The organism is Ravibacter arvi, assembly GCF_039540405.1.
Taxonomy (GTDB): domain Bacteria; phylum Bacteroidota; class Bacteroidia; order Cytophagales; family Spirosomataceae; genus Ravibacter; species Ravibacter arvi.
Window position 1 is genome coordinate 1 of sequence record NZ_BAABEY010000032.1, and the last position, 115,343, is coordinate 115,343.

General features: G+C 50.9%; 95 protein-coding genes (1 of these 95 running past the window's edge). 52 read left to right on the forward strand and 43 right to left on the reverse strand.

Features of this window, described 5'->3' with window-relative positions; all coding sequences use genetic code 11:
- Positions 1-570: 570 nt before the first annotated feature.
- From ABD852_RS18125 to ABD852_RS18165, 9 genes are all read right to left on the reverse strand, one after another.
- A complete protein-coding gene (locus ABD852_RS18125) occupies positions 571-858 on the reverse strand; it encodes a hypothetical protein (protein ID WP_345031480.1) in 288 nt (95 codons plus the stop codon).
- A gap of 5 nt (positions 859-863) precedes the next feature.
- Positions 864-2,768 carry an FAD-dependent oxidoreductase gene (locus tag ABD852_RS18130; RefSeq protein ID WP_345031483.1) on the reverse strand — a complete coding sequence of 635 codons (1,905 nt, stop codon included), beginning with the start codon at positions 2,766-2,768 and terminating at the stop codon, positions 864-866.
- Positions 2,769-2,777: 9 nt separating this feature from the next.
- The gene (locus ABD852_RS18135) at positions 2,778-3,809 is read right to left on the reverse strand and encodes a hypothetical protein (protein ID WP_345031485.1); all 1,032 of its coding nucleotides are present in this window, start codon (positions 3,807-3,809) and stop codon (positions 2,778-2,780) included.
- Between the two features lie 27 nt (positions 3,810-3,836).
- Positions 3,837-5,003, reverse strand: coding sequence for a hypothetical protein (locus tag ABD852_RS18140; RefSeq protein WP_345031486.1), 1,167 nt, complete (start codon positions 5,001-5,003; stop codon positions 3,837-3,839).
- 13 nt (positions 5,004-5,016) lie between these two features.
- Complete coding sequence (locus ABD852_RS18145) at positions 5,017-6,792, reverse strand: FAD-dependent oxidoreductase (protein WP_345031489.1); 1,776 nt, start codon at positions 6,790-6,792, stop codon at positions 5,017-5,019.
- A gap of 27 nt (positions 6,793-6,819) precedes the next feature.
- The gene (locus tag ABD852_RS18150) at positions 6,820-8,511 is read right to left on the reverse strand and encodes a RagB/SusD family nutrient uptake outer membrane protein (RefSeq protein WP_345031492.1); all 1,692 of its coding nucleotides are present in this window, start codon (positions 8,509-8,511) and stop codon (positions 6,820-6,822) included.
- Between the two features lie 12 nt (positions 8,512-8,523).
- The gene (locus ABD852_RS18155) at positions 8,524-11,955 is read right to left on the reverse strand and encodes a TonB-dependent receptor (protein ID WP_345031495.1); all 3,432 of its coding nucleotides are present in this window, start codon (positions 11,953-11,955) and stop codon (positions 8,524-8,526) included.
- 280 nt (positions 11,956-12,235) lie between these two features.
- A complete protein-coding gene (locus ABD852_RS18160; protein ID WP_345031498.1) occupies positions 12,236-13,456 on the reverse strand; it encodes a FecR family protein in 1,221 nt (406 codons plus the stop codon).
- Between the two features lie 107 nt (positions 13,457-13,563).
- A complete protein-coding gene (locus tag ABD852_RS18165) occupies positions 13,564-14,139 on the reverse strand; it encodes an RNA polymerase sigma-70 factor (RefSeq protein ID WP_345031501.1) in 576 nt (191 codons plus the stop codon).
- Between the two features lie 353 nt (positions 14,140-14,492).
- On the opposite strand from ABD852_RS18165, the gene ABD852_RS18170 reads away from it, so the two are divergent.
- Positions 14,493-14,633: a hypothetical protein gene (locus ABD852_RS18170; protein WP_345031503.1), complete on the forward strand. Its 141-nt coding sequence runs from the start codon at positions 14,493-14,495 to the stop codon at positions 14,631-14,633.
- A 165-nt stretch (positions 14,634-14,798) separates the two neighbouring features.
- On the opposite strand, the gene ABD852_RS18175 is transcribed toward ABD852_RS18170, so the two are convergent.
- From ABD852_RS18175 to ABD852_RS18190, 4 genes are all read right to left on the reverse strand, one after another.
- A complete protein-coding gene (locus tag ABD852_RS18175) occupies positions 14,799-16,052 on the reverse strand; it encodes a 3-keto-alpha-glucoside-1,2-lyase-like domain-containing protein (RefSeq protein ID WP_345031504.1) in 1,254 nt (417 codons plus the stop codon).
- Positions 16,053-16,088: 36 nt separating this feature from the next.
- Complete coding sequence (locus ABD852_RS18180) at positions 16,089-17,612, reverse strand: N,N-dimethylformamidase beta subunit family domain-containing protein (protein ID WP_345031505.1); 1,524 nt, start codon at positions 17,610-17,612, stop codon at positions 16,089-16,091.
- Between the two features lie 134 nt (positions 17,613-17,746).
- The gene (locus ABD852_RS18185; protein ID WP_345031506.1) at positions 17,747-20,185 is read right to left on the reverse strand and encodes a tetratricopeptide repeat protein; all 2,439 of its coding nucleotides are present in this window, start codon (positions 20,183-20,185) and stop codon (positions 17,747-17,749) included.
- Positions 20,186-20,207: 22 nt separating this feature from the next.
- Positions 20,208-20,888, reverse strand: a complete 681-nt coding sequence (locus ABD852_RS18190; RefSeq protein ID WP_345031507.1) for a gamma-glutamylcyclotransferase family protein — start codon at positions 20,886-20,888, stop codon at positions 20,208-20,210.
- Between the two features lie 245 nt (positions 20,889-21,133).
- Here ABD852_RS18190 and ABD852_RS18195 point away from each other — a divergent pair, with 245 nt between their 5' ends.
- Positions 21,134-21,436 carry a DUF4286 family protein gene (locus tag ABD852_RS18195; RefSeq protein ID WP_345031508.1) on the forward strand — a complete coding sequence of 101 codons (303 nt, stop codon included), beginning with the start codon at positions 21,134-21,136 and terminating at the stop codon, positions 21,434-21,436.
- 210 nt (positions 21,437-21,646) lie between these two features.
- On the forward strand, positions 21,647-21,994 hold the full coding sequence (gene hpf, locus ABD852_RS18200; protein WP_345031661.1) for a ribosome hibernation-promoting factor, HPF/YfiA family: 348 nt from the start codon (positions 21,647-21,649) through the stop codon (positions 21,992-21,994).
- A gap of 83 nt (positions 21,995-22,077) precedes the next feature.
- Here the strand turns inward: hpf and ABD852_RS18205 are convergent, their stop codons facing one another.
- Entirely contained in the window at positions 22,078-23,067 is a 990-nt protein-coding gene (locus tag ABD852_RS18205; protein WP_345031510.1) for a bifunctional heptose 7-phosphate kinase/heptose 1-phosphate adenyltransferase, read from the reverse strand.
- Positions 23,068-23,138: 71 nt separating this feature from the next.
- Positions 23,139-24,131, reverse strand: coding sequence for a hypothetical protein (locus ABD852_RS18210; protein ID WP_345031511.1), 993 nt, complete (start codon positions 24,129-24,131; stop codon positions 23,139-23,141).
- A gap of 202 nt (positions 24,132-24,333) precedes the next feature.
- On the opposite strand from ABD852_RS18210, the gene ABD852_RS18215 reads away from it, so the two are divergent.
- On the forward strand, positions 24,334-26,148 hold the full coding sequence (locus tag ABD852_RS18215; protein ID WP_345031512.1) for a glycoside hydrolase family 2 protein: 1,815 nt from the start codon (positions 24,334-24,336) through the stop codon (positions 26,146-26,148).
- Positions 26,149-26,314: 166 nt separating this feature from the next.
- On the opposite strand, the gene ABD852_RS18220 is transcribed toward ABD852_RS18215, so the two are convergent.
- Both ABD852_RS18220 and ABD852_RS18225 read right to left on the reverse strand, forming a co-directional pair.
- The gene (locus ABD852_RS18220) at positions 26,315-29,197 is read right to left on the reverse strand and encodes a CIA30 family protein (RefSeq protein ID WP_345031513.1); all 2,883 of its coding nucleotides are present in this window, start codon (positions 29,195-29,197) and stop codon (positions 26,315-26,317) included.
- A gap of 51 nt (positions 29,198-29,248) precedes the next feature.
- The gene (locus ABD852_RS18225) at positions 29,249-29,959 is read right to left on the reverse strand and encodes a FadR/GntR family transcriptional regulator (protein ID WP_345031515.1); all 711 of its coding nucleotides are present in this window, start codon (positions 29,957-29,959) and stop codon (positions 29,249-29,251) included.
- Positions 29,960-30,159: 200 nt separating this feature from the next.
- Between ABD852_RS18225 and ABD852_RS18230 the strand changes: the two genes are divergently transcribed.
- From ABD852_RS18230 to ABD852_RS18395, 34 genes are all read left to right on the forward strand, one after another.
- Complete coding sequence (locus ABD852_RS18230; protein WP_345031517.1) at positions 30,160-33,372, forward strand: SusC/RagA family TonB-linked outer membrane protein; 3,213 nt, start codon at positions 30,160-30,162, stop codon at positions 33,370-33,372.
- A 34-nt stretch (positions 33,373-33,406) separates the two neighbouring features.
- The gene (locus tag ABD852_RS18235; protein ID WP_345031519.1) at positions 33,407-35,212 is read left to right on the forward strand and encodes a RagB/SusD family nutrient uptake outer membrane protein; all 1,806 of its coding nucleotides are present in this window, start codon (positions 33,407-33,409) and stop codon (positions 35,210-35,212) included.
- A 53-nt stretch (positions 35,213-35,265) separates the two neighbouring features.
- A complete protein-coding gene (locus tag ABD852_RS18240; RefSeq protein WP_345031521.1) occupies positions 35,266-36,831 on the forward strand; it encodes a hypothetical protein in 1,566 nt (521 codons plus the stop codon).
- Between the two features lie 33 nt (positions 36,832-36,864).
- On the forward strand, positions 36,865-38,448 hold the full coding sequence (locus ABD852_RS18245; protein WP_345031523.1) for a glycoside hydrolase family 32 protein: 1,584 nt from the start codon (positions 36,865-36,867) through the stop codon (positions 38,446-38,448).
- Between the two features lie 196 nt (positions 38,449-38,644).
- Positions 38,645-41,884, forward strand: a complete 3,240-nt coding sequence (locus ABD852_RS18250; protein WP_345031526.1) for a SusC/RagA family TonB-linked outer membrane protein — start codon at positions 38,645-38,647, stop codon at positions 41,882-41,884.
- 18 nt (positions 41,885-41,902) lie between these two features.
- Positions 41,903-43,375, forward strand: coding sequence for a RagB/SusD family nutrient uptake outer membrane protein (locus tag ABD852_RS18255; protein ID WP_345031527.1), 1,473 nt, complete (start codon positions 41,903-41,905; stop codon positions 43,373-43,375).
- Positions 43,376-43,415: 40 nt separating this feature from the next.
- Complete coding sequence (locus tag ABD852_RS18260) at positions 43,416-45,041, forward strand: exo-alpha-sialidase (RefSeq protein WP_345031528.1); 1,626 nt, start codon at positions 43,416-43,418, stop codon at positions 45,039-45,041.
- Positions 45,042-45,076: 35 nt separating this feature from the next.
- A complete protein-coding gene (locus ABD852_RS18265; protein ID WP_345031529.1) occupies positions 45,077-46,000 on the forward strand; it encodes a dihydrodipicolinate synthase family protein in 924 nt (307 codons plus the stop codon).
- 39 nt (positions 46,001-46,039) lie between these two features.
- Positions 46,040-47,206 carry a sialidase family protein gene (locus ABD852_RS18270; RefSeq protein ID WP_345031530.1) on the forward strand — a complete coding sequence of 389 codons (1,167 nt, stop codon included), beginning with the start codon at positions 46,040-46,042 and terminating at the stop codon, positions 47,204-47,206.
- Positions 47,207-47,266: 60 nt separating this feature from the next.
- Positions 47,267-48,028, forward strand: a complete 762-nt coding sequence (locus tag ABD852_RS18275) for an SGNH/GDSL hydrolase family protein (RefSeq protein WP_345031531.1) — start codon at positions 47,267-47,269, stop codon at positions 48,026-48,028.
- Between the two features lie 10 nt (positions 48,029-48,038).
- A complete protein-coding gene (locus tag ABD852_RS18280) occupies positions 48,039-48,899 on the forward strand; it encodes a hypothetical protein (protein WP_345031532.1) in 861 nt (286 codons plus the stop codon).
- 37 nt (positions 48,900-48,936) lie between these two features.
- Positions 48,937-50,058, forward strand: a complete 1,122-nt coding sequence (locus ABD852_RS18285) for a sialidase family protein (protein ID WP_345031534.1) — start codon at positions 48,937-48,939, stop codon at positions 50,056-50,058.
- Positions 50,059-50,061: 3 nt separating this feature from the next.
- Positions 50,062-51,213 carry a sialidase family protein gene (locus ABD852_RS18290; protein ID WP_345031535.1) on the forward strand — a complete coding sequence of 384 codons (1,152 nt, stop codon included), beginning with the start codon at positions 50,062-50,064 and terminating at the stop codon, positions 51,211-51,213.
- A complete protein-coding gene (locus ABD852_RS18295) occupies positions 51,203-53,308 on the forward strand; it encodes an exo-alpha-sialidase (RefSeq protein ID WP_345031536.1) in 2,106 nt (701 codons plus the stop codon). The genes ABD852_RS18290 and ABD852_RS18295 overlap by 11 nt, the downstream gene beginning before the upstream one ends.
- 158 nt (positions 53,309-53,466) lie before the next feature.
- Positions 53,467-54,273, forward strand: coding sequence for an SGNH/GDSL hydrolase family protein (locus ABD852_RS18300; RefSeq protein ID WP_345031537.1), 807 nt, complete (start codon positions 53,467-53,469; stop codon positions 54,271-54,273).
- Entirely contained in the window at positions 54,257-55,246 is a 990-nt protein-coding gene (locus ABD852_RS18305) for a succinylglutamate desuccinylase/aspartoacylase family protein (RefSeq protein ID WP_345031539.1), read from the forward strand. The genes ABD852_RS18300 and ABD852_RS18305 overlap by 17 nt, the downstream gene beginning before the upstream one ends.
- Before the next feature lie 14 nt (positions 55,247-55,260).
- Positions 55,261-56,067: an SDR family NAD(P)-dependent oxidoreductase gene (locus ABD852_RS18310; RefSeq protein WP_345031540.1), complete on the forward strand. Its 807-nt coding sequence runs from the start codon at positions 55,261-55,263 to the stop codon at positions 56,065-56,067.
- Between the two features lie 11 nt (positions 56,068-56,078).
- Positions 56,079-57,137, forward strand: a complete 1,059-nt coding sequence (locus tag ABD852_RS18315) for a threonine synthase (protein WP_345031541.1) — start codon at positions 56,079-56,081, stop codon at positions 57,135-57,137.
- Between the two features lie 28 nt (positions 57,138-57,165).
- Positions 57,166-58,065 (forward strand): dihydrodipicolinate synthase family protein, encoded by a 900-nt coding sequence (locus tag ABD852_RS18320; RefSeq protein WP_345031542.1) that lies wholly within the window; start codon positions 57,166-57,168, stop codon positions 58,063-58,065.
- An 11-nt stretch (positions 58,066-58,076) separates the two neighbouring features.
- Complete coding sequence (locus ABD852_RS18325) at positions 58,077-58,721, forward strand: RraA family protein (protein ID WP_345031543.1); 645 nt, start codon at positions 58,077-58,079, stop codon at positions 58,719-58,721.
- Positions 58,718-59,101, forward strand: a complete 384-nt coding sequence (locus ABD852_RS18330; RefSeq protein WP_345031544.1) for a RidA family protein — start codon at positions 58,718-58,720, stop codon at positions 59,099-59,101. The genes ABD852_RS18325 and ABD852_RS18330 overlap by 4 nt, the downstream gene beginning before the upstream one ends.
- 86 nt (positions 59,102-59,187) lie before the next feature.
- Positions 59,188-60,654, forward strand: coding sequence for a M81 family metallopeptidase (locus ABD852_RS18335; RefSeq protein WP_345031545.1), 1,467 nt, complete (start codon positions 59,188-59,190; stop codon positions 60,652-60,654).
- Entirely contained in the window at positions 60,651-61,478 is an 828-nt protein-coding gene (locus tag ABD852_RS18340) for an SMP-30/gluconolactonase/LRE family protein (RefSeq protein WP_345031546.1), read from the forward strand. Before ABD852_RS18335 ends, ABD852_RS18340 begins: the two co-directional genes overlap by 4 nt.
- Positions 61,479-61,490: 12 nt before the next feature.
- Entirely contained in the window at positions 61,491-62,561 is a 1,071-nt protein-coding gene (locus ABD852_RS18345) for a hypothetical protein (RefSeq protein ID WP_345031547.1), read from the forward strand.
- A gap of 106 nt (positions 62,562-62,667) precedes the next feature.
- Positions 62,668-63,603: an aldo/keto reductase gene (locus tag ABD852_RS18350; protein WP_345031548.1), complete on the forward strand. Its 936-nt coding sequence runs from the start codon at positions 62,668-62,670 to the stop codon at positions 63,601-63,603.
- 9 nt (positions 63,604-63,612) lie between these two features.
- Positions 63,613-64,413 (forward strand): SDR family NAD(P)-dependent oxidoreductase, encoded by an 801-nt coding sequence (locus ABD852_RS18355; RefSeq protein WP_345031550.1) that lies wholly within the window; start codon positions 63,613-63,615, stop codon positions 64,411-64,413.
- 13 nt (positions 64,414-64,426) lie between these two features.
- Complete coding sequence (locus ABD852_RS18360; RefSeq protein ID WP_345031552.1) at positions 64,427-65,206, forward strand: HpcH/HpaI aldolase family protein; 780 nt, start codon at positions 64,427-64,429, stop codon at positions 65,204-65,206.
- Positions 65,207-65,240: 34 nt separating this feature from the next.
- A complete protein-coding gene (locus ABD852_RS18365) occupies positions 65,241-66,506 on the forward strand; it encodes an MFS transporter (protein ID WP_345031554.1) in 1,266 nt (421 codons plus the stop codon).
- 166 nt (positions 66,507-66,672) lie between these two features.
- Positions 66,673-67,272, forward strand: coding sequence for a hypothetical protein (locus tag ABD852_RS18370; protein WP_345031556.1), 600 nt, complete (start codon positions 66,673-66,675; stop codon positions 67,270-67,272).
- A gap of 117 nt (positions 67,273-67,389) precedes the next feature.
- Positions 67,390-68,634 carry a 3-phosphoshikimate 1-carboxyvinyltransferase gene (locus ABD852_RS18375; RefSeq protein ID WP_345031559.1) on the forward strand — a complete coding sequence of 415 codons (1,245 nt, stop codon included), beginning with the start codon at positions 67,390-67,392 and terminating at the stop codon, positions 68,632-68,634.
- Entirely contained in the window at positions 68,615-70,198 is a 1,584-nt protein-coding gene (locus ABD852_RS18380) for an FMN-binding glutamate synthase family protein (RefSeq protein WP_345031560.1), read from the forward strand. The genes ABD852_RS18375 and ABD852_RS18380 overlap by 20 nt, the downstream gene beginning before the upstream one ends.
- A 61-nt stretch (positions 70,199-70,259) precedes the next feature.
- Positions 70,260-72,179 carry a S8 family peptidase gene (locus ABD852_RS18385; RefSeq protein ID WP_345031562.1) on the forward strand — a complete coding sequence of 640 codons (1,920 nt, stop codon included), beginning with the start codon at positions 70,260-70,262 and terminating at the stop codon, positions 72,177-72,179.
- A 134-nt stretch (positions 72,180-72,313) separates the two neighbouring features.
- Positions 72,314-72,949 (forward strand): O-methyltransferase, encoded by a 636-nt coding sequence (locus ABD852_RS18390; RefSeq protein WP_345031563.1) that lies wholly within the window; start codon positions 72,314-72,316, stop codon positions 72,947-72,949.
- Positions 72,950-73,144: 195 nt separating this feature from the next.
- The gene (locus ABD852_RS18395) at positions 73,145-74,050 is read left to right on the forward strand and encodes a DUF2911 domain-containing protein (RefSeq protein WP_345031564.1); all 906 of its coding nucleotides are present in this window, start codon (positions 73,145-73,147) and stop codon (positions 74,048-74,050) included.
- A 62-nt stretch (positions 74,051-74,112) separates the two neighbouring features.
- On the opposite strand, the gene ABD852_RS18400 is transcribed toward ABD852_RS18395, so the two are convergent.
- The 4 genes from ABD852_RS18400 to ABD852_RS18415 all read right to left on the reverse strand — a co-directional run bounded on the left by ABD852_RS18400 (position 74,113) and on the right by ABD852_RS18415 (position 76,646).
- On the reverse strand, positions 74,113-74,376 hold the full coding sequence (locus ABD852_RS18400; protein WP_345031566.1) for a hypothetical protein: 264 nt from the start codon (positions 74,374-74,376) through the stop codon (positions 74,113-74,115).
- Positions 74,377-74,381: 5 nt separating this feature from the next.
- On the reverse strand, positions 74,382-74,504 hold the full coding sequence (locus tag ABD852_RS18405; RefSeq protein ID WP_345031567.1) for a hypothetical protein: 123 nt from the start codon (positions 74,502-74,504) through the stop codon (positions 74,382-74,384).
- A 103-nt stretch (positions 74,505-74,607) separates the two neighbouring features.
- Entirely contained in the window at positions 74,608-75,465 is an 858-nt protein-coding gene (locus ABD852_RS18410) for a prephenate dehydrogenase (RefSeq protein WP_345031568.1), read from the reverse strand.
- Between the two features lie 23 nt (positions 75,466-75,488).
- Complete coding sequence (locus ABD852_RS18415; protein ID WP_345031569.1) at positions 75,489-76,646, reverse strand: pyridoxal phosphate-dependent aminotransferase; 1,158 nt, start codon at positions 76,644-76,646, stop codon at positions 75,489-75,491.
- Between the two features lie 212 nt (positions 76,647-76,858).
- On the opposite strand from ABD852_RS18415, the gene rhaT reads away from it, so the two are divergent.
- The 7 genes from rhaT (at position 76,859) to hslU (ending at position 85,218) form a co-directional block, all read left to right on the forward strand.
- Positions 76,859-77,938: an L-rhamnose/proton symporter RhaT gene (gene rhaT / locus ABD852_RS18420; protein WP_345031571.1), complete on the forward strand. Its 1,080-nt coding sequence runs from the start codon at positions 76,859-76,861 to the stop codon at positions 77,936-77,938.
- A 47-nt stretch (positions 77,939-77,985) separates the two neighbouring features.
- Positions 77,986-79,185, forward strand: coding sequence for a cation:dicarboxylate symporter family transporter (locus ABD852_RS18425; RefSeq protein ID WP_345031573.1), 1,200 nt, complete (start codon positions 77,986-77,988; stop codon positions 79,183-79,185).
- Positions 79,186-79,611: 426 nt separating this feature from the next.
- Positions 79,612-80,034, forward strand: a complete 423-nt coding sequence (locus tag ABD852_RS18430; RefSeq protein WP_345031574.1) for a Fur family transcriptional regulator — start codon at positions 79,612-79,614, stop codon at positions 80,032-80,034.
- A 173-nt stretch (positions 80,035-80,207) separates the two neighbouring features.
- The gene (locus ABD852_RS18435) at positions 80,208-82,541 is read left to right on the forward strand and encodes a TonB-dependent receptor (RefSeq protein ID WP_345031662.1); all 2,334 of its coding nucleotides are present in this window, start codon (positions 80,208-80,210) and stop codon (positions 82,539-82,541) included.
- Positions 82,542-82,623: 82 nt separating this feature from the next.
- Entirely contained in the window at positions 82,624-83,070 is a 447-nt protein-coding gene (locus ABD852_RS18440) for a DUF4625 domain-containing protein (protein WP_345031575.1), read from the forward strand.
- 235 nt (positions 83,071-83,305) lie between these two features.
- Positions 83,306-83,737 (forward strand): OsmC family protein, encoded by a 432-nt coding sequence (locus tag ABD852_RS18445; protein WP_345031576.1) that lies wholly within the window; start codon positions 83,306-83,308, stop codon positions 83,735-83,737.
- Between the two features lie 56 nt (positions 83,738-83,793).
- A complete protein-coding gene (gene hslU, locus ABD852_RS18450; protein ID WP_345031577.1) occupies positions 83,794-85,218 on the forward strand; it encodes an ATP-dependent protease ATPase subunit HslU in 1,425 nt (474 codons plus the stop codon).
- A gap of 177 nt (positions 85,219-85,395) precedes the next feature.
- On the opposite strand, the gene ABD852_RS18455 is transcribed toward hslU, so the two are convergent.
- The 3 genes from ABD852_RS18455 to sppA all read right to left on the reverse strand — a co-directional run bounded on the left by ABD852_RS18455 (position 85,396) and on the right by sppA (position 87,917).
- Positions 85,396-85,683 (reverse strand): GIY-YIG nuclease family protein, encoded by a 288-nt coding sequence (locus ABD852_RS18455; protein ID WP_345031578.1) that lies wholly within the window; start codon positions 85,681-85,683, stop codon positions 85,396-85,398.
- Positions 85,684-85,892: 209 nt separating this feature from the next.
- Entirely contained in the window at positions 85,893-86,048 is a 156-nt protein-coding gene (locus ABD852_RS18460) for a hypothetical protein (RefSeq protein ID WP_345031579.1), read from the reverse strand.
- A gap of 99 nt (positions 86,049-86,147) precedes the next feature.
- A complete protein-coding gene (gene sppA / locus ABD852_RS18465) occupies positions 86,148-87,917 on the reverse strand; it encodes a signal peptide peptidase SppA (protein ID WP_345031581.1) in 1,770 nt (589 codons plus the stop codon).
- 181 nt (positions 87,918-88,098) lie between these two features.
- Here sppA and ABD852_RS18470 point away from each other — a divergent pair, with 181 nt between their 5' ends.
- From ABD852_RS18470 to ald, 5 genes are all read left to right on the forward strand, one after another.
- Complete coding sequence (locus ABD852_RS18470) at positions 88,099-88,599, forward strand: SixA phosphatase family protein (RefSeq protein WP_345031583.1); 501 nt, start codon at positions 88,099-88,101, stop codon at positions 88,597-88,599.
- Between the two features lie 64 nt (positions 88,600-88,663).
- On the forward strand, positions 88,664-88,852 hold the full coding sequence (locus ABD852_RS18475; protein ID WP_345031584.1) for a hypothetical protein: 189 nt from the start codon (positions 88,664-88,666) through the stop codon (positions 88,850-88,852).
- A gap of 47 nt (positions 88,853-88,899) precedes the next feature.
- Positions 88,900-89,955: a beta-ketoacyl synthase chain length factor gene (locus ABD852_RS18480; protein ID WP_345031585.1), complete on the forward strand. Its 1,056-nt coding sequence runs from the start codon at positions 88,900-88,902 to the stop codon at positions 89,953-89,955.
- Positions 89,956-89,959: 4 nt separating this feature from the next.
- On the forward strand, positions 89,960-90,472 hold the full coding sequence (locus ABD852_RS18485) for a DinB family protein (protein WP_345031586.1): 513 nt from the start codon (positions 89,960-89,962) through the stop codon (positions 90,470-90,472).
- A gap of 208 nt (positions 90,473-90,680) precedes the next feature.
- Complete coding sequence (ald, locus tag ABD852_RS18490) at positions 90,681-91,796, forward strand: alanine dehydrogenase (RefSeq protein ID WP_345031587.1); 1,116 nt, start codon at positions 90,681-90,683, stop codon at positions 91,794-91,796.
- A 73-nt stretch (positions 91,797-91,869) separates the two neighbouring features.
- Here the strand turns inward: ald and ABD852_RS18495 are convergent, their stop codons facing one another.
- Positions 91,870-93,780, reverse strand: a complete 1,911-nt coding sequence (locus ABD852_RS18495; RefSeq protein WP_345031589.1) for a polysaccharide biosynthesis protein — start codon at positions 93,778-93,780, stop codon at positions 91,870-91,872.
- A 702-nt stretch (positions 93,781-94,482) separates the two neighbouring features.
- Between ABD852_RS18495 and ABD852_RS18500 the strand changes: the two genes are divergently transcribed.
- Both ABD852_RS18500 and ABD852_RS18505 read left to right on the forward strand, forming a co-directional pair.
- Entirely contained in the window at positions 94,483-95,994 is a 1,512-nt protein-coding gene (locus ABD852_RS18500) for a capsule assembly Wzi family protein (RefSeq protein WP_345031591.1), read from the forward strand.
- A gap of 127 nt (positions 95,995-96,121) precedes the next feature.
- Positions 96,122-96,673: a hypothetical protein gene (locus tag ABD852_RS18505; protein ID WP_345031592.1), complete on the forward strand. Its 552-nt coding sequence runs from the start codon at positions 96,122-96,124 to the stop codon at positions 96,671-96,673.
- 69 nt (positions 96,674-96,742) lie between these two features.
- Here ABD852_RS18505 and ABD852_RS18510 read toward each other — a convergent pair whose 3' ends face one another.
- The 18 genes from ABD852_RS18510 to ABD852_RS18590 form a co-directional block, all read right to left on the reverse strand.
- A complete protein-coding gene (locus ABD852_RS18510; protein WP_345031594.1) occupies positions 96,743-97,852 on the reverse strand; it encodes an aminotransferase class I/II-fold pyridoxal phosphate-dependent enzyme in 1,110 nt (369 codons plus the stop codon).
- A gap of 22 nt (positions 97,853-97,874) precedes the next feature.
- The gene (locus ABD852_RS18515; protein ID WP_345031595.1) at positions 97,875-98,501 is read right to left on the reverse strand and encodes an acetyltransferase; all 627 of its coding nucleotides are present in this window, start codon (positions 98,499-98,501) and stop codon (positions 97,875-97,877) included.
- Positions 98,494-99,099: a sugar transferase gene (locus tag ABD852_RS18520; RefSeq protein ID WP_345031596.1), complete on the reverse strand. Its 606-nt coding sequence runs from the start codon at positions 99,097-99,099 to the stop codon at positions 98,494-98,496. The genes ABD852_RS18515 and ABD852_RS18520 overlap by 8 nt, the downstream gene beginning before the upstream one ends.
- Before the next feature lie 16 nt (positions 99,100-99,115).
- Complete coding sequence (locus ABD852_RS18525; RefSeq protein WP_345031597.1) at positions 99,116-100,351, reverse strand: glycosyltransferase family 4 protein; 1,236 nt, start codon at positions 100,349-100,351, stop codon at positions 99,116-99,118.
- Complete coding sequence (locus ABD852_RS18530; RefSeq protein ID WP_345031598.1) at positions 100,329-101,414, reverse strand: glycosyltransferase; 1,086 nt, start codon at positions 101,412-101,414, stop codon at positions 100,329-100,331. The genes ABD852_RS18525 and ABD852_RS18530 overlap by 23 nt, the downstream gene beginning before the upstream one ends.
- A complete protein-coding gene (locus tag ABD852_RS18535) occupies positions 101,411-102,472 on the reverse strand; it encodes a glycosyltransferase (protein WP_345031599.1) in 1,062 nt (353 codons plus the stop codon). Before ABD852_RS18535 ends, ABD852_RS18530 begins: the two co-directional genes overlap by 4 nt.
- Before the next feature lie 35 nt (positions 102,473-102,507).
- Positions 102,508-103,035 (reverse strand): serine O-acetyltransferase, encoded by a 528-nt coding sequence (locus tag ABD852_RS18540; protein WP_345031600.1) that lies wholly within the window; start codon positions 103,033-103,035, stop codon positions 102,508-102,510.
- Between the two features lie 299 nt (positions 103,036-103,334).
- Entirely contained in the window at positions 103,335-104,474 is a 1,140-nt protein-coding gene (gene wecB / locus ABD852_RS18545; RefSeq protein WP_345031601.1) for a non-hydrolyzing UDP-N-acetylglucosamine 2-epimerase, read from the reverse strand.
- 19 nt (positions 104,475-104,493) lie between these two features.
- Positions 104,494-105,609, reverse strand: a complete 1,116-nt coding sequence (locus ABD852_RS18550) for a polysaccharide biosynthesis C-terminal domain-containing protein (RefSeq protein ID WP_345031602.1) — start codon at positions 105,607-105,609, stop codon at positions 104,494-104,496.
- 29 nt (positions 105,610-105,638) lie between these two features.
- Positions 105,639-106,079, reverse strand: a complete 441-nt coding sequence (locus ABD852_RS18555; RefSeq protein WP_345031603.1) for a WxcM-like domain-containing protein — start codon at positions 106,077-106,079, stop codon at positions 105,639-105,641.
- Between the two features lie 13 nt (positions 106,080-106,092).
- Positions 106,093-107,133, reverse strand: coding sequence for a polysaccharide biosynthesis protein (locus ABD852_RS18560; protein WP_345031604.1), 1,041 nt, complete (start codon positions 107,131-107,133; stop codon positions 106,093-106,095).
- A 240-nt stretch (positions 107,134-107,373) separates the two neighbouring features.
- Positions 107,374-108,516 (reverse strand): glycosyltransferase, encoded by a 1,143-nt coding sequence (locus ABD852_RS18565; protein ID WP_345031605.1) that lies wholly within the window; start codon positions 108,514-108,516, stop codon positions 107,374-107,376.
- A complete protein-coding gene (locus ABD852_RS23110; RefSeq protein WP_425568823.1) occupies positions 108,507-109,316 on the reverse strand; it encodes an O-antigen ligase family protein in 810 nt (269 codons plus the stop codon). Before ABD852_RS23110 ends, ABD852_RS18565 begins: the two co-directional genes overlap by 10 nt.
- Before the next feature lie 420 nt (positions 109,317-109,736).
- The gene (locus tag ABD852_RS18570) at positions 109,737-111,131 is read right to left on the reverse strand and encodes a lipopolysaccharide biosynthesis protein (RefSeq protein WP_345031606.1); all 1,395 of its coding nucleotides are present in this window, start codon (positions 111,129-111,131) and stop codon (positions 109,737-109,739) included.
- 58 nt (positions 111,132-111,189) lie between these two features.
- Positions 111,190-112,158, reverse strand: coding sequence for an SDR family oxidoreductase (locus tag ABD852_RS18575; protein WP_345031608.1), 969 nt, complete (start codon positions 112,156-112,158; stop codon positions 111,190-111,192).
- 6 nt (positions 112,159-112,164) lie between these two features.
- Positions 112,165-113,448, reverse strand: coding sequence for a nucleotide sugar dehydrogenase (locus tag ABD852_RS18580; protein WP_345031610.1), 1,284 nt, complete (start codon positions 113,446-113,448; stop codon positions 112,165-112,167).
- A gap of 61 nt (positions 113,449-113,509) precedes the next feature.
- A complete protein-coding gene (locus ABD852_RS18585) occupies positions 113,510-114,004 on the reverse strand; it encodes a UpxY family transcription antiterminator (protein ID WP_345031612.1) in 495 nt (164 codons plus the stop codon).
- A gap of 514 nt (positions 114,005-114,518) precedes the next feature.
- Positions 114,519-115,343, reverse strand: the final stretch of a protein-coding gene (locus ABD852_RS18590; RefSeq protein ID WP_345031613.1) for a GumC family protein. Its footprint extends 1,578 nt past the window's final position; the window shows 825 of its 2,403 coding nt (coding positions 1,579-2,403); the start codon falls outside the window, past its right edge — the gene reads right to left on this strand; its stop codon occupies positions 114,519-114,521.

Here is a 115,343-nt window from a genome sequence, read left to right on the forward strand (position 1 = left end):
AATATGTATTTACTTGAAACACAATAAGTTAAAAAAGATGTCATTGGCACCGCAGCGGAGGGATCTCCCCCTCCTGGTAACCAATCCCTTTCAGAAGGCTTTTTATAGCAAAAGGAGATCCTTCGACTCCACTGCATTCCGCTCATCCTGACCGTCCGGCTGCGTTCCGTTACCATTGACAATACTACGGATCGGCGCGCCGTCCGGACGGTCATTCCGAGCGGAGCCGAGGAATCTCCCGCTCCCCTGACTCAATCCTTTAAATAGGATTTTTCTAACAATAGGAGATCCTTCGACTCCACTGCGTTCCGCTCAGGATGACCCTCCGGCAGATACTACGGATGGGCGCGCCGTCCGGACGGTCATTCCGAGCGGAGCCGAGGAATCTCCCGCTCCCCGGACTCAATCCTTTAAATAGGATTTTTCTAACAATAGGAGATCCTTCGGCTCCACTGCGTTCCGCTCAGGATGACCCTCCGGCAGATGCACTACCATTGACAATACTACGGATCGGCGCGCCGTCCGGACGGTCATTCCGAGCGCAGCCGAGGAATCTCCCGCTCCCCTGACTCAATCCTTTAAATAGGATTTTTCTAACAATAGGAGATCCTTCGGCTCCACTGCGTTCCGCTCAGGATGACCGTCCGGCGGATGCGCTACCATTGGCGATACTACGGATCGGCGCGCCGTCCGGACGGTCATTCCGAGCGCAGCCGAGGAATCTCCCGCTCCCCGGACCCAAGCCGTTAAATAGAATTTTTCTAACAATAGAAGATCCTTCGGCTCCACTGCGTTCCGCTCAGGATGACCCTCCGGCTGCGTTCCGCTCGCAATGACCGTCCGGGCAATCCCGCCCAAGCATTTTACGCATAGCAACGGATTTCGAATATCCGGGCATTTTTATCACCATTCGTGCGCGAGACCGTGACCCGAATTGAATCTACCCGCACCGGCTTGAACTTTAACGCCACCTTCCGGTAGTAGTTATTGATGACGAATTCAGTGTGTACCACTTTACCGTCCAACAAAGCTTCTACTTTAAAATCAGCTACCGTTTCCGGCTGGAGACCGCGTACCTGGTCATCCATTACGACCTTCTGCCCGGAAATCCGCAAAAAACGGTTCAGACCGGTATCGAAAGTAAACTCAACCTGTCCTACCGACACCGGCGCACTCCACTTCAGGGCTATCCACGGCTCATTCCCGGCCTGCACCGGCGCCCGCCATTGATGCGGCTTTTTGTCGGCAATATCCCGGTTAACACCGTCTGTTACAGTGGCCGCAGCATACTGGCCGTCTTCCGCAGAAGCGCTGACGGCCGCCTTTCGCGCCAGGTCATTTGTATCGGCATTGGTCACATTGAGCAGCGACTGATCCTGTCGTAAGAGAATTTGCTGCAAAGCGGTAATATCCTTGTTTGAATTTACAATTCCGCGGCCGGTAAGGTTGTGGGTAATCGCATAATTCATCGCAGTACCAATTGCCTGCCCGAGGGTTGCGCAGGTTGCCATGACGCGGGTCGATGACAGCGCGACGTGCGAAACACTGATGTTTCGCCCGGCCATCCACAGGTTGTCAAAATCCTTGCTGTAGAGCGTCCGGAGCGGAATGGAATAAGGCCCTTTCAGTGAAATACCACGGTTCGGCTTGATCGAGGTATCGTCCATACCCTCAGGCGGGTGATCATCGAGGGGCCACCCCCCGTAGGCCACACGGTCAGGATAATCCTGCGGCACCTGTACATCGCGCTGCGACATAATGAGATCACCGGTAATCCTGCGGCTTTCTCTTTTTCCCTGGATCATCCCCACCCAGGTAAGCGCCCAGGTTTCTGACTCCGGGTGGTTCCCCGAGTTCTTGATATAGTCCCAAACCCCGAAGAGCACCGCAAGCAGCTCATGCCTGAGCGCCTGTCCGTCATTGACCACATCGTACTTACCTGCCAGCTCAAGCCACCAGTAACCATATTCTATGGATGAGATGCCGCGGTGGCGAAAATCTTCGAACTGGTACTTTCTTGCCCATTTCGGAGCCACGAAAGGCATAGGTTTCTTAAAGTCGTCCGCCATGAAAAGCAGGCTGTTTCCCATTCCCGCCTTATCTGCAACCGGTTGTCCCACCGATTCATTCCATTGGCTCTGCGCCTCCCTGCCGCGCATATACGAAGCTCCTACCAGGGCGGCAAGGGTGCCATCGCCGGTACAGTCTGCGAAATGCCGCGCTTTAATCTCGTAGATCTCTTCAGTCGGCGAACAAAAGGCCGTAACCGACTGAATTTTTCTTCCGCTTGACTGCGCCGTATACAGGACAGTATCCAGGAGCAGCGTGATATTGGGCTCCGAGGCAACTTTGTCGTACATCACAAAATCAAACATCGGGTAAGCATTCTGCTGATTGAGCACGGAATCATCCAGCATGATCTCTTCGAGGAGGCCGGTTTCGCGCCAAACCTGTTTCAAAACACTTGAACCGGAAATGTGCATCCGGATTTCACTGCTGGCATTGCCCCCCAGCCGCGACCGGTTCTGGATGAATACCACCTTGGATCCGTTCCGGGCTGCGGCCAACGCCGCGCATATCCCTGACATCCCCCCGCCGATTACCAGTACATCGGTGGTCAAACTTCTCTTTTTGTACACATTCAGCCCCTTCGGCGCTGTATCCAGGATTTTCTCGCCCGGCACCAGTGTTTCCCCAAAAGGATCGATAAAAAGGGTCCCGGATGAAAGCCCGAGGGCCTTCATAAAATTTCGTCTGTTTTCCTTCATTTTTTTGTTTTATCTGTTACTTAATAAGGCAATCATTTTTTTGTCGTGCCCGTCCGGGCTCCCCTGTTTTTGCTCCAGGACCTCGCGCAATTGCCGGATGGCCGGCTCATCCAAGACTGAAAAATTTTTCTCGAACAGCTGATACAGACTAAGCTTGAGACTGCCGGGCACGTTCGCCGCACGGGGTATCCAGGCTTTCAATAGTTCAGCGCTGCATTTTTCCTTCAAAAAGTACTGCAGGATAGCCTGCTGCACCGGCAACTTTACTTTGTCGTAGTGATCGATCAGCTCCGGTGCATACTTCCCGAGATGAGCCGCATCCGGTAATTTCCTGATCGACTTTATGGCAATGAACCGGTTTTTACCAGGTATGAGCTGCATAAGATCCGGCAGGAAAAACTCCTTCTCCGCTTCCGGCATTCCGTCCAGGATGAAATCCTCGTAGGCCACAATTCCCGACAAGAGCATATTCCGTTTCAGCTTTCGGTCCATAACGGACTTTGTATTGGCCAGGATACGGTCCGAAATTTCACCGTTAACCAGGTGCCACAGGGTATAACAGGTATAAATAGCACCGGGAATAAGCTTGTCCGTGAAAGTAGCGCTGGTTGCGGCTGTCAGGCCGTCAATCTCAGCAGAGTACACTTTCACCGTGGTATCTACCAGGTCTTCCATCTGGTAATCCTGCAAAAAAGACTCCTTGTCGGCGAGAATCGTCTTTAGCTGCTCATAGTCTTTTGGTTCAAACGGCTCGTGGTCAAATTTGGTGAGCTCTTTACCCGGGGTTTCGCGGTAATCTCGGAAATTCCCGAGCAAATCCCATTCGAGCCTGATTTCTACCGGGTTGCACAGGTTTTCCAGGCAAATCGGGGTTTTCAACGCGCAATAATAAAAAGCGGGCAACTCGTCTGCCTGATAGGCCAGGTAAATCCGCGCGTCTACTCCCCGGTCTGTCTCGTAGGTAAATACAAGCTGGTCAGCCGGTTGAAAATTACCAGTCACACCCCACTGGTGAAACAGGAAAAGAATCATCAGAAGCATAAGGCGAAAGTCTGCCTGCAGCAGTTGTTAAGGGGTCAGTTTTTTCTTGTTCAGAAATGTGCTCAGAATATCGCGGTAACGGTAATCCGGGCGGCTCGCGGTAGCTTCCAGTTCTTTCCTGATCGCCGGGTCGCCGGCAAACCGGTCCTCCCTGTCCAGAAGAATCATATAAGTCTTCAGTTGGTTCAGGGTGAGGCCGGCGCTCAGACGGCTCAGCGGACGAAGGCATTCCAGGCTCAGCTGTTCCGTTTCTTTCAACTGGTTCAGGAAATGAGACAGGCTATGGATGTCCAGCCGGTCAGCCATTTGCGCTACCGGTACCTGTACCTCGGGTTGCGACCAGGAGGAGTCCGGTATTTTTTTCATGATAAACAGGCGGTCCCGGGGAATAGCCGGCAGAATGGTCGCCACCATGTCGGGCACATACCGGGCAACCTGGCTATCGTCGAGTTCCTTGAAGAAAAAAATACGTTCGTCCACTTTGTCGGACCGGCTCAGTTTCGGCGCCAGATCTTTCAGCAGGTGTTTCCGCACGTCGTCACGGATGACAGCTGCCAATTGGCTGTGGACCAGGTGATAAATTGTAAAAGAAGAATATACAGCCCCGTCCACGGCCGCCTCTTTTACTTCTTTGGCGGTGGCGCCGGTTACGGCATCCACCACTTTGGACACCCGTTTGGCTTCTTTGTCAAATAAATCATCCTTGTGCCGCCTTCTCAGGATAGACTGCTCATCCTGAAGCAATTCGTGAAGTTTTTCATAGTCCTTCGCGTCAAACTTCAGGTGGTCGTTTTTAGTCAGGGGTTTCCTGGTAATAGTGTCATAAGCCCAATAGCTCCCCGCAAGTGTCCAGAACATCCTGATATCCATCAGGTTACAAAGCGTATCACTACAAACCGGAGTTTCTATATGGCTGACATAGCCCAGCGGTACCCCATCTTCCCCGAGCAGCCTGTTGATCCGGTGTGTTACCCCAACGGTGTCCTCGAACCGTATGACATAATCCGAAACACGCAGAGGCGAAGCGGGCCATTCCCCCTTAATCTTCAGCGGCTTCCTGGCAAGCAGCGTATCGGCATAGTTTTCCGAAGCGACAGCTGCATGGCAGAAAATCACCAGGAACAGCGCAGTAAAAAACTGCGTTCCTGAATTGAAAAATCCCCGGTGTGTGACCTTAGACAGAACGTCCCGCATCGCGATCTGCGTATTAATTATATCCTACCTTTTGCGCCTGGATAAGGTCCATGTACTCTTTCAAATGCTTTTCGTACAATTCGCGCGGTTTGATTTTATACTTATGACATAGCGAAGCGGCAAATCCTACCGCCGCACCCATCTGGCCGGTTGTCTTCATTACGCGCGGACCGCCCAACCCTACGTGCGAGGTACTGAAACAACGACCGGCCATGAACAGGTTATCGATATTTTTCGAATACAGGCTCCTGAAAGGGATGTAGTATTTTCCTGTTTTATAGAACATTGCCTTCGAAAGAAAGTCCGGCTTGGTCGGATCTACCAGCGTTTCCTGGAAATGGACGTCTACCTCCCGCGTTTCCATTACGACAGAGTCTGCGAAGGGCGTCCTGTTTTTGGCGTCATTAAAGGTAAAGATATGGTCGCCGACAAATCGTCTCGATTCCCTTTTCCCTACCAGGTACGACACCCATTCCAGCTTTTGCGCGTGCGTTTTGGGCTGCTTTTTGTAGTTGGCAAAAGAGCCGTAAATCGCCCGGAACATATGGTCGCGGATTTCTTCGGCGTCGTGAATCTGGTGCAGGTCGGCATTGGTGTATTCCCACTGCCACTCTCCCTGGCTGGCGGCGTAGTCGCCCACGACTTCCTTCGTCCATGGCAGCTCCGGAAAGGAGTGAGCATGTGTGTCGGTATACGACCGCCAGAGTACAGAGGAACCCATTACGGCGTTATCTTCTTTTTCCGGGCTCCAGAGTTCGCCGAACTCATCCCAGTTTTCCTTGAATTTCGAAGCGCTCTCTCTTCCATACATAAATTCGGCCCCGGCCCAGAAACCGATCCAGCCGTCGCCGGTACAATCTGCAAAATAAGGCGCCTGGAAACGAATTCTTTCTCCTGAATGCGTATTGCTCGCATCTACCCACTGTACCTTATTGGCTACTGCCTCGGCGTCGTAAGCCCTCCAGTTCAGGAAAACCTGTATGTTCTCGTACCTTTCAATGTTACGGTGCCGCTTTTTGTCTTCTGCGTAAGCTTCCGGGGAGCCATTCGGGTAGTGCTTGGTGTCTAGCATCCTCAGAATCCGCTCGAAATGGCCATAGATACCCAGCGTATGCACGCGGATTTCACTACTTGCATTTCCGCCGAGAACAGGCCGGTCGTGTATCAGGGCGACTTTAAGGCCTTGTTCGGCAGCGGCGATAGCACTGGCGCAACCGGCAAGGCCACCGCCTACCACTACGTAGTCAAATTTCATCAGCTTTTCCGGCTTGGCGGGCTTCTGGTTTACTTTAAGCCGCCATTTGGCCAGCTCGGCCAACTCCGAAGGAGGTGCAGTTTTGTCCCTGCTGAAATAAATAGCGTCGCAGCGGCCGTCGAACCCGGTGAGATCTACCAGTTCCACGCGTATGTTGCCCTTTTGAACCGCAACCTCGCCACCGTATTCCCAGCCCCAAACAGGTTCTTTTCCAAACTCGTTTTGAAGGACCTGAGTAGCCACTTTCAGCTTAAAACGTCCCGGCGGCGTCCAGTTGCCCGGCACCCAGTTTTTGGTCCGGACCCACACATGGTAACGCCCTGCCTCTTTAAAAGGAACCGTGGTGAAAGCATTTTCCACCGGCTCGCCCAGCCCATGGGCGAGAAGATAAGGAGAGCCCATCTGCTCCACGAACTGGGGGTCTACCAGCCAACCGCCTTTTTCCTGAAAACTCTCGGCTTCGATCAGCATGGACTGTCCCAGCGAATTAGCCGCTACAAGTAAAGCCAGGAATAACGAAAGGAAATACTTCATGTCTATAAATAGTGTTTGGTTTTCGGGTTAGTAATTTTCATTCTGTCGCATATTCGGGTTGATCAAAACCTCTTTAGATGGTATCGGCCAAAGGTATTGCTTGGCAGGATCAAACTTCCCGTTGGTAAGCTGCTTGATCAACCCGCGATTAGCAAGATCGGAAAAATCCGCGATACCGTCCTCATCAATCGGTGGGGCCTCCGGCAGGAACCAGAATCCTTTGTTTACCACGCGGCTTCTTAAATCGGCGGCATCCAATAGCCCGAAGTTAGGCTTGTTAAGCGCTTTCTCGGCAAGCCTCCAGCGGATGAGGTCCATATAGCGCGTTCCCTCAAAGGCAAATTCCATTCTTCTTTCGATCCGTATCACTTTTCTGAGGGCCGCCGCGTCTCCGAGTTTTACGGCCGGATAGCCTGCAACTTCGGCAACCGCCTTTTTATAAGCGCGCGCCCGTACCTGGTTGATCGCATTCACTACGCTCTCATCCACTTCACCAAGCTCGACCTTTGCTTCTGCATACATGAGCAGAACATCGGCGTAACGCATCATAATCTGGTCGGCGTCGTTGAGATAATCGTCCACCCAGGTTTCATCAACGCCTTTTTTCAGCACCAGTCCATTGAAAGACGCGAACTGCTGAACGGAACGCGTATCGTTATTGACCTGGTACTTTCCGGTGGCCAGGTTAAGAACGGTAGTGGAGTCCGGGTGCGGCTGGTACATAAAACCTACAAACGGAGTCTGGAAAGGCACAATAGTGTAAGCGCAACGCGGGTCTCTGTTCAGGAAAGGCTTTCTGGCGTCAAAGAGCGGAGACTCATCGATCGGGAGACCATCGGTACAAAGGAACGAGCTCCACAGGTACCAGGACGGTCCGAATTGTCCGCCCCAGCCGCCGACGTTACGCGGCAGATAAGAGCGTATGTTCACACTCACCCCCAGCGTAGCGGAACGGGGAACCGAAAAAATAATCTCGTCGACCTTGCCGGTTTGGGCCAGGAACAGCTCTCCGAAATCCGGGTAAAGCTTGTAGACACCCAGTTCCATACATTTTTGTGCCGCGTCTTTTGCCAGCGCCCATTTGCCGTTGTAGAGGGCGGTCCGGCTTTTGAAAGCCAGCGCTGCGCCTTTAGTCGCCCGCGCCGGTACGGTAGACGGATACGAAACCGGCAGATTCTCAATTGCAAAATCGAAGTCTTCAAAAATCGCGTTCAAAACCTCTTCCTTAGCAGTGCGCGGCGTTTTGTATGCTTCAGACAGCGGAATAGTACTGGTGTAATACACTACGTCGCCGAAGAGATCGACCAGGCGCGAATACTGACAAGCCCTTACAAATCTCGCTTCTGCGATGTACTTCTGCTTCGCGTCGTTTGAAATGGATGCAGCTTTGGTTTCCAACGCCTGGATAATCGTATTGGCTCTCGAGATCGCTTTGTAGCAATTGCTCCACCGCTCGGAAACCGTACCCCACTCCCCGTTAATGGTTCCGGAAGTAATGGGCGTAAGCACTTCCCGGTTGATCCAGTCGTCGGTCCAGTCGGTAAGATCCGTGGGCCAGAACACATTTTTGTACAGGTCATTGATCGACATATTGATTTCAACGTCATTGCTGTACCAGTTTTCAGTCGAACCCTCCGAGAGCGGGTTGAGGTCGAGGTTGCTGCAGGCTGAGAAAAATAAGGTCAGCAATGCGGCTATAGAAAGTTTGATGGTCTTCATCGTCTATTCTGATTAAAACTTTACGGCTATGCCTGCCAGATACTGGGTCGTAATGGGGTAACCGATGGTGGTTCCTTCGGAAGCGGTTTCCGGGTCCCAGCCTTTCGGGTACTTGGTAAGCGTAAGGAAGTCCGATACGCTTACGAAGGCATTGATCCCTTTGATTTTTATTTTTTCGGTAAAAGAAGTTGGGATATCGTAGCCCACTGTCAAGTTTTTGATCCTGAAATAAGCGCCGCTGAACAACCAATAATCGGACATGGCCAGGTTACTTGTCTCCTGTACCCGGCTGAGGCGCGGATATCTGGCAGCCAGGTTTTGCTCGGCTGTGTTGTTTACGCTCCAGTAATTCCCGTCGATCATGGAAGGAATACTTCCCCAGTTGGTGTGCAGCGGTGTCACCATGATCGGATTGATCCGGCTGTTCTGTTTGGCTACGCCCTGGAAAGCCAGGCTCAGTGAAATTCCTTTATAACCAAGCCTGATGTTCCCGCCGTACATCATCCTGGGTAATGAGCCGCCCAGGAACACGCGGTCATAATCGGGGGTGATTTTACCGTCAGGTTTCCCTTCCGGACCGCTGACGTCCAGGTACTTAACATCGCCAGGCCGTACGTTGGCATTGATTTTGGGCGAGTCTGCCACTTCCTGCTCGGTCTGGAAAAGTCCGGCGGTCCGGTAGCCGTACCATTCATTGAATTCACTTCCCTCTCTTTTGATTTTATCGCCCAGGAACTGCGTACCGCCAAGGTTCCCAAGTTTCGAGCGGATATCGGACAGGTTAAAGGAAACACCGTACTTCAATGCACCGACCTGATCCTGCCAGCCTGCCTGGAACTCCCACCCTTTGCTCCGCATCCGCCCGGCATTTTGCTGGGGGTTGGAAAAGCCCAGGAAGCTGGGAATCTCAATGGACAACAGCATGTCTTTTGTGTTCTTCACGAAATAGTCGGCAGTTACCTGCAGGCGGTTCGAGAAGAAGTTGGCATCTACACCCAGGTCATAAGACTCGGTTTTCTCCCAGGAAATATCTGAAATCGCATAGTCTGCCTGGGCTGCGGTTGGCTCGGATGACACAACGCCGCCTTTCCGGAGCAAGGCGCTCTCGAAATTGATAGCTGACTGATAAGGATAGTAATTGGAAATCCGCTCATTGCCCAGGTTTCCCCATGATGCCCTCAGCTTCAGAAAGGACAAAGCCCCGGTGTCGCCCAGGAAACCTTCCCGCGATATAACCCACCCGGCGGATACCGACGGGAAAACGCCCCAGCGGTGATCCCTATGAAAGCGGGAGGAGCCGTCCTTCCGGACGTTGGCCTGGAGGTAATATTTGTCGTCGTAGTTATAGGCAATCCTGGCAAAAACGGACCGGTAAGCATTCTCCCTTGCCTGTCCGGAGTTATCTCTGAATTCCAGCGGGCCGGTATTCAGGTAAGGGAATGAAGTCAGTGTATAAAAATTCCGTGAAGCGGAGATGGTGTCCCAGCGGGCATAGAAGTTTTCGTACCCGGCGAGGGCGCTAACCCTGTGAAGGCCGATTTCCTTGTTATAATTGGCCAGGAATTGGGTAGTATACTGCTGGAATTCCTGGCGTCCCTCCTGCAGCATCGTGGAAAGGTTGAATTCAACCACCCCTTCGAGTACATCCGGATCAGTTGCCGTATAGTAGGGAACACGTTTCCTGAATAATTTTTTACTTCCCATCACCAGGTTAGGGGCAAACACACCGGTAAGAACCAGGTCCTTGATGGGTTTGAAGTCCAGCAATATTCTTCCACCCAGATTTTGCCTCACTTCGTTGTTAAAGCCACCTTCTTTGAGGCTGGCGTAGATGTTGTTCCCTGTTTTTCCGGCGCCGAGTCTCCCGTCCGACCAGGTCGCCGCGTAAACGGGCGCCGAGATCAGGGTATAGAAGATCGGGTCGATACTGGGCTGCCTGGAATTTGACCGGAGGTAATTCAGGTCTATCTGGGCAGAAAGATAATTGTTGATCTTAATATCATTGTTCAACCGTGTAGTAATCCGGTCAAAGGTTCTTCCTTCGTACAGGGCGCCTATCTTGTCGTAGCCGATAGAGGCCTTGGTTTTTAACGGTCCCGAGCCGCCGGAAATATTAAGCAGATGGCTTTGGCGTGGTGCATTTTCGGTCAGAATTAGCCCCACCCAGTCAGTAATCGGGTATTGATCCGGGTTCTGCTGGTTGAGGCTATGGTAGTTTTTAACGGTCTCTTCAGGATAAATGGGAAACCGGTCGCTGTTATTTCCGTTGTCGTTCCACCGGAGCTCGTTGGTCATTTCCATGTACCGCACGGCATCTACATAGCCGGGGAGCCTGGTGGCTTTTTCCATACCCACGCTTACGTTATAATCCAGGCTCAGGTGCCCTTCCTTGGCTCTTTTGGTAGTAATGAGCACTACCCCTGCGGCGGCCCGGCTCCCGTAGATAGATGCAGAAGCCGCATCTTTCAGCACCGAGATCTCCTCAACGTCGTTCGGGTTAATATCATTCAGACTGTTCACCGGAACACCATCCACAATTATCAGGGGATCGCTGTTTCCGATGGTCGTCACGCCGCGAATCCTGATGGTAGCTCCGGAACCGGGCGCATTGCCGCCGCGGGTTACGGTTACACCCGCCATAGCACCCTGCAGCGCCTGTGCTACCTGTACGGAGCGGCGACCGGCTACTTCCTCGCCTTTTACCGATGCCACAGCCCCGGTCAGATCCTGCTTCTTCTGGACCCCGTAACCTACTACCACGACTTCTTCCAGCACCTTCTTGTCAGAAACCAACTGGATCTGCAATTCGCTTTGGTTCCCCACTACGACTTCCTTGCTCGAAAAACCTACGAATGAGAAAATAAGCACGGATTCTTTTCCGGGTACTTCCAGCTCGAAATTCCCGGCGCCGTCGGTGCTTGTACCCCGCTGGGTGCCCTTGATCAGGATACTGACGCCCGGCAGCACGTCACCGGCTTCGTCAACTACCCGGCCACGGACCTGGATGTCGCGGAGGAGGTAAGCCTTGGTCCGCTCGAGCAGGCTCTGTCCCAGCATTTCGCTGTTTTTCAGGCCGCTTTCAAAGTCTGTACCCTGCCTGGCAGAAGTTTTGGCCCCGGTGGTTGACGGTTCCGAATCGCGCTGCGGCTTTACTTTCCGGACAATAATCGTCTTATCGTGAATCGTATAAGTAACAGGCTGATCCCTGAATGCCGCCTCCAGCACTTCACTCAATTGCGCCTGCTTCAGGTTCAGGTTAACCCGTCTTGCACTTTTAATAGTCTCCGCGTCACACACAAACAGGTAGCCGGTTTGCTTGCGGATCGACTGCAGCACTTCGAGAAGCGTGGCGTTCTTTTTTTGAAGCGAAACCCGCTGGGCTTCAAGATTCCCGGCCGTTGCTTGCAGAATTGCCAGTGAGAAAATCAGTGAAACCAGTCTCATATAAAAAAAGAACCTTTGAAGGGGCCGGTGCCGGCCAGTGTAAACCCACGAAAGTTTGCATCGTATAAGCGTATACGTGAAACGAAGGTCTTTTTTGACCTTGTAGAGAAAATCCATATTTTTGATTGCAGGATTGAGGTTAAAAACTTGTGTTCCAATACGAGAGAAAGGCCGATCCTCCCGTCAGGTGTGTTGCGAGCGCACCTGACTTTTTTATCGCCTTCCAGATTTGAGATTAGCATTTCTTCATAGGAAAAATCGTTTGATGAGTCGGAAATGGTTAAATAGCAATTACTTTAATTTTCTTGTCTTTGATTTCGAAACGGACTTCGCCGGTTAGCTCCAGGAATTTCAACACTTCGGCTGCAGTTTCCTTTCTCGAAATTCCGCCCTGGAAAGCTTTGTTAGTAAAATCCCCGTCGTACTCCACGTCCACCGCATACCAGCGGGCTATCTGGCGCATAATATCGCGGATATTGTTCCCTGCGAACTCGAACCGTCCGTCTTTCCAGGCCGCGATTGCACCGGCATCCACCTGCTTCACTTTGATCTCACCGGCTTCCGAGGCCCTGACCTCTGCCTGCTGCCCCGGTGAAAGAACGGTCTTACTTTCTCCCCTGCTAACGGCTACAGAGCCCTTAACCAGCGTGGTCTGAATCGAGGGGTCGTCCTGGTAGGACGAGACGTTGAATTCCGTTCCGAGCACGACTATTTTCATTGCACCGGGTTTATGTTGCGGGAAACTGACCACAAAAGGGCGCTTTTTATCGTGAGTAACGTCGAAAAAGACTTCCCCTGTAACCTCGACCTCACGGTTGCTATTGCCGAAGTTCGTAGGAAACCTGAGACTGGAACCGGCATTCAGCCAGGCGTTCGAGCCATCGGGCAGCACAATTTTATATTGCCCTCCCAAAGGTGTTTTTAACAGGTTGTAGCCTGCGTCGCTGGCGCGTCCGGTGAAAACCAATTCGCCCTTCTCGGCATTGATCTTGAAATTTGCTTCATCGTAAGCCTCTCCTTTTTCCAGATCGACTACCGTGCCGTTCCAGAGTGTCAGCTGGGCTTTCTCCTTACCGGGCATCAACTTGCCCGTATCCGCTTTCACGACGGTTGCTTCCGGTTTCGTCGTACGCGGATACTTGAGCCAAAACCCGCCCGCCAAAGCAAGAAAAACAATACTGGCAGCCGCCCAGTATTTGCGGGAATCTAAAAAGGATCTCAGTACTTTGAACCGGCGGAGGGGAGGGCGGCGGTTCGAAACATCAGGCTTTGGCGCGTGGTGCTCCGAAATAAAAACTTGCTTCAGGAGCTCGTCGGCTTTTCCGGCTTCCAGAATTTCGTCAAAATCATGTCGGCTCAAAAATAAATCGAGCATGTTTTTCCTGACAGCTTCGTCAAGGCTCCCGTCCCGAAGAATCGCCATCAGCTCCTGTCTTTCGGCTGTGGTAGCAGTTTTTTCGTAGTACTTCAGCAGCAGGTCACGTAACCTTTGATCATTCATTCCGGATGTCCTGATAAACTTAGTTCTGTCCTCTTTTTCCTAAAGACAGTTAAAAGCTACCGGCGGGGGACAAGGGAGAAAAAAAAAGTTGAAGTTAGCCCGGATGCTCAGAAGATACCCGCCAGCAGCAGTAGCCCAAGCGGCAGTTTCATCCCCAACTGTGCAGCACAATAGGAACGGATACTTTGGAGCGCCCTTGCCTGGTGCGTTTTTACAGTTTCCGGCGAAACATTGAGCATTTGGGCGATTTCGTCGCGTTTCAGGTTCTGGTCCCGGCTGAGCAGGTAAACCTGCCGTTGCTGAGGGGAGAGCTGGGCGATGGCATTCTGAAGCACCACTTCATATTCCTGGTTAAGGAGTGTGTTTTCGGTAAGGTTTTCTGAGGTGGGTGCAATGTCCCGCCAGCTCACTTCTGTTCGTTGCCGGTGGGCAATTTTCTTCATTGCCGCAAACACGTAATTGCGTGTCACGATAAACAAATAGTCATCGAAGCTCCTGACCTCAGCCAGGGCCTCGCGGTTTACCCAGAGTTTAATAAAAACCTCCTGGACTACCTCCTCTGCCAATACCGAAGCCTCCGTCAGCCGCAGCGCAACTGTATAGACCTTGTCCTTGTAGGCGTAAAACAAATGCGAGAATGCTTCCTGGTTTCCTTCCGCCGCTTCTATCAAATATTTGTCCATGACCGAAATCCGAAAATTCCCGACTAGAGGTGTAAGTAGTGAGGTTTTAGGGGTGAGCCCCGGGGCCTCATAGCTTTCAGCTCACTCCTGAAAACACAAACTTAGCGACTATCCTTTTATGTACAAAAGTTCTATGATAAATGCAGTAATATTAAAGCCACGAATTCACGAATAGGTTGTCTTATTCGTGAATTCGTGGCTTCTGCCGGGTAGGTGCACCGCCCGGACGGTCATTCCGAGCGGAACGAAGTGGAGCCGAGGGATCTCCTGTTCTCAGAAAAAAGTCTCCTGAAAGGGATTGGGTACGGGGACCGGGAGATCCCTCCACTGCGGTCGGGATGACCGTCCGGTAGGTGCACCACCCGGACGGTCATCCTGAAGCGGAGCGCAGCGGAGTCGAAGGATCTCCTGTTGGTACTAAAAAGTCCTCTGAAAGGGATTGGGTACGGGGACCGGGAGATCCCTCCGCCGCGGTCGGGATGACCGTTCGGTAGGTGCACCTACCGGACGGTCATTCCGAGCGGAACGAAGTGGAGCCGAGGGATCTCCTGTTCTCAGAAAAAATCTTCTGAATGGGATTGGTTGCAGGGACCGGGAGATCCCTCCGCTGCGGTCGGATGACGGTGTCGTCGGGATGACGGCGGCATCGGTTGCCTGTATTAGGGAACCGGCACGAAAACCAATTTTTTCAAATCCAGCATCCCTGCTTCTTTGAGCGATGGGTCCGGTTTGAATGCAATCACCTGTTTTCCTGCTTCAAGTGTCACGGTACCGATCTTTTCCTCTTTGAAATCGATCCAGGAACCGGTTGAGCCGACCTTCCCTTTCAGAACATCTTTTCCGTTGGCTTCCAGAATGTAGGGATTGCCAGCGGAATTGTCAGGCACTGCCCAATCCATGTACACATCGTATTTACCTGCCTTGGCAACTTCAGCGTCCCATTTTACGTAGTCGGCCTCGGTAAACCACCCGAAGGCATCCCATTCGGGCATGTACTTGATCTTGGGACCGACCCCTACCCCTGTTTTGGCGTCGAGCTGCAATTTGTTATCGCCCGCTGCTTTAACAAGACCGGGGGTATTCAGATAATCAGGTTCGTAGGCATCGATCGGCGTAAGCTCCACCTTCCGTACATACATTTCCGCACCCTCCGATTGAATCTGGATACGTCCTTTCGACGGCTTGACATTAAATGCCTGGTTAACCAGCCGGCCATTCAGGAAAATATCCACTTTATCACCGAACGCGACTACCTCCATGGTGTTCCATTCCCCAACCGGTTTTTCCAGGTCGTATTTCCCTCTGAAATCAACGGTATCTTTCCAGGCTTCCGACCGCGCGAACCAATCGATACGGCCGCTGTGGATGGTTGCGGGGCGCCCGCCATTCTGGTACAATTTTGCACCCTCCTTATCCGGGTTGGCTACGTTGGCGGTCAATGCATAATTCTCGCTGCCATCGCCTACTACCAGGAAATCCCCGGTCCCTCCTTCTATGATCTGGCACTCTATTGAATACATCCAGGAGCCGCTGAAAGCGCCATCCTTGCCGGTTGAATGAATGAGCACACCGTTGTCCCGGGCTTTGTCCACCCGTGGCTCGTAAGTTTTGGTCCCCCATTTGTATTCCACTACCAGGCGATAATTTTCGTACTCGTCGTCTGTGGTAATGCAGCCGTAATCCTCCCCGGTAATAAAAACCTCTCCGTTCTGTACCGAAAACACATTTTTGGGGTCGTTGCCCTTGCCGGTGCTCTTCAGGTATTTGTACCAGCCATCGAAATCTTTTCCATTGTACAACTGGATCGTCTTTCCGATCTCCAGTTTCTGTTCGGGTTTGGGGTCGCAGGATGACAGCGCCATTACCAGCGTAAACGGCAGAACAGCGTGCCAGGCTTTGGGTTTAAACATCATGTCAAAAAAGATTATAGAAATTTAGGTATACTAACGTCAGGTGATAGCCCTGTTCAGCAAATTCCGGGTGATTTGCTGCACACGGGCATCCGGGCCGTGCGGACGGTTGAAATGCGACCAGGGCAGCGTATGACCCGGGGGGCTGCTCAACCCCTGCGCCCAGAAAATAGTAGAAGCATTGAAAATAAAGTTATTTTTCGGGCCATTGTAGATGACACTTTGCCATTTGGCAGGGTTGGTTCCGCCTTGCCAGGCAGTACCTTCCGCCACAACTTCCAACCCGGGCAAATCCGGGGCGTCGCCGTGAAACTCCCAGCCGATCAGCCCCGGGATACGGTCGCCTTTCCTGACACCGGTCCCCTTGAACATCCAGTGAGTTGGTTTAACGATGATCCAGTCGCCGCCGCCATTGACCGGTTCAATGTTCCGTACGCCCATTAAAAGCCCTTCGTCAGGACCGCGTTCGGGAAAGGGGCCATGCAGCCTCCGGCGGTCATTTGCATAATCGTTGTCGGCTCCGTACGGCCCGCCCCGGATAATCCTGCGGTTGGGCCGGCCGGCCTCGCTGTCAGTGAACGGCGACACCCAGCAAACGGAATTACCGGAAAAGAAAAGGAGGTTCACCCCGCTTTCTTTCAGCTTTTCAGCGCTCTTAAACTGGCGTATATCCCAATATTCGTCGTGCCCGATGCTCAGGAATGCTTTGGCTTTGAGGCCGCGGTCCGGTGTGAGCATGTCACAATTCGCGCAATAGGCAACATCGTATCCTTCTGCTTCCAGGAAATAGGAAAACGGGCGCTCAAATGATATGAACTCACCCGACCCGAATGAGAGCGGGTCATTGACAATGTCCATATACTGCGCCTGCCGTCCGTAAGGCCGGTCGAAGCTGACCTTGGCCCACGGTCCCTGGATGCCCTTGGGGTGGGTATAGATGGAATAATTGCTCGGCCAGCGGTTGTAAGCCTGCCAGGTGTTGTCCGAACACTGGAAAAGCAGATCTACCGGCCGCTCGTCGGTAACAATAAAAATAATGTAGCTTTCCCAGTAAGGGAGGTCTTCGCTTCCCGGAAGCGTTTTGAGCTTTCCCAGGTATACGCCGCTCAGCCAGTCGTCAGGAATCACGAAGCTGGTCGATACGTCCCATTTACATTCGTGGATATTCATCTCGCCGGGGCTGGGCACGGTTTGGGGCCTTCCCTGCAAGGGACCGATTTTTTTCATCAGCCGGGCCCCGGTACCACCATAGTAGCCGGTCCTGTAAATATCAAGCTCGTAAGGAACGCCCGGGTCCGTCGAAACCATAATATCCAGTTTCTCACCGGCTTTTAGGCTTTGACGGCTGCAATAGCCTTCGATCAGCGCTGTTCTCTGTTCACTTTTGTCATATCGCACGCGTGTCAGTTGCCAGTCACGGGAGCCCGGTTTCCTGTTTTCCTCAACAATGCGATTGGTTCTCCGCGTTTCATACTTGGGGTCCAGCGACAGGGAAAGACCGCCTGTGGCGGCCATCTGGATAGCCCGGCGCCTCGTAAGCTTCGGCGCTCCTGATTTCTTCATCTAAAGATTAAAGTTTTAGGTTTATTTTCCAGCCAGCTATAACACAAGTTTGGAAGCCAAAATATACTCATTCCTGAACGGAAAACTATGTTTTCTCCAAATTTTCGGGATATGACATACCCTCTCTTCAAGCCTTACGCTCCAACTTCCAGCTTTTTATTCAGCAGATTGTATGCCCTATTTTTTGACATCGACTGACCAAGTTGTTCCCATTGCTCGTAGTTGTCCGCAAATTCGTCGTGGCATTCACTGATCAGATTCTCAGAAAAAACATGAAACAGCTTCGTATTGGCCTTTCTGCGACTTTCTCTCTGCAAATAAGCTGAAATCTGGATGGCTGTCGGACAATCTCCGGCTTTGACCATATAGACTACACCAACCGCAAAAGTATCATGAAGCCCCATTTCCTCCTGGCTGCCCCAATTGATATCCAGTGATTTCTTTAAAAAACGGCGCGCCTCATCCATTTCGGACAGGCTGATTCCCACATAAGCCAACCCCAGCAAGCACTGCGCAACATTTCTCTGGTCTTTGGCTTCCTCCCGGTATTTCAGAGCTTCTTCGAAATAGCCCCGGGCCACCTCATAATTCTTTTCATAAAGTGCCGCCATTCCCAGGCCGTGAAGCGGAAAACCGCTTTCCCACTTGTTCTGAAGATGCATAAAATACTCCCTGCTTTTTTCATAATACTGCCTGGCTTTTCCAACTTCACCGATCAGCAGGCTCTCCCTGGCCAGATTATTAAAAATAACGGCATTCACTCTCGACTTCTCACCGGCATCGGTAATAAGCAGCGCTTTCCTGAAGTACTCGATAGCTTCCCGGTGCTTTCCTTTCTTCCCTTGTACATTACCCAGGTCACTGTAGGTAGATGCCTTCTGGTTTACATCTCCAAGCAGGTCATCCAGGGTCAGCTTCTTCTGGTAGTAAGCAAAGGCCTGGTCATAGTCAGCCTGCCGGTACAGTATGGTACCCAACCCGTTCAGGACCTCCTGCAGATCCCGGTTCGGCTCATACGAATTATTCGCTATATGTTCGAGGCGTTCACGCCCTTCGTTTAACTGCGAACGGATTTCCCAGTATCTCCATAGCCCGGCACCACACCTGGTCATCATATCGGTCCAGTTATACCGGTCCATGTAAACAAATGCCATACGGATATTGGCTATCTGCTCTTCGAGTATCTCGAGCTTTTCCATTTGCCTGTCTCCCAGCAAATGAGCACCGTGCTCCGCTACGAATGCCAGGTAATACTCGCAAAACCTTTTATGAATCACCTCCGCATCTCCCCGCGCTATTAATTTTTCCTTACTGTACTGCCTGATGGTCTCTAAAAGAAAAAAGCGCTTTGTCCCTCCCTTGGGGCTACTCGGTTTGAGAAGGCTCGCTCTTTGCAGCTTGGATATAATACTTTCCCTCGTTTCCACCCGTACACTATCTTCAAAGCAAACTTTCTTAATTGCACTGACAGAAAAGTCATCTGCAAAAGCGGAAAGGTTCATCATGGTATTTCCTTCCAGGCTTTCGAGAAGCTCATAGCTCCACTCTATTGCATTTCTCATGCTTCTGTGCCTCACGGTAAGGATATTGGCCGAAGAAGACTCCAACTGAGGCAGAAACCTGTCAAGCTGCTCCGATATTTCTTCAACAGTGAGAATGTCGGTCCGGCTTGCGGCCAGTATGATTGCCAGCGGAAGTCCGTCAAACCAGCTACAGATTTTAGAGACGCTCGGAAGTGTACCCGGCGATAATTTAAACCTGGAATTTACGTGCCTGGCATGATGTTCAAACAACTTTACGCCATTGAACTGCCTTAATTCCTCGGTCGGCATATTCCAACTTCCTGTTTCCATGGATCGGAGCTCCAGGCGATGGCCATCAGGTAGACCTTTGACTTCGAAATAATCCCTGGAAGTGCATATGACGTGTACGTGCGGGCAATTCGTCTTGATTTCCACAATCAATTGCTTCACTTCGGCGATGAGGTGTTCGCAATTGTCGAAAATAAGTAGAAACTTCTTCGCTTTAAGGAAGGTTATGATCTGGTTGGTAACGGATTTGGTCCCGTCATCCGGGATCCTGAGGATTTCTGCGGTTACCTGGGCAACCCTGTCGCCCTCTTTCACGGGGGCTAACTCAATAAAAACCGCCCCGCCGGGATACATTTCCCGATGGTTTACAGCGTAAAAAACCGACAAAGTAGATTTGCCTATACCTCCGGGACCGGTTATTAGCACCATCCTGCTTTTTTGAATTTCCCTTGAAATTTCTGCGGCCTCTTCATCGAGGCCGAAAATAACAGGCAACGTGAAAAGCTTCTCGGTACGGTCTTCACTTGCTGCGGCAGGCGTCTCGGATGACTCCGCTTTTTCACCGACAAAATTTTTAATTTTTCCGACAAAATTTTTATACGCGCGCCCACTGCGCTGTAGTGCTTCGGAGAAATCCCCGAACTTGAGAACCGCAACAATGATGCCGATCAGCACCATTACCCAGGTACTGACGTTACGCTTCTCAAGAAATTCGATCAGGTCGAGGATGTCAAAAAGGATGATAGAGGTTAGGGGCTGCATATACAAGAATGAGGGGCTTTTCTCACTCTATTCTCACGGTCTCATATATTCGTTTTAAGGGTGAGTCATAGAGGATTTGGTCTATTTTAAAGGCTTGAGGGGAATATACGTGCGGCCGTCGGGGGTGGATACGGTCATTTACCCAGTGGACATTCCATTCCTGGCAGGAAAGAAGAAACCGGCTGACAAAATCTTCCTCCAGGAGAAATGAAAATTCGGCTTCCTGTTCCAGGCAGCCTTCCATACATATATCTACATACGACTGAACAATGGGCACGTTCTCTGACGGTAAAGCGCTTTCAAATTGCGCTTCGTCGCTAAAATTATTCAAATAAATATAAAATTCCCCATCCGGATCGAAGCCGGAGGAAGCTTCATAAAACCCGAGCTGCGATTTAGCCACCAATACCCGGTCATAGCCACGTTCCCGCTTGTCCATGGCTAGCAAATCTTCATCCGAAACTTCAAAAAAAACGCCGTTAAGGTAGTCGTCATGCGGCCTTTCACCCCGGAACCTACGGAAATCCGCTACACTGATACATCCCAGGAATGTCGTTGTGAAACCCGGTACAGGAGTACGCGCCCACCAGCCCCTTGTAAAACCTTCCAACTTAACCGGGAAAGCCTCGTGAGCGGTAGGTACTGTCATCAGTCTGGATGCGCGGTTGATAAGAGAGCCATATCCCAACACATATTTTTTCATAATCTTGTAATGGTAATATTCCTGAACGCCTCCTGTCCTGCGTTCGGGAGTCAAGTCTGGTTGTTAAAGAAAAAAATCCCTACAATACTACTAAAATTCACGTAAGTCAGACCAGGCGCTTTCCCAAACACTGCGACTTATTCTTTGTGAAACCGATTTCTTCATAGATTCTGCTAAAATCCGGTAGTTCTTCCAACTTTTCGCTAACCGTCCTAAATTTGCGCCTTAATCCGGAACGTAACATTATGATAATTCACAACACTACTTATAGTGTAGCTCCTCCAGCGGAGGCAAAATGGGTATTATGGGTACAGGAGCACCATGTACCAGCCATTCATGCACTGCCGGGTGTCAGTTCCTGCCGCTTCCTGAAGCTCCTCACTGAAGTAGAACAGGATGGCATTACCTATACGATCCAGGTGGAATTGGCTGATCTTGACGCCGGTGAAGCGTTCCTACAAGCCCACGACCCCGTTTTCCAGGCTGAAATGCAGGAACATTTCCCCGGCCAGGTACTGTATTTCCAGACCTTATTGAAAGTAATGTGAGGCTTCCGTCCGGCTGACCCGGTCTTTCTGAGTTAAGTACAATCGCTACCCGAAAACACCCCTTGCACCCACCCGGCGCCTGCAGAAAAGCATACAAAATAAACCACGAAGTTTGCTTGACATTGACATTACGATTTTGTTAATTCATTATTCAATAATGACAGTAAACTCAGTTGTTCAATTTAAATTCTGACGCGTATGAGACTGCAGATGCAAGCCGTTCGCTTTAATGCGGATGAGAGATTGTTAGCTTTTATTCAACAAAAGATGAATAAACTGGAAACTTTCTATGACAACATTACCAGCGGGGATGTCTTTCTCAAGCTCGACAAGAGCGAGAATAACAAAATCCAGAAAAAGCTGGTAGAGGTAAAACTATACGTGCCGGGGGGCAGCGTATTTGTCAGGGAAGCCGGAACGACATTCGAAGAAGCTACCGACTTGGCTATTGATACGCTAAAAATGAGGGTTAAGAAATTCAAAAATAAAAGAGCGGAAGTCAGAAACGGAAAACCGCTGCTGGTGGAAGCAGATACGGAAGACCAGGAAGAAATCTAAATTCGTACAATTCAAAAGTAAAAAGGGGCCTTCGCCCCTTTTTTATTGCCTTATAAAAGTTCTGTGCGTAAAAAACGCCCGGTTTAGAGCGGGGTTCCTGTCTTCAGCGCCTCCTTCAGCAACAATGCCTTGTCGATCGGAACCGCACCTACGTGCTCACATACCAGCCCCCCGCCGAGATTGGAAAGCGTAGCCACCAACAAAGGTGAAAGTCTCAACGCCACACAACAGGCAGCAATGCTGATCACCGTGTCACCTGCGCCCGAAACATCGGTTACCTTTCGTTTGTGGGCCTTAATATGATGCTTTTCAGGACCGGAAGTAATAAAAACCCCGCGCTCCGACTGCGTGATCAACGCTCCGTCTGCAGAAAGCTCAAGCAGCAATTCGGCAACGACCTGCTCAAATTCTTCCCGGTTATTAATGTCGAAATCCTTTTTGAAACCTTCGCGAAGTTCTTTCAGGTTGGGTTTGAACAGCGTAACATGGCGATAGGCCAGGAAGTTTTTCTTTTTAGGATCGACCACCGTCGGTACATCGTGTTCCCGGGCAAAGCTGGTGATAGCCGCGATGCTCTCCGCATCCAGCACCCCCTTGTCATAATCTTCAAACAGCACTACGTCGCATGACGGGATGAGCTCAATCGCCTTGTCTATCAGTCTTTGCTTATCTGTCGCCGAAATAGGGGCTTCGGTTTCACTGTCGATCCTGACGACATGCTGACTCCCGGCTATGACCCTTTCTTTAACAGTAGTGAGCCGGTCGGACGCCCGCAGAAGTCCTTCGCAATTAAGGCCTTTCTCCTTCAGTATTCTCTGCAGCTTTTCCCCGTATTCGTCCTGGCCGATTACCGTACAGATAAATGCTTCGGCGCCCAATGCCTGAAGATTGAGCAAAACATTGCCGGCACCGCCCAGCCTGAGCTCCCTGCTTTGAACCGTTACCACCGGCACCGGCGCCTCAGGAGAAATTCGTTCCACTTTACCCCAGACATAGGAATCCAGCATCACATCCCCGACCACCAATATCCGCAGTTTATTAAAAGACTCAAAGATTTGTTCTAAAGACTCCATTTAAATCAATTCTATTGCTCACTTCGTTGAAATCGCCATTTCTTTCAACAGCGCAAAGGTCAGCATTTTTCTTACCAATTCAAGCCGCTGTCCCCGATACCCATCCTGCGCGTGAATTTGGAGGACAGCTTCGACCGCGAAGTGAGGTATCGCAAGCTGGCGCCCACATAAGGAGCGGTTGCCGGCCGGTAGCGCTCCAGTACAAGGCCGGTCTCCCCTATATCTTTCAGGCTCCTGAAAGTGGTAACCCCCGCTTCGAGCGAAATATTAAACACGGAAAGCAGGTGCGCATTGACCGCTAAGCCCGCTTTGACATGCCGGTAATTCTGCCGGTTCATCCGCTCCAGTTCAGGAGTTGCAGGCGCCGCCAGCTTGAACCCGCTGCTGTAACCATTCAGTCCGCTGATGGCCTCCATATTGAGCCATTTGTTGGCATTGTACCGTACGGAGGCTGTAAAGGGCAGAATAGCTGTAGCCCGCCAGTTTTTGTTGAACCGCTTGTTGATACCGAAGACCGGCACCACCATGAGCTTCTGGTTATACAACAGGATCGACCCGTACATCAATTGGGTTTGAAGCCCCAGTATATGCATCCTTGCGGCACCGCCCCAGATGTGCGGACGGGGAGAGAAGAAAGTCTCATTCGATTCCGAAATACCGAGCCCGCCTCCATACATCCAAAGCCGGTCTTTCAAGCTCGCCTGCAGCCGTATTACGCCTGCGGACACCGACTTATAGCCGTTCTGCGGTATTCGCAGCCCGTCAATTTCGGGCGACGACTGGCCATAGTGCACGTACATGAGGGTATGTACCGCCCGCAGATCAAATTTCTTACGAAGGCTAAAACTGGCTTGCACCTCACTTTTTAATGGTACCAGGCCCAAAACGCTGGTACGGGTAAGTCCATAGCGACCGCCGGATCCCATTCCCGCCTCCGGGTGAAATTCGGCACGCATCGTAGCGTTCGGATAAAATAACCTGCTGAGATTGAGCTGCTGCGCCTGCGCCGCACCGGCAATCCAAAACAGAGATAAGAAGCCTGCCGCAGACCGGGAAATTCGCATAGCAGAAGCAATGGAGAATAGTGACAACTAGCATTTACAACGACAAAATTAACAACGTATTGCTGCCGGATCGCCAAACTTCCCTTAATTGCAGGCTCAAGCCGGAGAAACATCAGTCGGAATCCCCTGCGGGGACCATCAAAATATTCGTACTTTTGACAAGTCTCCGCTTCAGTAACCAAACTTGTAAATAAGCCTGTTCATGCGCTTCTTTCTCTCAATAGCTTTTCTTCTTACGATTTTTTCAGCGTCGGGCCAGGATTGGAAACCGGCGGGCACAAAAATACTGACGCCCTGGGCGGAAAAGGTGGATCCCAAAGCCCCCCATCCGGAATACCCCCGGCCACAGCTTACCCGTACCGGCTGGACCAACCTGAACGGGCAGTGGGATTATGCCATCGTGCCGGCAAAATCTGGCCGGCCCGCACAATTTCAAGGAAAGATCCTGGTCCCTTTCGCCGTTGAATCCGCTCTTTCGGGAGTGGGGAAAACCGTAGGAAAAGACCAGGAGCTCTGGTACCGTACGCAGTTCCAGGCGCCCAAAAACATGAAGGGCAAGCGCTTGTTGCTCCATTTCGGCGCCGTTGACTGGCAAGCCGATGTTTTTATAAACGGGAAAAACGCCGGGACGCACAAGGGCGGATACGATCCCTTTACCTTTGATGTTACTGACCTGTTGGGAAAACCGGGTACCCAGGAACTGACCGTAGGCGTGTGGGACCCTTCTGACGACGGGCCGCAGCCTAGAGGGAAACAAGTTAAGAATCCACACGGCATTTGGTATACGCCCGTCACCGGCATCTGGCAAACCGTCTGGCTGGAAGTTGTCCCCGAAACTTATGTTTCCGGTCTGAAGATCACCCCCTATTTTGAGACCAGGTCCGTCAAGATCCGGCCGGCCGTTCAGGAAAGTCTGGCGGGCGACCAAATAAAGGTGGCAGCATACGACGGCGAGAAGGAAGTAGCTGCCGTTACATCAGTTCCCGGTCAGGACATTATCCTGAACATACCAAATGCCAAAGTCTGGCATCCGGATACGCCTTTCCTGTATGACCTGAAACTGTCGGTAGTCAGGAAAGGCAAAGTGGTGGACCAGGTGGGCAGCTATTTTGCCATCCGGAAGGTCAGCATGCAGCCCGACGAAAATGGTATTCAACGCATGTTGGTCAATAACAAATTTTTGTTCCAGTACGGCCCGCTGGACCAGGGCTGGTGGCCCGATGGTCTTTACACCGCGCCTACCGACGAAGCGTTGCTGTTTGACATCGTTAAGACCAGGGAAATGGGCTTCAATATGATCCGGAAACACGTCAAGGTCGAGCCTGCACGCTGGTACTATCACTGCGACCGGCTCGGCATGCTGGTATGGCAGGACATGCCTTCCGGGGACCTCGGTAATCATTGGGAGCAACGACCGGGCATCACCGGGCGCGAAACGGACAAGGACAGGACACCGGAATCAGAAGCCATTTACAAAACGGAATGGAAGGCCATTATGGATGCTTTCTATCACTTCCCTTCCATCGTGGTCTGGGTACCTTTCAACGAAGCCTGGGGCCAGTTCAAAACCAGAGAAATCACCGAATGGACTATGAAATATGACCCCGACAGGTTGGTAAACAGCGCCAGCGGCGGAAATTTCGAACCGGTCGGCCACATCATTGATATGCACAACTACCCTGATCCGGTGATGCCTCGCCCTGATCTTTTCGGCAGCAGGCAGATCATTGTACTCGGCGAATTCGGCGGACTGGGGCTGCCCGTTGCCGATCATACCTGGCAGGATAAAAACAACTGGGGCTACCAGAGTTTCAAGAGCCCGGAGGAACTGCTGACCCGCTACACCAAATTAATGAAAGACCTCAAGCCGCTGATCAAACGAGGGCTTTCCGCCGGGGTATACACCCAAACGACGGACGTTGAGATTGAGACCAACGGCCTGATGACCTACGACCGGAAGGTGATCAAAATGCCGGAAAAGGCACTGAAAGAATTGCATGACGAGCTTTATCGGTAAAAAAACGAAAGCTGACAAAGAAAATTTAGGTGCACATTTTGCGCTTTCTTAACAAAAGAGGCAGAAAACATCTGCCTCTTTTGCATTTTAATGAACAGGGAGTGGCGGATCAACATACTTACCACCAGCTTTCCGAAAGGCTCTATATTTTTTCTCCTCCTGGCCCTTAGTCCTCCAGCATCTTTCCCTTCGTCATTACCGACACACTGACCCGCGGAAGAACCTTGCCTTCCGTCTTTACCGACATCCGTATATCATTTTTCCCGGGTAATGCCGCCAGAGCGGTTCCGGATGGCACAACATTCTGAATGAAAGCCCCCTGGGGACTAAAAAGCCTGCAATCACTCATACTTTCATATTCCAGATACATCCCGGGGGTAATCTTTACCGGGAAAGTAAGCGTGTTTTTCCCGATACTTACAACCGGATTTTCTATGGTTAATTCCTCAAGCGGCAATGCTTTCACCACCCGTATTTCTGCAGAAACCGTTTTGCCTGCCGGCACATTGTTGATCCAGACCTGCAGCTTGTCGACACAATCGAATACCACCTTATACAGATAAGAATTGTATACATTGTGGTATTCGTCCGGCCACAGGTAATCATTGAAGGCAGCAGACTCGACTTCAACGAGCTCAAAATAGCGCCAGCCCTTAAAATCAAGTTTCACAAAATGGTCGCCCCGCCCGCCCATTGAAAGATGTTTCGGGCTCTCCAGGCGGAGGTTCAGCAAAGCTCCGCTCCCGTCTCCTTTTATCCATGCGCCCATTCCCTGGTGCGTTTTCAGGTTAAGGCAGGGTTCGAACACCTTTTGCCATTTGATCCAGGCTCCTTCCCGGGGACTACTCCCGTCATGGTGTGCAGTAAATACCAGGGCATCGCCGCCGGCAGATTTTGATATGCTCCCGGTTACACCTGCGGCTGCCCCGTCGGGTTTCAACCTCTCCAGGTCGCCGGTATCCGCAAGCATGATATTGCCCGCGGCCTCAAAAGGAGCGACCGACATTAACGGATGAATCCTTACGCGAACAGGTTGGCCGTCATACGGATTATCAAGCGACCATCCTCCCTCAAGGCCTGACACGGTATGCTTCTGGTAAGTAACAGGCCGGAATCCCCATTTCCCGTTCTCCTCAACCAGCGTAAATTCCTTACCGGGCTGCCTCAGCTGTGCCTTCACCGCTTCGCTGAAATACCCTTGCTGCCGGAGCCGTTCGTACTTCCGGGTCAAAGCCACCAGCTTTCTGAACAACGGCTTTTCATTCAACGTTTTTTCATCGGTCCCACCCAGCATCGAAAGCCCCGCGTCATTTCCAATCATCTTACAGAGCAGGTACTCCATGTCATCGGGAAAAGTAGTCTCTACCTGGGGAGGCTCCCAGGTATGGTTACCCCACCAGCCCATGTGAAGGGGGAGCATAAGCCGGCCGTCGTTCATCGGTGCGAGCCGGTTAATGGAGCCTGTGTACCCGATCCATTCACCGTGGCGATGATCATTCGATTTCAAAGCAGCCATGTGTACGTCCACGAACCTTTTATAGCCCCGGACGGCCTTGTCCCAGGCCTGCCACCTGGAACTGTAATGCCAGTAGTGATGCGGCATGTCACACATTTCCATCCCAACCATCGGTTTCAGATGGCGGGCAGTTTCAAAAACAAATTTGCTTCCGTAATGCCAGGCATTCTCCTTGCCGCCCAGCATGTTGTTGCCATCGATCGCATCGAAATAAATACCGTCGAAGTTATTTTCATTGACAATCCTGGCGGTTTTCCGGGCAATCTCGTTAAACAACCCGGTTTCAGGTCCCGGCACAAAAAGCCCGAACATCTGCTGCAGGTGGTATCCTTTCTCACCGGCAGCGTGTGCCTGTGCTCTCGTTCCGTTTACCCCGCGCTTTAATCCCCTGAACTTATATGGCGGAGTTTTGGTGACTTCTGCAAACTCAACCAGCTCCTCTCCTATTCTCAGCGTGACACTATTTTGAATGAAGTACCCGATAATATTGGAAACTTCCGCGGTGGATTCTCTTACCTCAACCTCCGTATCGCCGGCGCCGATGTCGGCATTCAGTGTAAAGGCATTGAAATACCCCAGGTCCTCGCTTGGGACCGGGGTTACATACTTTGATGATTTTTCAATAAAATAAGCATAGGTGAGCAGGATAGACGAAATACCGGCCTGGTGCAAACGGGCGTTGATCTTTTTGAAATCAGCCCAACCGCCTGGCCATTTGTCTTTATGCAATTCCAGGTCGCCGTTTTTGAAAAAATAGTGCGCGCCATGAATGGCGATTTGGTTAAATCCAAGGCTGTCACAACGGGCAATCCATTCGTCAACCGTTTTTTCTGTCAGCGTACCGAAATCCATGAGATAAGAGCCGTAGCCCTCCTTATTCGACTGGGCCCAGGCCCCGCCCTTATCCGAGAAAGGAATGTCGGCGGCCGATTTCATAACCGTGCGTATTGCTGGAAGAATCTCTTGCTGCGGCACGCCGATCATGGCTGCTTCTGCCCCGGACAGCCCGAATTTCTCATAGGAAGTTGCCCAGAGGTGATCCTGGAGCGCCGGCAATTGCTGAACATGGGTTTTCAGGTTCAATGACAGTAAGCAGGCGGCAAAGGGTTCGTCCGGAACGGCCTCCAGCTTCAGCGGTATATTGACAAACGTGAGCGCGTCCAACTTTCCGGCGACGGAATCCACCTTAAAAATAACACGGTCTTTGTCGCTTTGAAAAGAAACATATGCGACGACCGCAGCGCTGTCGAAACGAATTTCCAGCTGTTCGCCCGACAGGTTCACCGCAGAAGGGTGATACAATACCTTGTCCTTTTTCACATAAGCGCAAAAGGAAGTACTATCGTCGGCCAGGTAATCTTTTCCGCTTTTCAGGTCGAGAAAAGATAGGTTTCTTCCCTCGTGATCAATAACGTACGAAAAATTCCGGTTGCCTATCTCCACCTTCTGTTGAAAGGCAGACTGACAGGAAAAGGCCGCCGTTAACAGGCATGCTCCCGCCAGCAAACGGAGGGGTAAGGATTTCAAAAACATGTCAAGGGTTGGGTTTAGGAAAAAAGGGCAATGCGGAACGCGGTCCGGCGACTACATTCTGGGATGGATGCTTCCCGATTTATAATATGGAGTCAAATGCACATACATCGCCTTTCGGAAATCGTCGGCGGTACCGTTTTTCAGGGCTTCAACCAGGTGATGGTGGCGCACGGGCTGCTCTATATCCACCCGTATCCCTTTTTCATAATATTCGGTAAACACGTGGTTGAAAACCGGCATCAGAAGAATCTGGAACCGGGTGAAGGTTTCATTTCCGGTCATTTCATAGAGCTTGCCATGGAACGCAATTTCGTCTTCCCGGGTGAGCATCTCTTTTTCGCGCTCGTTCGCGACAATCTTTTCAAGATCCTCTATGTCCTTTTTGGTTTTCCTGGCAAAAACAAATTCAGCTATACCCATCTCCAGGATAAGCCGCATTTCAAAAATATCTTTCTGATTATCCACGCTGAGAATGAGCGGATTAAGCACTTTTTCCAAGCCTGCCAGGAGATCGGGCTGAGTCATGATCATGCCGCGACGGGGTCGCGCTTCGATCATGCCCAGCATGCGGAGCCTGGAAAGTGCCTCCCGGACTACATTCCGGCTGACATTCAATTGCCTGGCAATCTCTATTTCGTTGGGCAGCTGGTCCCCCGGCTTGAATTTGTGCTCCTGGAAATAAGCTCTCAGTATGTTTTCCACCCGGTCGGTCATGGACAAGGTACCCAGGGGCTCTAGAGGCGCAACACTATTTTTCTTCATAAGACTTGATACTACAGATCTCAAAATTAGCACGTTTTGACTCATCGGCTGCTATATCGCCAAAACATTTAAATAATTCTATAAATAATTTGTATATTAAACAATATATATATATTTGTCCGACAAATAAAACTAAGTAGATTATTCTTAGTTCAGAACCTTCAACCAAATACGAAATCCTAAACTGCCATCTTTACAAAATGAAGAACATTTACTTGCTCAAAATTAGAGTGATTCTTCTGTATGTGATCGTGCACTGCTGTCTTGCTCCCGCAGTTGCGCAACAGAAGCCCATCAAAGGGGTAGTAACTTCGGCGTCTGACCAGACAGCCATACCAGGCGTAACGGTCATTATCAAGGGAACTCAAAACGGAACCCAGACCAACGCCGACGGGCGTTTTGAAATCAGCGCTGCACCTGACCAGACCCTTACCTTCAGCTTTGTCGGTTTCCAAACCCAGGAAGTAAAAATCGGGCAGCGAAGCGAATTGAATATTGTACTGGAAGAAGAGGTCACCGCCCTGAACGAAGTAGTCGCCGTAGGGTATGGTACGATCAAGAAAATCAACCTGACGGGCGCGGTAGATCAGCTCGACGGCCGGCAAATTCAAAACATGTCGGTGCCTAACGTATCACGGGCGCTCCAGGGCCAGATACCCGGCCTGAACATCACTTTTAACAGCGGCCGGCCCAACGCTAATCCCTCGTATAACATCAGGGGTGTCACTTCCATCGGAGCGGGTGGATCAGCCCTTATTTTGATAGACGGAGCGGAGGGAGACCCGTCCACGCTGAACCCGCAGGACATACAAAGCGTTTCGGTCCTGAAAGATGTTGCCTCCGCCGCTATCTATGGTTCAAGGGGGGCGTTCGGGGTTATCCTGATCACAACCAAAAACCCGGGGACCAAAGCGCAATTGCGGTATACAGCCACGTTTTCGGCTCAGTCGCGCACCGCCAGGCGCGAGGTTCTGAAAGACAGTTACCTCTGGGCCAAAATGTACATGGAAAGCTTTACCGAGCTGTATGGCGGGACCCGGTCACCTACGACCATTGGTGATGTCGGCATCAACTTTTCCCAGGAATATCTCAACGAACTCAAATACCGTTCCGAAAACCCGGGGCACGGTCGCCCTGACGTAGGAATTGACCCGGCCACAGGCAATTACATGTACTACGGCAATACCGACTGGTGGGAACTCCTCAACAAGGACAATTTCCCCTCGACCGAGCACTCGCTCAGCGCTTCCGGCGGTAACGAAAAAGCGTCCTACTATATTTCCGGGCGCTATTTTTCGCAGGACGGCCTGTACAAAATCAGGTCTGACAAATTCAACACCTACGACCTGCGGATGAAAGGTTCCGTGAAACCGCTTCCCTGGCTGGACATCAACAGCAATATCCAGTACGCTTCCAATGCTTACAAAGATCCGTTCGGCGGCGACGGTGTGTTTGAAAATATGTACATCAGGAGCGGCGCTACTCCCATGGGTGTCCCGCGCAACCCCGACGGCTCCTATACCCTCATCGGGTCACGGACGGTCGGTTTACTCGAAGGGTACAATGAAACCCGTACCCAACAGGGCCAGATACTGGCCAATATTGCTTTTGATGCTTCTATTGTCAAAAAGAAGCTAAACCTGCAGGGGAACTTTACATTCAGGAACCGTAACGTTGAAACCAATCAAAAAATAATCCCGGTCCCCTACAGCAATGTCCCCAACCAGATAATCTCCGTCGGAGATTCGCGGCTGACCAACAACAAGAGCGCGTTGAACTACTTCAATTACAACCTCTATGCCAATTACAACGAGCAGTTCGGGAAACATCAAATAAAACTGCTGGCGGGTACCAACGTTGAAATCAGCAAGACAAGGACGTTGAATGTCAGCCGTACCAACCTGATTATTCCTGAACTGGACGCCTTTAACCTCGCTACCGGCGACGTATTTTCAATCGCAGGCGGCGGCAGCGACTGGGCAAATGCCGGCTTTTTCTCGAGAATCAATTACAGCTTCCAGGAAAAATACCTGCTCGAAGTCAACGGCCGTTACGACGGATCATCCAAATTCCCGGTTAACCAACGCTTCGGATTCTTCCCGTCTCTTTCTGTGGGGTGGCGCATGAGCGACGAAGCCTTTCTGGCCGGAACCAGGAAGTGGCTCGACAACCTGAAACCCAGGGTTTCCTATGGCTCGCTCGGGAACAGCCAGATAAGCCCTTATCTCTTTATTCCGCAAATAACAGGGTCCCAGACCTTCAAAATACTGCAGGGTGCCCGACCGGTCGCCACCCGGAACCCGGCGGTAATGGCCGACAATTTCACCTGGGAGACGTCTACTACAATTGACGCCGGTCTCGACGCTGATATGTTCGGAAACAGGCTGAGTGCCGTTTTTGACTGGTACAAAAGAACAACCACCAATATGATCACGGCAGGCCCGCCCCTGCCGGCAGTACTGGGCGCGGCGGTGCCCCGGGGAAATTTCGCAGATCTCGAAACAAAGGGGTTTGAGCTCTCGCTGACCTGGCGCGACCAGGTTGAGGGTAAAACACCGTTCAACTACAGCGTCCAGTTTACGCTGGCTGACGACCAATCCCGCATCACGAAATTCAACAACCCGCAGAAAACGCTCATCATTGATCCGGATTTCCGCACGGCCGGCTACTATGAAGGCATGACGATCGGCGAAATATGGGGGTTAACTACCATAGGACTTTTTGTCGACCAGGAAGATATCAACAAACACGCCAACCAAAGCTACATTCTCACCAATGTTGCCGGGATGCCCGCCAAGCCGGGAGACATCAAGTTCAAGGACATCAACCAGGATGGAAAAGTGGATTGGGGCGAAAGAACAGTCAATAACCCCGGCGACTTGTCCATCATCGGCAACATGTCGAGCCGTTACAAATTCGGTACCCGGCTGGCCGGAGAATACGGAAATTTCTCTCTCGCGCTGTTCTTCCAGGGAGTCGGCAAAAGGGACTGGTACCCGACCCACCATCAAAACCCCTTCTGGGGACCTTACGGATACTGGGCGGCTGAAATACCCGTCCATTTCCTGAGCAATTCCTACACAAATGACAATCCCGACCCGAACGCCTACTGGCCGAGGTGGAAAGGCAACATGGCCTATGCCAACCGGCAGCTGCAGCCCCAAACCCGGTACCTCCAGAATACGGCCTACATCAGGCTGAAGGAAATCACGCTGACCTATTCTCCCAAAGCACTCGCCAGGAAAATCGGGGTCAGCGACCTGCGGCTTTCATTTTCCGGCCTCAACCTCTGGACCTACTCCCCTGTTTTCAAAATCACCAGGGACATTGATCCCGAGCAAATGGATGGGGGCCTCGGCACTTACTACCCGATGCTCAAATCCTATAACCTCGGCCTGAGCGTAAGTTTCTAACCGGTTTGTTACGAACAAAATATTCAGATCCAAAATGAAAATAAATTATTCCAGGATACTTGTCTTCGCCGCCGCACTCTTTGCGGGAAGCGCCTGTAACGATACGCTGAACCTGACTCCACTCGATGCCCTGACTCCTGAACAGGCTTTCAAAAGCGAGCAGAACCTCAAAATGTACATCAATTCGCTCTATGAACTGCCGGGAACCTTCCCTCCCGCTTCTCATATTTTCGGGGTACCGTCCAATACAGGCATCAGCGAATTCCAATACGTAACCGACGCCCGCAGTGACCTGACCTTCAATGGCCAGTTCGTTGAAAAGTATTACGTGCCCGGCGCTTTTACTGCACTGGATGAGCCCTTCTGGTATTGGGATGAGCTTCGGAGAATCAACTATTTCCTTGACAACTACAAAAATTCTGACGCCCCCGAAAACATAAAAAAACACTACGCGGGAATAGCCCGCTGGTTCAGGGCGAAATTTTACTTCGACAAAGTCAAGCATTTTGGTGATGTTCCCTGGTACAGCTCAGCGCTGGGTTCCACCGACCAGGGGCTCTACAAAGCCAGAGATCCGCGTACCGTTGTAATGGATTCCGTACTGGCCGATCTGGACTTTGCAATCAGCAACATTTCCGACCAAAAAGACAATTCCGGTACCACCATTACCAAGTGGGTAGCGCTTGGTCTGAAATCCAGGATTTGCCTCTTTGAAGGCACTTTCCGGAAATACCACCCCGAATATGCGCTTCCGGAAGCGGAAAAATGGCTTCAGCTGGCCGCCGACGCTGCCGCAGGCGTCATGAACAGCGGCCAGTATTCCATTTATTCTACCGCACAATCCGGCAAAGACTACCAATCGCTTTTTATCAGTGACAATTCTATCAGCGCCGAAGTGCTGCTTACCAATGCACACGACGAAAAACTCCAGGTATGGAATGCCAGCACAAACCATTATTCCAATATCGGCGGCCGGTACATGACGTCGCTGAACAAGAGGTTTGTCAATACCTACCTGAACCTTGACGGCAGCCGCTTTACCGACCTCCCCGGGTACGATACACTGTTTTTCAGCCGGGAAGTAAAAAACCGCGACCTGCGGCTGTCTCAAACCATCAGAACCCCCGGCTACACCCGCACCAACGGGGCTACACCAGCACCCTTTGGCGGGGTATCCACCACGCTCTATCACCCGATCAAGTACTCGAACCCGGACCCCTTCTATGACGGGATTGACCGGAACACAAATGATATCCCTTTGATGCGATATGCGGAAATTCTTCTCAATTTCGCAGAAGCCAGGGCGGAGCTGGGTACTTTTACCGCCGCTGACTGGGATAATTCCATAGCGCTCCTGAGAAAAAGAGCAGGAATAACCGATACCAAAATGCCCGCTACCCTGGACCCTTACTTGAAAGCCAATTTCTTTCCGGACGTCACTTCGATCGCCATCATGGAAATCAGGAGGGACCGGGCAATTGAGCTAATCCTCGAAAGGTTCCGGTGGGACGATCTCATCCGATGGAAAGCAGCCCGCAATCTTGAAAAGGAAACCGATGGGATCTATGTTCCCGCAATGGATGTCCTCTATGATCTCAACGAAGACAAAGCCCCGGATATCGCTTTCGTTACAGCCGCCCCCGCAAAACCGGTACCGGGTGTATTCTACATGGTAATCGACGATAAATCCATACGTCTTTCAGAAGGAAACAAAGGGCGGTTAATCGTCAAGCCTACCATGACAAAGGCTTTCCCCGATTACAAATACCTGGCGCCTATCCCTCCGTTGCAGCTTCAGCTGAACAGCAGCCTCACCCAAAACCCGGGCTGGGAAGACTGAACCCACAGCTTAAACCTCACAGCTAACACCTCACGGCTTAAACCTATAATCACATGAAAAGAAAACTTTTTTTTGCCGCCTGCCTGTCCTGGTCCATGTTCACCGCAGTGACGGCAGCCTCTTTCAAAGAACCGGTTAAAGATGACTCCACGGTGGCAATCGGATCGCGGGTGGAGCTGTTCATTGACGACTTCTTCATTAAAAAACTCGGTGGAAAAGCAAGTCTGAAAATGCACGAACCTGTACCCAGAGAAATTGCCATTGTCCACGACGCCCCCTGGGAGGGAAGCGGGAGCGGGTACCACAGCGTTTTCAAAGACGGGGATATCTACCGAATGTATTATAAAGCCTGGCAACACGAAGCTTCCGCAGACCGGAGCAATTTTCACCCGCTCTATTGCGCTTACGCGGAAAGCAGGGACGGCATTAACTGGGTAAAGCCCAATCTCGGCCTGCACGAGTTCAAAGGTTCAAAAAACAACAACATCGTTTTTGTTTCCGGCGCTTTCAAAGGCTTTGACCTCGATGCCGGCCACCCGGCTGTATTTAAGGACGAAAACCCGAACGTAAAGCCCGACGCACGGTATAAAGCCATTATCATTTCTGGCAAGACCAAACGGGGCCTCGTGGCCTTTAAATCGCCGGACGGCATCAACTGGACCCTCCTCTCGGAAGAACCCATCATTACCAACGGGGCTTTTGATTCGCAAAACCTGGCTTTCTGGGATCCCGTAAGAAAAGAATACCGGGCTTACTGGCGGTACTTTTCCCAGTCGACTGCCGATAACAAAAACCTCTACAAAGGCATCAGGGAGATCAGAACCGCCACTTCCGGGGATTTTATAAATTGGGAAGGGCAGAAGAACGTCACCTATGCGGATTCACCGGAAGAGCAGCTATACACCAACCAGATCAAAGCCTACCACAGGGCACCGCACATTTTCATAGGTTTCCCCGCGCGCTACATCGAACGCGGCTGGTCCGAATCCATGAGAAGCCTGCCTGAGCTGGCAGAACGGGAAAAACGCGCCGAAAAACACATCCGGTACGGCACTGCGCTGACTGAAACACTCCTCATGTCCAGCCGCGACGGCGTCAAGTTTCACCGCTGGAACGAGGCTTTTCTCAGGCCGGGGATTGAAAGCGACGGCACCTGGACCTATGGCGATCAGTACATGGCCTGGCACCTGGTAGAGACCAAATCAGACCGGCCGGGCGCACCCAATGAGCTTTCGCTGTATTCCACCGAAAATTACTGGAAGGGAAAAGCCAGTAAACTGAGGCGCTATACCCTTCGGCTGGACGGCTTTGTTTCTGTAAATGCCCCCGCTTCCGGCGGCGAAATCCTGACCCGTAACTTCACTTTCAAGGGGAACGAGCTGTTCCTGAACTTTGCCACATCGGCCGCGGGCGCCATCCGGGTTGAAATACTGGATAAAAACGGGAAGCCAATCCCCGGCTATGCCCTGGAAGACTGTTCGGAAATATTCGGCGACACTGTGGCCCGGCCGGTTCATTGGAAGAAATCCGGCACAAATGTCAGCGCCTTGCAGGGAAAAGAGATAAGCCTGAGAATGGTAATTTCAGATGGCGATATTTACTCTTTCCAATTCAGGTAAATTCCATATTTAAAAATCAAATACCTTATGCCAATGCCCCGGAAGTACCGATCCTGGCTGATGCTTTTTGCCGGCCTGATAAGTGCACCCACAGCTTTTAGCCAGACAAAAGCACCTATCGATATCGGATCAAGAATTGAACTTTTTATTGACAATTTCCTGGTTGACAGGTACAGCGGCAGCGCTGCTCAAAAAATACACCACCCGGTTCCCAGGGAGCGCGTGATCCTCCACGACGCCCCATGGGAAGGAAGCGGCTCCGGGTACCATTCCGTTTTTAAGGACGGAAACAAGTACCGGATGTACTACAAGGCCTGGCAGCACGCCGCGAGCACCGATACCAGTAGTTCGCATCCCCTGTATTGCGCCTACGCCGAAAGCACCGACGGCATCACCTGGCATAAGCCCGACCTTGGCTTGCATGCATTCAAAGGATCAAAAAAAAATAATATCGTTCTGATAAGCGGGCCTGAACTCGGGGTAAAAATTGACGCCGGCCACCCGGCAGTTTTTAAAGATGAGAACCCGGCCGTCAGCCCGGAGGAACGCTACAAGGCCATTGTGACCCTGGAGAATCCTGAGTACGGGCTGGTGGTACTAAAGTCACCCGACGGGTTTAAATGGAGCCTGCTGGGCAAAGGCGTCACCATGCGAAAAGGGCACTTCGACTCTCAAAACCTGGCTTTCTGGGACAAGGAGCTAAAAGCCTACCGGGTATATTGGAGGCAGTATTCCAAAAACGGAACAAGAGGCATCCGGACCGCGACGTCCCCGGACCTGTTCACCTGGAGCGAACCCCAGGACCTGGTTTACGAGGATTCGCCGGAAATGCACCTCTACACCAACCAGGTAAAACCGTACCACAGGGCGCCCCATATCCTGATCGGCTTCCCCCTGCGCTACGTGGACAGAGGCTGGTCAGAAACCATGAGAAAATTACCGGAACCTGAAGAAAGGGAAAAACGTGCGGGAAAAACCACCAAGGGCGGAATCGCCGATCTCACCTCACGCTACGGAACCGTACTTACCGAAAGCCTGCTGATGGCCAGCCGCGACGGTGTCCATTTCAAGCGCTGGAATGAAGCTTTTTTGAGACCGGGTATTGAACGAAACGGCAGCTGGACCTACGGCGACAACTGTATGGCCTGGCACGTGGTGGAAACCGGCTCCGGGCTTCCGGGTGCCCCGAATGAGCTGTCGCTTTACGCAGTGGAAAACTACTGGAAAGGCAAAGCAAGCGCTTTGCGCCGCTACACCATGCGGCTCGACGGCTTTGTATCCGTTTCTGCGGACTACAAAGGCGGAGAAATAGTCACCAAACCGCTGAAATTCGCCGGCGATCAGCTCTGGCTCAATTTCTCGTCGTCAGCTGCTGGTGGAATTGCCACGGAAATCCAGGATGAAAACGGCGCCCCCATTCCGGGGTTTGCCTTAATTGACTGCGAACCCCTGTTCGGTGACTCGGTCGATAAAAAGGTCCTTTGGAAAAAAGCCGCCGATCTCTCGAAACTGGCCGGAAAAACAGTCCGGCTGAGGTTCGTCCTGAACGACGCCGATTTATTCGCGCTCCGTTTCGGAAATACGCCCGCCCCGGTCATGACCGCCCCAACCAGGTAGCCTGGCCGCCGGAACACCCGGCCAAAGGTACACTCAACCAGTCGCCCGAGGCGGCTGGTTTTTTTTGTCTTCAAATAATTCTATTAATAAATTAAATCTTAAATAATATTTTTACATTTGTTCTACAATTAAACTCTAAACTTTGCCTGTCAATTATCCCCGAAATGAAAACCCAACCGTAAACAACCCATTAATAATGAAGCACTGGTACATCCCTAAGATCGGATCGATTTTACTGTTAGCCTTTTTCACCATTTCTTCCATTTCAGCGGTTGCGCAGCAGAGACAGGTGAAAGGAACGGTAACTTCATCGTCGGACCGCACTGCTATTCCCGGAGTAACCATTATGGTGAAAGGAGCCCAGACCGGCACACAGACCAACGTGGACGGCCGCTATGAGATTAACGTCGGGTCAGATCAGACGCTTGCCTTCAGTTTTGTCGGGTTCAAGACAAAAGAAGTAAGCGTCGGCAACCAGACCGAGATCAATGTGATCCTGGAAGAAGACGTAACAACATTGAATGAGGTAGTCGCAATCGGCTATGGAACCCAATCCAGGGCGACAATGACGACCTCTATTTCCAAGCTGGATCAGAAGGTACTTGAGAATGTGCCTTTTTCCAACGTTGCTTCGGCGCTCCAGGGATCAGTTTCCGGCGTGAGGGTTCAAACCGTCAGCGGGCAGCCCGGAGCTGCGCCCAGAGTAATTGTACGCGGCGGAACCTCGATCAACAACCCCAACGGTGCGCAGCCCCTTTACGTAGTAGACGGCATCATCCGCCAGGACCTGGAGGGAATCAACCCTTCGGATATCGAATCCATGCAGGTACTCAAAGACGCGGCCGCAACTTCCATTTACGGCGCGCGCGCTTCCAACGGCGTGGTGATTATCGGCCTGAAAAAAGGTGTGCAGGGCAAGACGTCAATCAACTACAGCTATTCCCTCGGGTTTTCCAACCTTAGAAAAAAATACGATGTGGCCTCCGCAAGAGATTACATCTACTACGGGCGGCTGGGTATTGCCGCTACTTCCGAGAAACATCCCGAGCGGCTGCCCTGGTTGAAAGGCGCTTACGGTCAGGGTATAGGGAACGATCTCACCAATCGTACCGGTTTCACTACACAATACCTCACCGACGAAAACAAGCATAAGTTAAACGAGGGCTGGGAAAGCATGCCCGACCCGCTTGATCCCTCAAAAACCATCATATTTTCCAACACTGACTGGCAGGATGTGCTTTTCAGGACCGGCATCACAAATGAGCATTTTCTGAGTTTCAACGGCGGAACTGAAAAAGCATCATTCAACCTCGGTACCGGCTACACAAAAATTGACGGGATTGCCGTTAACACCAACTACAAACGGTTCACTACCAACCTGAATGGCCGCCTCAAGGTGAGGGACAACATTTCGGTCTACGGCGGGCTGACTTTCAGCCGTTTCGGCGACAATGTCGTTTACAACGAATCACAGCTTTTTCAGCGCTCTCTCGCCCTGGCACCCAGCGCCAAGTACACCTACGAAGACGGAACGCTCGCGCCCGGTTTCAACAGGTCGCTCGGAAACCCCGCCTACCACCTCACGCGGATGCGCAATAACAACCAGCAAAATAATATTACCGTTTCCGGGGGCGCGCAATGGGAAATACTCCCCCACCTGACTTTCGAACCCTCGGCTTCCCTGTTCTACTCGGTCGAAGAGAGGAATGAGTTCCAGATGTCATACTTCGACACGCCGGTAACGTTCATTGACTCCAGGAATGCTACCGCATCCTACTACAAATGGGACCAAAAGCAGGCAGATGCCACGCTCACCTATGACAACAGTTTTAACAACAAGCACAATCTGTCGGTTAAAGCGGGGATTTCATATTTTGACCGGACAAGAGCTGACCTTTCCGCAAGCGGGCGCGGAGCGGCTACGGATCTCATCCCGACCCTCAACGCATCGGCCACGCCGGTAAGCGTGTATAGCATCCGTACCGACCAAAGGCTTCTGGGCTTTTTCGGCAGGGTTACCTACGACTACGAACGTAAATATCTTTTTACACTGAATGCACGGTATGACGGAGCCTCCAACCTCGGACAAAACAACCGATGGGGGTTCTTCCCCGGGGTTTCAGCGGGCTGGAACATTCATAATGAAGAATTCTGGCCTTCCAACAAAGCTGTCACCAGCCTGAAATTGCGCGGAAGTTACGGCGTTAACGGGAACATCGGGTCACTGTCGGCGATTGCTAACCCCGGCCTTGCAACCGACTTCCAGGCACAAGGTCAATACAGCGTCGGCGCCCGGTATGCGGGCGGGGCGGCTATCCAGTATACGACTATGGCCAACCAGGACCTGAAATGGGAGCAATCCAAAACCATAGGAATCGGAATTGACGCCGGCCTTCTCGACGACCGGGTCAGGCTTATCGCCGATTACTACGATCGAGTTACTGAAAACCTGATTACGACGCTGCCACTACCGCAGGAGACAGGGTTCACCAGTATCCTTACCAACCTCGGGGGCCTCGGGAACAAAGGATTTGAGGTGGAATTAACGGCCAATATCGTTCGCAATCAAAACTTTCAGTGGGAGGTTGGGCTCAATTCCTCCTACAACGCCAACAAGATCCTCAAGTTGCCTGCGAACAACAATGAAAGAAACCGGGTAGGCGGCTTCTATATCTATGATGAGAAAAAAGGGGATTACGAGTGGAAGGGAGGACTACAGGAAGGAATCGCTCCCGGCCAGCTGTTTGGCTACAAGCAGTTGCGGGTATATGCCACCGACGAAGAAGCCGCGGCAGGCCCGCGCGATGAGCTGGTAGCCGGCGCCGACAAATCCAAAAAAGGCGGCGATGTAGAATGGGCCGACCTGGATAAAAACAATATCATCGACCCCCGGGACCGGATCTATACCGGGAATATTTTCCCGAAATGGACCGGCGGTATGTCAACCACTTTGTCTTTCAGAAACCTGAGCCTTTTCGCCAGGGCTGATTACACCACAGGCCACACGATTTACAATTTTGCCCGTGCTTTCATGAACGGCCAGTTTCACGGCGACGGCAATTTTACTACGGACATTTTGCGCTCATGGCTAAAGCAGGGCGACCAAACCGATGTGCCCCGTTACTTCTGGGCTGACCAGGCCGCACAAGCCAACTATTGGAGAGGCGACCCCCAAAACATCAACAACGGGAACGGACGGAACCTGGATTACGAACGCGGCGACTACCTTGCCCTGCGCGAAATCACTCTGAGCTACGGGCTACCCGCTTCGCTGCTTTCCCACATCCGCTTTACCGGCCTGCGGTTCAACGTTTCGGTCAACAACCTTGCTTATTTTACCAAGTACAGGGGATTGATGCCCGAAGACGGCGGGATGGACAACGGACGGTACCCACTCCCCCGCACCATTATTTTTGGAGTAAAAGCATCGTTTTAACTTCAACATCCGACTATCATGAATCATTATCTAAAAATAACCGCATTGGGACTATGCCTGTTCACGGCATCTTCCTGCGACAGTATAATTGATCTGAAACCCACAAGCGTCATCAGCGCCAACTCTTTCTGGAACTCCGAACAGGACGCCCAGGGAGCGCTGAACGGGATGTATGCGCAGTTCAGAAACTTTACCCAGGCAGAACTGATCCTGCTCGGGGAAGCGCGGAGCGAAGCCATGAGCCATGGTATTCAGAATGCTGACTACCGGATCAAGTACTTCGAAAACACAATGACTGCCACCAATGCAGACCGTACCTGGATTGAATTGTATAAAACCGTCAATCTCGCCAACCTGGTCATCAAGTATGTGCCGGGCATCAGCTTTACCTCCGAACCCACTAAAAACGGTGTTCTTGCGCAGGCCTACGCGATGCGCGCTTTCTGCTACTATGTCATGGCCAGGACCTGGGGTGACGTACCTATTTCAGTCGAACCGGTAGAAGGCTATAATCCCGAGACAACGTTCAAAGCCCGGAATCCCCAGGCAGAGGTATTTACACTGATCAAGTCGGACATTGCGCAGTCACTCTCCCTGTTTGCTAACAATACCTTCCCGGCGGGCAGAAGTTTCTGGTCCAAGCCGGCAGTCAATCTGCTGAAGGCGGACGTTCATCTCTGGACGTCGAGAAGAATGGGCGGGGACAACGGCGACGCGGCGATTGCGCTGGAGGCACTCGAAGACGCCGAAAAGTCCGATGTGTCACTTCTACCGGATTTTTCACAGATTTTCGCATTCACCAATAAAGGGAACAAAGAGGTCATTTTTGCCACCCGGTTTGCAGATCTGGAAGCCACTACCAATTTTTTCGCCGATATGTACATCAACCCCAGCGACTTACCCGCGAGCACCGACGCCGACACCAAGCTGGCGATAGGAACGCCGGGCGGGTTTAACTGGTGGGCCCCATCGGCAACGCTCCGGAACCAGTTCAGCACAGACGATCAGCGGCGCAGCGCCAGCTTTGTCGAGGTATACCGGAACGACAACGGCAACAGGTCTTTTGTTACATCAGTTGTACTGAAAGCGAAGGGTTTCGTTGAAAATGGTACCCGGCGCTTTCTTGATGACATTGTGATCTACCGCTATGCTGATCTCGTTCTGCTGAAAGCCGAGGCCAAAAACCTGCTCGGGCAGGACCCCTCCGCCGAAGTCAACCAGATTCGCCAGCGCGCTTACAAGGACAAGTATGCCGCGCACACCTATGTGGCGGGAAGCAGAGCCGAAAACGACGAAGCGATCCTGCAGGAACGGCTCTTTGAATTTGCTTTTGAAGGAAAGCGCTGGTGGGACCTCGTGAGGTTCAACAAAGCTTTTGAAAAGGTTCCTTCGTTAAAAGGCCGCGAAAAGGATCAGTATTTACTGCTCTGGCCGCTTTCAGTCGGTACCATGAGCCTTAACTCCAAACTTACTCAAACCCCGGGATACTGATCCGGATCAACCCTGGCAGGCATTATTAGCGTTTGTTCACATGACACGAAGGCTTTTCACTACTACTTCCCTGGTCGGTCTGGTCATCCTTTTGTTGAAGGTTTTTCCTTCAACAGGCCTGATGGCGGGAATTGAAAACCGGGAGAAAAGCGTAAAAAATGACGATGAACCAACGCCGGTTTTTGCCCCCCGGGTAACAGGTCCGGCGCCGACCAACGAAGCAACGATTGTAACCCTCAGCAATGGTGGACACCGGATCTTTTATATCAACCGGCCCGGAGAAGCAAACCGCTTGATGTCGGTATGGTCTGCAGACGGAATAAACTGGCGTGAACCCGAAGTCGAGTTGGAATTACCCGGTACCGCCTATTATGCCAACCGGGTGATGGTCGACAACAAAGGTGTCCTGCATTGCATCTTCCACCTATGGGCGGAAGGCGGAAACGGCTACAGGGGCAGGCATCTTGACTTGTGGTACACACGCAAGGAAAACGGAACAGGCACCTGGAAAAAGCCCCGAAAGATCTACAACGGCTACGTAGGTTCCCTGAGGTGCTTTATGCAACTCAGGTCGGGAAGGCTGATAACCAGCTTCGGGAGGGCCGTCCCGTCGCGACTGGCGAAACCGGCGTCTGGTGAACCCGACTACGGGTGGAACGAGGTATTGACACTATGGTCGGACGACAGTGGAGAAACCTGGTCGGAGGCACCCCGCCCGCTGAACATTGAAGTCGACGGCAGCAAAGCTACCAGGTACGGTGCGATAGAGCCGGATGTTATCCAGCTGAAAGACAACAATCTCCGGATGCTGATCCGCACTAACAAAGGCACTCTTTACGAATCCTCCTCGCAGGATTCCGGAGAAAACTGGACAGTCCCAAAACCGTCTGAACTTGTTTCATCCGACTCCCCGGCCGCTTTTCTCAGGCTGAAAGACGGCCGTATTGTCCTGTTCCTCAATATGAACCAAAGGTGGGATAACCCGAACAGCTACGCCTTCGGCGGTAGGGAGGTGCTCCATGCCGCTATTTCCGGCGACGACGGAAAAACCTGGAAGGGTTTCAGGGAAGTGCTTCGCGAAAGTCCTCCAAAAACAGCTGTGGAAAAGGGCGACCGCGGAACCGCGTATCCGTCGGCGACAGAAACGTCCGACGGCCTGGTGATATTGGTATCAGGGCAGGGAGAAAGCAAATCGATCGTACGGTTTGACCCGGACTGGCTTGAAGAAACCAATACCCGGACCGCTACCGGAAATGCAGCAAAAGAGTTGTCGGCAACCACGGAATGGGTTCAGAACTTCCCCATTTCAAAAAAGGGGGAAATTGAGGTGAAGGTAGATCTGAAGAAGAACCCGCCCGGACTGCAGGTCGCCTTAGCCGATCACTTTTCAATCCCGGCAGACGCTATGGCGGCGGATCACGCCGTTTTTACTTTCCGTCTTTCCCCCGGGCAGTCGATGGAAGGAATGCAAATCATGAAAATAAAATGGGATACCGAAGCGCAAACGGCTTCTATTCACCTCAACGATCGGCTGCTTGCAGGACCGTCGCTTTCGAAAACCTCCGGTTCCGGCGTGAACTACCTTAGAATGAAAGTCATTTCAAATGGCGGCAAAAGTGAAAGCGGGATCGGAATAAACGAGTTTTCTTATTATCAAATACCATAAGTTCAAACCAACAAAAGGGGTTAACCGGAAAGCACATGAACACTATAGAAAGTAAATTAACGGGCGTTTGGCCTGCCCTGCTGACACCAGTCGACAAAAACGGATCCCCTGACTATGAACAGCTCCGGAAACTCGTCGAAGTCCTGATTGCGGAGGGCCTTGACGGCTTGTACATACTGGGCTCTACCGGTCAGGGCTTCCTGTTTGACGAAGCGGAGAGAACCCGGATTACGGCGGCCGTTATGGAAGCGGCGGCAGCGAGAGTACCCGTTATCGCCCAGGTCGGTGCGCTGAATACGCATGAATCGGTACGCCTTGCCAAAGAAGCACAAAAGCTCGGGGTATTCGGCATTTCTACCGTAGCGCCCATTTATTATCCCTCGGGTGGCGGCCGTGGAATGGAGCATTACCGTGCCATCGCATCGTCCGTATCCATACCATTTTTCCCCTATCACATCGGCAACAACAGCATTTTCGGCGGAGAAGCACGCCCGTACATTGAAAGCCTGCTTCAATTGCCAAATATTTGCGGAATGAAGCTTACAACTCAAAACCTGTACGAAATCAGCCTGATGCATGTGCTGTCCGAAGGCCGGCTGAAACTGTTCAGCGGGGCTGACGAGCTGCTTTGCCAGGGGGCCATGTGCGGTACTGTCGGTGCGATAGGAAGTTTCTACAACATCTGGGGGGCCGAGTGCCGGAAAGTAAGAGCCGCTTTTTTGGCGGGAGATATTGAGCTGGGCACAAAATTCATGTTTGCCTTCCAGGAAGCTATTCATCACGTTCTGCCCAACGCATGGTCTTTCTTCGACCAGGCTCTGAAATTGAAATACGACATCGAGCTCGGCATTCCTAACCCTCCCCTCGGCTTTTGTCAATCGCCATGGGACGAAAACGAGGTGCTTGCCCTCTTGAAAAAAGTAGAGAATGCGGCGAACGGCATCGATTCCGCACATTGACCCTAAAACCGATTACTTCACCATCCCTTTCCTAAACTTATGATGATGACTGTTCCTGCCCTGCGCCGCTTCTGTTTCGGATTAACTCTCGCCTGTCTTTTTACAGGGATCCGGTCAGAAGCTCAGAAAAGCAAGCATGCCACCACGGTTCCGACTACCCACGGCTACCTGATTCACAACAAAGCGGTGGACATGTCTTACCTCAAAACCGGCCCGTTCGTCAACCTTGACGACGGCGGGATTCTTACAATTGAGAAAAACAAGAGCTGTATCAGCCATGACGGCGGCAAGACCTGGAAGGAATATTCCATCTTCCAGGATTCGGCCCGGTTCGATATCCGGATAGAACGGGTCCTGCTCAAAACCCGGTCGGGCGCTATCATCCTGGCCTTTGCCAATGACGTGGAAAAAGCCAACTGGAACTGGAACAACGACATTGCCGATTCGCCCGAAGCTACCATTCCTACCTATGCAATCAGGAGTCTCGACGGCGGCAAAACCTGGCAGGACCTTCAGAAACTTCACGATGAGTGGACAGGAGCCAACCGCGATATCATAGAAACCAAAGAAGGGAACATTATTTTCACTTCCATGATGTTCAGGCACAACCCGGGTCACCATACCGTCATTACCTATACTTCAAAAAACAACGGACTTAACTGGATCAGGTCAAACGTCATCGACCTCGGCGGGGTCGGGCACCACAGCGGCGTAGTCGAATCCACCCTTGAGCAGCTCAAAGACGGTCGCATCTGGATGCTCATGCGTACCAACTGGGGGGTTTTCTGGGAGACGATCTCCGAGAACCAGGGACTTACCTGGAAAAAATTCAAACCGACCAAAATTGCGGCCAGCTCGGCTCCCGGGCTGCTCACCAGACTCGCCAGCGGCCGTCTCTTCCTTGTCTGGAACAGGCCCTTTCCGGAAGGGAAAGACTCGTTTCCCTTATCAGGAGGCGACGGAATTTCAAGCGAGGTTCCGCACAGCAACCACAGGGGTGAGCTGTCGGTAATGTTTTCGGATGATGACGGCAAATCCTGGTCCGACCCGATTGTTGTGGCACGAGTAACCGATAAAAGCAAAGGTAAAAACCTGGCCTATCCCCGGGTTTTTGAACGAAGCCCCGGAGAAATCTGGATTTCAACCACCTACGCAGCATTCGGCGGGTATCTGAGCTTCAAAATTCTGGAAAAAGATCTTTTGTAAACATTTAATTTTAGCTTGCCACGCCGAACACCGCGTCCGGCCTGTCTTTAACTCAGCATCATGGAGCGTAAACCCGGATTTTTCCTGCAAATACTTCTGGTAGCCGCGCTGCTTTTTCCGGGCAGCTTCGCTTTCGCCGGCAGCGGTCTCCGGGCCACGGAAAAACACGCAGACTCTCTCCGTATCAGGATCGTTGCTTTCGGCAATTCCATTACCGCAACCAGGGCGACCGTCCGGCAGGTATTTGCCCAGCGAATACCCGCGTTGCTGAGCGTTCACGGTGTAGCCGCCGAGGTGATCAACGCAGGCATACCCGGCAGCCATACAGGCTCTGTAAAAGACCACAACCTGTTTAAAATCAGGCATGCAAGAGACCGGTTTGAGACTGATGTCATGGAACGTCATCCCGACCTGGTCACCATCGGCTTCGGCACCAACGATGCACATATTGACAGCAAAGTGGAGGGCGGCCCTTCGCGCATACCACTGGATCAATTCAGGGAGAACCTGGCTTTTATGATTGCAGCGCTAAAAAACAACGGTGTTAAAATCATTCTCATTACACCAAATGTGCTTGGCGAAAAGTATGGTAAGATCCAGAATGACCGCTTGGAATTGTATGTCAAAACCATGCGCCGCCTTGCGCGTAAAAACCGACTTGGGCTGGTCGACAATTTCAAGGTGTTCTCCAAGGCCAAAAAACAGGGTGAAGAAAAGCTGGACGAGCTGCTCCTCGACGGGGTTCACCCCAACGACAACGGCCACGAAATCATTGCCGAAAACCTTACCAGGGAAATCCTGAAAATCTATCACGTTAAGTAATCCCAAACCCATGACTACCCGACGAAATTTTCTTCAGTCCGGCCTTGCGCTAGCCTCCACCCTCACTGTTGCCGCCTGTACCACTGGTAACCGGGAAGGGGCTGAGAAAAAACCGGCTGCTCCTGAAAAATCCGGCGAAGCCGCGGAGTGCCTCGACTATGGCCGCTCCTTCATTTGCAACTCCGGCAAATCTTCCCACTCGAACTCGGTGAGAATGTGGATCGAAAGCCGTACGATTGTGCGCAACGGCAAAGCCGGTACCGAAGAAGTCTATTTCCAGGGAGCGTCCTGCAAAAGCGAAGATACTTTTGCCCCGAAAAACCTGTTTTACCAGGACAATTACGATTTTCTTCCTGTTTTCGGGAAAGAAAAAGTGCTCATTTTCCGCCGGCATTTCGATGAACGTGCCGGCTACCGAAAGGTGCAGCTAATGTCCGATACCTGGGGCGCCGATCCGATCATCCGTCTTCCCCACCCCTCGTCCATTACCCTGCTTGACACTTTTGAAAAAATAAAAGAAGCCACACTGGAAGGCATCCCCATCGTTACCCAAACTGAAATTACCAACGAGGTCACGGGCCTCTCGGCAATGATTGAATGTCCATGTAAAACCATGAACATCAATTCCGAAACCAAAATGTACCAGACCGACACCGGCCCTGTCATGCTTCCTGACCTCACGAAGATATACGACGAACCGATGGACGCCCTGCGGCCCGCCTTTATTGCCTTCAATGCGCCGGACTTTGCCGATTTCGTGATCGAAGCCCCGGTTCCGGTAACCGAAAATGGCAGGACCGTTAAAATGGTGATGCATTATTCCGAGCTGGCAACCTTCCGGGCCGTTAACCGGGTTTATGCAGTAGAATAGGTACACAACAAAACGGTCAGAACTTACTCCCTACCACATGAGACTCTTTTTTCAGAAAATTACTTGTTTGCTATTCCTGGCCGGGCTTCCGTTTTCCGGATCGCTCCAGGCGCAGAATGCCCTAACAGCTTTGCATATTAAACCGGGCCCTGACAATCCCAGAAATAGCGAAGGGGATTTCGTTACGCTCAAAGACGGCACCATCATGCTGGTCTACACCCGGTTTACAGGCAATTCCTCGAGCGATTTCGGCGGGTCCGACCTCGTAGCCAGGTACTCCCGCGACAATGGGAAAACCTGGGACGCCGAAGATCACCTGGTCCTGAAAAACGAGGGCAGGATGAACATTATGTCGGTTTCCCTGCTACGGTTGAAATCCGGGAAAATTGCGCTTTTCTATCTCCGTAAAAATGGCCTGGCCGACTGCCTCCCGCTCCTGCGGATCTCATCCGACGAAGGAAAAACCTGGGGAGCGCCCACCGTCTGCATCACCGATGAGATGGGTTATTATGTTTTGAACAATAACCGGGTGATTCAGCTGCCGGGCGGGCGCCTGCTGATGCCTGTTGCGCTTCACACTTCGACTTTCAAAGAAGGCGCGTCGATTACCGAGCTGGAAAAAAGCTTCAACAATTACGGGAAAATATTCTGCTACTACTCTGACGACGAAGGGAAAAGCTGGAAGCGAAGCGACCGTGTAGCTGTTCCTGACGACGTAATTGCGCAGGAACCAGGCGTTGTCGCGTTAAAAAACGGGAATATCCTGATGTTCATCCGTTCCGATGCGGGCGTCCAGTATTACGCTACCTCGTCGGACAAAGGGGAAAGCTGGCAACAGGTCGAAAAATCAACTATTGTTTCACCACTGTCTCCCGCCAGTATCGCGCGCATCCCGGGCAGCAACAAACTGCTGCTCGTCTGGAACAACAACGACCAGAAAGAAGCCTCGCGTAAGAACAAGAGAACCCCGATGACGATAGGAACCTCGGTTGACAATGGAAAAACGTGGAAGCGTATCTCCGACATTGAAACCGACCCACAGGGTTCCTATTGCTACACCAGCATTCATTTTACCAAAGACGATGCCCTGCTGAATTATTTCGACTGGCATACCCGCGGTATCATTATTAAACGTATTCCACTGAAATCCCTGCGTTAGACCATGAATTTCTCCCGACCATTTTACTGCAGGCTCTGCCTCCTGCTGATTATTGTTACGCTGAACGGCCGGTCGGCTTATGCGCAGACGGCCCCCGAAGTGGTGCTTCAGCTGCAGCCCGGCCCCAATAACCCCCGTAACAGCGAAGGCGATTTCGTGGAGCTCAGCGATGGCCGCATCCTGTACGTTTACTCCCGGTTTACGGGCAGTTCCGCCAGCGATTTCGGAAGCTCCGACCTGGCCGCCAGGTGGTCTGCCGACGGCGGAAAAACCTGGACCGCCGAGGATAAAATTGTGGTTAAGAACGAGGGCGCTACCAACGTTATGTCAGTCTCGTTGCTCCGGTTGAAAAACGGGAAAATAGCGCTCTTTTATGCCAGGAAGAACTCAATTGCCGATTGCATCCCCATGATGCGGGTCTCATCCGACGAAGGGAACTCCTGGAGCGCCCCGGTGCCCTGCATCACCGATCAGCCCGGGTACTATGTGCTCAACAATGCACGGGTACTCCAGCTGGCGGGCGGAAGACTGCTGATGCCCGTGGCGTTGCATAATACCGAAGCAAAAGGCTTGAGCGCCGAGGAGCTGGAGAAAAAATTCAATAACTACGGCATCCTCTATACCTACTTCTCGGATGACCAGGGTAAAAGCTGGAAGAGAAGCGCAAAAGTAGAGGTCCATCCCGATGTGATGGCGCAGGAGCCCGGGCTGGTTGAACTAAAAGATGGTTCCGTGATGATGTACATCCGTACCGATGCCGGTATGCAGTACCTGTCCGTTTCGAAAGACAAGGGCAAAACCTGGGGCAAAGCGTTTCCTTCCAATATCCCTTCGCCGCTGTCGCCGGCTACCATCGCAAGAGACCCCGCAACCGGCCACCTGGTGCTGGTTTGGAACAATTTTGGCGAAATGGGTCTAAAATACGGGAAACGCAACCCCCTTAATATAGCAATTTCCACCAATGAAGGCCTTACCTGGCGGAATATCAAAACCCTCCACCACGATCCTGACGGCTACTATTGCTATACCGCTGTACGGTTTCTGAAAACGGGCGATCTCCTGCTGAGCTATTGCGCCGGGGAAAGATCGAAGGGTACCGGCCTGTCTATAACCAATATTTCGAAAATCAACCCGGCCTGGCTGTATGAGAAGTAAGTTTTTAGGCGTCCTGATCGGGTGCTTGTGCTTACTCCACGCTGCCTCCGGTCAGAAAAGTTCCGCCGGTGAAATGGTTCTGCATCTCACGACCGACGCCAACAACCCCCGGAATTCAGAGGGAAGTTTTGTCAGGTTAAAGGACGGCAGAATCCTTTATGTATACTCCCGCTTTGAGGGGTCTTCCAGCGACCATGCGCCTGCCCGGCTGATGGGCCGGATATCAGGCGACAATGGCAGGACATGGACCCAAACCGACAAGCTGATCATTGACCGGGAAGGCGACATGAACGTCATGTCCGTATCGTTGCTGCGTCTTCGCAACGGCCGGATTGCGCTGATTTATGCCCGGAAAAATTCATTGGATGACTGCATCCCTCAAATCAGGTTTTCTGACGACGAGGCGTCAACCTGGTCCGCTCCCAAACCCGTCATAACAGATAAGACCGGCTATTTCGTGGTCAATAACGACCGGGTCATCCAGTTGCGTAGCGGCCGTATCCTCGTCCCGGTTTCGCTTCACAAAACGAAGGCAACCGAGTGGAGCAACAAGGGCCAGCTTCGGTGCTACTATTCCGACGACGACGGCCTGTCGTGGAAAACAGGCAATGCCCTGCCCGCGCCCGACTCGGTCATTACACAGGAACCCGGGGTAGTAGAATTGGCTGACGGCCGGGTAATGATGATTATCCGTGCCAGTGGCGGGCGCCAATTCCAGGCATACTCTGCAGACGGCGGGATCACCTGGGCTCCTGCCACGCAAAGCGGGCTCCGTTCCCCTTTGTCGCCGGCCTCAGTAAAGCGTATTCCCGGCAGCAATGACCTCCTGGCGGTAGCTAACAACAACGGCGCCTCCGGTCCCGGCTACTTTAAATCGAAACGCACGCCGCTTACTGTTTCTATTTCCCCGGACAACGGTTTGACCTGGCAGGCAGTCGCGGACCTGGAAAACAACCCGGACGAAACCTATGCTTATACAGCCATCCATTTCCAGGAAGGTCACGCGCTTTTTGCCTATTATGTAAAACCCGACAACGACCCGGGTTTCAGCATAAAAATCAGGCGATACGCCCTCCGGGAACTTTACAGGCTGAAGAAAGAGCTCCCGCTTCTGCTTGCCGCAAACAAGCATTCCAATACGCTTTCTTTCGTAGATCCGATAGGACGCGATGTGCTTCAGACCATTTCTACCGGACCCAATCCGCACGAAATTATCGTGACGCCCGATCAGCGTTTTGCCTATTTGTCCAATTATGCGCCCCCGGGTAACACGATCTCGGTTATAGATCTGAAAAACAGGAAGCACATCAGCCAGATCAGCACCGGAGAAATCGGGCGGATTCACGGTACGGCCATGGCCCCGGACGGAAAGCGCGCGTATTTCACTGCAGGACAGACCGGGTTTGTGGTGGAGGTGGACACCAAAACGAACAAAGTGGTCAGGAATATCCCGACACACGGCAAAATCTCGCACATGGTCTATATTTCACCGGACGGAAAATACCTGCTTACTGCCAATATTGTCTCCGAAAACATCTCGGTGATAGACCGCAAGACCGGCGGGCTGCTACGGCAGATTCCCGCCGGAGCGGGGGTTGAAGGAATGGCATTTACCCCTGATCATAAAAAGCTCTGGGCGCTGAACCAAACCGCCGGTTCCATCACTGTCATAGACGTCGCTACCTGGCAACCGGAAGAGACTTTTCCCTGCGAAGGTATGCCGGTCCGCATACGGTTTACCAAAGACGGCTCACAGGCGCTGGTCGCCAATTGGGTAAAGGACGGAAAGCTGACCATTATCGACACCAGGACAAAAAAAGAGATCAAGCGGATCCCCGTAGGTGATTTTGCCATAGGAGTTGAGCTTTCGTCCGAGGGCCGCTATGTCTTTGTCGGCTGTGAAGATTCCAGAAAAGCGGAGGTTTTTAAAGACGGATCCGAAAAATCGGAAGCCCACAAAACCGTTTCCGACGGCATTCACGTAATCGATCTCCAAAAAATGGAAGTAATAGACATTATCAAAACAGGTCTCGGCCCTGATCCGATGGTGATGTGGTTCCCGGCGAGGGGGAAGTCGGTAATCGGAAGTCGGTAATCGGAAATCAGAAATCGGAAGTCGGTAGTCAGAAATCGGAAATCAGAAATCGGAAATCAGAAATCAGAAATCAGAAATCAGTATTCAAAGAATCGGTAATCAGGATAGAACGGGCCGAGTTCCGATTTCCGATTTCCGAGTTCCAACCACCACCACAAATGAACAAGAAAAAAACGATATTCAGCAGGAGGAGTTTCCTCCTTGGGGCCGGTGCGGGACTACCGCTCGCCGCGGTTTCCATGTCTGCCGCGCATGGGAACGCCCCCCATTTTCCCCCGGTGAAAGAAGTTCCTGACCTGGCTGTGATAAAAGGCCTGCTCGCGAAAAAAGAGCCGAATGTCTGGTTGTTCACAGGGGACAGTATTACGCATGGCGCCAAGCACACGGAAGGCTATCGTTCCTATCCCGAAATTTTCGAGGAACGCATGCGCTGGGAATTGGCCCGGACCCGCGATTGGGTGATCAACACAGGTATCAGCTCCCAGACGACGCGGATGATCCTCGACGACTTCGATTGGCGCATTGCAAAGTTCAACCCTTCCGTGGTATCGATCATGATCGGCACAAACGACTGTGCAAAAGCCGATTTGCCGGTCCCGGTGTACGAACAAAACCTGAAGACTTTTGTAGACAAAGTACGGGCGCTGGGCGCCGTGCCCGTATTGCATACACCGAATCCCATTATTCTCCGGCTTTCCGATGAGCGCAAAACGCTTCCTGAGTATATCCCTGCCATCCGGCGGGTAGCGGAAGGCCTCCAAACCATCCTGGTCGACAACTATGCCTATTGGGAAGACCGCCAAAAAAGATACTTCAATGATGTGTACCGCCAGTGGCTCAACGACAGGCTGCATCCCAATTTCAGGGGGCACCAGCAAATTGCCAGGCTGATGTTCCGTGTGCTCGGAATTTTTGACCCCGAACACCCCACTTGTAACGGAGAATACTATGAAGGCGAGCACTGAACTTATTTTACGTCACGAAATCGCCGGCCGTGAAGACGGCCCCCACGTGCTGGTACTGGCGGGTGTGCACGGCGACGAATATGAACCTATGGCAGCCTGCGGCGAGCTGCACGCGCGCCTCGCCGCACAACTGCAGAAGGGCAGGATCACATTGGTTCCCAACGCCAACCCTACGGCTTATGTCTCCACCGGAAGATACGGGGACGACGGCCTGGACATGGCCCGGATATGTCCGGGGAAACCCGACGGATCATCTTCCGAGCGGGCCGCCTATGAATTGAGCGGACTCATTCGCTCGGCAGATTACCTGATTGACCTACACACCGGCGGCGTGATGTATGACATTTCCCCTCTGGCGGGCTACATGCTGCACGAAAACCAGGCGGTGCTGGACATTCAGCGTGAAATGGCGTTCGCATTCGACCTGCCCGTCGTATGGGGGACTGATCCGCTCCCGCAAGGCAGAACCCTATCGGTTGCCCGCGATGCCGGTATCCCTGCCATTTACCTGGAATACGGCGGCGGCACCGGCTTCCGCCCGCACGTAGCAACTGCCTATGTAGAAGGCGTCCTGAACGTATTGCGGCTCTGGGAAATGGTACCTGGCGCCGCCACGCGTAACAATGCCGGGAAACAGTTTTGGGTAGAAGACATCAGACCCGACAGCGGTTTCCTGCAAGGAAAAATGCCCGCGCCGGCCGACGGTATCTTTATTGCCGGCACAACACTGGGTACTCTCGTAAAAAAGGGCGAGCGGGTCGGCCATATTCTTGACCCCGCAACCGGCAATTCTACCCAGATACAAGCCGATGCCGACGGGCTGGTATTCCTGCTCCGGCAAATCGTAAAAGTAAAAAAAGGCGAAGCGCTGGGCGGCATTTTACCTATTTCCAAACCGGGAAGTGTCACGATTGGCTTCGACGGCATCGGGAAAGAAAATAACGGCCGGCAACCTGCGTTCAAAAACCACTGATAAACCTGCGAAATTTGAAAAAAACGGTCATCATAACAGGAGCTGCGGGCGGAATAGGCAGTGCTGCTGCAAAAGCTTTCGCCGTCCAGGGTTATGCGGTTGTACTTGCCGACATCAACCAGGAAGGACTTTCTATACTCCATCATTCCCTCGCCGGTGAAGGCGCCGACGTCAGTGTATGTAAAACCGATCTGGCCAGCGATGCAGACTGGGCTCGTCTTATCGCCCATACCGTCGATCGGTTCGGGCGTATCGACGTGTTGGTCAACAACGCGGCCTGGCGCGAACCGGGCTCAGTACGGGGGCTCTCATTGCCGGTCTGGGAAAAAACCCTGAAAATTTGTCTTACCGCCCCGCTTTTCCTGGCGCGCGCGGCAGCAGAAGTAATGGAACGCGGCGGACAAGGCGGTGTTATCATTAATGTATCCAGCGTCATGGCCGAGCGGCCTTCGGGAATAGCCACTGCCTATGTCGCCTGCAAAGGAGCGTTGAACAGCCTCACAAAGGAGCTGGCGATTACTTACGGGCGACAGGGGATACGCGTATTGGGCATCGCACCCGGTTTTATTGACACCGATCTGAGCGCCGATTACGTGGATCCGGACGGAAGGAATATCAGTAAAATCCTCACCGAGCAGCTGACCGATTTTATCCCGCTCGGGAGAGGCGGCCGGGCCGAAGAGGTCGCCGCCGTAATCGCCTGGGCCTGCTCCCGGGAAGCTTCCTACCTGAGCGGCACCACACTAACCGTAGATGGGGGATTCGAGCCGAATTTCAACCCTTATTCCGTTAAAAACCTTCAATATCCCGACGAATTTTGAATGAAATGGTAATGCACCGCTCTTATCTCACTACTCCCCCGCTCGTTACGCTGGGGGAAGGCAACACACCCTTGGTAAAATCACGCCGGATTGGTCCGGCACTGGGCCTGCCCAACCTGTATTTCAAGCTGGAAAACCTGAATCCCTCCGGTTCCTATAAAGACCGGTTCGCCGCCGCTCTGATCAGCGACATGGTGCGCGAAGGGCATAAAATCTGTCTTGCTACCTCAAGCGGAAATACAGGAGCTGCCCTGGCGGCCTACAGCGCCGCGGCGGGAATCCGCTGCATCATCCTGGTCGTAGACGGGGCGCCCGAACCTAAATTAAAACAAATGCAGCTGTACGGCGCGCAATTGCTGATGATCCGGGATTTCGGCAAGTCCGCAGCTGTTACTGAACAGGTGTTCGGGCTGCTCCAGGCGCTGAGTTCGGAAAAAGGGATACCGCTTCCCATCAGCGCTTACAAATTTTGCCCACCGGGCATGAAAGGAGTTGAAACCATCTCGCACGAGATCGTTGACACCCTAGGCGGGAATGACCTTGAAATATTGGTACCGGCAGGTGGCGGCGGCCTTACCCTGGCAGTAGCCAACGGGGTTTCTTCCACCGGCGCTGCGGCAAAAGTACATTGTGTTCAGCCAGCCGGCAACGACACCATTGCATCGTCACTGCGCAACGGTGTCCCGGCCCGGGCAGCTGACCGTGCTACCACCCGGATCAGCGGGCTCCAGGTGGCCAATGTGCTCGACGGTCAGGAGGTTGTAGCCGCATGTTCCGCCCTCGGCGGGACCGGCTATACCGTTTCCGATGAAAGTGTTTTCGACTGTCACCGCGAGCTCGCCGTAAAAGAAGGCATTTTCTCTGAGCCGGCCGGGGCAGTCGCGCTGGCGGGCCTTAAAGTGGCCTTGGAAAAAGGAGAAGCCGACCCCGGGAAAAATTACGTCTGTCTGGTTACCGGCAGCGGTTTCAAAGACATGGCGGCAGTGGACGCCGGGTTTGCGCTCCCCCCTGTCGGCATAACGCCCGTTGAATCCGCTCTGGAAACGATAAAAAATATTTTTAATAATTGATCACAACTTACCGTAAATAAAAATCCAAATGAGTAATCAAAAATTTCAAGGTGTATGGCCCGCCCTTTTTACACCTGTTCATCCTGATGGCAAACTGAATCTTCCGCAACTGGAAAAGCTTATCGAGCTGATGATCAGCCAGGAACTCGATGGTATTTACCTGCTGGGCTCCACAGGGCAGGGATTCCTTTTCAGTGAAGAGGAAAGAAAAGAAATTGCCGCACACACCATTCGAATTGTAAACGGACGCCTTCCGGTAATGGTACAGGTGGGCGCCATGAATACAGAAGAATCCATACGGCTCGCCCGTCACGCTGCCGAAAAGGGCGCCGACGGGATTTCGTCAGTCGGGCCTATTTACTATGGTGGTGGAGGCGAAATGGCTTTTACGCATTACCGCCGCATTGCACAGGCTACAGACCTTCCGTTTTTCCCCTACCAGATAGGCGGGTCTACCAGCAACGAGGTAATAAAAAAACTGCTCGACCTGCCACAGGTAAAAGGAATGAAACTTACCACCGCGAAACTGCTTGAGATCGGTACCATCAGGAACATGGCCGGCAACAGATGGCAACTCTTCAGCGGCGCCGACGAGCTTATTTGCCAGGCGGCGATCAGCGGCGCCGTCGGTGCAATCGGGACATTTTACAACATGTTTGGACCTACCTGCAAGCATGTCCGCGCCGGTTTCCTGGAAGGCCGGGTGCAGGAAGCACATGATTTCATGCTTGCCTTCCAGGGATTTATAGAAAAAATAATTCCGTACGTGTGGACATTCATCAACCGCGGGATGGCGCTCAAATATGACATCCACATCGGCCCGCCCAAACCGCCGTTGCTCGCGCCGGAAATGCCCTGGGACGATGAGGAGATTGTGCGCATGATGGAAGAAGTGGACAGCTACGGCCTGATGAAAGAAACCATTTAACTGTTTCGAACATGGACTTCCGGTTAATTGAACAGGAACTTTACAGCGCAGTCATTTCAGACGTCCTGGACGGGATGGGGTTTACTAATCAGGCTACGAGGAGTACCTTTTTTCCTTATACCGGCATAAAAAAACTGGTAGGAAGATGCAGAACTACGCTTTGGTCGGATATGTTTCACCGGGACGAAGCACCTTATGAACTCGAGCTGGAGGCGGTAGATTCCTGCCTTCCGGGAGATGTTATCATTGCAGCGGCTCACGGCAGCGAACGGTCCGGCATTTTTGGAGAATTGCTCGCCACCGCAGCTCGCAACAGCGGCTGTGCAGGTGTAATCGTCCATGGGGCGGTAAGGGATGTGGCCAAAATGCGTGAAATGGGGTTTCCCGTATTTGCCACGGCAAAGAATCCCTATGACAGTCAAAACAGGCAGCGCGTGATCGACCTCGACGTGACTGTTGTGATAGATGGTGTTACCTTTAACCCCGGCGACCTGGTAATGGCCGACGAAGACGGGATTGTGGTAATTCCGAAGGCGATTGAAGAAGTCGTACTGGAAGCTGCATTTCAAAAAGTAAAGGCTGAAAACCGGTCGCGGGATGCCATCAAAAATGGCATGAAGGCACAAGTAGCTTATCAAACATTCGGTATATTATGAGTAACAAAAAAGTAGTAAAAGGGGGAAACATCCCGACCAGTCACCTGCCGTTTTCTCCGGGCGTTATTTCAGGAGGCCATCTGTACGTATCGGGGCAGGCATCAACCGACAGCACGGGTACAATCGTGGTTGACACTTTCGAAGGCGAATGCCGCCGGTCGTTCGACAACCTGAAGCGCATTGTGGAAGCTGCCGGCGCGAAAATGGACGACGCCGTTCAGGTACGGAATTATGTGGGCAAACAGGAATACCTCGCAGAATTCAACGCGATATACAGAGAGTACTTCAACGAGCCCTACGCGGCCCGGACTACCCTGATCGGATGCCTGGGTGAGCTCCTGAAGTTTGAAGTGGATGCTGTTTTTAAATTGGAAGAGTAGGTATGAGGTTTGAGGGGTGAGGTGTTAGCTACCGCTCATACCTCATACCTCAAACCTCACCCCTCATACCTCATACCTTTACCCAAATGAAAAAAAGAATAGCGCTCCTTGGAATTTACCATGAGACCAACACCTTTTCCCGGCAGCCCACTACCCTACAGCACTTTCAAACTGGTTTTTGGCTGGAAGGAAAAGCTATCCTGGATGAGTACCGAGGTGCTCACCACGAGATCAGCGGCATTATAGAAGTCATTGAGGGCCAGCCCGGCTACGAGCTTGTCCCGGTATTTTACGCATACGCAACGCCCAGCGGAATGGTCGCCCGCGAAGCTTTTGAAACCATCCTGGAGCGCCTATTAACATTATTTGAACAATACGGCCCCTACGATGGGGTCATCGTCGTTCCCCACGGGGCAGGCGTAGCAGAGGGGTATCCCGATATGGACGGCCATTGGCTTGACGTGGTGCGCAAAAAAGCCGGGCCCGATATGCCGATTGTCGGGACCTTAGACCCGCATGCCAATCTCAGTCCGCTGATGGTGGCAGCTACCAACGGGCTCTTTCCCTACCAGACCAATCCGCATATAGACCAGGCAAAAGTAGGTCGCCGGGCTGCCCAGATGATAATCGAAATGCTATCGGAGGGCAAAAAGTTCACGCACCGACTGGTACAACTTTCCGTAGCAATCAGTATCGAACAACAATATACTTCCGAGTCGCCCTGTCTTGATCTCCTGCAATTGGCCGGCAAGGTGAAAACAGAATTCGGCCTGTATGCCGTCAATCTTTTGCTGGGTTTCCCCTATGCTGATGTCGAAGAGCTGGGGTCTGCCTTTACCATGATTTCGGAAGTAGGGAAAGGCAACGAAAAAGCGGCCGAACGCAGCCTCCGCGCTTTTGTCGCGGACCACCTGCAAAGCTACAACGGCAAAAAACGGCGGATTGAAGACTTGATCCCCGAATTCGACGGAATGGAAAAACCCATCCTGCTGCTGGACATGGGCGACAACGTCGGCGGCGGAAGCTCCGCACAAAGCACCCATTTGCTGGAAGCCCTCGATGCGGCGGGCCTTCCGGGCACTTTCATCTGCGTATTTGATCCGGAAGCCGTCAGGTTGCTGAGCGAAACCGGCGAAATGCCTGCCGGGCTGATGATCGGGGAAAGCCGTTACACGGTCCATCCGGAGAGCTTCAGGCTGATTGAAGGTAAATTTGAAGAGCTCACGCCCAAGCACGGAGGGTTTGTACATTACGACATGGGACCATCGGTCATCCTGAAAACCGTAACCGGGCAAACCGTCATGCTGACCTCGATGCGTACGGTTCCTTTTAGTCTGCAGCAATTGCTGGCCTTTGACCTGGCGCCGGAATCCTTCAACTTTATTGTCGCCAAAGGCGTGAATGCTCCGATTGCGGCCTACAAAGACGTTTGCAAACATCTTGTAAAGGTGGATACTCCCGGCGATACCAGCGCTGACATGACCCGATTTGAATTCCATAACCGGAGAAAACCCCTGTTTCCTTTTGAAATACCGGAACGGGAAATGATATGAAACTGACTGAAATCAAAAAACTGGCCGAACTTGATTTCTATACCGAAGGCCCGGCTGTCGGCACCGACGGTGCTTTCTACTTCACCACATTGAGCGGTAGGACAGTTTTTCGCATAGGGGCTGACGGAAAAACCGAACCCTGGGCGGAAGGAGCATGCCCCAACGGACAGGCGATCCGGGCGGATGGTACGCATTGGTTTTGCGAAAGCCGGGACGGACGCATCAGCAGCCACCACTCCGACGGCCGGTTCGAAAAGGTAGTATTGGACGGTGTCTGCGGAGGTGTCGGATTTTCAACCCCTAATGACCTGATTTTTGATTCAGCAGGGAATTTATATTTCACAGACTCGATCCGGGAAAACGGGAAGGTTTTTTTCCTGGGAGCCGACGGTACCGAAAAGGTCATTGCAGATGGGATCGACTATGCCAACGGCCTGGCGCTAAGTCCGTCCGAGACCACGCTGTATGTCGCGGAAAGTTACGGGAACCGAGTCCTTGCCGTGGATTTGTCTGCCAATGCCCAACCCCGGCGCACCGTATTGGCCAATCTCCCGAAGCACCCCTCGAACGACCCGGTCGGGAACTTGCCCGATGGCCTGGCAACGGACAACGAGGGCCGCATCTGGGTTGCCCATTACGGTATGCAGGCCGTTCATATCATTTCTCCCGGCGGCGCGTGCGTCGGCTCTTTCGATACCGGCCTGCCGCTTACCAGTAACCTGGCTTTTGTGAGCGACACGCCGCGCCTCAAACAATTGCTGATTACGGGCGGATTCGGCGAACCCGGCCCGGGAGCCGTCGTGCTGGCCACTATTTCGCTTTAAAAAGAAAACATCATGGTCAATCGCCTGCGCCATCTCTTTTACCTGGCATTACTCATTCCCATTCACCTTATGTCTCAGTCTCATCCCATTACGTGGTCAGAATTTTCACCATTACCCGATCCGCTAGGTTTCGCAGGCATGTATGCCGGGGTTTCCAACGGCGCACTGATCGCTCTCGGCGGCGCCAATTTCCCGGAGAAATACCCCTGGGAGGGCGGCAAGAAAAAATGGCACGACCGGATTTTCATCATGAAACCCGGCGGCCCGTGGCATACCTCTGACCAGAAAATGCCCGAACCTGCCGCTTACGGCGTTTCCGTTAGCTATGGCGGGAGTGTAATAGTGGCAGGTGGCTGCACGGAAACCGCACACTTGTCATCGGTCAGCGCCTATCAGTGGGTACAGGGCAGCCTGACGCGCTCAGCCTTGCCCCATCTTCCCACACCCCTGGCCTACATGACCGGCGCCGTTCTGGGCGACGCCCTCGTTATCCTCGGCGGTACTGAAAGCCCGACAGGAGCACCAACAAAAACCGCGTTGCTCCTCGACCTCAGCAACCCCGGCTCCGGTTGGCAAACGATAGAACCGTGGCCCGGTCCCGAGCGCATGCTCCCCGCCAGCGGCGTATGGAACGACCGTTTGATTCTCATGGGCGGCGAAAATAGCGCGATCAATGCAGCAGGAGAAAAGTACCGGCATATTCTGCAGGACGGCTACTCCCTGACACTTACAAAAGAAGGCCAGAAATGGATAGCTGCTTGGAAGGTGCTGGGGGTTATTCCGAGAGGCGTTTCAGCTGCAGGCACCCTGCCGGCATTCAGGGACCGGATGATCATCTGGGGCGGCGTAGACGCCGTTACTGCCCAATACCGCACGGCCAGTACGCACCCAGGCATTACCAAAAGCCTGCTTTACTATTACCCCGCTTCCGATACCTGGGAGTACCCCGGCGAGAATAACAATTTCCCGTCCAGGGTAACGCTGCCGGTCGTGTTTTACCAGGACAGCTGGCTGTACGTCAGCGGTGAAATCAAACCCGGTATCAGAACACCGTCAATCATTCAGATCAGGGGTGAGCGGTGAGCTTTGAGCGATGAGGCGTCAAAACCTCGCCCTCAAACCTCACGTCTCAAACCTCACGTCTCAAACCTCAAACCCCAAACCTCAAATCCCACGTCTCAAAACTCCCATGAAATACACCGCTTTTCACGGTTACCGGGTTTCGCAGCTATCGCTTGGCACTATTCAGCTGGGCATGGATTACGGAATTGCGAACACAAAAGGCGCCCCGAACGAAGCAGAGGCTTTCCGTATCCTGGATGTGGCGCGCGAATCGGGCATCAACACGTTTGATTGCGCCAGGACCTATGGCAGGGCGGAAGAGGTACTCGGCAACTATTTTGCCAATAAACCGGCCGGTGACCTGATCGTCTCAAAGTTCAAATACGATTGGGAACCGGGCATTTCAGTTGAAACTGCCTGGCAACGCACCACGACAACAATTGAACAATCGCTGCAAGCCCTTCAGGTCAGCCAGATACCGGTTTGCCTCTACCACAAAGGGCCGGGCGAGCCAATGGAAGAGGTGATGCGCATTGTTCCTATCATGATTGAGCGCCTGAAAGAGAAAGGTTACATTCGTCACGCCGGGCTTTCATTGTATTACTCCGCCGATGCGCATGGGCTTGATGACAGCCCGTATTTCGAAGCGCTTCAAATCCCCATGAACGTTCTTGACCAGGCCCTGATCACGGAAGGCCTTCTGGAAAAACTGCACGGGGCCGGCAAACTTATCTTTATCCGGAGTGTGTTCCTGCAAGGTTTATTTTTTCAATCCCCGGGCGCGCTGAACGAAACGCTGAAACCGGCGATACCATTCCTGGAAAAAATAAAAACGTTGGCCGACGAGCATGGAATGACGGTTGCGCAACTGGCATTCGGCTTCATCAGGGACCTGCCCCATGTCGACAGCCTGGTCATCGGCGCTGAGAACCAGGAGCAAATCCGCACCAACCTGGACCTGCTCCGGGGGCCCCGGTTACCCGACCCGCTTCGCGACACATTATCAAATCTTAGTAAACACGTACCCCGCCAGGTCATTACACCCGGTCTTTGGGGAAAGTAACCCAAACCAATGAAGAACATCCACGAACTATTTGACCTGACAGGCAAAACTGTCATCGTAACGGGAGGGACCGGCTTATTCGGCGCACCGATCTCCAGGGCGCTTGCTGCCGCGGGCGCTGAAGTGATTATTGCCTCCCGCGACGGGAGCAAGTGCCGTGAGTTTGCCGGAGAACTAGTGCGGGAAGGCTTCTCCGCGAGCGGATGGGCTCTTGATCTATCAGATGAATCCAGCATTCAGCAATTCGTAGCAAACATCATCCGCCACAGCGGCAAGATCGATATCCTGATCAACAACGCGGTTTCCCGGGAGGGGTTCCGGAACCTGGAAGATATGGAAGCTGCCGACTGGGAAGCCTCGCAAAAAATCAATTCCACCGGGCTGATGCTCATCACAAAAGCGGCTGTCACGCATATGCGGGAGCGTGGAAGCGGGAACATCATCAACATCAGCTCTATCCAGGGAGCAGTAGGCCCGAACTTCCCGGTTTACGGTGAAACCGGCATGACAAGCCCTGTAAATTATTCTTATGACAAGTGGGGAATGGTCGGGTTTACCAAATGGCTGGCTAATTTTTACGGGAAATACAACATCAGGGCCAATTGCATCAGCCCGGGAGGATATGGACCGGGTGTCGACCAAATGACCGGGAAAGAAGAATTCGTTGCCAACTACAAAAGGCTTACCCCTTTGGGGCGTTTCGCGGTTGACAAGGACATTCAAGGCCCTATCGTTTTCCTGGCTTCGGAAGCTTCTTCTTACATCACAGGTCATAATCTGCTGGTTGACGGCGGGTGGACCTCCTGGTAATAAGCTATTCAAAATGCAACCTGATTCACTTCTGCAAAAACTCCGGAACGGAGAGCTTGTCTACGGTACCTGCCTCATCGCCCGGTCGCCGCTTTGGTTCAACGCGATAAAAGGGGCGAAACTCGATTTCGTCTTTCTTGATACCGAACATGTTCCGGCCAACCGGGAAGACCTGTCATTGTCCTGCCAACATCTCCGCGACATGGGCGTAACGCCGGTCGTGCGAGTGCCTCAACCGGATCCGTTCCTGGCTTGCCAGGCGCTGGACGCCGGCGCAAGAGGAATCGTTGCACCTTATATTGAATCCGCAGCCCAGGTGAGGGCGCTTGCAGGCGCTGTCAAATACCGGCCGCTGAAAGGTGAAAAACTAGACGACCTCTTATCGGGCCGGGAAGTACTGACTGATGAAATGCGCCGGTACCTGGACGGTTTCAACCGCGGCAACCTGTTAATTGCCAACATCGAAAGCGCTCCCGCTATCAGGAACCTCGACGGAATTCTGGCCGAACCCGGACTTGACGGTGTGTTTATCGGTCCTCATGATCTCTCAGTCAGCCTGGGAGTGCCCGAACAATATGACCATCCTGATTTCGAGCGGGCCGTTGCCACGATCGTGACCAAAGTCAGGGCTGCCGGGAAGCACGTCGGCATTCAGTTCTGGATGGGCCCGGAAATACAGTTGAAGTGGATAAAACTCGGGCTGAATATGGTCATCCACAGCAACGACCTGACCCTGTTTAAATTAATGCTAGAGAACGATATCTCGGCGATCCGGAACGGCGCTGTCCGCTGACCCTTCCGCAAATCCTGTCAAATCCTAAAATCCCATGACTTTAAAAATCCGCCATTCCTCCACCTCCTACGCCTGGCTGGTCGTAGGATTACTGAGCGTTGTAGGTTGCCTGAATTACCTGGACCGGATGATGATCACCACCATGCGTTTTTCGATCATAGAGTCAATCCCTATGACCGATGCCCAGTTCGGGCTGCTTACCTCGCTTTTTCTCTGGATCTATGGCTTTTTAAGTCCGGTGGGAGGATTCCTGGCAGACCGGTTCAAAAGAAAATGGGTAATCATCGGAAGTCTCCTGGTCTGGTCGCTGGTGACCTGGCTTACTTCTTTCGTCACCACCTATGAGGGGCTCCTGGCTACGAGAGCCCTGATGGGCATCAGCGAAGCCTGCTACATCCCGGCCGGGCTGGCCATGATCATGGACTATCACCGTGGCGCCACCCGGTCGCTGGCCAATGGAATTCACATGGCAGGCATCATGATCGGCCAGAGCCTCGGGTTCATCGGCGGCTGGCTGGCAGAAACGCATAGCTGGAATTTTGCGTTCAGCGCATTCGGGATCATCGGTATTGTGTACGCCGTAGTGCTCCTGCTGGTTTTAAAGGAAGCGCCTCCGCATCCCGAAGAGGCATCTGCGGGATCGAAACAAACCGCCGGCCCCCTTACGCTCAGAGAGACCTTGTCCGCACTTCTGACCAACCGGGAATACCTCAAAACGCTCTTTTTCTGGGGAATCGGCGGTATTGTAGTCTGGCTGGTGGTCGGCTGGCTGCCCACCTATTTCAAGGAACATTTCAACCTTTCGCAGAGCATGGCCGGTATCTATTCAACCGGTTACTTCCACGCTGCCTCACTGTTCGGCGTGATTGCCGGCGGCTTCCTGGCGGACCGGTGGAGCAAAAAACACCCGAGAGGCCGGATATTTGTTCCAATGGTGGGGCTTTCAATCGCTGCCCCGGCCGTCTTCCTGGCCAGCAGCACCGACCTCCTGTACCCGGCATTGGCAGGATTTATGCTATTTGCGTTTTTCCGCGTCTTCCTCGACGCCAACATGATGCCCGTTCTTACCTTGCTCATCGACAAGAAATTTCTGGCTACCGGCTACGGCATTCTGAATTTCATCGCCTGCCTCATCGGCGGCGCAAGTTTGTACGCAGGCGGAGTATTGCGCGACATGAATGTCAACATCGGGTTGTTATTTAAAATATCGGCAGGACTGCTTCTCCTTATCGTTCTCATTTTGTCCCGGTTAAAACCGCTTGAAAAGAAGAGCCCCGATGAGCCGGCCGGACAGGACTGACGCGGCCCGATCGGACAACAATCTCGTAGCTACCCGTGCTAGTATTTGCTTTTTTTGACTACCTTCGGTTAAAAAAAACATGAATTTAAGACTGCTACACACACTTCTCTTCTTGGCGATACTCGCTGCCTGCCGGGTGTCAGGCCAGGGAAAAAAGCAGGTTCCAATGCCTGCTCACGTTGATTTGTACGTATCGCCGCTGGCATTAATTCATTCAAATCCTTCACTGAGGTTCGGAGTTGAAGTAAAACCGGCAAACAGGTGGAGCTTTGGCGCAGCAGTCGGCCTGGGCGACGACCCGACTACCCAGTGGCTGATGCAGAATGATAAGAGAACGGCTTATGTTTTGAGAGAAATCAGGCCTGAGGTAAAATACTATTGGCACCAATGGTATGATCTCGCCGCCTATTTTTCCCTGGAAGGTATTTATTCAAAAACGTCCTATACGAACAGGGACGCTACTTATAGTCACTCTTCGACCGAGCAGATCCGGTTTGAAAAAGCCTCATTCCGAAAATCAAAAATAGCGGGACTGGCTAAAATCGGTATAAAATGTCTCATAGGCCGCAAGCTATCCCTGGACCTGTATTCGGGTGTCGGGCTGGCACGCACCGTTGTTCGATATTCTGATCTGGTCAATCCTACCCTGGAAAGCTATGATCCGATTTCCATCATTTTTGAACGGGAAGACTATTATTCAGGCATCCATTTCATGCCCCAATTCGTAGTGGGCCTGAAGCTCGGCCTTTCAGCCTGGCGGCGATAAGCTACCTTCGCACAACGTCTTACTACAACGCATCGGCAGCTTCACACAATTTGTGTAAATTGCAGGAAAACTCACGCCTGTGAGCTGTCATAGTTTTCAAGTTTGACCGTTAGTGCATTGAAATCGATTCTTGTTCACCCCCAATCTCAACCCATTCGTACCGCTATTCAGCTCGCTTCATCGAAAAGCGAAAGCAACAGATCACTCATTATCAGCGCACTAACAAACTTCAAGAGTCAATTAACCAACGTCTCGGAGGCCCGCGATACCCAAACGCTTGAAAAACTGCTCCATGACAACGGCGAAATTGCGGACGTTATTGATGCCGGAGCACCCATGCGTTTCCTAACGGCCTATTTCGCCGTTACCGGTCAACATAAGATCCTGACCGGTACCGCCCGGATGTGTGAACGCCCTATCGGCATCCTCGTTGACGCGCTCCGTGAACTCGGCGCCCTGATTGAATACCAGGGAAAGAAAGGATACCCCCCCATGAAGCTCTCCGGGTTCCGTTATTCCGGCCGGCGCGACATCACCATAAAAAGCAACGTAAGCAGCCAGTACATTTCTGCGCTTCTACTCATTGCGCCCACCCTGCCCGACGGGCTTCTTCTCCACCTTGATGGGGAAATCGGCTCACGGCCTTACATCGAGATGACGCTGGAGCAAATGGCGCATTTCGGCATTACCTATACCGCCGATTGGGATGGAAAAACCATACACGTGCCGCACCAGGCCTATGAGCCGAAGGCTTTTGCCGTAGAATCCGACTGGTCCGGTGCCAGCTACTGGTACAGCCTGGTGGCGTTGGCAAATGACGCGGAGATCGAACTGCTCGGCTTAAAACAGCAGTCCCTGCAGGGTGATAGTGCAATCGTGGACATCATGGAACACCTGGGCGTACGCACCCTTTACACCGACAGGGGCGTACTGCTTCAGAAGAAGGAAGCTGTGGACAACCTGTTCTGGGATTTTTCCGGCTGTCCCGATCTTGTTCAAACCGTGGCCGTATGTTGTGCAGCCAAAGGCATAGCGCTCTCTATGACCGGGATCGAGAGTTTGAAAATTAAAGAAACCGACCGGGTTGCCGCACTTCAATCCGAATTACAGAAGATTGGCGCAGCCTTGATAGAGACTGAAGCCAACTCCCGGTATTCGGTTGTCAAAACGGGCCCCGGCGACGCCCTTCCCGTGATTGACACCTACGACGACCACCGCATGGCCATGGCGTTTGCCCCGGTCGGCATCAAGCGGGCGATTTTAATCGAGGAGCCCGGTGTCGTAGTAAAATCATACCCCGGCTTCTGGAAAGACCTGGAAACCGTTACAAAACTGGAAGAACATGCAGGACTGGATAGTTAGTATCCCCTGGTGGGGGTACCTCCTTTTTGCCCTTCTGATCTGGGCGCTGGCTGACATATTGCAGAAGAAGCATGCAATTAAGCATAACTTCCCGATCGTTGGCCACTTCAGATACCTGATAGAATCCATCGGCCCGGAACTTCGCCAGTACATTGTAGCCAATAACCGGGAGGAGCTTCCGTTCAACAGGCGGCAACGCTCCTGGATCTATGCCTCGTCAAAAAAGGAAAATAACTACCAGGGGTTTGGTACCGACCAGGACATGTCCAGTGCCGGATATGTGCTCATCAAACCTTCAATGTTGCCCAGGCGGTTGCCGGACAGTCATCCGCATAGCATACAAAACAATGACCACCCGCTGCACTACACACTGCCGGGCGCCAAAATAATCGGGCTTCATCACAAAAGAAGCCGCCCCTACCGGCCCAAGTCGGTGATCAACGTCGGCGCTATGAGCTACGGCTCGTTGTCCGCCAACGCCGTGGCGGCGTTGAACCGGGGGGCTGCTAAATTCGGGTGTTACCACAACACCGGTGAGGGCGGCCTCTCGCCGTATCACAAGCTGGGAGCCGACGTGGTGTTCAATATCGGGACTTCCTACTTCGGCGTAAGGGATGCGCAGGGTAATCTGGACCTTCAGAAACTGGTACAACTCACCCGGCAGAATCCTAACGTCCGGATGTTGGAGCTCAAGCTGTCTCAGGGCGCCAAACCCGGCAAGGGCGGAGTATTGCCGGCAAGCAAAATCACACCCGAAATAGCTGAAATAAGACAGGTACCAATGGGCCAGGATATTGTGTCGCGCCCCTACCATACCGCCTTTTCGAACATTCCCCAAATGGTGGAGCTGATTGAAGAAATGGCTGAAAAAACCGGGCTGCCGGTAGGGATCAAATCTGCTGTCGGGAAACTGGATCTCTGGGAGGAACTCGCCAGGACCATGGTGGAAACCGGGAAAGGGCCTGATTTTATCGCCATCGACGGCGGGGAAGGCGGCACCGGGGCCGCACCACCGTCTTTCGCCGACCACGTTTCGCTGCCTTTTGTCTACGCATTTGCCAACGTCTACAAAATTTTCCAGCGGTATCACCTCACTGAAAAAATCACCTTCATCGCATCCGGAAAACTCGGTTTACCCGACAAGGCCGTAATGGCCTTCGCTATGGGGGCAGATTTAATCAACGTGGCCCGGGAGGCCATGATGTCCATCGGCTGCATCCAGGCCCAGATCTGTCATACCAACCGTTGCCCGGTTGGTGTTGCCACCAACAACAAATGGCTGGTTTCCGGTCTGGACCCGGCTTTGAAAAGCGAACGGTTCTATAATTTTGTAAAGACCTTCAACAAGGAACTTATAGAGATTACTCACGCAGCGGGCTACGAGCACCCCTGTCAATTTACGATGGACGATGTCGACCTTTCCATGGGTGACAACAACCTGACGCAATCGCTCCACCTGTCGCACGGCTATGAAAAAGACAAAGTGCCGTTCGATTCCATGCAGGCGCTTTTTAGCTGTAACCACCTCGGTGGCGAACCTTCAGCACCCAAAAAGCCGGCCTGAAGCAACGGAAGAAGCAACAGGTGGCGTAACTATACTTGTGACGATAATAATTCGCAACGCTATGATCATCTTTACCATGGTTGCTGGTCTTTTAACCCGGCACATATTCCGGAAGGTATGCGTGCTGCTGTTTGTAATTGCGCCATTTACAGGATTTTGTCAGACGTCATCCACCTATCTTGTTCTTTTTAAGGACAAAAAAGGCACTCCTTTCCAAATCGGGAAACCGGAGGCTTTCCTGACTGCCCGCGCCATTGAAAGGCGGGAAAGACAGCATATCCCCATCCGGGAATCCGATTTACCGGTCAATCCGGACTATCTTTCAAAGGTCGCCGGTACAGGAGCGCAGGTATGGTTCACCTCCAAATGGTTCAACGGAGCCGTTGTTTCGGCAACGGAATCACAACTGCAGCAAATCGCAGCGCTCCCTTTTTATGCGGGAATCGAACGGAAAGCGGCACTCTCGCCCGCCGGCAAAACGGCCCGGCTGGCATCCGGTGAATCGGGCTCCGCTGCCCCGATTGATTACGGGGCAGCCAAACAGCAACTCGAGATGCTCGGCGTACAGACCCTTCATCAACTCGGCTACACAGGGGCCGGGCTCCTGATCGGTGTTTTCGATTCCGGTTTTCGCAATGCCGACCAACAGGGCTATTTGAAACACCTGTTTGACCATTCGCAGATAGCCGATACTTACGACTTTATATCGAGGAACAAAGATGTATACGACGACGATACCCACGGCCTGCAGGTACTCAGCGTACTGGCGTCAAAACAGCCCGGCACGCTGGTGGGTCCGGCCTTCGACGCGGATTACGTGCTTTACAGAACCGAAAACGTCAGCTCCGAAACGCCGTACGAAGAGGTGACCTGGCTGATTGCCGCCGAAAGAGCCGACAGCCTTGGCGTTGATATTATCAATACCTCACTTGGTTATAACACTTTTGACGATAGCGCCTTCGATTACAGCTATGCCCAGATGAACGGCAAAACGGCGGTTATTTCAAGAGCCGCCCGTTTCGCTGCCAGAACCGGTATGTTGCTGGCCGTAGCCGCCGGAAACGAGGGCGCCGGTTCCTGGAAATATATTACAGCGCCGGCTGATGTTGATTCCGTGCTTTCTGTCGGCGCCGTGAACGCTTCGGAGCAGCGATACGCCCTGAGTTCCTTCGGTCCGAATTCGGAAGGCGTCATCAAACCGGACGTCGCTGCATTGGGGAGCGGGGTACGTGTAGGCTCGGTATCAGGATCTGTTGTTACTTCCCAGGGGACTTCCTTCGCCACCCCGCTTGTGGCCGGCCTGGCGGCATTGCTCTGGCAGCAATCGCCCGCCCAAACGGCGCAGGAGCTAATGGAGCGCATTCGCAGGATGGGTAACCAGGCCGGCCACCCCGACAACGAGCTCGGATACGGCATTCCTTATTATAGCGACAAAGCCGTACCTGCAGTACCAGAACAGCTTACCACAACGCTAAAAAACAACCTCGTGACGCTGTCCTGGGTGCACCAGGCCGATGCACAAACCACAGGCTATGAAATTTCGCGCTCCCGCGGCAATGAACCGTTTGTTACCATAGCCACCGTATCGCAACCGCTGTACAACGCAGACACCCTCCTGGAAACCGGGTCTTATCGCTACCGGGTACGGGCACTGGCCGGCGAACAGAAAAGCGGCTATGTCGTCAGCGCTGCGCTGCAATTCACCATCGCCGGATTGGAAATGGAAATATTTCCTGCCACTCTGCATCCCAACCCGGCCACGGAAAAAATTACCCTGCGCCTGGGAGAAACCTATAAAAACGAACGTCTCCGGCTAGAAATCCTGGGCGCCGCCGGTACGGTACGACTGCGCCAGGAGCTGACTTTACAGGCAGGTGGAGAAGCGCCCGTCTCAATAAAGAGCCTTCAGCCGGGTTTGTACCTGCTGAGAATAAGTTCAGGAACCGGACCGGGCACCGTGCTTAAATTTATCAAGCAGTAGGTACGTCGGCGTTTGCGCGCTTTTTTAGCCGTCATTTCCTATCTTTGACTAATACGTCGCTCTACTGTCCCGCAATACTCCCATTGCGGGTTTCATCATTCATTCCGCATCCACCGAAAATCACCATTCCAGCCATGGCGTTTCTGAAAATCATTATCGCAACCGCCCTCATCGGGTACTTCTTATTGTCCCCCGCTTATGCCCAGGAAAAAAGCCGGGACCGCGATGAGCGGGTAAAAAAATTCCTGAAAGAAAACCGGCAAAAATGGCAGGATCTCAACGTTCCGTACGAAGACGGAAAGGTGTTGCATGACCTGATTGTTGCCCGTAACTATCGATCTGCGCTCGAAATCGGAACCTCGACCGGCCACTCCACCGTTTGGATTGCCTGGGCGCTAAGCAAGACGGGCGGGAAGCTCGTCACCCTTGAAATTGACCCGGAACGTCAAAAAACAGCAATCGAAAATGTAAAAAAAGCGGGACTTTCCGAGTTCGTCGACTTCAGGCTTGGCGATGCCCACACCCTTGCGAAAGAAGTAAAGGGACCGCTCGACTTTGTTTTTTCCGACGCAGACAAAGGGTGGTATACGCAATATTTTAAAGACCTGTCTCCAAAGATGAGCAAGGGCGGCACGTTTACGGCCCATAATGTCCTGCAGAACATCAGTGGGATACGCGAATTTCTTGAGTTTGTAAAGAGCAGGCCCGACTACGACACTTCTATTGACCGTACCAGCAGTTCGGGAATTTCAATGAGCACAAAAAAATAAAAACTGCTCGTCCAAAACCGGGATCTCTTCGAACCGGAACAGGTGTCCGAAACTGCGTTTTGATACCCGATTTCGCCAAAAAGCTTGTGTTTTTCCAATAAGTGGGCGCAGGGTGCACGATGCACCGCGGGATTTGCTATTTTTGACACTGTTTCACGACTAGTTTAACATACTAACCAAACAGTCCCAAGACTAATGAAAAAACACTTTATCACATTTCTCCTGCTGACGGTACTGGCCGCCGGCGCTCTTGCGCAGCGTATGTCAGCTCCGAGCCCTTCTTCAACCATTCAGCAAGCCGTCGGTGTAACCGATTTCACGGTCAGCTATTCCCGGCCAAGCCTGAAGGGCAGAGCTGCTTTCGGACCGGGATCAGCGCTGGCGCCGTTGGGAACCATGTGGCGCACCGGCGCAAATGCGGCAACCACCCTGGAAGCCAGCACTGACTTCACGTTTGGTGGAAAAAATGTCCCTGCGGGAAAGTATGCTTTGTTCACAATTCCGAACAGCGGTTCGTGGACCGTCATCCTCAACAAGGATTTTAAAGGCGGCGTGTACACCTATGCGCAATCGAACGACGTAGCACGCGTTGAAATCACCCCGGTTTCAGGCGGAACAACCGAAACTTTCACGATCTCATTTGACAACCTTACCGAGAGTTCAGCCAACCTTACCTTGTGGTGGGCCGGTATATCGGTTCCTGTCAAGCTCGGGGTAGCTACTGACGAGCTCACTGCCGCGGGCATCAGGGAGGCTGTTGCCAAGAACCCGGAAGACCAGGCTACCCTTCAGCGTTCAGCCGGTTATTACCTGTCGAAAGGAACTGATCTGGACCAGGCATTGGCGCTTGCAGACAAATCGGTAGGCATAAAGGAAACATTCGCTAATGTATGGTTGAAAGCCCAGATCCTCCAGAAAATGGGGAAACTGGCCGAAGCGGTACCTTTGGCCCAGAAAGCGCTTGATCTCGGTGCAGCTTCAGGCGATAATGCTTTCAACAGCAACCTGAAAGGCCAGATAGAAAATTCTCTCGCCGACTGGAAGTCAAAACTTCCGGCAGAAGTACCGTCCAAGTTGAAAGGGAAGAAAAAGAAGAAATAGCCGTTTGGTGGGCTGAAATGTGAGCCACGAATTCACGAATAGATTATTCGTGAATTCGTGGCTTATGCTTTATGGCCATTCCGACCGGTAAGGCATTCGAACCGGCAGGTCATCCCGACCGCAGTGGAGGGATCTCCCGCTCCCAGTACCCAATCCCTTTCAGAGGACTTTTTTATAGCAACAGGAGATCCTTCGACTCCGCTGCGCTCCGCTTCAGGATGACCGTCCGGCAGATGCGCTACCTTTGACAACACGATGGATGGCGCCGCTCCAACCTCCGGGTCATCCCGACCGTAGTGGAGGGATCTCCCGCTCCTTGTACCCAATCCGTTTAATAGGCTTTTTTGCTGGCAACAGGAGATCCTTCGACTCCGCTGCGCTCCGCTTCAGGATGACCGTCCGGGTGGTAGCCTCCGGCTACTATTGATTTCCATTGGCAACATCCATTTGTCATCTCCGCTACAAGGTGTTTCTGCAAAAAACTTCTTTCTCAGGATGACCATCCGGCTGATGCCCTCCGGTAGTTTGCCGCTGCATTCTGCTCGCTATGAAATCACTTATTTTTTCTCAATGCCGTCCAGTATACGGCGTATATCGTTCGCCCGGGTCATATATTCGAGGCTGCTATCCAACTCTTCAGAATCAATAGCAGCCTTGAATTTCTTAAGATATTCGATATAATCTCCCAGCGCCCGGCTTACGTTAGCCTTATTTTGATTAAAAATGGGCGCCCACATCTGCGGTGAACTTTTTGCGAGTCGCACGGTTGAGGAAAAACCGGTGCCTGCCATTCTAAAAATGGCTTTCTCGTCTTTTTCCTTCTCCAGGACGGTCAACCCGAGCGCAAAGGAACTCACATGGCTCAAATGCGAAACATAGGCCAGATGCAGATCATGCTCCGCCGGGGTCATGTAGTGAATTTTCATCCCGATGTCCCGCAGCAGCGCCTCCACCAGCGCAACCGAATCTGCACGACTCTTTTCGCGGTCACAGATAATGCAATGTTGTCCGGGCAAGAGCTCTCTGAAGGCGGCGCCCGGTCCGGAATTTTCCGTACCTGCCATCGGGTGGACCGCCACAAACTGGTCTCTTTTCGGATGGGTATTGGCCACCGCGCAGATCTGCTCCTTGGTAGAACCGAAGTCGATGACCGTACGTCCTGCAGGAATTTTGTCCAAAACCTCCGTCAATATGGTCGTAATCATATCGACAGGCGTGGCCAGCACAACCAATTCAGACAATTCAATCGCTTCATCCAACGTAACCACACGATCTACAATTCCCTTGGCCACGGCAATTTTCTGATGGACTACCGACTTGTCAACCCCCAGAATGGTCATCTTCGGATATTTCTCCCGCAGCGATAACGCAAGCGAACCACCTAACAGGCCTATCCCTACTATACTGACAATCATGGTATAATCAATTTTCTATGCAACTACTTTGAAATTCTTTCGACTGCCGCCCAAATCCGTTCCTTGGGCAGGCACAGGGAGATCCGGATGTAGCGCCTCCCCTTTTCTCCGAAAATAAATCCCGGCGCCAGGAAAACATGTTTCTTGTAGAGCAGTTCATCCACCAGGCTGCCGGCATCTGCCGAACCGTCAGGAAGTTTCCCCCAGAGGAACATGCCTTCCTGGGCGTGGTCCCAGGTGCAGCCGAGCGCAGTCAAAAGCGCTTCTGCCGCCTCAAGACGACCGTGGTATACCGCATTCCTGGCCTCGTGCCACTCATCGGAATTGTCAAGCGCCACGGTACCGGCATCCTGCAGAGGCCGGAACATGCCGGAGTCTATATTGGTCTTTATCTTCAGGATCGCGTTGAGATATTCTTCCGCACCGGCCACCCATCCCAGCCGCCAACCCGCCATGTTATGGGACTTGCTCATGGAATTGAGCTCAATCGCCACTTCCTTCGCCCCGGGCACAACCAGCAGGCTCATGGGTTTTTGTTTATTCAAAACCAGGCTATAGGGGTTGTCGTGGCATAACAAAACCCGGTGTGCCTTTGCAAATGCAACCGCTTCCCTGAAAAGCGCCTCCGTTGCGGGTGCGCCTGTCGGCATGTGCGGATAATTCATCCACAACAGCTTGGTCTTAGGGGTAACCAGTGCCGCCATAGCCTGCCAATCGGGTTGCCAGCCGCCTTCTTCCAGCAAAGGGTAAGACTTTACTTCTGCACCTACCATCTGTGAAACCGCGCGGTACGTGGGGTACCCAAGCTCCGGCACCAACACCTCGTCGCCCGGATCGAGAAACGTAAGTGAAATATGCGTAATGCCTTCTTTGGAACCGATCAGCGGGAGTACTTCTTTCACGGGATCAAGTGAAACGCCATAGGTTTTCCGGTAAAAACGCGCCACCGCTTCCTTAAAAGCCGGGATGCCGGTATAAGGCTGATAGCCGTGAGCGGAGGGCTGATCTGCTGATTGCTTAAGCGCGTCCAGGGTACCTGCCGACGGCATCATATCCGGGTTCCCGATACCCAGGTTGATCACGTCATGTCCTTCGGACACGAGCTTCCTCACTTCACCGAGTTTAACGGAAAAGTAATATTCTGTTGCCTGTTTGGCCCGATGGGCTGGTTCAATAATCATCGTTCTTGTTTGAAAGGCCGCAAGTTACTACATAATGCTATAAATGAATGAAAAGTAACGCGTCAAATAAAAGTTCGGTTATACGCCAAAGCGGGCCGGCAAAGCCGTTCACCAGTACCGGTTGCGTTACAGTAAAGTGCAGGTATCTTTTTAAATTATTCCAATGAATATTTGCGTATATTTCATTCACCTTTTTCTTTAACCTGATTTTAATGCAAGCTTTACTAGGGGTAATTTTCCATTTCATAGGCGGTTTCGCCTCCGGCAGTTTCTACATTCCATACAAAAAAGTCAGGCTCTGGTCCTGGGAATCTTACTGGCTAGCCGGCGGCGTTTTTTCCTGGTTGATTGCTCCTTTTGTTACTGCCTGGCTGACCATCCCCGGCTATCTCGAAATCATCCGGAACACCAACGGCCAGGTTCTTTTGCTGACCTATATCTTCGGGGTATTATGGGGGATCGGGGGCCTGACCTACGGCCTCGGGGTCAGATACCTGGGTGTATCGCTCGGAAGCTCCATCATTCTCGGCCTCTGTTCGGTTTTCGGCGCACTTCTCCCCTCTTTCTATTACCAGTTCAACCCAGCGCCCGGCAAAGACAGTATCGGCGTGCTGATCAGTGAAAGCTGGGGACAAATGATCCTTTTGGGTCTGCTGGTTTGCGTCATCGGCATAGTCGTATGCGGAATGGCGGGTGGCATGAAAGACCGGGACCTGAAGCACGGGGATGCGGCAACGTCCGATACGGAATACAAAATAGGCCTCGGTCTAATGGTCTCCGTGGTTTCGGGGATACTCAGCGCCTGCTTTGCCTTCGGCATTGATGCCGGTAAAATCATGGCGGAGGAGGCAAATGCAGCATGGAAACTGGCCAATCCCGGGCAAGGCGAGTTTCTCTTTCAAAACAACGTCACGTATGTCGTTATCCTTCTGGGCGGCCTGACCACCAACCTCATCTGGTGCCTTGGGCTTAACATCAGGAACAACAGCTACGGTGACTACGTGAACACCAAAACCCCTTTGCTTGCCAATTATTTGTTCTCCGCGGTGGCGGGAACCACGTGGTTTATGCAATTTTTCTTTTACGGGATGGGCGAAAGCAAGCTCGGGAACGGAGCCAGTTCCTGGATTCTTCACATGGCGTTCATCATACTGGTGGCCAACAGCTGGGGGTTGATACTCAACGAATGGAAGGGTGTACGGCCCAAAACCATGCGTACCATCGTACTTGGAATTGCCACTATTTTATTGTCGGTCCTGATTGTCGGCTATGGCAATTATCTGAAACAGTAAGGAATGCTGTTGGATAGAATCCGCGCAATCCGTTATCTTCGCTCATCGTGGTGTTAAGAAAACTGTTTTCAAATCTGGCTTTTCAGGTCATCCTGGCAATTGTCTGCGGCGTACTTCTCGGACATTTTTACCCGTCTGCCGGCGTAAAAATGGATATCCTTGGCCGGACGTTTATTGATATTATCAAGCTCTTCATTGGGCCTATTATCTTTTGTACCATCGTATTGGGCATGAGTAGTGTCGGCGACATGAAGAAAGTCGGGCGGCTGGGGTTGAAAGCCATCGTCTATTTCGAGATTGTTACCACGGCCGCGCTGGTGCTTGGTATTGTGATTGCACTGATCGCCGAACCCGGTAAAATAGACATGACGGGCCTGGCAGCCCAGGACGCATCCAAATTCACCCAATCGCCGCAGAAAGAATTCAGCTGGTGGGCTTTTTTCAAATCCAATTTCACACTCCAGGTACTGGCGGCCGCCATGATCTGCGGCGTTGTCCTAAATCGTCTTCCCCGGCGCGACTTTTTTGTACAACGGCTTTCACAATTTTCGCTGCTTGTTTTCAAAGCCCTGCGTTGGGTCATGTACCTCGCGCCCATTGGGGCATTTGGCGGAATCTCGTATGCGGTCGGCAATTTCGGGCTACAAACACTTGTACCTCTTGGCAAGCTCATGCTCAGCGTTTATGCCACCATGGGCATCTTTGTGTTCGTGGTCCTGGGCGCGATCATGCGCTACATGAAGCTCAGTATATTCTCCTTCCTGAAATATATCAAAGAAGAGCTGCTACTGGTTTTTGCCACCTCCTCGTCGGAATCCGCGCTCCCTTCGATTATGGAGAAGCTGCAGAAAATGGGGTGCAGCAAGGCGGTTGTCGGACTGGTGGTCCCTACCGGCTACTCCTTTAATCTCGACGGCACTTCTATTTACCTCTCCATGTCGGTGCTTTTTATTGCGCAGCTATATGGAGTTCATGTAACCTTGGGTGAATTGGCCGGGATATTGGGTATCTTAATGATAACCTCCAAAGGAGCGGCCGGGGTAACCGGCAGCGGCTTCATTGTCCTGGCTTCCACCTTAACGGCATTCCCGAAGATCCCGATCGAAGGCCTGGCCTTTCTCCTGGGAATTGACAAATTCCTAAGCGAGGCCCGGGCCATTACCAATATTATCGGTAATGCAGTTGCTACAGTTGTAATCGCCAAAAGCGAAGACGAATTTTTCCCCAACGAACATACGCCCAGTTAATTTGCCGGCACCCTCGCCCTGTAATTTTCATTTTTTCCGGGATTTCGGCCAATACCTGATTTTTATCATATTCATTCAGCGGGCTGCTCTATACTTTTGTCGTTTAAATAGCAGAACAAAGCGACTATCAGGCAATTTTCTTCCATAAAGACGCGTAACTGACTGAATCGGGAATTATCGGATACATTCCGAACGCGTAAAAATTTAAGGTTCTATCTAAACCAATCCCCTACCGGCCGGAACAGGCGGGCGGGCAAAGATTTCATAGTAATAGAGAATTCTGAAAGGAGTTGCAGGTTTGTAACTTCCTTTTTTGTTTTCGGGGTTTGAGGGGTGAGGTATGAGGCACGAGGTTTGAGGCGTTGATCCGGAGCTGAATAATTAGTAACTTTACAGAAACATAGCGGGACTGCCGTCCATTTCGATATGTCAAAGAAAGTAACAGACACGCTGAAAGAACACGATTTGCGCAATACTTCCTGCAGGGAAGATGTTCTGGCTATCCTCAGCCAGAATAACACTGCCCTTTCCCACGGAGAGATCGAACGCGAGCTGGATAACCGGTTTGACCGGGTTACTATCTACAGAACGCTCAAAACTTTCGTCGATAAGGGTATCATCCATAAAGTACTTGACGAGGAAGGTCTCCGCTATGCCGTCTGCAAGGATCAATGTCAGGGGCACCAGCATCACCACGACCACATTCACTTCAAGTGTACCAGCTGCGGGCTTACCAATTGTATAGACAATATCTCAATACCGGAAGTCACCCTGCCCAACGGGTACCAACGGCTCGAAACTAACTTACTCATACAGGGTACCTGCCCGCTTTGCAGCCGTAAAAACTGACGCCGGCAACCGGCGTATTATTTTTTATCGCTCAGCATTTGCATCATTGTTGCATTTTCGGGATATTTGCATTTTCCCGTGCCAAGTGCTGTGTGAACTGTCCAATTACCATTACCGAGCCTTCTTTAATCCGCCGCAAGAACTTTACGCGGGTTCTACCTTACTTGTTACTGGTGTTTACCTGGGCTTTCCCGGCCCAGCCGGCACGCGCACAGCAATCTTTCTCAGGCTCGGTAAATGACGCTTCTACAGGAGCACCGCTCCCAGGCGCAACCGTGCACCTTTCTGGACCGGCGCTTTCCGCTAATACGGACTCAACGGGGCGCTTTCATTTTCACGACCTGCAGCCGGGCCGCCATAATTTGCGCATTACACATGTAGGGTACAAGCACCTTTCGATTTCTTTCCTCCTCCGGCCGAACGACGGCCCGGCGAAATTCGAGCTGACACCCGAGGCAGTCCATCTCACCGAAGTCCGCATCGCTGCCCCGTTTTACAAAAAGGGAAGCCAATTGCTTCCCACCGATGTCCTAAACGCGGATGAATTGCGTCAAAAGAACAAAAGTACGATTGCCAACGCCCTGGAAGACCTCCCCGGCATCAAAGCCATCAATACCGGGGTAGGAATTGCCAAGCCGGTCATCCGGGGAATGAGCCACAACCGGATAATCGTCAACAACCAGGGGATAAAGCAGGAAGGGCAACAATGGGGCTCCGACCACGGTCTTGAAATTGACAGCTTTGAGCCCGGTCGTATAGAAATTGTAAAAGGGCCGGCCTCGCTGCGCTACGGTTCAGACGGGCTGGGTGGGGTGATTAACCTGTACCCGCCGCCCATTCCGCAGGACAGCAGTTTTAAAGCCACTCTGAATACGCTTTATAACAGCAACAATCACCTTTTCGGAGTTTCAGCCATGGTACAGGGAGCGCAAAACGGCCGGTTTTACCGCGTCAGGCTATCCGGCCAGGATTTCGGCGACTACGCGGTGCCGGCTACCGAATTCACTTACAACTCCTACGTGCTGCCGATTTATAACAACAGGCTCAAAAATACCGCCGGAAGAGAAAGAAATTTCTCGGTCATGACCGGCATCAAGAAAAAATGGGGGTCTTCAGACATTACCGTCAGCAATTTTCATCAGAAAGCGGCCCTTTTTGTAGGCGCCATAGGCGTTCCCCGAAGCCGCCAGCTTACACCCGACGGCAACAACAGAAATATCGCGACGCCATTCCAGCAAACCAATCATTTTAAAGTGGCCTCCACTACCCGCCTGCTGCACGGCCGGAACTGGACCGAAATTGACGCAGCTTACCAGTTCAATGCCAGGCAGGAGCATTCGGACGGTCATGGCCGGCTTGCCCAGGGCACGCTCGCGCACGGGCTCGACCTTCATACGCTATCTGCCAATATCCGCTATTTCCAGCATAAAAAAAACGAGTCCCGCATCTGGGGCTTGCAGTTGGAGGGTCAGCAAAACAGCCGCCGGGGCTTTGAATACCTGTTGCCCGCTTACCGCAAGTTCTCCAGCGGCTTTTATGCGCTGACAGAATGGTCGGCCGGCGACGCCTTCCTGGTCTCGGGTGGTCTCCGGGCGGACTATAGCTTTATCCATATTGACGCCACCAGCGAGCCTATCTACAAAGACAACCAGGTTGTCAGGTACTATGAGCGAAATCCCCAAATCCGCAAAGACTTTGCAAACCTTTCAGGCAGCCTCGGGTTTACCTTCCAGCCTTTGGAGGACTTCGGGCTGAAGGCAAATTTCGGCAGCAGCTTCAGGATGCCCGCCGCAAATGAGCTTGCCATTAATGGTGTACACCACGGTACGTTCAGGCACGAAATGGGAAACAGCGCGTTGAAAACCGAACGCGGTTTTCAACTGGACCTAAGCACAGACCTCCGGGTGGAACGGCTGAAGACAACGATTGCGCTCTTCGGCGCCTACTACAAAAACTACATCTACCTTGCCCCTACCGCAGTCTTTTCCTCCTCCCTTGACCCGGATGCATTCCCGGAAGGCGGCCAGGTATATCAATTCCAGCAAAACAACGCGATTTACGGTGGCGGCGAACTTTCATTGGACTATCAACCCACGCGATTCCTCCAGTTCAGATCGGCCCTGGAATATGTGTATAACCTCAACCTGGACAGCAGGCTCCCGCTCCCTTTCACCCCGCCACCATCTGTTTTTTCCGAAATTTTCTATACTACGGCTATCGGCGGCGATACTTTCTCCCACCTGAAACTAGGCGTCAACCTGCGCAACGTCGGCACCCAAAACCGTACTGACAGAAACGAAAGACCGACCGGTGGTTACCACCTGCTTGGCGCATCTGTGGGTACGATTTTTAAAATAGGCAAACTCTCCGGTAACCTGAACGCCACAGCCCGTAACCTGACCAACCAGCTGTACATGAATCATCTCAGCCGCTACCGGCTGCTGAACCTTCCCGAACCGGCCCAAAATTATTCCGTCAGTTTGTCTTTCAATTTTGCAACATTGTAGCATTTGCCTATATTTGCAACAGTGTTGCAAATATAGGCAACCCAACGGGCCTGGTAATTTCAATCTATCTTTTTTATATCTTATGAAGCATCTTGTCGCATTTTGCATCCCTTTCCTTGTTGCCCTACAATTTTCCTGCAAGAATGACGATCCTGCAGTCACCGATAAAGAACCGCCGGTGATTACTGTCGAAAAGCCTGTAATGGAGGCGTCTTACACGGCCGGTTCGCAAATTTCTTTCGAAGCCGTAATAGAAGACAACCAGGAATTGGCCGTTTACCAGATTGAAATACACGACGATCACGACGGCCATTCGCATGGTCGCATGGCGGCTTCGCCCTTTTCCTACCGGAAAAGTTTTCAGCTGACCGGCAAAAAAGCCACGGTTACAGAAACAATTGCCATCCCGGCCGACGCGGCTCCCGGAGAGTACCATTTTATCGTGACCGCGATTGACAAAGCGAACAACGCCACCAATTTCGCAGACGGATCCACCAAAGAGATTCACATAGAAATTACTGAGAAATAAGCTGGGGCGGAAAATCGCGAATCATTTTTGCAGTATTTATGTTACTTTTGCGGGCAACGGGCGCCAGTCGATGGCGTCCGTTTATTTATTTTCCCTAACCCGAGTGGGTTCGTTTTATCAGACAAGACAGGCGTGAGTCTTGAGGTATGAGGTGTCAGGCACAGGCGTACAAGCCTAAAGGCCCAGGCCCGCGACCTAATACCTCACGGCTCATTACTCAAACTTCTTTATCCAAATGAAAGTAGAATTGGTAAGGCTAGACGATTCATTCCATTTTGAGGGAACAGGATCTTCTTCAAAAGTAACCGTCCATACGGACGCAGCCGAAGACATTGGCGGGCAAAATGCAGGCGTCCGGCCGATGGAGCTCCTGTTGATGGGGCTGGCAAGCTGCAGTGCTATTGACGTAGCGCTTATTCTCAAAAAACAGCGCCAGGACATAAAAGACTTCCGCATTTCGGTGGAAGGAGAACGTGTCCAGGAAGAGGATACGAAGCGTAAACCCTTCCGGAAAATCCACCTCCATTTCAGCCTGTCGGGAACCGGCCTCGATGCGGACAAGGTATCGAAAGCCATTGCGCTGTCAATGGAAAAATACTGCTCGGCCACAGCTCAGATGGAAGCGCTCGCGGAAATCACCTATGAAGCCACAGTAACCGAAGCGTAACGACCCCAGGCCGATCCAATAAGCAGAAACTTCCTGTGTGACTAACCGATCAAAACATGTCAGAACTTACTCCAATGCGTCCTGCTTCACACGATCTCGAGCAGCTTACTCCCCAGCAAATCGTAGCACAGCTCGACCTTTACATTATAGGTCAAAACGATGCGAAGAGAAATGTTGCCATTGCCTTGCGAAACCGGTGGCGGCGCATGAGCAGTCCCCCGGAGATCCGGAAGGAAATTGTACCTAACAATATTCTGATGATCGGCGCCACGGGTGTAGGTAAAACCGAAATCGCCCGGCGGCTCGCTAAAATCGCCGATGCGCCCTTTGTAAAAGTCGAGGCTTCAAAATTTACCGAGGTTGGCTACGTGGGGCGGGATGTAGAAAGCATGGTCCGGGATCTGGTAGAGCAGTCGGTATCGCTCGTAAAAGCCAGGAAGAAAGAGGAAGTCAAAAAACAGGCCGAGCAGGCAGTGGAAGACATTATTCTTGACACGCTCATACCGCCGGTCCATCATCACGGGGCTCCCGTCACCGTCAAAACCGAACTGAATGACCGGGATGCCATGCCTACAAGCGACCATGAGCTCAACCAGCGAACGCGCGAGAGATTCCGTGATAAAATAAGAAACGGGGAGTTGGATGACCGCAAAATTGAAATTGAGCTGAATCAAAACCAGACACCCAATATCGGGATGATCGGCGGAGGGGTAGACGATGTCTCCATGATGAACATCCAGGAGATGATCGGGAACATGATGCCGAGAAAAATGCGGAAAAGGAAAATCACGGTTGGTGAAGCAAAAAAGCTGCTTCTTGACGAGGAGGCTACCAAACTGATCGATATGGAAGAGGTAAAGGACGAAGCAATCCGCAAGGCCCAGGATCTCGGCATCATTTTCATTGATGAAATTGATAAGGTAGCCGCCAGCCGCTCAGGCGGAAGCGGGCCGGATGTAAGCCGCGAGGGGGTGCAACGTGATCTGCTTCCGATTGTGGAAGGTAGTGCGGTCAACACCAAACATGGCATTATCCATACGGACCACATTCTTTTCATCGCCGCCGGCGCATTCCATGTAGCGAAGCCGTCTGACCTGATCCCTGAATTACAAGGTCGGTTCCCGATCCGGGTAGAACTTCAAAGCCTGACCCAGGACGATTTTTACCATATCCTGCGCACGCCGAAAAACGCTTTGACCAAACAATACGAAGCGATGCTCCAGGCTGAAGGCGTAGATCTTCAATTCCAGGATGAAGCGCTGTCGGAAATTGCAAAAATTGCATTCGAGGTCAATGCGGAAATGGAAAACATAGGTGCAAGACGGCTTCAAACGGTGATGAGTACCCTGCTAAACGATCTTATGTTCGACGTTCCCGATGCAATAGGCCCTAATGCCCATATTGTTATTACGCGCGAACTGGTACAGGAAAAGCTCAGCGGCCTGGTTAAAAACCGCGACCTCAGCCAGTATATACTGTAGGTGCATGTACGAAAGGGAGGGTTAAGAAATAGAGGAATGACCCCGGCGGCTGAGCTCGTCGAAATGCCCGGCGGCTGAGCCCGTCGAAGCCATAGGGATCGGGGTACAAAGTCCGCCTTCGACGAGCTCAGGCATCGCATTCGAAGGCTCAGGCAGCGCTTCATTCAGGTCAGTCTTCTAACGTTTTCCGTAAGAAACAGCCAGTCCAGGAAGTAAATCGGGCCTTCCATTTATCAAGGCATCTTTCTTCTGTCTGCACCAGCCCTTGACCTGTCTCTCCCTGTAGAAAGCCTCATCTATCCGAGCATATTCTTCATAATAAGCCAGGATAACCGGCAGCCTTTTCTTCGTGTAGGACGCCCCTAAGGCGGCTTCATGTTGCAGTAGTCGCAACTCCAGGTTATTGGTGCTGCCGGTATAGTATGATTTATCGGCGCATTCAAGAATGTACATCCAGCCTTTCATTGTTTTTTGGTTTTGTACAGTATAAATAGAAACCAAAAGTAACGAATTCCAGATTTTCAAGAAAGGGCGGAGGTGCTCTTTGACAGGGACGGCTGAGCTTGTCGAGGCCCCGGCGGCTGAGCCCGTCGAAGCCATAGGGATCGGGGTACAAAGTCCGCCTTCGACGAGCTCAGGCATCGCATCCAGCCCAGGCAGCGCATCCAACGGGCTCAAGAATATTGATGGCTGAGCTTGTCGAAATGCCCGGCGGCTGAGCCCGTCGAAGCCATAGGGATCGGGGTACAAAGTCCGCCTTCGACGAGCTCAGGCATCGCATTCGAAGGCTCAGGGCAGCGCATCAGCTCAGGCGTCTTCGCTCCGGGCAAAAAAAAAGGACCGTTAACAGCCCCTTTTAAATAACCGGCTATCGGATCGATAGCCCATTTCTGAAGCCCGATTTCAGTATTGTCAACCGGGGTATTGCTTTAGTTAATCCTCATCTCAAAGGGGAGACGGGCTTGAATTCCCTCCATTCTCTGGAGCCGCTGGTAGGCTTTCGCGTACGGAGCCAGCGGGCCCAGCACCTTGCTGAGTGCTTCCTCATCGTCGCTACCGGTCAGACTGCTGATGAGCTCTTCACGCCAATCCTTGCTCTCAGGGAAATACCGCACCCGGTATTCGCCTTCTTTCAATCCCGCGGCGCCCGCAGCCAATGTGATAGCCTGATCGAGGCCGCCCAGCACATCAACCAGGTTGTGCTGCTTCGCATCAATCCCCGACCACACACGGCCCTCTGCAAATTTCTTCAGCTCATCCTGGGACATCTTACGGCCCTGTGCGGCTTTCGCAGTAAACACATCGTAACCGTGTTCCACAGAGCTTTGGATTTTCTGCTTCTCAAAATCCGTCATGCTGCGGGTAGCAGTAGGCCAATCAGAATGCGGATTTGTAGTAACGCGGTCGAAAGTAATGCCGAGCTTGTTTTTCATAAACGGTTCAATGTTCAGCATCAATCCGAAAATCCCGATCGAGCCCGTGATGGTATTGGGCTGCGCCACAATCGTGTCGGCGGCCATAGCAATGTAGTAGCCGCCGGAGGCAGCCACGTTGCCCATTGAAGCGATGAGCGGCTTCTTTCCGGCAGTCAGCTTCACTTCGCGCCAGATAAGATCGGAGGCAAGCGCGCTGCCACCTGGAGAATTGATTCTCAGAACAACCGCCTTCACTTTATCGTTCTCCCTTACTTTCCGCAATTGTTTGATCAGGTTTTCCGCCGTAATCACCCCATCACCGGATGCTCCGGCGCCCACAATTTCACCGTCGGCTATCACCACGGCAATGCGCTTGTTATAATCGCCCTCCTCACCCGCACTAGTTGAACTAAGGTATTTTTTTACTCCTACGAACTTAATCTTCTTGTCTTTCTCGATCCCGATCTTTCCTTTTATATCGTCCTCAAATTCGTCGTAATAGCCTACGTTGGTCACGAGCTTACGCTGAAGCGCATCGGCAGCTTTTTCAATTGACAAAGAATCTGCCCACCCTTTCAGGAGATCAACTGAAATCCCCCTTGCTGCACTTACCTGTTTCAGGAAGTGACCGTTGATACCGCCGATCATTTCGGAAGCCTGTTTTCTGCTCGGCTCGCTCATGTCGGAGCGCAGAAAAGGTTCTACAGCACTCTTGAACTCGCCGACCCGGAACACTTCCGGCCTGATTTCCAGCTTATCGAGCGTCCCCTTGTAAAAATCATATTCTACAGAAAGCCCGTTCCATTCGAAGTCCCCGAATTCCGACAGGTAGATCGCATCTGCTACCGACGCCAGGTAGTACCCCTTTTCACTATACCCTTCGGAGTAGGCGTAAATAAACTTGCCTGATTTTTTGAACTCGCTCAGCGCATCTCTGACCTCTTCCAACACAGCCCATCCGGACGCCGGGTCGCCCGATTTAAGGTAGATCCCTTTTATTTTGCCGTCAGCAGAAGCTTTTTTAAGCGCGTCGCGGAGATCTTTAATGCCTACACTCGGGATTTCGCCGGTGAACGGCGCGAGCGCCTCACTGATCGGATCTTCTTCCACGACTTCCAGAATGGGCCTTTCAAGGTCCAGGCGAAGCACCGTATTCTCCTCTATCACGGTGGTGTCACTTTTCGAAAAAAGTGCCCCGATCCCTACCATCACGAAAAACCCCAGGACCATAAACAAGAATAGTCCTACAATTGTCGCCAATACATACTTTAAAAAGCTCAACATTACTGTGTTGTTCTATGGGTGAAAACCTGCATTGCTTCATTTTCAATACGGTTAGCGAAATTACTAAAAAAAAGAGCCTTCCCGCGCTTTTTATGTTCAAAGGTATTTTTGTGAACATCAGTGGCAATTTTGACGATACCAGTTTATAGATTTGTACCCGAATCCGAAGTAATACGTTAACGTGAAAAAGAAACTCTACCTCGTAAGGCACGCCAAAGCGGAGTCTCAAGCACCTATGTTCAAGGACTTTGAGCGGGAACTCACCGGCGAAGGGTACATTGATGCTGCCAGGATGGGCGCCTATCTGAAGAAAACCGGGGCTAAGATTGAGCGTATGACTTCCAGCAGCGCTTTCCGGACCAGGCAAACCGCACAGGTGCTGGCCGAACAGCTCCAATTCGACTGGGAACATGTGGAACTGATCGACGACCTGTATGATTGCGGGGTACGTGCCTATATCGGCACGGTCCATCAGACTCCCCCTGAGATCTCCGAACTCATGATCGTGGGGCACAATCCCGATATCTCCTATTTTTCTGAATACCTCACCAGGGATTTCCACGAAAACATGGAAAAGACAAGCGTCTGCCTGATCGAGTTTGATAACCTGGAGTGGTCGGAAGTCTCCAGCAAAACGGGTAAACTGGCCGGCTTTTTTACCATAAAGAATATCCCCCTCTGAAAAATCCGTAACTTGGGGTTCAACAGGCACATCCCTTGCCGGTGTGCCGATTGCTTTTTATGCTATGGCTGATTATCGCAACAAACGGGGACACAAACTGTTTGTTTGGGCTTTCGTTCTGTTCCTGCTGATTTTTGTTTTTTTACTGATCGACATGGCCCGGCGAACCAACGCTCCCTGGAACAAATCACGGAAAGATAAAACTCCCGCTGATACGACCGCTATCGACAGTCTGTTCGATACCGTTCGCTAGCTTCCCGTTTGAGGCTGCCCGATTAGCGTACGCCTTTTACCACTGTTATGTACATCAGAGATTCCATTTGCATTTCGCCACAGAATACCTTCCCGTCAGCTTTCAATGACGCGAAGCTGCGCGTCCATACCGGCACGAAATATTTCGCGCTGGAGCCTTCCTACGAAGGTCTTATCGGCGCGGGGGTACTACGTCGAATGGGACGGGCGGCGAGAATGGGGGTGGCAGCCGGAACACTTCTCCTGAAAAACAACAGCAAGACCGATGGTATTATTATCGGCACAGCCAACGGGGGACTGGAAGACTGCATCAAATTCCTGGCACAAATTGTAGACTACGACGAAGGCACACTTACGCCGACAAATTTCGTCCAAAGCACGCCCAATTCAGTTGCCGGGCAGCTCGCCCTGGCCGATCAGAACACCGGGTACAATGTCACCCACGTTCATGCGGGACTTTCGTTCGAAAACGCCCTGGCAGATGCTGCGTTGTTGTTCGACCAGGAGGAAGCCGAAACGCTGCTTGTAGGTGGCCTTGAAGAAATCTCCGACTATAACCACCAGATAGACAGACGTTCCGGCTTTTTTAAAACAGAGGCTACTACCTCTCTTACCTTAATCGGATCGGGCACCCCGGGCACAGTATGTGGCGAGGGGGCGGTCATGTTTTTGCTCGAGAAGACGCCTTCGCTTTCACAACAGGTCCGTATCCTTGCGGTGGACCAGCTCTCCTTTGTGATGGAAAGCGACGTGCTTGCTCATTTCCCTCGTTTTCTGCTGAATGCCGGGCTGAATATTGACCGGATTGACGGGCTGATGCTGGGTTATAACGGCGATGCGGCGTCCGATGGCCTTTACAGTGAGGTGGCGTCGCTGTTCCACCCTGAAACCCCGGTATTTTCTTTCAAAAATGCATGCGGCGAATATCCTACCGCCAGCGCATTTGCAGTCTGGCTGGGCCAGCAGCTGTTGCTGGGCAAAAATATTCCCCAAGGACTGGTGCGCTGCGGGAATACTGAAAAAAGGCCGCGCACCCTGTTGATTTACAATCATTTCATGCAAAACCAGCACGCCTTTATCCTGCTGCAGCAAATTGACCGTTGACTTCATGAACCAGCTCCCCGAAGTATGGCTCCGCGGGCCGCTCCCGCAAATCACACCGACGCTTCAGCCCGTCGGGCATGCCCTGTTGCAATCGGCGGAGGAAGTGCTGAGGTATACACATAATTTTCCCCCCTCCCTGCTCTGGTTGAAACCTGGCGGGATGGCCTCAGTGGGTTTCCACCTGCTTCATCTCACAGGAGTACTTGACCGGCTGTTTTCCTACGCCGGCGGCAGGCAGCTCTCACCCGCACAACTCGAATATCTTCAAAAGGAGAGCCTTCCTCACCCGGACTTAACTGTCACAAGCCTGGTAGCTGCCTTTGAAAAGCAAATTGAGTCCTCCCTGAGTTCCCTCGCACAAACCGACCCCGCATCCCTTAACGACCACAGGGCCGTCGGCAGAAAAGCGCTGCCATCCACTACGCTAGGTCTGCTCTTTCACGCCGCCGAACATACCCAGCGCCACGTCGGGCAATTGCTGGTAACCATCGCCTTTGTGAAGGCGCTTCAACCCTGACCTGCCGCTCCGGGCACTGGTTTTCAGCCGCGCCGCAATTTTGGTGCGGGGCCAGTTCGCCGGGTTTCCTAAAAATTCCAGCGATCAAAACGATCAAAAACTCGAATATTTTCCTGAGAAAATCATATTTTTGAGCCCCTGCTTGCGGTTCCTTTTCGCCGGCCGGGATTTACTTTCCGCTTACATCTCAAACTAACTGCATTGCCTTATGAAGGTCGGGATCCCCAAAGAGCTTAAAAACAATGAAAACCGCGTAGCCGTGACACCGGCCGGGGCATTGGAATTAACCAAACTTCAGCACGAAGTCTACATTCAGAGAGGAGCCGGAGCCGGAAGCGGCTTCCCCGACGAAGCTTACGAAAAAGCCGGCGCCATTCTTCTTCCGGATACAGAAAGCGTATACAACATCGCAGAAATGATCGTCAAAGTAAAAGAACCGATCGCGGAAGAATACAATCTGATCAGGAAAGACCAGCTGCTGTTCACTTACTTTCACTTTGCCTCATCTGAAGACCTGACCCGCGCCATGCTGAAAAGCGGATCCGTGTGCCTGGCCTACGAAACCGTAGAGGCTTCGGACCGGTCGCTTCCCCTGTTGATTCCCATGAGTGAAGTGGCGGGACGGATGTCTATCCAGGAAGGCGCAAAATATCTGGAACGCCCTGCCGGCGGCAAAGGGATTTTACTGGGGGGCGTCGCCGGTGTAAAACCCGCCAATGTGCTGGTGTTAGGCGGCGGCGTAGTAGGCACACAAGCGGCGAAAATGGCGGCCGGGCTCGGCGCGAATGTTTCGATAATGGATATTAACCTGAACCGGCTGCGGTACCTGGAAGATATCATGCCGGCCAACGTGGACACAGTAATGTCTTCGGAGTATAATATTCGTGAGTTGATCGGGAATATTGACCTCGTAATAGGCGGAGTCCTGATACCCGGCGGAAAAGCACCTTCGCTCATTACCCGCGACATGCTGCGCCTGATGAAGCCCGGCACGGTGATGGTTGACGTGGCCATTGACCAGGGCGGATGTTTTGAAACTTCAAGGCCGACCACCCACCAGGACCCCGTATTTATGGTGGACGACATTGTGCATTATTGTGTTACCAACATGCCCGGCGCAGTCCCTTTCACTTCCACGCTGGCGCTAACCAATGCCACCCTCCCGTATGTCCTGATGCTGGCTAACCTGGGCTGGAAGGAGGCATGCCGGCGAAACGAGGCACTTGGTAAAGGCTTAAACATTATCAATGGAACCATTGTGTATAAAGAAGTTGCCGAAGCCTGGAAACTGGACTATGTAGAAATGAGCGCCTTCCTGGCCTGACTTTTTAACAAAAAACACCCGGAGCGCAAATACTGCATTCCGGGTGTAAGGCTGAGGACTGTCAAAAAGGCATTTATAATTCTACGTGGTCCAACTTCTCGTAGGGCGAATTCTTCGAGATATATTCCGGTACCATAAACTTGAGGAACTGAACCACTTCCTCCTGCGACATACCTGAAAGCGTGGCGCTTACCCGGTCCATCTCCTGCTTTACCTCATAGTATACCGACGGCTTCATACGGGCTACCATGATTTTAGGGTGATGGGTGGGCAAAGTTGACTCTTCGTCGCTGAGCAACTCTTCATAGAGCTTCTCTCCGGGCCTGAGCCCGGTAAAGGAAATTGGGATCTGGGTATAAGGCTCTTTACCCGAAAGTCGTATCATCTTGTGCGCCAAATCGATGATTTTCACCGGCACCCCCATATCAAATACAAAAATCTCTCCGCCTTCCCCCATCGTGCCGGCTTCCAGCACCAGTTGGCAGGCTTCGGGAATGGTCATAAAATAGCGGATGATTTCAGGATGAGTCACCGTTACCGGTCCGCCCGCGGCAATCTGCCTTTTAAACAGCGGGATCACAGAACCGTTGCTTCCCAGCACGTTCCCAAACCGGGTTGTAATAAACCTGGTCTTGACGCCTTTTACGGTATTGAGCGACTGTACATACATCTCAGCAAGGCGCTTGCTTGCGCCCATCACATTGGTAGGGTTCACCGCCTTGTCGGTAGAAATAAATACAAAGCGGCCTACTCCGAATTCCACTGAAAGGTCTGCCATCAACCGGGTCCCGAAAACATTGACTTCCAACGCTTTATTCGGATTATTCTCCATCAAGGGCACATGTTTGTAAGCCGCGGCATGAAACACCACCTCCGGACGGTACCGGGCAAACACCTTTCGCATGGAACCCCTGCTGGTGATATTTTCCACTTCTATCTTCAGGCAGTCGTTGCCTTCACAGATGCCCAGCCTGACAAGTTCGCTTTCGAGGTCGTACAAGGGAGATTCGGCCTGGTCAACCAGGATCAACTCCTGGGGGCGAAAACCTATCACCTGGCGGGCAATTTCGCTCCCGATGGAGCCCGCCGCACCGGTTACCATAATGCGCTTCTTATGCAGGAAGCTTCTTACCTCGTCATTCCGAATACTGATCGCCGGACGTTCCAATAAATCTTCAATGCTGACATCGGCGATTTGAGAGGCGTTCAACTGGCCGTTAATCCATTGTTCCACCGGCGGCACGATGCGCAGCGCCATACCCAGCGACATAAACTCTTCGGTGATTTCATTTTTCTGGGCGGTGGTGATGGACTGGATGGCGAAGATCAGCTCTACATCCTTGAAGCCGGCCTCTTGTATGACTTGTTTTGCCTGCAGCCGGTCATACACATTTATACCTTCTATACTCATCCCTTTTTTCTGTGGATTGTCATCCACAAAAAACAACACTTTGTAGGGAGTCCCCAGGTTGCCACTCAACGCATTCTTAGTTGCAATGCCCAGGCGACCCGCACCGTAGATCACTACCTTCTTCCTGGGCTTCCAGTTAAGAGAGAGGCTCCTGAAAATATCTTTGACCAGTACCCTGCTGCCGAGCATTGCAAACACGGATACAAATAAGTCGATCACCAGGATAGAATGGGGAATATCAAGGACAGACACCTCTCCCCGGCCCAAACTTCCCAGCAAAAAAAGCGTGACTACGCTCAGCAAAGAAGCATTTACTATATTCCTTGCATCCAACAGGTTGGTATGCCGCACAATGCCGGCGTGGGTACGCAGTATCACGAAAAAAACCATTTTAACAGCCACCACAAGCACCAGGTGGTACTTGAAAAGGGCGGGGTCGATATAATCAAGTTCAAAGTTAAACCTGATTACCGTCGAGAGCATAAAAGCAAATGTGACAATAAACACGTCCATCAGCAATACCACCCACCGGGACAGGAACTGGTTGTGGAAACGATTAAAAAATGACTTCATAGACGATCGTGTTTCTAAAAATTACACGTTGAGTAAATGCGGGATATATATTGCGGACACGGCGTACAATAACAGGATTGATATCAGCCCCCCCTACTACAAAAATCGAAAAACATAAATAGGATCAATAATAATCATGCCAATCTATGTAGCCATATTTCTACAGGCAGTAATAATTAATCTGACCTGACATAGAAAAGGTAACAGAATCTCCGGCTTTATGCTTAGCTCCGCTTAACCGGATTTTCTATGAAAGTCTCGAAAACTTTCAATGTCAACGCCTTCGGCATTATAGCTGTCTATTAAGCCCAGGAAAAAAACTGCCGAGCTTTCGGTGAATGGACCTAAAGCCAGGCTTTGGGGCGAACTCCCCGCTACGCTCTTCAAAAATCAAGCCGAAGCTGCCGCACCTCTCGCCCAGGCGAGTAAATTATTCAGTTATCCAAAGTCAGGTCAGACCCGGGAGCGAAGCAAAGCGCGCCCATAAATGTCCGGTACAGGTTAAAATTAATTTTGAGATAAATATTAATATTTGTTTACTTTGACCCTTCAGAATCTACACCGAGGCACGTTTTTTTATATTAATCAAGTTGCCGGGAATAACCCGCTGCTTACTTTGATATAGTTTACAGGTTTTAGGAGCAGTTGCTTTTCAGAACCTTAACCCACATAACTGAAGACTTCAACCAATCGATTAATTCTTTGCGAACCACACCTTTTAGTCGCCTGTCAAAAGGATTCGGGGCTACCTTTTCCTTATTGTCTATTGCTGTTTTACCTGCCGTTGCGCAGGAAAAAGACAACGCCCCTATCCGCTACGAACTGGAAGCGGGAGGCATGATCTCCACCGGCAAAACGCTGCCTTTCTGGATGCGCACCAACCAGTACGGGGAAGTCCCGCTTGAGTCGGGAATCGTCACTTTCAGGGGGCAACTCCGGAAAGATTATGAAAAACAGAACGGTAAAAAGAACCGCTTTTCCTACGGATATGGGGTAAGGGGAGTAGCCAACGTCGGGCGTACCAACGAGCTTATCCTCCCCGAGCTTTATGGCAAGGTCCGGTTCGGGGCCGTTGAACTGTATGCCGGACGACGGAAAGAAATCGTCGGCCTCGTCGACAGTACCCTGAGCAGCGGCTCTTACATCTGGTCGGGGAATGCCCTGCCCATCCCGAAAGTGCAAATTTCTATTCCCAACTACACGCCGATATTGAAAAGCGGGCTCATTGCCGTTAAGGGTAATTTCGCACACGGATGGTTCGGGGATGATATTCATACCCAAAATTATTGGCTGCATCAGAAAAGCCTGTACGTGAGGCTCGGCAAACCGGAATGGCATTTTAAAATGCATGCGGGTATCAATCATCAGGCGCAATGGGGTGGAAAGCCGACAAAACCGTACACCGACAGGGTAACGGGGCGATTGATATCAAAATATGCTACCAATAAATCGGCATACTTCAATACCGTGTTTGGCACGCCGATTCCCCCGGACGAAGACCCGGATGCCTTCGGAGAAGGAAGCCTCAACGAAGGTAGCAATCGGGTAGGCAATCATTTGGGCACTCTCGACGTGGCCCTGGAATATGACAGCCCTAAATCCAATATTCTGCTTTACCGGCAATCGATCTATGAAGACGGCTCACTTTATTATCTGAACAATATTAAGGATGGGCTAAATGGAATTGCGATTACCCGCAAAGGTGCTGATCAGGGTATTCTTAAAATTGTCCTGGAGTACCTGTATACTGCCAACCAGGGGGGCAATTTCGACACGAGCCTGCCATCCACGGTAATTCCCGAGCTTCGGGGAAGAGACAATTATTTTTCAAACGGAATTTATAAAGACGGCTGGACTTATAAAACAAGAACAATAGGCACTCCCTATATTATGCCTTTGGGGAATATAACCGGCATAGATACCAAACTGCCTGCTTCTCAGCAATACCCTACCCGTATTGTTAACAACCGTGTGAAGGCTTTGATGGTTGCTATGCAGAGCAGAGCCGGCATTTTTGACCTCACAACCCGCTTGTCTTTTTCCAAAAATCTGGGGACGTATTATATTCCCATTTCTGCCAACCAGACCTCCATCCAGCAAACCGTCTCTTTCCCCGTTCGTGCTTTCATTCTGCAAACCGGCTTGTACTACGACCACGGTGGTCTGCTGGAGAAGAATTTAGGACTTAGCCTGGCGCTTAAGAGAGAATTTTAAGGGGTAATTACGACGCTACTGCGTCACTTACCCTATCAGAACAGCTTGGTTACCAAATATCCTAAGCTTCTCTGATAAGCGCCGATGAACAAAAAGCCACCAGTCACAGCTCAAATCTTTTATTCTGATGAAATTCCTGTTATCAAACATACTTATTATATTCCTTGCGATACCGGCTGTCTCGCAGGATCTTGTAGTGCGCTCCCGGATATCAGATAACCCGACCATCCGGACAAACACTTTCGACACACTGACTGTTCGGCGCAGCGCATTCACTACTGCCGCCTATAGCCAGGGAGAAAAACTTGCCAATAGAGCGTTGAAAGACCTGTACCAGGGCACTCCGGCTGCCGCTCCCTTAAAATGGAGCCGGTCAATGCGAATTGCCGCTCCGGTCGTCGCTGCAGGCGGCGTAGTGCTGGGCGCTATTGCCTTGAAGGGAACTTCCAAAACGGCCGTCATTGAAGGTCAAACCTACAATTATACAGTCCGCAGCAAACCCAAACTGGCAACAGGACTTGTTTTACTGGCCGGGGGTTTGTGCCTCTTCGAGTGGTCCAACGACCTGTTGGTCAAATCGACCCGGCTCTATAACCGGGACCAGGTCAGAAAAGCCGGGGGGATGAAAGCACAAGTAGGTGTGACGTCGGATGGTGTAGGGCTTGTAGTGAAATTTTAAGAAGCCCTGAACCGGGCTTCTTCGGAGCTTACCGGGCGCATAGTCACGCCGGCACTACAAGCCGCGAAACTATGCGCCGGCTTGTAGTGTTCTCAAAACGATATCCTGTACGCGAAAAAGGTCATCAGCGGCCAGATTAGACCCGGAAGGGAAGCAAAGACCCCTGTTAAACAGATCTTCCGACACACCGTTTACATAGTGCAGACTGGAGGCAAACACCGGTTGCAGGTGCATCGGTTTCCACAAAGGCCGCGATTCAATATCCCGGGCCGCCAACGCCAGCCGGACGACTTCCCTGTTTTCGTAAGTGTTAAAAAGTGCGCAACTCAGCCAGCGGTTCGAAAAATACCCCTCAGGTTCCCGCTGCCAGTCGAGCTGTATTTCACTGCTGTAAAATTCGAAATTCTTGCGACGAAGCGCCACCCATTCGTCGAGCACCTCCATTTGACCGCGCCCGATTCCCGCCGCAATATTGCTCATGCGGTAGTTGTAGCCAATCTCTGAGTGCTGGTAATGAGGAGCGGGGTCGCGCGACTGTGTGCTGTAAAAGCGGGCCTTTGCAATGGCATCGCCATCTTCGGAAAGCAAAGCCCCTCCACCGGAAGTGGTGATAATCTTGTTTCCATTAAAAGACAAAATCCCGAACTGTCCGAAACTTCCCAGCCTTTGCCCGTTTATTGACGACCCAAGGGCTTCGGCGGCATCTTCTATCAGGGGGATGTTATATGCATCACAGATTTCCCTGATGCGCATGATCTGCGCAGGCATGCCGTAGAGGTGCACCACTATACAGGCTTTGGGCTTCCTCCCCGCTTTCAACCGGTCTTCAATTGCTTCCTGCAGCAGGTCCGGGTCCATATTCCAGGTATGAGACTCGGAGTCGATAAATACCGGCGTCGCCCCCTGGTAAACAATGGGATTGGCCGTTGCCGAAAAAGTAAATGACTGGCAAAGCACCTCATCGCCTCTCTCTACACCCAGCAGGATCAGCGCGAGATGAATGGCGGCCGTGCCCGAGCTAAGCGCGGCGGCGTGGCCAACCCCTGTGTATTGCGCCAGGTCTCTTTCAAAATTATCTACATTCGGCCCCAGGGGGGCAATCCAGTTTTGATCAAATGCTTCGTGGATGTACTTCAGTTCACCTCCGCCCATGTGGGGAGAAGAAAGCCAGATTTTCATAGGATTGATAAATATTAAATCGTTAGCTGAGAGATATGAATTCGTCTGTTTTACGGATGACCCTGCCGGGGTTTCCTACTACCACGGTATAGTCGGGAACATCCCGGATTACTACTGCGCCCGCCCCGATCGTGCACCACTTCCCTATCCTGACGCCCTGTATCACGCAGGCTCCTATTCCGATATGCGTCCCTTCACCCACTGCTACATCACCGGCCAGCGCCGCATTGGGCGAAATATGTACGTAATCGGAAATACGACACTCGTGGTCCGCCGAAGCGTTGGTATTGATAATACAATGGCGCCCGATCCGGGTCTCCGTATGAATGGTGGCGCCGCTCATCACTACTGTTCCGGCCCCGACTATCGCGCGGGGCGATACCCAGGATCTGGGGTGTATAAGTACCGGATATATATTCCCGGGATGCGCCATTGCAATACGTGCACGGGTTCTATTATTCCCGATCGAAATGACCATCGGCGCCCGCGCCGGCACTTCGCGCATAACGGGATAGCCCGCCACGAGCGTGATGCCCGGGTCTGCGTCAATAAATCCGCCAACCGGAATACCGAGCTGTTCGGCAATTTCCAGGATTACCTTTCCGTGCCCGCTGGCTCCGAATAGGAACAATTTTTCCTGTTTATCCATTTCCTTTAAATACTTCCATCGTGGCCTGTCCGGCCTGTGAGATTCCCTCTCTGACTACTACCTTTTTCAGGGTAAGCCAGAGTATTTTCATATCCAGTCCGAAGGTCATGTGATCTACATACCAGACATCATATTCGAACTTTTGCTGCCAGCTGATCGCATTTCTCCCGTTTACCTGCGCCCAGCCCGTTATGCCCGGCCGTACCTCATGTCTCCTCGCCTGTCTTTCGTCGTACAAAGGCAGGTACTGCACAAGTAAAGGGCGCGGACCTATAAGCGACATATCCCCTTTCAATACGTTAATCAACTGGGGAATTTCGTCGAGAGAGGTCTTTCTCACCCAGGCGCCTATGCGCGTCAGCCGTTCCGCATCGGGGAGCAGCTCTCCGTTACTACCTTTTCTATCGTTCATCGTTTTGAATTTAACGATACGAAAGATCCGGCCGTTCTTTCCCGGGCGCATCTGGAAAAAGAAAGGTTGTCCGCCATTGGCAAAGAACAGACAGAAGGCCACCACAATTAACACTGGTGACAGCAACACAAGGCAAAGTAATGCAATAAGAAAATCAGCAAAAGGTTTTATAAGATACCGATACATTATAATGGAGACTAACCTATGATCCTGTATTCTGCACTAACAAATTTCTATATTCTTCCAACAAAGCGGCCCAAATTACACTTTGCTCATAACGGGATGTGATCATATCACGGGCATGTTGCTTCAGCTTATCATAATCAACCCGATGCTCCAATACATACTTCATTGCGCTTTGCAGTGCCTCCTGGTCTTTGGGCTCGACAATCATACCGTTCTTCCCTTCTTCTACGATTTCGTTACAACCGTTAATATTGGATACAATTGCCGGCAACTCCATAGCTCCGGCCTGCATCACAACATTCGGAAACCCTTCCCGGTAGCTGGGAAAAACGAGACAATCGCTTATAGCGAAGAAAGGACGCACATCTGATTGATAACCTGCGAAGATAATGTCGGGATTAGTATTAATCTCTCTTTCTGTGTCAGGTAAAAGCGGGTCCAAATCTCTTTCAAAATTACCAATGAGAAGAAGCTTAACTCCGGATTTGAGAGTAACGCTTTCTCCCCCCGGTATATGCGGATCGCCGGATCCGCTCTTTCCCTGACCCGTCATTTTACTAAACGCACCCACCAACTCGTTGATCCCCTTATCGCCCACCATTCGGCCTACAAAAATAAAAACGAAGTCATCGGGCTGTATCTGGAGAGAATGCCTGAGCTGCTGACAATAAGCCTCCGAAAAATGGGCAGCACAAAACCGGGTAGTATCAATACCATTCGAGCTTCCATTACCTATGACTTTAAGCTTCTCGGCCCTGGTGTATCTATTCTGAATGATAATATTGAACAAACCATATGAATTGGGGTATACTCGGGTAGCACAAGCGTAGGTTGCTTTTTCAACTACATTTAAGAGCACTCTTTTAATCCCCTTTGCTTCCAAAAGCGGCAACCCTGCTACGGTGTGTAAGCGATGCGGTACTCCCGCCAGCCTTGCAGCCAGCATACCCGCTATCCCGGCTTTTGGCGTATGGGTATGAACAATTTGCGGCTTCTCCCGTCTGAAAAAAAAAAACAATTTCCAAACAGACTTTAGATCCTTCAGGGGAGAAATGGTACGGGTCATCTCAACAGGCACGACACGGACTCCCTCATTTTGTGCCGCCTCCTGCAATTCAATGCCGGGAGAAGAGACCCCCACCACTTCAAAAGCATTCTCATGCATAAAACGAAGCTGTCCCTTCAAAAGCGTTTTCAAAGAAACCGGAACCGTTGTAATCCTAATAAGTTTAGGTCTGGAGTAATCTTCCATAAACATCAATATATTTACCAACCATGATCTCTATATCAAATTCTTGTGCTCTTCCCGCGCATTGAGTGGCTATCCTACCATATAATTCCCTATCACTGTATAAAGACACAATATTTTCGCCGAGTTGCCTGACGTCGCCCTGCTTAAATAGCATTCCGTATCCATTTACGATTTCTCTGAGTCCGGGAACGTCCGATGCGATAAAAGGTTTTACAGCCATACCTTCAATACTGGACAAAGACAACCCTTCATACACTGATGAAAGAATAACAATATCGCTGGTCTTCAATAACCTGGGAACATCGTCTCTTAAACCCAAAAACAACACCCTATCCTGCAGATTCAGCTCAGCAACCAATTTGATGTTATCCTCCATTAATGGTCCTTCTCCGACCAACAACAATTTCACCTTTTTGTCCAAGCCCCTGATAGCCCTAATTACCGTTGGCTGGTCCTTCGGGTATCTGAAACTGGAAACTTGAATTAAAATGATAGAACTCTCATCGAAAAAATCAGATTTCGGATATGGTAGCGCATCTCTAAAACTAGTCAAATTAACTCCGTTATTAATAACCCGAAAGGAGGAGACGTTCTCCATTCCCAAATGAGATTTAAGCTTCTTGTCTACCTCATCGGCTATAGTTATTATGGTATCCACCTTCCGATAGATAAACCGGTCAATTAGCTTTAATAAAGCATTCGCCCGTCTTCTATTATTAGTACTATGCTCCGTATATACAATTTTAATCGAAGAAAAACTTATCAGTTTCGCCAGAACAACCCAGTATAAACTTGGAAAGAGATGAACATGCGCAATATCATTATTCCTCAAAAAAGGAATCAGTTTAAAAATAAGCATGGGGTTATATACAGAACCCTTAGTCAAACAGTAATGATTTCCTTCGTGAGTTTTCTCTAATTGGTCCACTAACAATGTAGGCTTGTTCAAGAGGTAGACTACCTCCGGCACTATACCATTCTTCCGATAAAACGGAAGGCTATCAATCAACAATTTTTCAGCTCCGCCTACATTCAAACTCGTTATTATCTGAACAACCTTCATTTAGTCAATGTCTTGAACCAACGATTAAAATCGAAATTATCGAAAGAACTTGCTTTCGGTTTCAATTTCCTCACTTCCTTTAAACCAAACAATAAAGCCTCAACAGACTGTTTAGCCACCACAACGCCGTTGTCCTGATTAACTATTCCGTTAAAATCTACACAATCAGTAACTAATACGGGCTTATTCAACGCAATATTCTCCAAAACAACATTTGGGAATCCTTCCTTTACAGAGGACAGGACAAAAGCATCAGCGTTAGAAAAGTATTTATAAGGATTTTGCTTATATCCTAACAAAAAAACGTTTTTACTTAGCTTCAGTTCAGAAATTAAGCTCTCCAGGTAATTCCTGTAACCAGGCTCAACCGACTCCTCCCCTATAATATGTAATTCCGTTGAGGGAAACTCTCTGACGTGCATTTCAAAGGCACGTATAAGGAAATCAAATCCCTTGGCAGAATACAAAGATCCGGCGGCAATGAAAACAAACGAAGAAGTAACTTTCGTCACCGCTTCGTTCGCCATCCTCTTAATAGTCTCTAAATCAACGATATTTGAAATTAATACTACCTTCTCAGGTTTCGCCTTATAGAAAGAAATTACCTCATCTCTCATGCGTGCAGTCTGCGCAATAATTGCCGTAGAAGTATTTAAAAGTTTTCCGGCAAAAAAATCCATCACCTTCCCTTTTACCCCGCCCGTGCCGAGTCTGTTACTTGGCAGGCTCGGAATCCGCGTAATCTTGGCAAAACTAAATACTCCGATTTTCTTTAAAAATAAAATAGGTAATGATAAGTGCAAAGCACTTGTGAATACAATAGACGGTCTAATCTCTCTAATGAGTTTAAAAACCTCCGGAAATGCCCCTTTAACATCTGAATACCCCAATTGATAGAGTTTTATGCGCTTATTTAAAAGAGTTGCATAATTGGAATGTCTGGTACACACAATAAGATAAATATCAAAATCAGACTCGTTTATAGAGTTGATAATGTTCAGCATATTTTTTTCCGCTCCACCCGTGCTAAAAGAAGGTGTAATAAACAAAATTTTCATCGATGAATTAACGACTAGTTGAAAGGGTATTACCTCTATACCTTCCGATTAATATAGTCCAGGGTAGCATCCTCTTTAGGGACAATCCTACACGGGTTTCCAAGCACAATACTATTAGGCAAAACATCCACATTCACGAATGAATTCGGAGCTATTAAGACATTATTTCCAATACTAACCTTTCCGACTACGACTGCATTCGCGCCAATGTAGACACTATCCCCAATTGTAGGAGCACCTTTTCTATCGCCACGATTTGTTCGACCAATCGTGACGCCCTGAGATATGTTACAATTTTCTCCAATGATACTCTCTCCATTGACAACTATGGTACCGAAATGTCCGATATAAAAACCCTTTCCTATTTTTGTATTGTATTCTATTTGAATGCCATACCATCTCGATAAAAGTCGCCAAAGAAATTTAAAAAGAAAGCTGATGACGGGTATCCGATTTTGAATTACTCTCAAGACAAATGTGTATCTAAATCCCGGAATAAATAACCCTTTTAGCAAAGCGAGTTTCCCCTTTATGCCATAGCGGAATAAATCATATTTATACATAACGTTGAGTATTTACTTAATTATTTACCGGCCTGTAAGAATCCGGATTTATCCATATAAGCAACTGACTATCTAAACTTTATGCTTTTGAATACATATTCGTGAGATATTCAATTATAGTACCCGGCATAATTTGCTTAAAGTACGCTTATATCATACTATATTTTAAAGACCTGTGCTTCTCCAACTTTCAAGCAGGGTCTCACTATTAACCGTCTATTGATCAAATATTTTTAGCAAAAGGTAATCGATTGGAGTAGCAACTCCGGCGCGGCATATTCGTAACGAACGTCCTCAACTTATATCATTTCACTCCAAACCGTACGCCTTATATAGTCCGTATATGATATAATTATTCTCACCACTTTTTCCGAAACATTGGGCATGGAATAGTCGGCTACCTGCCGAAAATTCCTGGATTTTCCCGTTTGCTGCTGCTGCAGCTGCACGAGCCCCTGCATGATCCGTTCCGGTGAAAGCCCGACCATCATAACACTTGCTTCTTCCATCGCTTCAGGCCGTTCATGCGCCTGGCGTATATTGAGCGCTCTGAAATTTAAAATAGAAGACTCTTCGGAAATAGTGCCTGAATCCGAAAGAACCGCATAGGCATGCATCTGCAGCGCATTGTAGTCATGAAACCCAAGAGGCTTCAAAAACTGAATCTCCGGCCTAACCATCACTTGCTTTTTTTCAATCATATTACGCGTGCGCGGATGGGTAGACACAATAATGGGGTATTGGTACTTCTCTGCAATAGCATTCAAAGAATCCATGAGGCTATTGAAATTCCTATCCGAGTTGATGTTCTCCTCCCGATGTGATGAAACCACAAAGTATTTGCCGGCTTCAAGACCCAGCTTAGTCAATACCGCCGACTTTTGGATCTCAGGCAGGTAGTGGTGAAGAACTTCAAACATGGGGGAACCGGTTTTAATCACCCGGTCTGCCGGCAACCCCTCCCGAAGCAGGTATTCCCGCGCAATGTCACTGTAGGTCAGGTTAATATCAGAAACGTGATCCACTATTTTGCGGTTGGTTTCTTCCGGCACGCGCTGGTCAAAGCAACGGTTTCCCGCTTCCATATGAAAAATAGGAATGTGACGCTTTTTGGCAGGAATGGCGCACAGGCATGAATTCGTGTCACCCAGCACGAGAAAAGCTTGTGGCTCAAGCTGCTCCAGCAGGGAGTCTATTTTGATCAGGATATTACCGATAGTTTCGGTAGCCGTCTTTCCAGCTGCCTCCAGGAAATAATCGGGCTTCCGGACTCCCAGGTCTTCGAAAAAAATCTGATTGAGCTCGTAATCATAGTTTTGCCCCGTATGGACCAGGAAATGCTCAATAGCATCGGAATTATCCAGCGCGTTCAGCACACGTGAAAGCCGGATAATCTCCGGTCTGGTTCCAAGTACGGAAACTACTTTTAGTTTTTTCATTCTTTTATGCTGTAATATTCTAAACTTCAACGAAATAAGTATCTGCATCCTCCGGATTATAAGGCTCGTTAATCCAGAAATTTGTATAAAGGGTTTCCTCACCTATATTCCGGATATTGTGCGTATACCAGATCGGCATATCCACGTAAGCCGGCTCGTTGCCGTCCAGGTAAAAATCAAAAACCTGATCGGTTCCGATCTTTCTCAGCTGAATCAACGCTTTCCCTTTAATCACGGCGAAGCGTTCAATTTTGCGCGTATGGAAGTGGTTACCCCGCGTAACTCCGGGAACCGTCGTTGAAAAAGAAACCTGTCCGCCGATTCCAAGCCGGATCACCTCCACAAACGACCCTCTCGGATCGGTGTGTTGTGTGAACTTCACAGGAAAAAAATCATTATGATCTATAAAGGACCGAAACGTATTGAACAGATTGATTTCAAAGGTGCTCTTCAAATCCGGGATTTCGCCTTTATTAAAGTAGAGATCACGGTAGCCGACCAATAACCCAAGCACATCGGAAACCTTATAACTCGCTGTCGGTTCAATCATGAGGTTTTCCTGGTGAGTATTATCCCTGATCTCCCTGATGATGCGGTCTACCAGTTCCTGTACATAAATCAACCCCACCAGCCCGTCAACCGCTATGGACGGCTGCTCTCCGTGCGTTAGCTGATAACAAAAAGTTGCAATGAACGAGTTATAAAATGGCTTGCCAAAGGCCCCGAAAACGTTAGGAATTACCAGGCCCAGCGCCTTTCCTCCACTCTCCCGGGCCCATTCTGCTATAGCTTCCCGGCCCGCTTTCTTGGATCGGCCGTAGTGGTTATCCCTTTCTTCCTGTGTCGAAGATGAAATAATAACCTGGGCTCCGGACCCGGTTCTCCTGAGCGAAGCGACCAGCTCGGTAGCCAGCTTTACGTTGGTCTCGTAGAGATAATCCTGGCTGTCATGCCGGTTTAAAGCTGCCAGGTGTACAATTACGTCACATTGCGCGACAAAGGCATCCAATTTGTCCTCATCTTCAAAAAAAGACCGTTCAAAACAGACCCGTTCAAATTCATCCGGGTACAGACCCAGCGTATTGTAAAGGTGATTACCAACGAAACCGTTTCTACCGGTTATTCCTACCTTCATATTCTATTCTTTAACGTCAAGATCCAATTCTAATCATGTCCGGCTTGATCCAGTATCCGGTTTTTAAAATAGGGCAACGGGTAGGTATAGTCGTCGTTTACCGCGTCGCCGATAGAAGAGTCGGCGAAAACGAGCAATTCACTCCCTTCTTCAAGTGCCCGGAAAGCCGTACCGTATCCCGGGGACAAATGCAGTACCCGGTGATCCGCTGCCGAAAGCGTGAATCTTTCAACGGGTAAATCAGGGGACGCCTCCTCCCAATTGTCAATTCTTACAACATCAACAACAAAACTGCCCGACAGGACATAAAACCAGCGCTGCTCTGTCCTGTGAGCCCGCCAACCGCGGACAAGTTGTGTATCCGAGTTTTTGATTGTGTAGAAGCGCCTGACCGGCGACATGTCAAAATCATTCACAAACCGGATCTCCCCTCTCCAATCCTTCCCGATCCCACCTTCTATAAATTTCATCTTCCCGACTATTTTACAAAGGAAATTGCAACGCCTCCTCGCCAAAAACTTCCCTACGGATCAACGGAAGCGTCGATATCAATCTCTTCAATCCTTCTACCCCCTGCTGTTCTGTGTTATGCGAGTGGTAATCTTCAATTTTTGAGATATCGCGTTCTCCTTCAGAAAAATATTTTGCGTAGTTCAAGTCCCGGTTATCTGCCGGGATCCTGTAAAAATCACCCATATCTTCCGCTTTCAGCATCTCTTCTCGCGTGCAAAGGGTTTCATAGAGCTTTTCACCGTGCCTGGTACCAATAACCTTTACCGGAACTTCTTTCCCGGTCAGATCAATAAGAGCTTTCGCCAGATCACCGATAGTACCGGCGGGCGCCTTATTCACAAACAAATCCCCGGGATTGGCATGTTCGAAAGCAAATAGTACCAAATCTACCGCATCTTCCAGCGACATAAAAAACCGGGACATATTGGGGTCCGTCACCGTAATAGGCTCACCTTTCTGGATCTGCGATAAAAACAGGGGAATCACCGAACCCCGCGAAGCCATTACATTTCCATACCGGGTGAGGCAAACGACTGTATCCTTCAGGCTTCGCGACTCCGCTACTGCAACTTTTTCCATCATTGCTTTGGAAATTCCCATAGCATTGATGGGGTACGCAGCTTTATCGGTAGAAAGACAGATCACTTTTTTTACACCATTCGATGCAGCGGCCCGAATCAGATTCTGGGTACCGACTACGTTGGTCTGAACCGCCTGCATTGGGAAAAACTCACATGACGGCACCTGCTTAAGCGCGGCGGCATGAAACACATAGTCGACCCCCCTCGTAGCAGGTTCAACACTCGTGTAGTCCCGAACATCGCCTATGTAGTATTTGATCTTATCGTTCTTGTACAAATTCCGCATATCGTCCTGCTTCTTCTCATCGCGGGAAAAAATACGGATTTCGCTAAAATGATCTGTATACAAGAATCTGGTCAGCACCGCAGTTCCGAAAGAACCGGTACCACCGGTAATAAGAAGTGTTTTATTTTGAATGTTTTGCTGCATAATAATTAACAAAATAATCTTCAGCCCTCTCAGAACCCGCTTGCGCATCAGGCTTGTAATGCGCGACGAAAATATTATTTCCTGATAAACCTATCGTCTTCCTGCTTGAGAAGATAGTTTCTTTTCTCCTCATAACTAAGCCCCTTGGTATTCATATTATACTTCAACATCCTCTCTTCCAGCCCTGCCACCTCGCCAATTACCCTGGCAGGATTACCACCGACAATTCCGACGGAGAACTCATTTAAATATAAAATCCAAAACTTTTTCAGCCTCAATCCGGTAGTTAAAACTGTCCAAAGCCACCTGTCGTCCTTTCATACCAATTATTTTGGCCTGATCATAATTATCCAATACCCACAATAGCTTGTCTGCAAAGTCCGTAAAATTGTCAGGAGCGGCATATACAATATCTTCACGATCCTTCAGGTAAAGTCGAAAATCACCGACATCAGTAATTACGACCGGATTTGCTGTCATCAGGTACTCGCCTAACTTAGTCGGAAAACCGTACTTAGCTTGCATATTTTGAGGTCGGGATAAGGCCAACACTTTAGCCTCCGACAAAAACACCGGCATTTCATCCGCCGAAATCATCCCGGTTATCAGAACATTATTTTCAATCTTCAATGTTTTGAGTAAGGCATAAACATTCTCCCTTGTGACGCTACTTTCAAAGTCTCCTATAAGCGTTAGCGTTGCATCCTTATACCGGGTCAACACAATTTGAAAGGCCTTGAGCAAATCGCTTATACCATCCTTTTTCTCCGAAATAGTACCGCAATAAGCTATTGTGGATTTACGCTTGTCTCCTCTGACGCTATCAAAACGAGTAGAATCTACTATCATATTGATAGTCTGAACCTTTTCTCTTGCAATCCCAAACTCATCTACAAAAAATTCAGAAAGCGACGGAGTTATTGGCATCACACCATCAATTCGGCGACAAAATTTGCCAAACAGCCAATATTGAATTTTTCCCACGAGTCCGTTTCTCTCTGTATGTATCCGGGGATGCTCGGTTATTTCATTATATATGCGAATGTTCCTCTTCAAACAAAATAAGTACCACGGATTTATCGTACCGTACAAAAGCACGGTATCATCCTTCTTGAGTCTCAAGACAAATAACAGTAACGCAAATCTGAGGAATACATTTCTCAGGTATTTATTTGACGGACAATACTTCTCCCACAAATACAAGAATTCCACGTTCAAAAAACTCTGCTCTACCCTGTCTTTCTTATAATTAGGAAAAACAAAAACGACTTTAGTATCTACTCCCAGCTCACCATAACCCTTCGAAAATGCCAAACTACGATTTATGGAAGCAATATTAGGCTCATAACAATTTCTTATAATATAAACTTTCTTTACTTCCATACGTTAACCAGCCTATAATTCAGAATTCCCAATAGAAACAACATTGGAGATAATAAAAAGGGTGAATATATAAAGCAATTTGACTGAGTCATTGTCAACAGAAAAACAATCAAAGAAACAAATGTGGCATACTCAACTCTGTAGTAACGACGACGTTTGTATTTAACAAAAATAAGTTTAATAAAAGAAGCAAAAAACAGCAGATAGAGAGAAAAGCCAACTATGCCAAAGTCAAAAAGTAGTTGAATAAAATCATTATGCGCAAGTACCCCTATGTATCGCCTGGTGCTCATGTACCCGTGCCCGAAAAGCATTTGCAAGAAATCAGACTCCATAAAAATATCCAGAAGCCGACTATAAATCTCATTTCTGCCGTTCCCACCATCCTGAGATAATCTTTCAAATCTGCTGACAACATTTTCACCTATAAGTTGAAACAGAGATGTACTCAGATAGACAAGAACCGGAACAAAAATAAGGACATACCATTTGAACAATCCCTTTAATTTTCCTTTTATATCGGATACAAAAATATAGTAAACAACTAAAGCGATCAGCGTTGAAATAATAATACTTCTCTTATATGAAAGAAAAGAAACTATCAAAAACAAGAGTATCAATACCGCTCTCAGCAGCTTATTCCGATCTAGCAAAAAAACAAAGGGAAAGAAAACGATAGTGTTAAATAAAACATCATTCCCCATTTTTATGGTACTAATGATGTCATGTGTATAATAGTAATAAAAAGTCTGAGCAATTACAGGTATTATTAAAAACAAGGAAAAATAATAAATAAACATATACAGTTTATCTGTATTTAAGCTACCAATCTTACTCCCCAATCCAAAACAAAATACCCACAAGGAAAGCACGAAAGGAAGCACAGCCGTCCCTAGTGAAGCTGCGTTATCTACCAGAAAATAATAGGAAATAAAAAAATACAGGCAGTATATCACAAGTACTTAATTAACATTTTGTACCCGCTGATATGGCTTTCTCAGGAAGAAAAGAAAATAAGTAAATATTAACACGAAAGCAAAAAAAATAACATCTCCTCCGGCTATCGTCTGATCTTCTAAAAAGCTCCTGAATCCCTCTTTAAGGTTTTTGTATGTGATATAAATAAAGCTAACAATTATCAGCGTAATCATTAGTTTCTCATACAAAGAGAATCTACTCTTATTGTTATATGCTATTGAGCTCATAATTCTCTATGAAAATTATTTCCCTTCTCTTTTCGCAAGCTGCTTATTTGAAAAATAATAGCAGCCAGTCACGATTATAAGTAAATAAAATATTGCACCAATCATTGGCACTACCGATACTCCATATATTGCAGACAAGTAATATTTCAGCACAAAAGAAAGCGGCGTGTAAATAGAAAACAGGATAATCTGCACTCTTATTTCACCTAAGGCATTCAAAACCATAAAGTAGGGAGAAATAAACGATAGCAAAATCTGCATTACCGATATCCAGAATAGCACCGGAAGTGAAAACTCAAAATCAGGTCCCAACCATATCCTGAAAAGAAACTTAGCCGATAAAAGTCCCACCAGTACCAGCAAAGTAGAAATAGAAACCATTATAAGAGACATACGCCTGGTATTATCCCTCACCCACTGAACATCTCCTCTAGCAATTGCCTCTCCATTTGCGCCCCATAACGGCGCTGAAAGGATAGCCACGACTGCTGAAAAAATAGCTGCAACCTTGTATATTATCGAATAAGACCCTGCCTCGGCAAGACTACCTGTCCTTGCAACGATAAAAGTATCCATTGAAAGCCCGAGGGTCGTCAAAACAGACAGAATACAAAAAAATATACCCAGGGACAATAGTGATTTTGCTGTTTCAGGCTCAAATAACCTGAATGATATCCTTAAGTCTTTTCGTTGAAAACCAAAATAGACAAACATATTGGCCGCCGAAAAAAGAATAGGCAGAATTGAGGTAAATGCCAGTAGCGTTACTTTCCCCAGGTCTAATTTTGCAATAATTACAATAAAAACCAGGTTAACTATACAGCCGATAATACCCCAAATATCGCTCCGATATCCCTCCTGCAAAGCCAATTGCGTCCTTTGTATAATGGCAACCGGAATGGAAATCAGTTTGGGAATAACAATAACAAACACAATCGAAGCCGCTATATTAATCGTCTCCTGCGTTTGAGCATTCATTACCGACGCCCAATCCACCAACCAAAAAGCCGAGAAAAAAGCAGTCAGTAATATGAGCGCTACCAGGAATAATACAATATAGGTATTAGAAATTATCTTCCTGCAAAGCACGATATCGTCCTTTCCGTTCGCCTGGCTTAATTTAGTTTGTAGTCCATTGCCCAACCCCAGATCGCTAAATGCAAAAAGCGCGAAAAAAGTCGTAACGGCGCTCCATAAACCATATACCTCGGCGTTTAGATAATCGTAGGTTATCCTTAAGGTAATGAGCGGCACAGCCATCGTCAAAATCCTCAGCACGGCGGAGGTCAATGCAGTAAGCGCAATACGCCTTTTGCGTTCAAAAGAGCGGCCTTCCAGTGTCGAAGTGTTATAAGGCTTATGAAAAGCCGCCGTCAATATCGATTTATCTCTTAGTAATCGAAGCATCATTAATAATTACAAACCAAATTCTTCGATCTCCGGTATACCGGCCTTGCACATGATCAACTCATTTCAAGTTCGTCCAATACCATTTTACCGCCTCCCTTAGGCCGTCCCGTATGGAATGAGAGTATTTGTACCCCAATAGGCGTTGCGCCTTCTCTACTGAGGCCAGTGAATGAGGGATGTCTCCCTGTCTGCCGGGACCGTGAATGATTTCCACACCGGCAATCTCCGGGTCATATTCAGACAAAAGCTCCTTCAGGTAGTCTACCAGCTGGTTTAAGGTAGTACGATCGCCCACCGCCGTATTATAAACGGTATTGACCGCCGCCGGATTATCCGTCGATATGGCCAGTTCGTTCATTTGAATCACATTGTCGATGTAGGTAAAATCACGGGAATAATCACCGGCTCCGTTGACTACCGGACTTTCGTGCTTCATCAGCTGCATGACAAACTTCGGAATTACAGCTGCATACGCTCCGTTGGGGTCCTGTCGACGGCCGAATACATTGAAATAACGTAAGCCGATTGTTTCAATCCCGTATGTCTTGGAAAAAATCTCGGCATACAGCTCATTCACATACTTGGTGATTGCGTAGGGAGATAGGGGCTTTCCGATTTTATCCTCTACTTTGGGAAGACTTTCCGAGTCGCCATAGGTGGAAGAGGAAGCCGCGTAGACAAACCTTTTCACAGAAGCATCACGTGCGGCCACCAGCATATTCAAAAAGCCCGACACATTTACGTCATTGCTTGTAATCGGGTCCTTAATAGAACGCGGTACCGATCCGAGAGCAGCCTGGTGCAGTACATAGTCAGCGCCTTCAACCGCCTTCCGGCAATCATCTATATTCCGAATATCCCCTTCAATGAGTGTGAAGGCAGTATTTTCCTCGTGCCGGGCAATATTATGGCGATAACCGGTGGCAAAGTTATCCAGCACTGTTACTCTGTATCCTTTGTTTAAAAAGTGTTCCGTCAGGTTGGAACCAATAAAGCCGGCACCGCCGGTAATGAGAATTTTTTTCATTTTTTCTTATAATCTTGCATCTACTAATTCCCTGGGCAATACCCCCTTCACATCGTATATCACTTTGTTTTCCTTACACAGGCCAGCCAGTTCCAAGGCTTCAAACTCTTTGTGGGCCACCCCCAAAATGATTGCATCAAAGTCTGTCATCTCAGTTAACTGATTAACACAATCCCAGCCGTACTCATGCTTTACTTCGGCCGGGGATGCCCAGGGATCATATATCGTAACCCGGGTCTCGTAGCTCTCCAGCGTAGCCAGGATGTCGACCACCTTGGTATTGCGCACGTCCGGGCAATTTTCCTTAAACGTGATCCCCAATACCAGGATTTTTGCATTTTTAACCGGAATATCTTTCCTAACCATGAGCCGTATAACCTCATGCGCCACGTATTCCCCCATGCCATCGTTCAGCCGACGGCCAGCGAGTATAATCTCAGGGTGGTAGCCCACTTCCTGTGCTTTTTGTGCCAGGTAATAGGGATCTACGCCAATACAATGGCCGCCTACCAGGCCTGGCTTAAATTTAAGAAAGTTCCATTTAGTCCCGGCGGCCCGTAAAACATCATCGGTGTCGATGTTCAGGCGATTGAAAATCTTCGCCAGCTCGTTAACAAAAGCGATGTTGATGTCGCGTTGGGCGTTTTCTATTACCTTCGCCGCTTCGGCAACTTTTATGCTTGCAGCTTTGTGAGTACCTGCTACGATCACAGAACGATACAAATTATCGACCTTCTCTGCCGTTGCTTCATCAGATCCGGAAGTAATTTTCAATATGTTGGCTACCGTATGCTCCTTATCCCCGGGATTGATCCGCTCCGGCGAATAACCAGCAAAGAAATCCACCCTGTATTGTAACCCGGAAACGCGTTCCAATACGGGTACACACTCTTCCTCGGTTACTCCCGGGTATACGGTGGACTCATAAATGACAATATCATCGGGCTTCAGCACTTTGCCTACAGTTTCGCTGGCTCTGTAGAGCGGCGTAAGGTCCGGTCGGTTGTACCTGTCTACCGGGGTAGGCACGGTGACTATATAATAATTGGCTCCGGCGATGTTCTCGAGGTCACTGGCAAAAAAAAGTCCTTTGCCTCCCGGCTCGTCTGCCAATACAGCTTTCAATACTTCCTCACTTACTTCAAGCGTCCGGTCGTGTCCTTTTTTCAGCTCCCCTACCCGCGATTCATTTATATCAAAACCTGTAACCGGGTATTTTTTTGCGAATTCTACTGCAAGCGGTAGCCCTACATAGCCAAGACCGATAACTGCAATTCTGGCGTTATTCATTTATTTTGTTTACGTTGATTTTGTTGGTTGTAAGCTATTTTTTCTGTCACTATTTCCATCTTTACACCTTCTCCAGTTCCGCCTTTCTCTCATCTACATACACGATAACCTTTAGCGCATCTATAAAGACCTGGAGCCTGCTGCCTCGCTTTTCTACGATCTCGCCTTCCAGCGAATCCAGTACTCCGCCTTTTACCTTCACCCGGTCGTTCACATCAAACCCGCATATAGAAACGCACTCATGGTCAAAATTGGCCAGTATCTCCCGAAGGCCTTCAATCTCGGCATCCCGCACTACTGCCGGTTTCCCGAGCCAGAAAAGATAGCGTACCACGCCAGGTACCTCGAAAACCTTGTAATGCTCTTTTTCTGTAAGCCGCACAAAACAGTAAGATCTGAACAGGGGTTCCTCTACCCAAGTGTAACGGTCCGACCATTTACGTCTTGTTCTCTGTACAGGGCAATATACTTCCAGGCCCTTCCGCCTCAATCCTTCAGCCACCTTCTTTTCAAAACGAGATTTGGTATAAAGAACGAACCAGTTCATAGCGCCCATATCCCCGGATTTTTACCATTGTTGTTATTCCCCCTTACGGCTTCGCCCTTTCAGTCCCATATTCGGACCCGGTGGCAATAGTTGTCAGGAAAGAAGTATGCGTATGACTATCAGACTCATGGCCCGACCAAAAAGATCAAGGCGATCATGATAAGCTCAGGAATGCAGCCGGCAGAAAACCCTCTCGAACGGAAAGATCAAAATGTTCCCCTCCCCGAACGGGACGATGGGATATACTCAGAAGCTATACTCTTTACCTGTCTTTTCACAATCGCTGATATCATAGAATGAATTCTACAATTAATACTACCCGCCACCCCGTTCGTAACACGCTCCGACCCGGGGTCTTTGACATTTAATATTTAAATAAAATGCCGGCGGAGCAAAAAGGGATGCGAAAAATACGCCCGGCAACAGGAGATCCGTCCGCTGCGGCCGGGATGACGGACCCGTGGGGCGGAAAGACCGGCTAATGGCCGGAATGATAGCCCCGACCATTAGGCAATCTCCCTAATCAGCTCTGCCTGACCTTCGCCTTTAGCTCCTTGCCTTTCCTGGCCAATTGATCGATCACGGAACGTGGCTTAGATTCCTTGTCTTCCGAATAGTAACCATAGCCGTAGCCTCCATAACCGTAACCATAACCATAACCGGCGCCATAATTGACCGCGTTGAACACCACCGAAAGGTTTTTAAACCGCTTCTGGCGAATCAATAACCGGATATTCTTCATATGGTCACGCAAGGTATAATTGTGCCTTACGAGGTAAAGCGTGGCGTCCACGTATTCGCTGATGAGAGAAGCATCCGTAACCAGCCCGTAAGGTGGTGAGTCTATCAATATATAGTCATAGCGCTCTTTCAACTCCTCGATCAAAACAGGAAGACGGCCGTTGTTCAGAAGCTCCGACGGGTTAGGCGGTATCGGCCCCGAAAGCATCACCTCAAACAGCTCGTGTACCCCCGACGGCTTGATCAGCCCCGCAGCGTCACCTTTGGTGATCAGGTAATTGGTAAGCCCCTTGTCGTTGATCATTTTCAGGTTGGTATGCACGGTGGGTTTGCGCAGGTCAGCACCCACCAGCAGCACCCTTTTGTCGGAATAAGCCAGGCTGGCTGCCAGGTTAATACTTACAAAGCTCTTCCCTTCTCCCCCTATGGAGCTGGTAAGCATGAGCACCCTGCCTGAGCCATCACCCAGGTACTGCAGGTTGGTTCGCAACGCTCTAAACTGCTCAGCTACCGCCGACCTGCTCGTGGTTTTGATTACAACATCTCCGAGTCCGGGCTGTCCTGATTGCTTCATCCGGCCAATCTCACCCACTACCGGCGCACCGCT

Excerpts from the sequence above, each read along its gene's own strand:
- ABD852_RS18505 (WP_345031592.1), top strand. The coding sequence starts at position 96,122 with ATGAAATTCCTGTTATCAAACATACTTATTATATTCCTTGCGATACCG.
- ABD852_RS18315 (WP_345031541.1), top strand. The coding sequence starts at position 56,079 with ATGCACCGCTCTTATCTCACTACTCCCCCGCTCGTTACGCTGGGGGAA.
- ald (WP_345031587.1), top strand. The coding sequence starts at position 90,681 with ATGAAGGTCGGGATCCCCAAAGAGCTTAAAAACAATGAAAACCGCGTA.
- ABD852_RS18295 (WP_345031536.1), top strand. The coding sequence starts at position 51,203 with ATGAGAAGTAAGTTTTTAGGCGTCCTGATCGGGTGCTTGTGCTTACTC.
- ABD852_RS18570 (WP_345031606.1), bottom strand. The coding sequence starts at position 111,131 with ATGATGCTTCGATTACTAAGAGATAAATCGATATTGACGGCGGCTTTT.
- ABD852_RS18190 (WP_345031507.1), bottom strand. The coding sequence starts at position 20,888 with ATGAAAAAATATGTGTTGGGATATGGCTCTCTTATCAACCGCGCATCC.
- ABD852_RS18445 (WP_345031576.1), top strand. The coding sequence starts at position 83,306 with ATGAAAGTAGAATTGGTAAGGCTAGACGATTCATTCCATTTTGAGGGA.
- wecB (WP_345031601.1), bottom strand. The coding sequence starts at position 104,474 with ATGAAAAAACTAAAAGTAGTTTCCGTACTTGGAACCAGACCGGAGATT.
- ABD852_RS18255 (WP_345031527.1), top strand. The coding sequence starts at position 41,903 with ATGAATCATTATCTAAAAATAACCGCATTGGGACTATGCCTGTTCACG.
- ABD852_RS18385 (WP_345031562.1), top strand. The coding sequence starts at position 70,260 with ATGATCATCTTTACCATGGTTGCTGGTCTTTTAACCCGGCACATATTC.
- ABD852_RS18275 (WP_345031531.1), top strand. The coding sequence starts at position 47,267 with ATGGAGCGTAAACCCGGATTTTTCCTGCAAATACTTCTGGTAGCCGCG.
- ABD852_RS18515 (WP_345031595.1), bottom strand. The coding sequence starts at position 98,501 with ATGGATAAACAGGAAAAATTGTTCCTATTCGGAGCCAGCGGGCACGGA.
- ABD852_RS18140 (WP_345031486.1), bottom strand. The coding sequence starts at position 5,003 with ATGCGGGACGTTCTGTCTAAGGTCACACACCGGGGATTTTTCAATTCA.
- ABD852_RS18360 (WP_345031552.1), top strand. The coding sequence starts at position 64,427 with ATGCAACCTGATTCACTTCTGCAAAAACTCCGGAACGGAGAGCTTGTC.
- ABD852_RS18535 (WP_345031599.1), bottom strand. The coding sequence starts at position 102,472 with ATGAAAATTTTGTTTATTACACCTTCTTTTAGCACGGGTGGAGCGGAA.
- ABD852_RS18370 (WP_345031556.1), top strand. The coding sequence starts at position 66,673 with ATGCCTGCTCACGTTGATTTGTACGTATCGCCGCTGGCATTAATTCAT.
- ABD852_RS18475 (WP_345031584.1), top strand. The coding sequence starts at position 88,664 with ATGGCTGATTATCGCAACAAACGGGGACACAAACTGTTTGTTTGGGCT.
- ABD852_RS18410 (WP_345031568.1), bottom strand. The coding sequence starts at position 75,465 with ATGATTGTCAGTATAGTAGGGATAGGCCTGTTAGGTGGTTCGCTTGCG.
- ABD852_RS18135 (WP_345031485.1), bottom strand. The coding sequence starts at position 3,809 with ATGCTTCTGATGATTCTTTTCCTGTTTCACCAGTGGGGTGTGACTGGT.
- ABD852_RS18185 (WP_345031506.1), bottom strand. The coding sequence starts at position 20,185 with ATGCAGCCCCTAACCTCTATCATCCTTTTTGACATCCTCGACCTGATC.
- ABD852_RS18390 (WP_345031563.1), top strand. The coding sequence starts at position 72,314 with ATGGCGTTTCTGAAAATCATTATCGCAACCGCCCTCATCGGGTACTTC.
- ABD852_RS18155 (WP_345031495.1), bottom strand. The coding sequence starts at position 11,955 with ATGAGACTGGTTTCACTGATTTTCTCACTGGCAATTCTGCAAGCAACG.
- ABD852_RS18395 (WP_345031564.1), top strand. The coding sequence starts at position 73,145 with ATGAAAAAACACTTTATCACATTTCTCCTGCTGACGGTACTGGCCGCC.
- ABD852_RS18585 (WP_345031612.1), bottom strand. The coding sequence starts at position 114,004 with ATGGGCGCTATGAACTGGTTCGTTCTTTATACCAAATCTCGTTTTGAA.
- hpf (WP_345031661.1), top strand. The coding sequence starts at position 21,647 with ATGCAAGCCGTTCGCTTTAATGCGGATGAGAGATTGTTAGCTTTTATT.
- ABD852_RS18215 (WP_345031512.1), top strand. The coding sequence starts at position 24,334 with ATGCGCTTCTTTCTCTCAATAGCTTTTCTTCTTACGATTTTTTCAGCG.
- ABD852_RS18195 (WP_345031508.1), top strand. The coding sequence starts at position 21,134 with ATGATAATTCACAACACTACTTATAGTGTAGCTCCTCCAGCGGAGGCA.
- ABD852_RS18340 (WP_345031546.1), top strand. The coding sequence starts at position 60,651 with ATGAAACTGACTGAAATCAAAAAACTGGCCGAACTTGATTTCTATACC.
- ABD852_RS23110 (WP_425568823.1), bottom strand. The coding sequence starts at position 109,316 with ATGTTTATTTATTATTTTTCCTTGTTTTTAATAATACCTGTAATTGCT.
- ABD852_RS18560 (WP_345031604.1), bottom strand. The coding sequence starts at position 107,133 with ATGCAGCAAAACATTCAAAATAAAACACTTCTTATTACCGGTGGTACC.
- rhaT (WP_345031571.1), top strand. The coding sequence starts at position 76,859 with ATGCAAGCTTTACTAGGGGTAATTTTCCATTTCATAGGCGGTTTCGCC.
- ABD852_RS18405 (WP_345031567.1), bottom strand. The coding sequence starts at position 74,504 with ATGACAAATGGATGTTGCCAATGGAAATCAATAGTAGCCGGAGGCTAC.
- ABD852_RS18525 (WP_345031597.1), bottom strand. The coding sequence starts at position 100,351 with ATGGAAGATTACTCCAGACCTAAACTTATTAGGATTACAACGGTTCCG.
- ABD852_RS18230 (WP_345031517.1), top strand. The coding sequence starts at position 30,160 with ATGAAGAACATTTACTTGCTCAAAATTAGAGTGATTCTTCTGTATGTG.
- ABD852_RS18130 (WP_345031483.1), bottom strand. The coding sequence starts at position 2,768 with ATGAAGGAAAACAGACGAAATTTTATGAAGGCCCTCGGGCTTTCATCC.
- ABD852_RS18145 (WP_345031489.1), bottom strand. The coding sequence starts at position 6,792 with ATGAAGTATTTCCTTTCGTTATTCCTGGCTTTACTTGTAGCGGCTAAT.
- ABD852_RS18550 (WP_345031602.1), bottom strand. The coding sequence starts at position 105,609 with ATGAAGGTAGGAATAACCGGTAGAAACGGTTTCGTTGGTAATCACCTT.
- ABD852_RS18180 (WP_345031505.1), bottom strand. The coding sequence starts at position 17,612 with ATGAAGAAATCAGGAGCGCCGAAGCTTACGAGGCGCCGGGCTATCCAG.
- ABD852_RS18430 (WP_345031574.1), top strand. The coding sequence starts at position 79,612 with ATGTCAAAGAAAGTAACAGACACGCTGAAAGAACACGATTTGCGCAAT.
- ABD852_RS18265 (WP_345031529.1), top strand. The coding sequence starts at position 45,077 with ATGAACACTATAGAAAGTAAATTAACGGGCGTTTGGCCTGCCCTGCTG.
- ABD852_RS18245 (WP_345031523.1), top strand. The coding sequence starts at position 36,865 with ATGCCCCGGAAGTACCGATCCTGGCTGATGCTTTTTGCCGGCCTGATA.
- ABD852_RS18380 (WP_345031560.1), top strand. The coding sequence starts at position 68,615 with ATGCAGGACTGGATAGTTAGTATCCCCTGGTGGGGGTACCTCCTTTTT.
- ABD852_RS18205 (WP_345031510.1), bottom strand. The coding sequence starts at position 23,067 with ATGGAGTCTTTAGAACAAATCTTTGAGTCTTTTAATAAACTGCGGATA.
- ABD852_RS18250 (WP_345031526.1), top strand. The coding sequence starts at position 38,645 with ATGAAGCACTGGTACATCCCTAAGATCGGATCGATTTTACTGTTAGCC.
- hslU (WP_345031577.1), top strand. The coding sequence starts at position 83,794 with ATGTCAGAACTTACTCCAATGCGTCCTGCTTCACACGATCTCGAGCAG.
- ABD852_RS18540 (WP_345031600.1), bottom strand. The coding sequence starts at position 103,035 with ATGTATAAATATGATTTATTCCGCTATGGCATAAAGGGGAAACTCGCT.
- ABD852_RS18240 (WP_345031521.1), top strand. The coding sequence starts at position 35,266 with ATGAAAAGAAAACTTTTTTTTGCCGCCTGCCTGTCCTGGTCCATGTTC.
- ABD852_RS18235 (WP_345031519.1), top strand. The coding sequence starts at position 33,407 with ATGAAAATAAATTATTCCAGGATACTTGTCTTCGCCGCCGCACTCTTT.
- ABD852_RS18580 (WP_345031610.1), bottom strand. The coding sequence starts at position 113,448 with ATGAATAACGCCAGAATTGCAGTTATCGGTCTTGGCTATGTAGGGCTA.
- ABD852_RS18290 (WP_345031535.1), top strand. The coding sequence starts at position 50,062 with ATGAATTTCTCCCGACCATTTTACTGCAGGCTCTGCCTCCTGCTGATT.
- ABD852_RS18260 (WP_345031528.1), top strand. The coding sequence starts at position 43,416 with ATGACACGAAGGCTTTTCACTACTACTTCCCTGGTCGGTCTGGTCATC.
- ABD852_RS18485 (WP_345031586.1), top strand. The coding sequence starts at position 89,960 with ATGAACCAGCTCCCCGAAGTATGGCTCCGCGGGCCGCTCCCGCAAATC.
- ABD852_RS18480 (WP_345031585.1), top strand. The coding sequence starts at position 88,900 with ATGTACATCAGAGATTCCATTTGCATTTCGCCACAGAATACCTTCCCG.
- ABD852_RS18415 (WP_345031569.1), bottom strand. The coding sequence starts at position 76,646 with ATGATTATTGAACCAGCCCATCGGGCCAAACAGGCAACAGAATATTAC.
- ABD852_RS18350 (WP_345031548.1), top strand. The coding sequence starts at position 62,668 with ATGAAATACACCGCTTTTCACGGTTACCGGGTTTCGCAGCTATCGCTT.
- ABD852_RS18455 (WP_345031578.1), bottom strand. The coding sequence starts at position 85,683 with ATGAAAGGCTGGATGTACATTCTTGAATGCGCCGATAAATCATACTAT.
- ABD852_RS18280 (WP_345031532.1), top strand. The coding sequence starts at position 48,039 with ATGACTACCCGACGAAATTTTCTTCAGTCCGGCCTTGCGCTAGCCTCC.
- ABD852_RS18335 (WP_345031545.1), top strand. The coding sequence starts at position 59,188 with ATGAAAAAAAGAATAGCGCTCCTTGGAATTTACCATGAGACCAACACC.
- ABD852_RS18300 (WP_345031537.1), top strand. The coding sequence starts at position 53,467 with ATGAACAAGAAAAAAACGATATTCAGCAGGAGGAGTTTCCTCCTTGGG.
- ABD852_RS18225 (WP_345031515.1), bottom strand. The coding sequence starts at position 29,959 with ATGAAGAAAAATAGTGTTGCGCCTCTAGAGCCCCTGGGTACCTTGTCC.
- ABD852_RS18520 (WP_345031596.1), bottom strand. The coding sequence starts at position 99,099 with ATGTATCGGTATCTTATAAAACCTTTTGCTGATTTTCTTATTGCATTA.
- ABD852_RS18555 (WP_345031603.1), bottom strand. The coding sequence starts at position 106,079 with ATGAAATTTATAGAAGGTGGGATCGGGAAGGATTGGAGAGGGGAGATC.
- ABD852_RS18270 (WP_345031530.1), top strand. The coding sequence starts at position 46,040 with ATGATGATGACTGTTCCTGCCCTGCGCCGCTTCTGTTTCGGATTAACT.
- ABD852_RS18325 (WP_345031543.1), top strand. The coding sequence starts at position 58,077 with ATGGACTTCCGGTTAATTGAACAGGAACTTTACAGCGCAGTCATTTCA.
- ABD852_RS18575 (WP_345031608.1), bottom strand. The coding sequence starts at position 112,158 with ATGAAAAAAATTCTCATTACCGGCGGTGCCGGCTTTATTGGTTCCAAC.
- ABD852_RS18355 (WP_345031550.1), top strand. The coding sequence starts at position 63,613 with ATGAAGAACATCCACGAACTATTTGACCTGACAGGCAAAACTGTCATC.
- ABD852_RS18320 (WP_345031542.1), top strand. The coding sequence starts at position 57,166 with ATGAGTAATCAAAAATTTCAAGGTGTATGGCCCGCCCTTTTTACACCT.
- ABD852_RS18210 (WP_345031511.1), bottom strand. The coding sequence starts at position 24,131 with ATGCGAATTTCCCGGTCTGCGGCAGGCTTCTTATCTCTGTTTTGGATT.
- sppA (WP_345031581.1), bottom strand. The coding sequence starts at position 87,917 with ATGTTGAGCTTTTTAAAGTATGTATTGGCGACAATTGTAGGACTATTC.
- ABD852_RS18330 (WP_345031544.1), top strand. The coding sequence starts at position 58,718 with ATGAGTAACAAAAAAGTAGTAAAAGGGGGAAACATCCCGACCAGTCAC.
- ABD852_RS18160 (WP_345031498.1), bottom strand. The coding sequence starts at position 13,456 with ATGAATGATCAAAGGTTACGTGACCTGCTGCTGAAGTACTACGAAAAA.
- ABD852_RS18495 (WP_345031589.1), bottom strand. The coding sequence starts at position 93,780 with ATGAAGTCATTTTTTAATCGTTTCCACAACCAGTTCCTGTCCCGGTGG.
- ABD852_RS18220 (WP_345031513.1), bottom strand. The coding sequence starts at position 29,197 with ATGTTTTTGAAATCCTTACCCCTCCGTTTGCTGGCGGGAGCATGCCTG.
- ABD852_RS18285 (WP_345031534.1), top strand. The coding sequence starts at position 48,937 with ATGAGACTCTTTTTTCAGAAAATTACTTGTTTGCTATTCCTGGCCGGG.
- ABD852_RS18175 (WP_345031504.1), bottom strand. The coding sequence starts at position 16,052 with ATGATGTTTAAACCCAAAGCCTGGCACGCTGTTCTGCCGTTTACGCTG.
- ABD852_RS18165 (WP_345031501.1), bottom strand. The coding sequence starts at position 14,139 with ATGGACAAATATTTGATAGAAGCGGCGGAAGGAAACCAGGAAGCATTC.
- ABD852_RS18365 (WP_345031554.1), top strand. The coding sequence starts at position 65,241 with ATGACTTTAAAAATCCGCCATTCCTCCACCTCCTACGCCTGGCTGGTC.
- ABD852_RS18345 (WP_345031547.1), top strand. The coding sequence starts at position 61,491 with ATGGTCAATCGCCTGCGCCATCTCTTTTACCTGGCATTACTCATTCCC.
- ABD852_RS18305 (WP_345031539.1), top strand. The coding sequence starts at position 54,257 with ATGAAGGCGAGCACTGAACTTATTTTACGTCACGAAATCGCCGGCCGT.
- ABD852_RS18565 (WP_345031605.1), bottom strand. The coding sequence starts at position 108,516 with ATGGAAGTAAAGAAAGTTTATATTATAAGAAATTGTTATGAGCCTAAT.
- ABD852_RS18440 (WP_345031575.1), top strand. The coding sequence starts at position 82,624 with ATGAAGCATCTTGTCGCATTTTGCATCCCTTTCCTTGTTGCCCTACAA.
- ABD852_RS18150 (WP_345031492.1), bottom strand. The coding sequence starts at position 8,511 with ATGAAGACCATCAAACTTTCTATAGCCGCATTGCTGACCTTATTTTTC.
- ABD852_RS18530 (WP_345031598.1), bottom strand. The coding sequence starts at position 101,414 with ATGAAGGTTGTTCAGATAATAACGAGTTTGAATGTAGGCGGAGCTGAA.
- ABD852_RS18510 (WP_345031594.1), bottom strand. The coding sequence starts at position 97,852 with ATGAAAATCTGGCTTTCTTCTCCCCACATGGGCGGAGGTGAACTGAAG.